Here is a 115,343-nt window from a genome sequence, read left to right as displayed (position 1 = left end):
ACAGCGGATTGAGCAAATAAGATATGACCAGCGAAGCGATCAGCAGCAGCGCGCCGAATCCAATAGCCAGCTTAGGCGGCAATGCACCCGAGGCCATGGGACGGTATTTTTTCACCGGATGGTTGCGATCCGCTTCGCGATCGGCATAATCGTTCACAATGTAGACACAGCCGGACACGAAGGACAACAGAAAAAAACCGATCAGGGTGTCGAATAGCACGCCGGGATTTACCCCTTCAAAGGAGAAGAGGGGAGCTGCAAATATGAGCAAGTTTTTGGTCCATTGCTTAGGCCTCAGCTGCCTGAAGAGCAGCATGGGAAGCTGTTTAAGCGGAGCAGCGACCGATTCGGTATTCGTTGAAGACAATGGTGTTACCTCCTGATACATCATATTTCATAAGGATTTACGAGAAATAGCGCTAAAACACGATAGCTATCATACCATAAAATAGACTATATATGGTAATGATCCGTTGGTTGCGAAGCTTACATATAGAACAAATAAACCTCCCCAAGCGTTCACGAGTTGGCAGGGAGGTTATTGTTCTGCTTATTAATTGTAAAAAGAGAAGGCTGCATTCGGTTCCTCATGATTTGCCGATCAACAGGGACAGCAGACCGGCCGCAATGAGCGGCCCGACGGGTACGCCTCGGAACAGGGCTACCCCAAGCACCGTGCCAACGAGAAGACCCGCAACCACGGTGGGATTGGTACCCATCAGCGTGGCACCCCGGCCGCCCAGGTATGCGACAAGCATGCCGACGGCGATGGCCAATAGCGATTTCCAGTTCAGGAATGATTCGCCGATCGTTTGCAGACTCATCTTTCCGCTGGCCAGCGGTGACATGACACCTATGGTGAGAATGATAATGCCGAGTGTCAGTCCGTATTTCTCCAGCCATGGGAATGCTTGCTGAAAACCGGTTACGCGGATGAGAAGCAATGCCAGCATCGCAATGGTCACGGCAGAATTGCTGCTAATAATACCAAGTCCCGCCATAGCCAGCAGGATGAGTGAAGTTACGTCCATGGGGAATCACTCCTTATGTTTAAGATATCAGAAAGTTAGACTACGAAGCGTATACCTTCCTGATATCGTAAGAAAAACATCATAAAAAACCGGCCTGTCCTCAGGGAATGCACGACGTTTATCGTTTAAGCGTCCGAAGCCAGATGCTCAGCAATCAGGCGACCGTGTAATCTGCCTGTCTCAATGAACACCTCATTGGCGTTGCGGCCGGATGCAATGACGCCTGCGACATAGAGTCCCGGAACGTTGGTCTCCATCGTATCCGGATTATAAAGCGGCTTCTCCATGTCTTCATTCAGTTCAACGCCGGAGGAGGCAAGCAGCTTGCGGTCAGGACGGAATCCGGTCAAGGCCAGTACAAAATCATTCTCAATGATTGTTTCCTGGCCTTGATTCGATAGAACGGTAATGGAAGATTCCGCGATTTGTACGACACGCGAGTTCAGGTGAAGCTGGATATGACCTTTTTGCACCATGCTGTCAAACAGAGGACGTACCCAAGGTTTGATGTTTTGTGAAACTTCCTCACCCCGGTATACCATCGTCACCTCGGCTCCGACACGGATAAGCTCCATGGCAGCATCTACGGCGGAATTACTGCCGCCGATGATCGCGGTTTTCATTCCTGCATATGGATGGGCTTCCCGGAAATAATGGGTTACTTTCTCCAAGTCTTCTCCGGGAATGCCAATATAATTCGGATGATCAAAATAACCCGTAGCAATGACTACGTGTTTAGCTTCTCGTATGGACTCTACACCACCGCGGCGCTGGGTCTTCACCTGGAAGCTCCCGTCGGGCTGCTTGGTTATGGTGAGTGCTTCTTCGTATGGGGAGATTTTTAGATTAAAGTGTCTGGCAACTCTGCGATAATAGGCCAGCGCCTCGTGCCGAAACGGTTTATCATTCGATATGGCGAACGGAACATCTCCGATTTCAAGCATTTCGGCCGTACTGAAAAACTGCATATGTGTTGGATAGAGATAAATGGAATGAACTACATTGTGTTTATCGATGATCTCGCAGCTGAGGCCCTGGTTGCGGCATTCAATGGCAGCTGAGAGACCGCATGGGCCTGCGCCGATAATTAAGACGTCGAGCATGGTGAACCTCCTTATGTATTAGCCTTGCGTTTAGATCAGCATTATAATCCTACAGCAAATAAGAGGATAAATCCAGATTGGGCGGTATGGAGCCTGGCTGAATTGACTTCAAGCATAAAGGATTTGACAAACACCATCAATTTGATTACCATCTAATTAGATTACCATTAAATTAGATGGTTATGAAACTTGTTGTTAGGAGGGAGGAAGAAAAAAGATGGAAACGACTGCTAGCGAAGCCTATAAAACAACCGTTCTCCGGAATTTTATAGCGAAAGACGGAACGCTGCGTTCCATTCCGGCCCAGTACAAGAAGAAACTCGTCATATTGGAATACCTGGTTGAGCAGCTTGAAGCGGGGAAGGAATATCCGGAAAAGGATATCAATGCGTTTATCAAGCGTTATTATGCCGATTATGCGACCATTCGGCGGGAATTTATCATTCATCAATATATGAGCCGAGATCATGAAATCTATATACGTAACCCGCGCGAGTTATGGACCCAATGGGAAAAGGTTTAAATGGGATTATCACAAAAAGCCACCTTTCACTGCCTAAGCAGTTGAAGGTGGCTATTGTATATAACGATCCGTGTCATTATTCCGTATAAGTTCGATTAGAAACCGGCAGCAGCCTTTTTAACGAGCTCAAGACCGTTCTGAACGATCATTTCTGCTTCATTAGGGAATTGGTTGTGGCCTTCGATGATCAGGGTTTCGATATCCTGTACGCCCCATTGACGAAGATTGCCCATTACGAAGTTAACAGCCATCTCAGCCGCAGCCATAGGTCCTTCGGAATAGTTGCCGCCGCGCGCATTCAGGATGACGACTTTTTTGCCAGTCACGAGACCTACAACGCCTTGAGGGGTATATTTGAACGTTTTGCCTGCTTGGTTCAGGTAGTCGATATAGGTATGAAGAACGGCAGGTACGGTCATGTTCCACAATGGGAAAGCAAGCACGATTTTGTCTGCAGCAAGAAACTGGTCTAGATATTTGCTCACATTCGATGCAGCCGCCTGCTCTTCCGGTGTAGCTTCCAATCCTTGGGCAGCTTTAAACATACCGTTGATGGCAGTGCTATCATAATAAGGAAGATTCTCTGCAAAAAGGTCAAGCTCCGTGATGTGGTCTTCCGGATGGCTTGCTTTGAAGGACTCCAAAAACGCATGGTACATTTTTACGCTTACCGATTGTTCGATGGCTCTGTTGTTTGCTTTGATGAATAGTACATTAGACATGTATGAAAACACTCCTTGTTGTTAGGTTTACTTTATAAAGTATAGTATATTTCATTTTTATTGTTTGTCAACAACGTCTCAATGTACGATATCGATATTACCGGAGTACGTTTCCACTTGGATGGTATCGGTTGTTTCTTTCAATGACTCCGGCGCCGAGACGGATCCCGACAGTGTCTTAAGGTCATAGAAACCGCGGAATGACGGGTCAGGCTGTACTTTCACGTTGCCGGATCTGCACAGGATATTAACCGATGAAACGCCAAGCAATCCTGCGTTTACGTTACCGGAAGTGACCTCGATGTCCAAGGGACCTTCCATATTTTTCAGCACGACATTTCCCGAATGATTGACGAGCCGGGTGGATGCCCGAATGTCAGAACCGCGAATGCTTCCCGAAATGTTCTCAACGCTTAACTGCTCGGCTTGTATTCCGCTCAAGTTAATGCTGCCTGACTTCACGGAGATGTCAACCACCTTGGAGGAAGCTCCGCTTACCTGGATATTATCGGAGATGGTCGACAAATCGAGTTCGTCCAGTTGCGTGGTTGATGGAAGCACGATGGTCAGTGTTCCTTTCGGTGAACGAAAGTCCACACTCATCAACTGAAAAGTGGAAGGAGTAGTCAGATCCAATTTCACCTCAGAGCCTGATGGATTAAAGTTTTTAAGAATATCGACATGCTCCGGTTTTAATTTGCCGTCAAACGCGATATATCCGTTCGAATCGCCGCTGTCCTCAAATGCGAAGCTGATATTAATATTGCTGGCAATCGTTAATTTCTTCAAATTTTCGGCATCCTGCAGATCCCATCGATTCTGATAGCTGACAAGATCTTCTCCGAATTTAAACTTGTTCGCAGCCATGCCGACGATTCCTACCAATATAAGTGCGATTGCTAAACTGAACAACCATTTTCTGTTCACTGTGCGTCACGTCCCTTCAATAAACGCGTATTCCATCTGGAGTACCTCAAGGTTAACGATAACAACCCAACCATGGCTGAGCGTGTGGCATATCCGAGGAAGATGCCGATTCCGATCAAAGAGATAGATAAGAATAATTTGGCCGGATAAAACGTTCCGTTTACGATATAGTCAAGCAGAACGAGCACCGGGCTCAGCAAGGTTGCCAGGGCTCCCAGAGCAATAGCGACGCCTCCGGACCATAATGCCGCAAGGAAGGGGACTGCCACCAATGCACAGAAGAACAAACCGACTCCTACTGCATATTTTCCAAAAGAAGACGGTCTTCGGATCGCTGCCGGAGCAGGCATATCCATAACCACATACCGGTCGCCTAACGCTTCCTTAGCCATCTCAAAAGGATCTCCCAGTTCACGGGCGATTTCCTCTTCGGTTCGTCCATTCTGCATGCCAATGACAAAATGGGACGCCACATCATGAATGAATTCCCGCCGTTCGTCGGGAGGAAGCGCGGCAAGACGCGATTCCAAAATTGCAATAAACTGTTTTTTAGTCATACAAATTTCCTTCCTCTATCAGATTGGTCACATTGCCCACAAAAGCTTGCCATTCCTTTACCAAGGCTCTCATATAAATCACTCCGCTGGGCGTCAGCTTATAATATTTACGGGGCGGACCCTCGGTCGATTCCTGGAGGTACGTCGTACAATAGCCTTCATTAACAAGTCGGCGAAGGAGAGGGTACAAGGCCCCTTCGGCTACCTCAATATGCCTCGATACCGCTTGAGCCAACTCGTAGCCATACTGGTCCTTGCGATGGATTAACACAAGCACGCAGAGTTCAAGAACGCCTTTTTTGAATTGAATACTGACATTCATACGGCAAATACCTCCTTTCATAAGTCCATGTTCATGCTGTAAACATGAGGTAGTGATTAATATTCAGTAGTGGTTCTACAATAAGATATCACTAAGTACTGATTAATGCAAGGTACTGATTATAAAATGGGTTATTACCAGAACATCGTCGAATCATAAGAAGCTTTGTTGAACGTAAGAAAGTCTCGTTTAATCTTGAAAAGGCACGGTTAATAGAAGTTATCAGAACATAGGGTCGTTTTTCCAAGATAAGAATGGAGGGATGAACAGTATGTCCATCGATCGGTTTATATTAAAAAAATTGGACAGTTGCCAGGAGATGACAACGCGGAGAAATCTCGTGAAATTGTTTCAAATCCGAATTCAGAGAGCGCAGATAGCCGAGGATCGTCATTACGGGTTATAATGGAGTTAAACAAAAAAAGGGCTATCCCTCTTTTTTAAAAGAGAGATAGCGCAAGAGAGTCGTTTTCGCTTTTGCTGTGAAGAATTGCCTCGGATCCCTCGATTTCAATGCTGATCAGGGAGTTGAGGCATTTTTGCAGCGCCTTTTTGCCGGTTTGAATTTTATGGTCAAGCGCGCTGGTTAGCAGTTTTAATACTTTCTGTACCGGCTGCTTGCTATCCGTTGTAAAGTATACGGGAACCGGCTTATTTTGGAACATGATAAGTGTTTTCATATCAATCACCTCACGAAAGATTTTTCATGATATTTGCATTATAAATTGCCAATCTTAAAATAACCTTAAATTCATAGAATTAATCAGCATCATTTTTCAGAGCGTGACATTTTTGTGAACGACGCTGTTTTACCGACGAAAAACCCGGATTTACCCTATAATCAATATATAAATAGTCCCTCGGGACTAACAAACCCGCACGAAAAATAGGAAATAGGAAATATGACACAAATTGACAGAACCGACCCTGGGATGATATTATTACAATAATGTAACTATTTTTTGTAACTATTGAAATAGGTGATTGGACTTTGCATATGGAATAAACATAAGGATTACCATGTTTGGGAAGGCAGGTTGGCTAGATGATACTCACCGTGATCAGCGGTCGAAATGAAGATGATTGGTTTGATATCGACGTACCCGATGAGTGCTCCATTGAACGGTTGAATGAGCTGCTGGGGCTACGTCTTTTTCGTGAACCCTCGGGTGAAGGGATTCAATATATATTAGAAGCAAAGTTCCCGGAAGGCTTGTGGTTTACGGTAGGCGGCCATTCTAACCTTGTTGAAGCGGGACTTAGGGAAGGCTCTTATATTCGTTTGCAACGGGCATTCTCAACAACCACCGAGGAAGCTCCTGTCTATGGCAGAAGATCGTTGTTTCAAGAAAGCTGAGATTGGGTAAGTAACCCATTGGTTTTGAATGAAACAGCCACATACATAATTGTACATTTCAGATGCTCTGGATTAGGAGGAAGTGACTTATGAACGTGTTGTACCAACGTTCGCCGCGTATTAGACCGGCTTTACCGAATGAAGACATGGAGATTCTGAGACCGCCGTCCGAGCCGAGCAAACCGTCGTTTTCGATGATTGCCATCATTATCCCGATTATTATGACGGCTGCGACGGTCGGTTTCTATGTTTATATGAACGTGAGCGGCAAAATGGGGAATCCCAACTACATGATGTTCCAGATGCTCTCCGTCTTTATGATGCTGACATCCTACACGCTGCCGTTCTTCATGTATTTAAGCAACAAGAAGACCTATCAGAAGAATCTGGCCGAGCGTAATCAGAAGTACCGGGCACAGCTTGATCTGCACCGCGAAGAGCTCAAGGAGCGGCAGGAAGATCAGGTACACATTCTGTTTGAAATCCATGGCGATCCGGACGTGTGTTACAACGTCGTGAAGAACCGGAGCAGCAGCTTATGGGAACGCTCTCCGGAAGATAAGGACTTTCTGGAGATTTGCGTGGGCAAGGGAGAGGTTCCTTTTTACATTAACGTAAAGCCTCCCCGCGCGGATGGATATGACAAGGACCCTTTGATTGAAGCAGCTGAATTGCTGTCTTCCGAATTTCAGTCCGTCGACGATGCATCGATTGCGCTGCCGTTATTCGAATCCAAGGTCATAGGGATCGTAGGCGGAAGAGAGCGCGTATTAAATATGCTGCGCGTGATGATGGCCCAAACGGCTGTGCGGCACTCACCCGATGAAGTGAAGATCGCCGCGTTCTACGAAGAGAAAGAAGCGAGCGAGTGGCAATGGCTGCGCTGGCTCCCACATACGTGGGATGATGATCGATCCAGCCGCTATCTTGCGGATCGACGGAGCAATGCCCATCAGCTTGCGGATGAAATATTTACTCACTTATACCGGCGTAAAAATAATCGTGCCGAGCATGGGAAGAAAACGATTGAGACACCGGCATACGTGGTGATTTTATCCGCTACCCAATTAATCGAGGAAGAACCGCTGCTGCCTCTGTTGATGGAAGATGCCGAAGCGACCGATGCGGTTACCATCATCTTGTCCGACCGCAAGGAAAGCTTGCCGATGCACTGCCAGCTTATTGTAGAGGTTGACCGGGAGCAGGCGGCGTATACGATTAAGAAAGCAGATGGCACGGTCTCCAAGCAAACTTTCCAATCCCATCATATTAGCAGGGAGCAAATCGAAGCCTTGGCCCGATACATGGCGCCGATCCGGCTGAAACGATCCTCTGCGTCGGATATCCCAAGCGTTTTGGCACTCTTCGAGATGATGGATATTCAAAAAATCAACGATTTGGATGTGCACAGACGCTGGCAGCAGAACCGATATCCGGATTCATTACCCGTTCCGATGGGAGTCCGGGCGGGCGGAAAGAAGATTAATTTGAATCTTCATGATAAAATAGAGCGTCAAGGTCATGGACCGCACGGTCTGATTGCGGGAACGACCGGTTCCGGGAAAAGTGAGGTTATTCAATCCATTGTTGCCTCCCTGGCATCCGAATTCCACCCTCATGACCTGGCATTTATGCTTATTGATTACAAGGGCGGCGGCATGTCGAACACGTTTGTTAACTTGCCGCACGTTGTAGGAACCATAACGAATCTGGATAACAATCTAATCGAGCGCGCGAAGGTGTCGCTGAAAGCCGAGCTGGTTCGCCGCCAGAAAATATTGAACGATGCGGGAAATCTGCAGCATATCGACGAGTACTACAAGCTGCTGCGCAATCGGCATGGCGAACCGCTTCCGCATCTCGTTATTATCATTGATGAATTTGCACAGCTGAAGAAAGACCAACCGGAATTCATGGATGAATTGATCAGCATCGCCGCTATTGGACGAACACTCGGAGTCCATCTGATTCTTGCGACTCAGAAGCCGGCGGGCGTCGTGGACGATAAAATTTGGAGTAATTCGCGCTTTCGGATCTGCCTTCGGGTACAAAGCGAGGGCGATAGCCGTGATATGCTGAAGATTCCGAATGCAGCCTGGATTAACAAGCCCGGACGAGGCTATTTTCAGGTGGGCAGCGATGAAGTGTTTGAAGAAATGCAATTTGCCTGGAGCGGTGCTCCTTACATTGAAGAGAAGGATACGCCTGGCGCAGTGGTTATTCGCGAGGTGCGAATCAACGGGAAGAGTGAGCCTCTGCTTGCATCTAATCCTTCCCTGGGAGCGCATCTGGAGGTACCCAAACAGCTCCAGGTGTTTATCGACCATGTAGCGGAAGTTGCCGAAGAGCAAGGAATCGAACGGCTACAGGGGCCTTGGCTTCCACCGCTTCCGGAGAGCTTGGATCTGGAGAGCATTCAGTCCGGGACCGAGCTGCAGAAGCAGGAGCTGTTCGGTGATTCGGCGCTTGTGTCCTACGTCGGGATGGTTGATGATCTGCCAAACCAATGCCAGAAGCCGTTGATGCTCAATCTCGAGCAAGGCCACTGGGCCGTGTACGGCATGCCTGGACTTGGAAAGACCACCTTTATTCAAACGATGCTGATGTCGTTAGCCAGTCGGTACACCCCGGACTTTTGGCATGGGTATATCGTGGATATGGGCCGAATGATGCGGGACTTTACAGGGCTTCCACATATCGGAGGAGTCATGACGGCGGAGGAAGAGGATCGCATCAAGCGCCTGTTCCGTTTTCTGACGAAAACGGCGGCGACTCGCAAGGACATGATTGCCGAAGCGGGTGTGAAGACTGTTGCATCCTATCGCCGGGGCAACACAGGACCCGTTCCGCAGCTGGTCGTGGTTATTGACGGTTATCTGAATTTCCGGAACTCGTATCCGGATGAGAATGATATGCTTGAATACCTGCTGCGAGAAGGCGGCAGTCTGGGAATAACGTTTGTCATTACGGCGAACCGAATTTCGGATATGTTTGAGAAGGTTCGAAGCAACATCTCGCAAGCAGTGTCGTACGAACTGGCCGATCCTGCTGATTACTATTATGCGGTGGGGCGTCCAACAAGAGCCCCCAGCCAGCTTCCACCGGGAAGAGGTCTGGTCAAGGGGCAGGTGCCGCCGCTTGAATTTCAGACGGCCTTGCCGGCTTCAGGCCAGGAAGAGGGGGACCGCTCCGCAGCGCTCCGCGATATGATTCGCACTCACCGGGCAGCGTGGCACGGGGAGGAAGCGCCGCGGATTGAGTCACTGCCGGACAAGATTCCGCTTCATCAACTGCTGAAGGTACAAAAGCCTTACGAAACAGCAGGTATGGCGAAGTACCGGGTTCCTGTCGGAGTGGCTACGGATGATTTGACTCCTTTTGCTATCAATCTGGAGGATGGGCCGCATTTTATTGTGGCGAGTCCGATGGAAGGCGGTAAAACGTCATTCCTTCTTAGCTGGATGTTATCACTTGCATATCATACATCGCCGGATGAGCTGGAAATCTATACGGTAGATACGCGCTATGGTAGCAGCGGTCTGAGTCGGATGAATCATCTTCCGCATGTCCGTGGACATGCGGAGAATGAGGAAGACCTGGCTCCGCTCATTTCAGGTCTTTATGAACGGGTTCAAACCCGGTCGAAAGACAGTGAAGACCCGACGATCCTGCTTATGATTGATGACGCTGACGTGCTCAGCAAGCAGCTTTCCGATTTCACCTTGAAAGACCAGCTGTCAGCCATCGTCAGACAGGGGAGGGACCGCCGGGTACATGTTATCGTTGCCGGTGTGCCGGCCGATTTCCCGACGTATGGCGTCGATTGGTTTACTGATATTAAGGCTGCACAAAACGGATTTTTATTCGGAACATTGGATTCCAACGATTTATCGTTCTTCAGAATTCCTTTTTCCGAATCCGCTAATAGTCCTGGAGGACTAAAAATACTCCCGCCAGGACAGGGGTACTACGTAAAACGCAAATTTTCCAGAATAAAAGGCGCAGTTCCGTTTGATGACGAATGGAACGCCCAAAGATGGGTCACAGAAATTCGCGACCGATGGCATGTTGTAGTTTGAGGGGAGGTGGCTCATAATGTTGACAATTCATGCTTCCAAACAAGAAACGATCACGCTGAATGACAAGGAATTTTTCTTCTTGGCTGGAATTATCGGATCGGACCGATTACTTGGTGTTGAAGATCCATTTGTAGGATACTTAACGGAAGAAATCGCGGTTGAGTGGGAGAAAACCAAACAATCGCTCCTAAGCAAGCAATATTTGATTCAAGAGGAAGGCGGGGAATTGTCGATTCCACCCGAGGTCTTCTCAAGAGTGGCTATTGCCGGACTTGCGGAACGTGCGTGCTGGTTGAAATATGAAAATCAGGATTCGGCGTTTGAAGGATATCTGCATGTTACGGACGAACGGGTAATACAAGTATGCAGAAGCGGCGAAGACAATCGATGTTACCTGCTAAGCGAACTTGGCACGATCGAACAAACCTGCGATCAACTGGTGCAGGATCTGGCCCTAAGCGACCAAAACTGGGGGGATATTCCGGCACTTCTCCTTAGCCGGAAGGAATTCGGAGATATTTACACCTCCGTTTCCGAACAGAACAGCGATGATATCGGCGATCGCTTGGCCAGGTTGACCGATGATGCGGAAGGTTCCATCGCTTTAGCGAAATGTATGAAAAACAAGGTGTCTTCGGGGGAACTCCAGCTGTCGATTTGGAACGGAAACAGCTGGGAAAGTCAAAATGCAGCATTTATAGTGAACGAGTCCATGAATTGGCTGCTGCGTATGAGCCTGGAGGGAGACCAGGACTGGTTAACCGCAGCACCAGCGACCAAAGAGCAGTTTCGTCATATGCTACTCATGTGGCTGAAACAGTAACAGAGCCTGTATGAAAGGTGAGGACCAATGCGTATTTCTGTCGAGCCGGAGTCTCTCCGGACGTTAAGCCGTCAGCTGCAGCATAGTGGCGATGAATATTTAGCGATTACGAGAACGCTCAACCAAGCTATGGAATCACTCGTTTGGGAGACGTCTCTCAAAGCGGCGGTTATTGATGAGTGGCAGTCTGCCCGGAGTCTTGGAGAGCATCTGGGAGCTCTTCTTGCTCAGCTGGGCAAGCATCTTCAAAGCAAAGCCGATCAATTTCAAGAAACGGATCATCAGTACCATACGATTTTGGAGCATGCCATCGTAAGTACAGTATCACCGACGGCTCTGTTTGCCGCTTCCGGCATGGAGGGGCGCTCATCCATATTACCGGAATATGGCAATTCCTCGACGGTTATATCGAACCCGAGTTCGGTAGCAGCTGCCGTGGGCATGACCAGTGGAGACAACGGAGATTCGGCTAAACAAGCCGCGTTAGCCGGGCAAAGCTGGACCTTTACCGATCCGTCTTCGTTTGGCATTGCCAACTAAACTCCTATTCCTTTCGGGAAAATCGGGATGGTAAATGTTTCAAATTGGGACGTATAGGGTAACTGGAAATTAGGTCTGAGGACGCTTTGATAAACTGAGGCTCATGGGCTAAGATGTCAAGTGTCACCAGAAAACGAATTTCTAGGAGGTTACATAAATGGCAGGACGTATTTTAATTACGCCAGAACAAGTTGAACAAGTAGCAAACCAATTTAAACAAAGCGGTGATCAAAGTCAGCAAATCGTTAACAGCCTGACTCAATCGATCAACGGCATGGAAGGTCAATGGGATGGTATGACGAAGCAGCGCTTTTTCCAGGAATTCCAGGAAGCAAGCCGTTTGATGAACTCCTTCGTTCAAACGCTTGACAGCATCAGCAATGAGCTGAAAGCGATCGCTCAGAAATTCCGTATGGCTGACGAATCCCGTTAATATCCATTCGGAGACTTTTGCTTTATAATAGTTTAATAGGCAGAATAAACCGGGTGGTAGACAACCCGGTTTTCTTGCAATTTTGGATGTTTAGAATATAACCATGTGGTTAATAGAGTTATATAGTTAGGTAACGGAGTTAAGAGAGGATGACGTTCATGACATTTCAGCCAAACCCGGGCGATGGGATTGTTGTAAATGGAACGGCTTATACAGTAGGGCAGCATCCCGCAGCGCCAGGCGTAGCCTATGCCCAAGCTGGGCGTCAGGGAATCGTCTACCAGTTGATTCCTGTGGACGGGGAACTGCATGAAGCCAAAGCACTAAAGGTATTTTTTCCTAAGTTCAGAATTCCGGCTATGGTGTATCAATCCGAACATATGGGGAATTATCGCGAGATACCGGGTTTGCAGGTAAGCAGTCGAGAGGTGCTCACTCCCGAAAGAAACGGAGATTTGATAGCGGAATATCCGGATTTGCTCTACGCGGTCATCATGCCATGGATTCATGGATGTACTTGGTTTGACGTTATAAGCGATCAGCGTAATCTGGGACGTTCTGATAGCCTGATGCTTGCCAAGGCATTGGCAGCTATCGGCTCAAGCATGGAGCAGCGCGGTTTAGCCCACTGTGACCTGTCTGCGCCTAATGTCATGCTTCCGTTTTTTTCGGAAGTGAAGCTGCCGGAAGGCGCTGCCGCCGTTGAGCTTGTCGATGTGGAGCAGATGTACAGTCCCAAAATGGATCGACCTGATGTTTTGCTTGCTGGCTCTCCTGGATATGCGGCTCACCGTACGGTGCATAGCGGGTTATGGAGTTCATATGCCGATCGTTTCGCAGGTGCTGTTATCATTGCGGAAATGCTGGGATGGAGCGATCCGGCTATCGTGAATCGGGCATGGGGCGAAAGCTATTTTGATCAGCATGAAATGCAGACCCCGTGCGAGCGTTATTTTTTACTGAAAAAATCGCTGGGTCAGCGTTGGGGTACACGGATTGCGGATCTGTTCGGCAGAACCTGGGACAGTCAGGATTTGAGCAGCTGCCCTACCTTTGGTGAGTGGCTGATTGCTTTATCATCCTTGAGTGAAGAAGAAGTAGTCGAGGAAGCGCAAGCTCCTGTAGCCGCTGCTGCTGCTCATGACGACAAGGCGGATGAAGCCCGATCTGAAACCGTCCAAGAGGTGCCGGCTGAAATTATGGCATCGCTTGGCATAGAGCCAGGCACCCGAGAGGTCAACGACAATGTGGTTGGACGCTTGTTTCATCAAGCCCGTGATCTGGAGGATGCGGGTAATCTTTCCGGCGCGTTGGAAATATTCCGCTCCGCGTATCATTTCGTAAAGAAGGACAGTCCGCTTGAAGTGGAGCTTGCCGCCGCTATACAGGGGCTCGAAGAGCAGCTGCGTCCGGCTGAAGAATCATCGAACAAAGGCATTAAAGCACTGTTGTTATCCCGTAAATTCATGCTCTCAATCGCTGCGGCTATCGTCATATTGGCAGGTTCTGCGATTACGGTGAATCAGATTCTGGCGGAGAAGGCAGAGAGCCGTCAGCTTACTGCTCAGCGATTAGCCGAGCAGCAAGCGCAGGAGAAGGAAGAAGCAGCGCGTAAACAAGAGGAAGAAGCACGGAGGCAGCAGGAAGAGGCTGCCCAGGAAGAGGCTGCCCAGAAAGAGGCAGAGGCTAAGAAAGCGGAAGAGGAGCGCAAAAAGGCTGAGGAGGCCAAGAAGGCTCAAGAAGCTGAGCAGGCACTGAAGGAACAGGAGAAAGCTGAGCTTCAGGCCAAGTATGAGAAGCAGGCGAAGTATGAAGCTTATCTGGCATCACTTGAAGAGAAGAAAAAGAAGCAGGCATTGCAAGAGAAATATGATAATCAGGCCAAGTATGAGGCGTACTTAGCTCAGCTCGAAGAGAAGAAGAAAAGACAGGCACAGGAAGAGGCGGCAGCTAAGGAAGCTGCCAAGGCGGAAGCGGAGCGCCAGGCGCGAGCCAGAGCTGCCGAACAAGCACAAGCCGCAGCACTTCAGAAACAGCGTTCCCAAAACGTTGTAGAACTGGTTGCTTTATATAATAAAGCGTATAATGCGCAGGTGGCCGGGAACAAAGACCGTGCTAAGAATGCCGCACGTGAATTCATACAGTTATATAACAAGGATAAGGCCTATTATAAAACCGTTGGTAAAATGAGCAGCCGCCTTAGCAATCTGCAGAAATTCATAAGTGACGACAGCCACTGGATACCAAAACTGTAAGGAAGTAAACATGACGAAAATGCAGGGGTGAATGTTATTCACGATGAACTATACCATTCAAGCATCACAGCGCACGCCAGCGCTCATTATATATCTGATTGATATCAGCGCGTCCATGAACATGCTGATGGAGGACCGGAGGCGGATCGATGTCGTATACGAGGCCTTGTCCCTAGCCATTCGGCAAATGGTATTTCGGTCCACGAAGGGCAATCGGCTGACGCCTAGATACCGGATTGCCATCCTTGCATACAGCGATGATGTCTATGATTTGTTAAACGGGATTAAGGGCATTGACGAAATTGCGGCGATCGGATCGCTTCCGGATTTAACGCCGAAGCGTTTCTCCGATTCGGCGAAAGCGTTCCTGCAGGCCGAGAAAATCCTGCAGTCGGAGATTCCGAACATGCAGGATTGCCCCGCCCCGCTTGTGTGCCATATGACGGATGGCGTGGCTACGGGAGAGGATCCGGAACCGATTGCCCGCCGCATCATGAACATGAGCGTTCCGGACGGCAACGTGCTTGTGGAGAACATATTCATATCCGATCATCTGATGAACCAGCCGATATCCGAACCGCGCCGCTGGAAAGGGATTTTGGCCGATACTTCGCTTGAGGATGAACACGCGCGCAAACTTAAAATGATGTCTTCCGTTCTTCCCGAAAGTTATCGAGAAATGCTGGTTGAGGCGGATTATCAACTGAGCCCGGGAGCTTTGATGATGCTTCCAGGCACTTGCTCTGAGCTGGTGTCCATCGGGTTTCAGATGTCAGCTGCCACGCCGGTAAGGTAAGAGGGTCACAAAGATGAAGCGATCATACGCAAGAAGCATGGAATCGTTGGGAATTCGTAAACGGAAGGCTCAAGCAGCATCGTTTTATTACGAGAGCAAGCAGACCGTGGAAGAACCGATTACGAAGATTAAAGATTTGTTCACATGTCGTTATGCGTATGGCAGAGCGGCAGAATCTGTCATGCTCTCCGAGATGGGTCAGGATTTCATTGCTTTGCAGATGAAGGAAGATGTGTGCCATTTTGTATTGTGCGATGGTGTCGGATTGAGTTATCGGGGCGATGTGGCCTCGCGTCTGCTAGGCCAAGGGTTAATGAATTGGCTGGAGACGGTTGAGGAACTCACGACCGCATCGCTTGAACGCAGACTGAAGGAGCTTACGCAGGAAGCTGATCGGGAAATGCGGACTCATTCCCTGAGTTCCGAAACGCCCAAGCTGCTTCGCGAAGTACTGGAAGAGAAGCAGCGCAAGGGAAGCGAAGCTATGTATATTTGCGGCCGCATAGAGCTCTCCTCGGGTTTTCGCCGCAAAGGAAGATTGTGGCTCGCCTGGCAGGGTGACTCCAGGGTACGCTTGTGGCGCAAGGAAGACGAGATCACCTCGGTATTCGGAGATCGTTTCCGGACCTCGGAACGATGGTCTTCCCGTAGTGGTCCGATCGGAGGCAGTCCTCACGTGTTTTCGTGCAAATTAGACCCGGAGACCGAATATCGGCTTCAGTTATACAGCGATGGGCTCAACGATCTGGATCCGCTGAAGGAGCCGATTCCTGATGAGCAAGTGCAAGTATTAATGAATGCTCGCCATACAGACGGTCTGGAAGATGACGCTTCGTTTTTGGAGATTGTATGGTAGGTTTCTAAGAATGTTAGATGATGATAAACAATGGTCGGACCCAAGGGTCCGGCTTTTTTGTGCAAAAAATTAGAAATCATGATTATAAAACAACTCCTTTTGGGTAATCTTGTGACAGATGAATGCATAACGGATTACGATAATAAGGAGCGTGTTGAGGATGAATGAAGGACACGGACGTTTTCATGGGAGAACAGCGATCATTACCGGAGCCGGATCAGGCATAGGGAAGGCAGCCGCCATTCAGCTGGCGAAGGAAGGCGCAAATGTTGCTTTATTCGATCTGTTAGATGACCGAACGAATAAAGCGGAATCGGAGATCAACTCTATTCGCGAGGGTTCCGCCAGAGCCTTTGACGTAGATACTACAGATCCTGACCGGGTGGAGAAGGCGGTTCTCGAAACGGTGGAGATTTTTGGCGGTGTTGATATTGTATTCGCGAATGCAGGGATTAACGGCGTGATGACGCCAATTGATGAAATGAAGCTGGAGGAATGGACCAAGACGCTGAACGTAAATTTGAACGGGACGTTTCTGACGGTCAAATATGCGATTCCGCACCTTAAGAAAAGGGGGCAGGGCAGTATAATCATTACCAGCTCCGTCAATGGTACCCGAACCTTCTCCAACTTTGGGATGAGCGCATACAGCACAACCAAAGCGGGACAGGTGGCTTTTGCGAAGATGGCTGCGCTCGAGCTGGCGAAATTCAAGATTAGGGTGAATGTCATCTGCCCCGGCGCGATATCCACGAACATTGACCAAAGCACGAAGAAGCAGGGAGATCTGGAAGAGATCGTGATTCCGGTTGAATATCCGGAAGGGAGCCAGCCGCTGTCTGATGGACCGGGTACGCCTGAAGAGGTCGCGGATTTGGTGGCGTTTCTCGCTTCCGACCAATCAAGACATATTACAGGGGCACAAATCTTCATAGATGGAGCCGAATCCCTGTTGTAAATGAGATAGGAGACATCTCGAGGGTTCCCTGCATTCAGAACTTGGAATATAAACTGCGCTGCTATATGATGAAGAGGACAAAGGAAAAAAGGAGGAGGCTGTGTAATCATGAGCATCTTTTCCAGATTGGCTGAGGAGAAGATCGAAGAAGCGATCCGCAATGGGGAGCTCGATGATTTGCCATTTGCCGGAAAGAAACTTCCGATCGACGATCTTTCGCACATTCCGGAGGATCTGAGAATGTCTTATCGCATCATGAAAAATGCGGGTTATGTCCCTGAAGAGGTTACGCTTCGCAAGGAATGCGTTCAGCTGTATGACTTGCTCGGTGCTGCTTGCAGCGACGGTGAGCAGGAGCAGCTTCAGCGCAAGCTCAATGAAAAGCGTCTAAGACTGCAATTGCTGATGGAACAGCGCGGGCTTAGCGGCAATAGCGCGTTTACGCAGTATGAGTCCAAAGTTAGGGAACGATTAACCCATGAGGAATAATAGAACAGCGCCAGCCTTTCTTCTCTTTGCGAGGATGAACGTGCTGGCGCTGCTTGTTTATCTGGATAAGAAGATGTAGTTTAATAACTCCTGCGAATCCCTTATTTCGATGAGTTGCATCTAGGATTCAAAGAGCTGATTTTTGACATGATCCGTTATTTTGATCGGGGCAGAAGATACTTTCGATAAGTCAAACACAGGAATTAGATCAACAGGTCGAACGGGTTCCGGATAGTCCAGGAGACCGGCGGTCCAAGCCAGCCAGCCGATGATGCGCTCGGGCATGATGCCCTGGCCGCGAAGAAATGAGAGGCTAAGCCCGCGGGTCCTCTTGGCGAGCCTTCTGCCTTCCGCATCGACCATTAGCGGGGTATGTGCAAACTGTGGCGGCTGATAGCCTAACGCATGGTATAAGAGCAGCTGACGTGGCGTGGAGTCCAGTAGGTCGGCTCCTCGGAGTACGTGGGTTATGCCCATTAAAGCATCATCCACAACCACCGCGAGTTGATATGAGATGATATCGTCAGCCCTGCGAACCACAAAGTCTCCTCCGTCAGATAGTCGATGGGACTGCTCCCCGGCGATGCCGTCGACGAAGGAAACGATGTCTTCCGGTACCTTCATCCGCAGCGAAGGCTTCTTATGAAGCACGCGAAGCGCCGCTTCCTCTCGAGTCAAGTCTCTACAAGTTCCCGGATAACGGAGGCCTTCCGATGCAATGCCGTGCGGTGCGCTGGCTGCGGCCGTAATATCGGCCCGACTGCAATAGCAGGGGTACAGGTTATTGGTTTCCTGCAGCTTGGTGATTTCCCGCTCATATAGCGCTTGGCGCGCCGCCTGATGATAGGGTCCGTAGTCTCCGGCAACACCGGGACCTTCATCCCAATCCAAACCGAGCCATTCCAGATCTCTCATCATCTCGACGGCAAGCTCCTGGCGGGAACGCTGGACATCGATATCTTCTATACGGAGTATATATTGTCCGTTCATACTCCTCATTTGCAGCCATCCAAGTAAAGCGGTCAACGCATTGCCGATGTGCATCTTTCCTGATGGCGTAGGGGCAAAGCGGCCGCGAAATGTGGCATGCTGCTCCATACATTTCACCTTCCGACTACATGAATCTTGATGTTGACATGGGAATGATATTCATATTGTATCGCAATTATATCGATACTTTCCAGCCGTGGCGACAAGCAGCTCCCCTTGACGTACATCGGCTGTTTTATATAATTAAGGGATTATATTGATATTTGATAGGATAACGGAGATGTATCCATGACTGAATTACCGATTCACCGAATACTTCCACAATTGAAAATGGCTTTATCTGCTGGAACCCATGCGGTTTTGATCGCTGAACCGGGTGCGGGCAAGACAACCCAGGTGCCCTTGGCATTTCTGAATGAACCGTGGCTGGAAGACAAGCGGATCATCATGCTGGAACCTAGAAGAATTGCAGCTCGCTCGGCTGCGAGTTATATGGCGTCCTCTTTGGGAGAGGCAGTTGGTGAGACGATCGGATATCGCGTCCGAATGGACAGCAAGATCGGTCAGAACACTCGGATCGAAGTTGTGACGGAAGGCATCATGACGCGTATGCTGCAGGATGATCCGGAATTAACCGGCATCGGTATGATTATATTCGACGAATTTCATGAACGAAATTTGCAGGCTGATACCGGCCTGGCTTTTGCGATGGAATCCCAGTCGGTGCTGCGGGAAGATTTAAGGCTGCTCGTCATGTCTGCTACCCTAGAGGCTGAGCCAGTCGCGAAGCTTCTTGGCGACGCACCGGTCATCGTTAGCGAAGGTCGTGCTTTTCCAGTGTCTACTCACTATTTGCGCTCATTCTCTCTCGACGAGTTGCATAAAGGTGCGGCGAATGCCATCATGCGAGCGCTCTCCGAACAGGAAGGCGATATCCTTGTATTCTTGCCGGGTGCCCGCGAAATCAGGAGAACCGCTAATGAATTATTAAGAATAGGTTTAAGCCAAAATGTCGTCATTCGGGAATTGTACAGCGCGCTTCCGGCAGACAAGCAGGACGAAGCGATCATACGCGATTCGAACGGCAGGCGTAAAATTGTACTCTCCACAAGCATTGCCGAGAGCAGTATTACCATTGAGGGGATCAAGACGGTTGTTGACAGCGGTTATATGCGCACGGAGGTGTTCTCGCCCAGAACGGGACTGCCGCAATTGATTACGAGACGGTTATCCAGGGCATCCGCGGATCAGAGAAGGGGAAGGGCTGGGCGCGTATCGGCTGGTGTATGTTATCGCTTATGGAGCGAGGAAGAGCATCGTCATCTGTCGGAAAGCACCATTCCGGCGATCCGTGAATCCGATTTGACGCCGCTGGCCTTGGAATTGGCGGTATGGGGAACGCGTGACCCGGAGGAGCTTGCTTGGCTTGATACGCCGCCCCGACTAGCTCTTGCACAAGGACAAGCGTTATTGAAGCAGCTGTCGGCTCTGGACGATTCAGGCAGTATCACACAGCATGGCCGAGCGATGGCGCTTCTTGGGCTTCATCCGAGGCTCGCTCACATGCTGCTGAAAGCACAAGAAATAGGAGAAACATCGCTGGCTATCCGAATTGCTGTACTGCTTCAAGAGCGTGACATGTTGAGCAGAGGTGAAGCCATCAGGGATCAGGATTTGCGCTCACGTGTGGAGCGGCTTCTCTTGTTTGAACGACAAGGTCAGCGATCGGCTGAACAAGACGTGACTAATGAAGCCGTGCTGCAGCGGATGAAACAAGAGATCAGAAAACTGCATACACAGCTGAATATTGCATATACGACTAGCGGGGACTTGAATTTCTGCGGCCTTTTGCTGTCGTTCGCCTATCCGGATCGGATCGCGAAGAACAGGGGAGGAACCGGTTTTTTGATGCGCAGCGGCAGAGGCGTGAAATTGGTGTCGGTTCAGCCTATGAGCCGCGCACCGTATATTGTGGTCGCTGCCGTTGATGATCAAGGCCCGGACGGGAATATTCAGCTTGCTTCTGAAATAGATGAATTATGGCTCGAAAAGTATTACCATGACGAGATGGAACAGCATAAAGAGGTTGTATGGGATTCAGCTTCCGGCAGCATTAGGGCGAGACAGAAGCTGATGCTTGGAGCCCTCATTATCAAGGAACAAGCCTATTCGAATCCGACAGGAGAGGAAATAGCGGAAGCCATGTTGCAAGGGATCAGGCTGGAGGGTCTTGGATTGTTGCAGTGGAGCAAGGCGGCATTGCAGCTGAGAGAACGGCTGGCCTTCATGTTCCGGCATGATCCCGAGGGGAAATGGCCTGATGTTTCGGACGAAGGCTTGCTGAATCAGGCGGAGGAGTGGCTGCTCCCATATTTGGAAGGGCTGCGGAATCGCAATGATATGAGACGTCTCGCTCCGGGAACGCTCTTGGAGCATATGCTGAGCTGGGAGCAAAAGCAGCAGCTTCAGAAGGAAGCGCCGACTCATATTAGGGTCCCAAGCGGGTCCTTGATCCCAGTTAACTACAATGACCCTGAACAACCGTTCCTGGCCGTTCGACTGCAGGAGATGTTCGGACTTCAGGATACACCGCGAATTGCTGGCGGACGGGTTGCGTTGACCTTGCATTTGCTGTCACCGGCTCAAAGGCCCGTTCAGGTTACCTCGGATCTGTCCAGTTTCTGGCGCAGCGGCTATTACGAGGTGAAAAAAGACTTAAAGGGAAGATATCCTAAACATTATTGGCCTGATGATCCCATGGAGGCGACTGCAACCCATCGGACTCGGCCCAAGGCTTAACACGGCAGCGTCACGTTTAATTTCCCCCTCTGTCGGGTAATGTTATTTATGAACGACCACCGATGAGGAGGGTTTATCATGGAGAAGAAAATTGTTGGAGTATTCCGTTCGGAACAGGAAGCAGCCCAAGCAATCGAGCAGCTTCAGCGGCATGGGATTCCGAACGAGGCCATTTCCATTATAGCGAAGGATCAACGCGAAGCAGACATGATAGCCGAGCAGACGGGGACGATGGCGCCTGAAGGGGTAGCTGCAGGCGCGGCAACAGGCGGCATTCTTGGTGGTACGGCAGGTTTGCTGGCAGGACTCGGGGCTTTGGCTATTCCCGGCATCGGCCCGATACTTGCTGCAGGACCTATAGCGGCGACGCTCGCCGGCGCAGCAGTCGGTGCGGGAGCCGGGGGGCTGGTCGGTGGTTTTATCGGCCTTGGGATCCCGGAAGATGAGGCAAAAGAATACGAATCCTATATAGAGCAAGGACGGATTCTGGTACTGGTGGACGCCGATCAAGAAAATACAGGCATCTACGATATATTCCGCGATTATGATTACAGAAACGAGGGCCGTGCGGGAGCGGTTGATCTGGAACGGGACGACGCGCTTCCGCCGCGTGGCACTACGCTGCTGTAAGGAAAACAAAACCCGGTTCCGATGGGAACCGGGTTTTTGTTATAGAGATCAACCGCATTCTGTCTTCTGTAAAGGTACGATCGATAGAAGTTTTTCTTGATACATAGCCCAATAGAACGTACTTAATAGTGCTGATAACATCAGAATCAGTAAATAATTGGATTACCCGATCAGGGGCAGTGTCCCTTACAATGAGGTGTGCGCACGAAGTCAGACGAAGGGGGGAGCAGTATGCCCAAAGAAAGAATACCGGAAATCGAGCGCTTACGGGGAATTGCTTTTCTAGCCGTGGTCTTACAGCACTCCATCGCACATTATTCGGTCGCGCCGGGAATGACGACAGGTGATGGTTTGATGATGGCAGTTCTTCTGATGGCGACGAAATTTGCTGTACCCGTCTTTATTTTTATTACAGGCATGGTGCTGTTTTATAACGATAAAGGTCAGCTGTTTTACGGAAGGTTCATCAAGAGGCGTTTTGGCGACATCTACGTTCCGTTTGCTGTATGGACCTTGATTACTTTATTAATCAATCATAGGTTTAATCCTGCTGTCATTGAGGATTGGAAATATCTTGGAGAAGTATGGCTAACCGGGAAATCGAGCTCGCATTTTTGGTACATCATTATGCTGTTTCAATTCTATCTGCTGTACCCGCTGTTCCGCTCCGCTATACTAGGAATCAAAGAAAGATGGGGCTGGCAGGCGCAGCTTACGATATTGATTTTATCCGGACTATTGTACGTGGGTTTGACAGGAATGATTAACGATATTGGCCAATGGATGGGGAGCTTGAATATCCCGGTATGGAGTGAGCTGTTCACAACCTACGCAGATCGGAACGCACTTTATTATTTCTTCTATTTTGCGCTGGGGGCGGCAGCCGGTTTATACCATGACTCTTGGAAAAAATGGATTCAAAAGGCACGGCCGGTCATATGGTTGGTCTTCGCTTTTTTGTTCGGATGGATGCTCATGCAAGCCGTCCATGAAATCCGTTCTGCTGCGAATGGGGCGATTACGTTCTATTCCTTGTCGCTGCTCCGCCCGATGATGGCACTTTTCCTGATTAGCTCTATATTGGTCATGTACGATGTGGCCGGCTGGATATGTCGTCATGCCGGAGCGGGTGCGAATGCGCTTTTGTCCTCCATTGGGCTCTATTCGTATGGCGCTTACCTGATGCATCTATTGACACTGCGTATAAGCTATGCAGTCGATGAATCTTTGCTGATCAGCATGCACCCTCTGGTCCGGATTCTCTCATCATGGATTATCAGCGTGGCCGTGGCTTATGGTGCCACTTGCATGCTAGCCAAGCTGCCGTTCGGGAAGTGGCTTGTCGGAATCGCGGGAGCAAGAAAAAGCCGCGGGGTTCGCCCATACGGCAAATCGCGACCAAGCACAGGCACGTCCGCCGGAATGTGAAGAAATTAAACCCACCCTTCAGGGTGGGTTTTTTGTTTGAAACCAATCGAACGAGCCACGCCAACAACCCATAAAACAACAGGTGAAAAATAATACACTATATAATTTCAGTATATGAAAAATTCATAATAGAATAAAAGCTGGTGTTATTGCATCACATTTATTCAACTAACACCCCACCACGTTTCAATCTACACCTTCTTGGTTTAAAAAGAGGGGGATGCTTGCTATTGTGCAAACTGGGAAACTGTGGGTTATAATTAGGTATAATATGGGACAAGTAGCTCGTGAAGGAGGAGGCGTCCAAATGGCATTTATGATCGCCCAGCGTGCTTTTATCAAAGTATATCTCATTACCATGGTGGAGCAGCAGCGAGGATATGGATATCAGATGCTGGAAGAACTACGGCAAGAATTCAAGAGCCATGGGTACTCACCGCCGCAAAGCGAAATTTACCGGGCTCTGCATGAGTTGGTGCAGGAGGGTGTGTTATATCGTACCAAGCAGCTGAAAGGGAATGATCCGCGGGTCGATTTTCAAGAAATCGTTCTTTACCATTTTACCGATGACGGTGCGGAGAAAGCCAAACTCTACAAAAAACAGGTTAAAACAGATTTGGATCGGTGTTTAGGGATCCTTCATAAAGCGGTAAACGATAATTTTTAAAAAAATAATCTGAATGGAATGCAGCCAAAGGAGGAATGACCTCGTGAGCAAGAAACTGCGCTTTGGAATTATGAGTACTGCTCGGATTGCAAGAAATTCAATGATACCAGGCATATTGAAATCGGAACGCTGTGAGGTCGGGGCGGTTGCTAGCCGCAACGCAGAAAAAGCAAGTGAGCTCGCCGAGCGATATCATATCGGGAAATACTATGGTTCTTATGACGAGCTTCTGGAGGATCCCGACATTGATGCGGTATATATTCCTTTGCCGAATCACCTTCATAAACCTTGGACCATCAAAGCCGCACAGGCCGGCAAGCATATCTTATGCGAGAAACCGGCAGCCCTGACCGAAGCGGATGTCCGAGAAATGGCTGAGGCTGCTAAAGCACACAACGTGCTTTTTGCGGAAGCCTTTATGTACCGATATCATCCGAAACACGCGCGTGTACGCGAAATCATCGAAAGCGGCGAAATCGGGCAGCTTCGCGGGATTCACGGATCGTTCACCTTCAACAATGCGGAGGAGAAAAGCAATGTCCGTTACAGCAAGGATATGGGCGGAGGCTCAATCTATGACGTGGGATGCTATCCCATCTCGGCGGCGCGAATGATTTATGGGCAGGAGCCCAAGGCAGTAACGGCCCATGCTTTTTTCTCTGAGGAGCATGACGGCGTGGACATGATGGTCCACGGGATGGTGGAATTTGAAGATGGATTGGGGCTTACGTTTGAGTGCGGGATGTGGACCTATTCCAAATGCTCTTTAGAGATTGCAGGTACCGATGGCAGGATTGAGCTTCCTTCAGCTTTTGGATGGGAGAGGATGGAGGACATGGCCCAGATCTGCGTTCATACGGCCAAGGGCTCCCGCGAGGAGAAGGTAGGGATTTACAACCACTTTGCACTGCAAGCGGATGCTATGGCAGCGGCCGTAATGGACGGCACGCCGCTGCCCTATGGTCCGGAAGATGCCATCAGCAACATCAGGGCCATTGAAGCATGTCTTCAAGCAGCCAGATCCTCATCGCGAGTGATCATTAAATAAAGAAGTAACTCTGTCATCCGTGAGATCGAATAAATCGCCATGTTGGCGATTTTTTTTTTGCCTATTGCATTCCTCTTCGAAATCGTTAAAATAAACTTAACGATAAAATAATTTTAACATAAATATTATTTTAATGCATTGAAAAAGTTTAATGTTGTTATCCATTTAACGAAGAGGAGAAGGAAACCATGCAAAATGCCGCTGTTTTGGAAAAGCAAGGCTTTGGTCAGCTCTTGAAAATCCGCCCCTATCTGATTTATTTATCTGCCCAGGTCATTACCCGATTCGGGGATTCCCTGGACTCCATCGCTTACAGCTGGATGGTCTACATGCTCACAGGTTCTGAACTATTAATGGGTACATTGTTCGCCTTTAACTTTCTGCCTGGATTGCTGTTCAGTTTGTTTACCGGGACCTATGTAGATCGCTGGCCGAAGAAACTGTTGCTTGCCTTAACCTATCTCAGCCGCGGCATTGTGGTTTCGCTAACGGCCTTTCTGTATGCTGTGGGGTCTCTTGAAGTCTGGCATTTGTTCCTGTTCACGTTTCTAAATTCCACCCTGGAATGTTTCTCCAGACCCGCCGAGACTTCCATCGTCCCGCGGTTGCTTCCCAAGGATAAACTGCTCGCAGGCAATTCCTTCTCAACTTCCGTAAGTCGGAGCGCTGAATTAATCGGTTTATCCATCGCTGGTGCCCTCATCGCTTGGGTCGGAATTTCGGGGACGATCCTGATCGATGCCGTAACGTTTCTCATTGCCGCCACCATTATCGCGTTTATGCCGAATCCGGAGGCAGCCGAACAGGCTGAAGCCAAGGAAGCCTCCGCACGGCCTACGACAGAGATGACGAAAACGGTGTTCGGCGATATTAAAGAGGCTCTTCTTTTTGTGAAGCAGCATACGCTGCTCCTCATAACAACGGTGCTCGCCATGATCAATAATTTCTGTTTGGCACCGCTGAATGTACTGCAGCCGGTCTATGTCAAAGAGACCCTGGGTGCCGGAGCCGGAGGTCTGAGCGTACTGGGAACGGCCCTCCTGATCGGCATGATTTGCAGCGGGCTATGGATTGGACGTTACGGGAAGAGCTTCAAAAAGAGCACCTTGATCATGTCAGGATCTATCCTGCTCGGAATCGGTTATTTTGCGTTAGGGATTCCAGGACATCTGCCGGCATGGCGGGTGGAGTCCGCAGCGGTCTGCATGTTCGTTGCCGGTTTTGCCGTCTCGATGTTGAATGCCCCTATTTCCACGTATCTGATGGAAGTAACGCCGAGGCATATGCTCGGCAGAATAGGTGCCCTTATGACGGTAGCGTGCACGGCTGCCATTCCTGTGGGAAGCTTGATTACTGGATTTGTAGCGGAGTATCACTCCCCTCCCATTCTGTATTCGATCATGGGATTCATCATGATGCTGCCCGTGATATTCCTCATTCGGAAGAAGAGTTTCCGTGCCATTTAAATCCTCAGCGTTTTGTAATTTCGACATTCTCGGCCTATAATGAAAAGAAGTGAAAAATAACATGAAGCTGAGGTGTACGGTGTGGAAACGAAGGAACTGACTACACTGGAAGAGATCAAAATATATTCAGATCCATATCGGCTCCAGATATTGAATGTATTGAATAAGATGGACCGTCCGGCAACGGTAAAGGAAGTCGCAGACAAGATCGGGGATGTGCCGGCTAAAGTTCATTATCATATGAAGAAGCTGGAGCGAATCGGACTGGTCAAGATCGTATCCACGAAAGAGATCAACGGTATTATAGCTAAATATTATGAACCTTTTGTCGGTACGGTAAAGATCAAACGAGGGGCAGATTCCGACGAGCCGGTCATCAAGGAATTAATTCGATCCGAAACGAACAAATTATTATCCGAGTTGTTTGATCAGAATAGAGACCGTTTCTTCAAAAACATGAGTCAAGAGGGCGAAACGACCTCCATGTTGACCAATACCACCTTGTATATGAGCGAAGATGAAGCGCGCGAGTTTTTTGTTGAGCTGGATAAAATGCTGACCCCTTATAAAAAGAAACGCGGGGAAGGTTACGACGAATATGAGTTTTTTGCTTCCAATGTTCGGACTCGTAAAGAATCCTGATCACGGAAAACAAGCTGGTACCTAACGTGCAGGTACCAGCTTTCCCTTCTATTTTGCTGTACCGGTTCATACATTCTTCTTATAATCGTCTTGCCCGGGTTTAATGGACATGCCGGGCGACGTCGATGTTCCGTAATCTTCAACGGCATCCCACGCGCCTGCATCATCAAATTTACCGTCGGCCGCTTGGCGGTTGACGCCAGCTCCGGAAGGGGGCGGTGTCATGACATCCTCTTCTACCGGCCGGTTGTCGTTGATATCTCTCCGCGGCGCATGTTCGAGACAATGGGCCGTATAAGGCAAAGCTTCCAGCCGCTCATACGGAATTTCCAGGCCGCACACGGCACAGGTTCCGTATTCGCCCTGGTCCATTCGCTGCAAGGCAGAATGGATCTGCTCCAATTCATGCTCTAGCGTTCCCTGAATGGCCAGATCACGCTCTCGTTCGAATACCTCAGTCCCTACATCTGCAGGATGGTTATCGGCTGCACTCAGCTCACCTGTAGACTCCCGGAGAGAGTAATCCCTGTTGGTTTCATCGCGGGACTCCAATTGCTCTTCCAATCGTTCTTTATCACTGAGCAACCGCTGTTTAAGGTCGTTGTATTGTTGTTTTGTCATCGTTGTCATAGAAAAGTCGCTCCTCTCTGGGTTGAAGTACGTAATATAGCTCCTTATGTACAATCAATACCCGAAATGGATTGGTAACAATCACATGAACCATGGGAACGGCAGCCTCTCGTTTTTGGAACATTCTCCAAAAAAGCCCCGGAGTGTTTTAATCCCAGTGCTTAATATGATATAAACAAAGATAGAGAGAGAAGGTTAAAAAGTAGGGCTGCACCAATATTTGGAGGTAAATCATTATGGATGAACACATGAAACGCCGATTGGATAAACAGAAAAAGCTATTTCGGCAACTAGGCATTCAACTGGACGCTTTGTCTATCCATGAAAAGAATTTTTCGAATAAACTGCGGGGTTATGATCAGGAGGAAGTGGATTCCTTTCTGGACGAAGTGATTCAAGATTATGAGCGGTTTTATGCCACCATCTCCGATCTTATGGATAAATGGCAGGAGCAGCAGATTACCATTCGCGATCTCAGGGCTGGCGTTAAGCCAGAGGCAGAACGTCCGGCGCTGAACCCGGAAGAGATTGAAGAAACGGTGGCGAAACTGGAAGCCGACCTGCGTACCCTAAAGAAGCAGATCCGCCCTGAACAAAGATTTTATATTGATTGATGTTATACGTTGCGATCGAAATCATTACATAAAAAGCATCTCTACAGCAATAACCACACATGGCCGATCACCGGCTGCGTGTGGTTTTGTTGTTTGGACGCCCGTTTATGAGTAAGGGTGGGGCCGGCAGAGGTCGGCTTGAAACGTCGCTCTCCGTCTTTTTATGTATCGGGACAGGTGTTATAAGCGCCTTCGAATGAGGTTTCATGTTCACGCCGTTGCATTGCAGCGCTTCACTTCCCATGAGCGTATTAGCCCAGATTGGCGCAATGTCCATTTGGTGTGGGCACTCGGTGTTATAGATCAACAGCAAGATCGTTCCAGGGGTTAGCGCAGTTACCCAGTGACACCAACCAATGGGGGCGTGAACCACCTGACCGGGTATTACCTGATATACAAGATTCTGATGAGTGTCCGGATCAATTAGGGAATAACTGATTTCTCCGTGAATGACATAACACAATTCGTCCGTGTCCGGGTGGCAATGGGGAGAGAGACCCTTCCCGCGTTCAAGATGGGTTTCTGACATCATCATGCCTTGCAGAAGGGGCAGCTCCAGTGACGACACATTCGCAACTCCAAGGCCGGCTAAACGCTCTGCCTGTTTCCTGGAATGATAAACATGCCTTGTCAATGCAGTATCCCCGCAAGCGCTCTTAAGGTCATCATATGAGGTACTCTCCTTTTTTTAAGAATGAGAACGAAGGATGTTGTACAAGCGTGTTCCTTTATAATATATGCCCAAACGTTTATAAATCTGACTGCCTACGACTAAAGAATCATTGATGGCTTCAAAACTGGTTTTGCTTGTAAACCATTTTCATAACAATTACTATGAGGATAGGAGCAGACTTAGACTGATAGATGACAAGGGAGGTTAGCCATTTGTCTAACAACCTGAAATTCAACATCCGCAGCAAGATCGTAGTCGGATATTTAATGATATTATTATGTCTTGGAGCTTTTCTCTGGATTGTATCAGACCGCATCTCTTCACTGCAGCAAGAGGCGGATTTTATAGAGAAGCATGATATCGAAGTACATAATCTCACGCACGAAATCGAGAAGAATTTACTTGAAATGGAAACCGGTCAGAGGGGGTATGTCATAACAGGGGATGATACCTATCTGGAGCCTTTCAATCAAGCGCTGTCGTCTTGGCAGATTAACTATAACAAGCTGTACAAGCTTGTTAGCGATAATTCGGAGCAAGCCAATCATCTTGAAAATATTAAGGAGAATATCAAGGAGTGGATTATCAACGCCGGTCAGCCTGCTGTCCAATTGAAGCAGCTTGGTCAGGATGAGGAGGCTCTTCATTTCTTTATTAACGATCCCGGTCAGCAAGCCATGAACTCGATTCATGAGCTGTTCCTCTCGTTTCGAAGCAAGGAGAGAGAACTGACAACCAGCAGGATCGAAGAGATGAAGGAGAGCAATACCCATTTATTGTATACGATGTATCTCCTGTGGGCGGGAGCAGCGCTGATTACCATATGTGCAGCTTTGGTGATATCGAAGAGCATCGTAAGGCCGATCACGCAGGTAACTCATATCATCTCCGATATTGTCAAAGGCGGGAACCTCTCCCAGCGGATTCACGTGCGATCCAATGATGAGGTCCGCCAGTTGGCGGACACAACCAATGAACTTCTTGCACAGGTCGGCAGGCAGAACTGGGCCAAGGATCATATTTCGGTTATGTCGACGCTTCTCCAATCATCCGATCGCGTGGAGACGGCCGTACAGTTTTTCATTCATAAGCTGGCTTTGATCATGAAGCTGCCGTACGGTGCCGTTTTTATAAACCGGGGCGGATCGGAACTGGTAAAGGCAGCTGCTTTTGCTGATCCGGACGGTGAGCCTTGGAATAAGGTCAGAGATCGTTTTTTGCCAGGAGAAGGTTTGGTGGGACAATGCATGCTGGAACAGCGCATGATTATTCTGGACGATATACCACCTAACTATGTGCGAATTGAGTCGGGGCTGGGTGATGCTGAGCCTACCACGCTGCTTCTGGCGCCCGTTATGTTTGAAGGACAAGTTCTGGGTGTGATTGAATTGGCCAAGTTCAAACCGTTTGACGAGCTGGAAATTCAGCTGATCGAACAACTGAATTTTCAGCTTGGGGTAACATTGAACTCGATTCAAAGCAAGATGGAAATCCAGCAATTGTACCATGAATCCCAAACGCTGAATGAGGAGCTTCAGAGTCAGACCGAAGAACTGCAGGCGCAGACCGAGGAGCTGCAAACCCATTCTGCGGAAATGTATATGCTGAACGAACGATTAGGAGCCCAGAAGGAAGCCGCATTAATCGCGGCCAGCGAATTGGAAAAATACGCGAAAGAGCTGGAGAAGAGCTCGAAGTACAAGTCTCAATTTCTGGCCAATATGTCCCATGAACTGCGGACACCGCTGAACAGCATGTTAATTCTTTCCCAGATTTTAGCTGAGAACAAGCAAGGGAACCTGACGGAGGAAGAGCAGCATTACGCTTCTGTCATTCATAATTCAGGCAGTGAATTGCTGAATTTAATCAACGATATTCTCGATCTGTCTAAGGTTGAGGCCGGTAAGATGCAGATCGAAATGGACTTGGTTAATTTGACTGAGCTTCCAGAACTGATGGAAGGCTATTTCTCTAAAAGCGCGGAATCCAAAAATCTGGAATTTGAAATTGAGATGGCCGACGACTTGCCTGACATGATATACAGCGATGGAATGCGGCTTCACCAAATTCTGCGTAATCTGCTCTCGAATGCAATTAAGTTTACGGAGAGCGGCAGCGTTAAACTACGGGTGAAAAAGATGAATTCCATTGTAACCTCGGATTTCGCGATCAGTGGAGACGTCATTGCATTTTCCGTTGAGGATACTGGCATCGGGATTGCTGCAGAGCATCTTCAACCGATCTTCGAAGCGTTCCAGCAAGGCGAAGAGACTACAGCCAGAAGATTCGGGGGGACTGGTCTCGGCTTATCCATATCGCTGCATTTGGCGAAGCTGCTTGGCGGGTATATTACCGTGGAGAGCGAGGAAGGAATCGGGAGCACATTTGTTTTATATTTACCGCTGCTAACGGAATATGGCACCAATGAAAGTTTGTTTATGCTGCCTGAAGTGGCTGCCACCTCAAGCAGCGCCGGTTGGAGTGATCTCCCAATGGAGGCATTCGACATGGAAGTAACCAGCCGATTGGAGCACAAAACCGTATTGATCGTGGATGATGATATCCGGAACGTATACGGTTTGACCAACGTGCTGGAGAAACTCCAGATGACCGTGCATACAGCCCAGAACGGGTTCGAATGCTTGGAGCTGTTATACAAGCATCAAAGCATCGATGCGGTGCTGCTGGATATGGTAATGCCGGAAATGGACGGAGTCGAAACGATGAAGCGGATTCGCGAGAACCCGGAATGGGAGGAACTCCCCATCATCGTGATGAGCTCCAACACAATGAGGGATACGGATCAGTTTATAGCAGACGGCGCGAATGGATATCTGCACAAGCCCATTCATATCCAAGAAGTGATCCATGCGTTACAACAATGGATTGGGGCTTGAGGAGATTTTTTTACCCGTTGCGGCAGCTTAGCATATTGTCGTAATGTCGTATGTTGACGAATGCAAGCCAATTGTTTTATGATGGATTCATAGCAGGAACATATGACGGCGTGTTACCTTAACAGGGCATGAGCCAAGAAGAGACAGCTTTCACATGGGGTCTTTTCTTGGCTTTTTTAATGTTTGGGGAAAATCGGTAAGCAGCAATTCTTCGTATATGAATCCTTCGCCGTTTCTCTGATTAAACTTAAAGGAAAGGGGGAAGTTAATGAGCGGGATCGAGTTGTTTACAGTCGTACGTGTTATTGGTAACAATGTCGTGATGGTCACAGGCGGTAAGAAAGAATCGGAATACGTCATCCTGGGCAAAGGGATTGGCTTTGGCGCCAAAGCAGGCGGAACGATCGCTTCGGACGATAAGCGGATTGAGAAGCTCTTCAGGCTTGAGGATCGGGAGCAGTGGAGTCAAGCTCACCATCTGCTGGAAGAATTTGATCCACTGGTGATGGAGATCACGGATCAGATACTCAATCTCATTGGACAAGAATTTCCGGGCACATTAAATGATAAGGTGTATCTGGCGCTTCCAAGCCATATCCAGTTTACGATATACAGAATCCGCAAAGGCATGGATATTATTAATCCTTTCCTTGAAGAGACCCGGATCAGCTTCCCAAAAGAATATGATATCGCAGCCAAAGCAGCGGAATTGATCGGCCAGACCTTCGATATCGAAGTTCCGGAGGATGAGATCGGCTTCTTGACCTATCATGTGTATTCCGCCGTCAGCCATGTGCCCGTAGGCCATCTGGTGAAGGCATCGAATGTGGTGGGAAACCTGGTAAGGTATATTGAGGAGGATCGGCAGGTCGCTTTTGACCGGGGAAGCATGGATTATGTCCGTCTTCTGATGCATTTGAGGTTCTCGGTAGACCGGATGCTGAATCAAGACATCCAAGTGGATAATCCGTTCGCGGACCAGATCCGCTCCAAGTTCACGAATGAATATGGTCTGGCTACACGTCTCGCAGGCATGATGGAGAAAGAACTCGGCAAGAAAGTACCTGAAGCGGAGGTCTGCTTTCTAGCGATGCATCTATATCGGCTCTTCACAGGCCGGCTACAACAAAAGAATCAACCCAGGGAGGAATCTTAACATGTTTGATCGTTGGAAAAAGAAAAAAACTGCTACTGCTATTCAACTCACAGCACCATTGTCGGGTAAAGCCGTGCCTTTATCGCAAGTGCCGGATGAGGCATTTGCTGCTGGTCATATGGGCAAAGGCATAGCCATCGAGCCTTCCGAGGGCAAATTAATTGCGCCTTTTGACGGGACGGTTGCGCATGTCATCAAATCCAAGCACGCCGTGATGCTGGAGGATCCGGCGACCGGTCTGCAGTATTTGTTCCATATCGGGATTAATACAGTCGGTTTGAAAGGCGAAGGTTTCACAAGCCATGTTCAAGCAGGCGATCAGGTGAAGTCGGGTCAGACGCTCATCGAATTCGACATGGCCGCAATCCAAGCCGCAGGGTATCCGACGATTACCCCGATCATCGTGACCAATGCGGATGAGGTGGCTTCCAAGGTTGACGGTCAGACCGGCAGTGTCGTGATCGGCCAGGATCCTGTCATGACCATTGAATTGAAATAATTCAATTCTATAGGCGAATGATTTAAATATTGGTTATTGACAAAACAGGAAGTCGTGAATTAAGATAACAACATCAAATGAATACGTTTTAAGGCGTGTTACCATAAACATGGGCATGAGCCAAGAAGAATCAGACTATAACTTTTATAGTCACCGTTCTTCTTGGCTTTTTTTGTTGGATTGTAATCATGATGGCATCCATGCCGCCTTAAAATGATGAATATATGTACGACCAAGGAGGAGGATTTTCTAAGTCTTTTTGTTCCTTGAATGGAAGGGAATAAATGGTTATTCATTCGACGCATTATGTAAACGGTTTCAGTAAAAAGCTAAATTATTGAAGTTGAAAGGATGATTGACATGCTGGCTAAATTGCAAAAGCTGGGTAAGTCCCTTATGCTGCCGGTGGCCACCTTGCCTGCTGCAGGGATCTTGCAGGGGCTTGGAATGATCGACTATCAAAAAGATATACCTTTGGGTGCCCTAGGCGCTTTTCTAAATCAATATGTAACTCCGTTCATGACCTCTGGTGCCCTTGCGATTCTGGATAATCTGCCGTTTATCTTTGCGATCGGCGTTGCAATCGGGTTCGCCGGAGACGCCGTTGCGGCTCTATCTGCTCTTATTGGGTACATGGTGCTCACAAGAGTGCTGGAACAAGTACCGCTGCAAATGCCGTTTATACCAGATGACGTGAAGCTGAACATGGGCGTTCTTGGCGGTCTCTTTGTCGGTATGTGGTCCGCATACCTGTATAATAAATTCCACAAGATCAAAATGCCGGATTGGCTGGGCTTCTTTGCGGGTAAACGCTTCGTTCCGATTATCACAGCAGCTTCCACCATGGTGCTTGCGGTTCTGATCGGTATGATTTGGAGCCCAATTCAGGATGGTATTTCCGTCTTCGGCAACTGGGTTGTCGGCCTTGGAGGCATTGGATCGTTCATTTTCGGTACGGCCAACCGCTTGCTGATCCCTCTGGGTCTTCACCACGTATTAAACTCCATCGCATGGTTTCAGATCGGCGATTACACGAATGCCGCGGGCGAAGTCGTACACGGTGACCTATGGCGTTTCTTTGCTGGAGACCCGACGGCTGGTATGTTCATGTCCGGTTTCTTCCCGATCATGATGTTTGCGATGCCGGCTGCGGCGCTGGCCTTTATGCATACCGCCAAGCCGTCCAAACGCAAGCTCGTCGGCTCTATCTTTATCGGTTCGGCAGTGGCATCGTTCCTGACGGGAATCACCGAACCGCTTGAATTCGCGTTTATGTTCATTGCACCTGTATTGTATGTGGTGCATGCGATTTTAACAGGGCTTTCCGGATTGATCATGTATGTCCTGGATGTGCATTTGGGCTTCTCGTTCTCGGCGGGCCTGATCGACTACCTGGTGAATCTGAAGCTGTCAACCAATGCTTGGCTGCTTCTCCCGGTTGGTTTGGCTTTCGGTGTCGTTTACTATCTGCTGTTCAGAATCCTCATCGTCAAGCTGAACTTGAAAACGCCAGGACGCGAGGAAGACGACGACGTGGATACGATTTCTGACGATGCTGATACAGATGCCCCGTCCCCATCCGGCGCAGCATCCAATGAGTCCAAGGCGGCCAAGGTTCTGCAAAACATCGGCGGAGAAGATAACATCGTCAGCGTCGATGCTTGTATCACACGCCTTCGTCTGGTTGTTAAGGACGAGAAGGCCGTGAAGGATTCGGAGCTCAAAAAGTTAGGAGCATCCGGTGTCATGCGTCTGGGTCAAGGTGCGGTTCAGATCGTATTCGGACCGCAGGCGGAATCCATTAAGGACGACATCAAGGAAATTATGAAGAAATAAAGAAACAACAAGAAGAAGCAGGCCGATAAAGGTCTGCTTCTTTTTGTTGTTTTCACACTTCAGGTATATGCAGCAGTTCATACACCCGCGTTCATCGGTTCAAGCTTTTGCGCTGTCCCCAATATCGGATATTGACGTCAACTTCAAGCTCAAGAGGCGTTTCATCATTAATTTCCTTTTTCTGATCCACTAGTTTCTTCCAGAGCTTCGGATCCGTTCGGTACAATTGGAGACATAACTCGTACGGATCCGCTTGTATCAATGCTGCTTTATGGAAGGTATTATACATTTCTTTTCGCAGGGTCTCTTCTGTTAAGCGCTTCATTTCATTAATTCCAACCTTCTTGTATATTGTCTGTACCGTCCCGGTTACGTTAAGCTTGATTCGATATGAAGCATTGTTGGGTTTGCGGATAACTTCAATCGAAGAGTGCGGGTTCTCCAGTCTTATACTCCCGATGGCTTCGCCATCCGCCTTAACGATGACGGCAGCGTGAGTATTAGCCGATGCTAACCAGCGGGTCCCCAGCAGATCGGAACGTTTGAGCCAGCCCATCAATTCCTTGTTCTTGATCAGAAATCCGCCGTTGACTTCCAGAATCGGATGCTGCTTCAGATTTTCCGACCAGTTCTGTGTTGAAATATGAAGGGAAGGCAGTATAACGGTGGCGGCTTTTTCCCGGTAGAGACGAATAAAGTTCACGAATTGAATCGGACGAATAAACGAGAATTGGACATAGCTTTCCCTGGGTTCATGAAGGAGCGAATGCAGGGGGGAGAGCTGAAAGAACGGAGACACCGTAAAGAGATCCTCCATTTTATCCTTGGTGCCGTAAAGCCATTTCGTATACCGGATTTCCTGCGAACGGTTGGTCAGGTCGAACACTTGGGACAACTGCTTAGGTTGTAATACGGATTCCGTAAGAACCAAGGCCGTGACATGGCCCCAAGAGACCCGCTGCTGACTCGATGTATACAAATCAATAAGGGCCTCAGTCAATGTAGTGCCGGTTCCTCGGCCGACCCAAATGGGCGCTTTTTCAGTTGGCTTGCTGCTTTCTTGCTTGGCAATCGTGGCAAAGTCGAGCATCTGCACATAGATGATATACTTATTGTCCTTATAATCGATACCCAAAGCGGTGATATAGTTGATATCCTGTACTTCTTTGTTGTCCCAGCAGCCGGAGAGCAGCAAAGACAGCATACTCAGGAGCATCAATACCCGTTTCATAGCGCGCCACCCTTTTTTCGCTTACCCGGAAATCGCATGAGGTTTCCAATGATTTTGGAAATGGAGAACGGGGAGAAGGGGGCAAGGTACGGCTGTCCGAAGGGATTATGGTTGGCTGCATACTGAACGATTAAGAAGAGCGAAATGAAGAAGCCGAATAACCCGAACATCGAGGAAAGGGTTAGGACAAAAAAGCGAAGGATCGTCTGCGTGACAACAAAATCCTGGTTGGAGTGGGTGGAGCCCGCAACGAAGGATAGTGCACCAATCACCGTCATCGTCGGGGAAAAGAAACCGCCCCGAATGGCGGCGTCGCCGATAATGATACCGGATACAACCGTAATGGTTGACGCGATGGGAGACGGCATCTGCATGCCGGCTTCTCGCAGCAGGCTGAGCAGAAACAGGATGATAAGCATCTCAAACCCTGTTGGAATAGGAAGCCCGAGCCTGGTGTTTGCCACGGTTGCCAGCAGCGGAAAGGGGATTTGATCCTGATGAAAGGACAACAGCGTTATATAGAATCCTGGAAGGAAAATGGAGATTATGAATCCAACCATTCTCAGAATTCTCCAGGGCATGACGAAATAAAACGGCATTTGCGGATCCTCTGCAGCAAACAGGAGCTGCATGAAGCTGGCAGGCGTTATCAATAGCACGGGGCTTCCCTGCATAATGATGATTAATCGGCCGCGAGTTAAAGAGTCGTAAGCTAGATCCGTTCTCCCCGTATAATCGAACATCGGGAGCACCGTGAAGCGATATGGCGATAAATGCTCGGCAAGCTCGCCGATGCCCACGGGAGGGTCCCCGGAGAAATCATTGAGTTTATCTACGACTGCCTTGACAGTATCCGGTATCACCTTGTCCTTTAAATACATGATGCCCACAGAGGTTTTACTCTTATCGCCCAGCTTAAAGGAGGAATAGACAAGGCCGGGAGATTTCAGCCGTTTGCGAATAAGCGATACATTGATATCCAGATCCTCGACAAAACCGTCACGAGGTCCTTTGACAGAGGTTTCTGTAGTACTTTCTTCAGGTGCACGTCCAATACTCTTGCTTGCGCTGTAAGAATAGAGCATGTTGTCCTTTGGAAAATACAACGCAACATAACCAGAGTAAACAATGTCATCGACCGACTCCAAGTTGGACTCGTATGTGTCAAGGGTAAGATGATATTCCAGATGTTTTGGATCGAACGGGTGTCTTTGGGAGACCGATATATTCCATTCTTTACTGATAACAGGCAGCAGAATCTTCGTCATTAGTTGTGAATCGCACATTAACGGGCTGTAAACCAGGATCGCCCACGGCAGTGAATCGGCTTCCACACCCGGATAAGACGTAATGTAGACGTCATCGGAATCGGTATAGCGTTCTCGAAGTTGTTGCTCTGTCAAGGTCATGATTGAGGTTCTCCTTTCGCTGTAGTGGATTTCTGATGTTGCTGTTGTTGCTCGGGCTTGCGGATCAGGAAGAACAGCAGCAGGCTTAAGATGGTAATATAGATGGCGGACACGGGCAAAAAATAGTCGGCCATTGCATAATACATTTTGAGATTGCTGATCGGGGAGGCGCACAAAATAATGAGCAGCGTGGAAACGGCTAATATGCCGACACTTTGTTTGGACTTGGGAAGCAGGGTTTCGCAGAGCAAAAAAATCGAAACCGATATCGAAATGTAAGCACCGCTAAGCCACTGAAAAATGGATAAAAAATCGACATGCTCCACGAATTTGCCTAACTTAACGAGACGCCACTGTTCATAGGCAGGATACCGCTGAAGCTTCATTTCTTCCGGTCCAAATTCGGCAAGGCCTCCGACGGTGGGTCCGAACGTCAGGAATATGAGGACGGCATGAATGAGTAGGATCGTAAGAAAACTAGGCTTTTTCTGAAGATGGGGGCGCAAGAATAATATCAATATAAACTGGGATAGCCCTCCGAACATAACGGGGATCCCGCTTATCACCGGCAGGAAGCCGTCCTCCAGCACGGGCAGCAGATAGTTATAGTTTTTTACTTTAACGTTGGATAAGGATACGAAGATCCCCAGCAATACAACAAAAGGAAGCAATATGCCGGCGGATACGCCGATGGTCTTTATGCCGTGATTCATAGTGACAAGACATAACACCATGAGTATCAATGCCGTTGCAATGACGGGAGTTTGGATCATATAGGAGGACTTTGTCCAATCGATAACTTCCTTCAAGGTATAGAAGGCAAAGGCGAAAAAATACAAACCTGACATACTCATCACCAGCAAGCGGAACCCTCTGCCGCTGCTTTCGTCTAACGCCTGCATAATGGAACGATTGCCGATCTTATTGATGATCCCATAAATAAGCAGAACCCAGGGCAAGAATAATACGGCGGACACCATAATGGTGATCCAGGCATCCCGTCCGGATTTCTCCAGAAGCACAGGTATGATCATGACATGATTGGTCAAGCCGGCTGTAAGCATCATAATCATAAACGCCTGATTCGTTGGAATACCGCGAGCTCCTGACATGTGTGATCCCCCAATTCAGCTTTCTTCCCGTTTATGGTTCACGGAGAACAACCAAAATATGCGAGAGAACCCAGCAAGAGGTTAGGACATAGCCTTCTGTTTTTCCAAAAAGGTATTTTTAGGTCAGCCGCCCTTTACATAAAGCACGGACGTTCCCTTCATAATAAGGAAAGTTTTGAACGAACCCATAACAATATTCTGGAGGATTGAACCGTGAACAAAGGGGCGAAGACGGAGGCAGGGAACTTGAAATGGTGGCAGCTATCGCTGCTCGGGGTTGCATCAACAATCGGCACAGGGTATTTTCTCGGATCTGCATTAGGTATCCGGCTGGGAGGACCGGCTTTTCTTCTATCGATAATACTGGCGGCGACAGCCACCTTCTTCGTATTCGATGTGCTGTCGCGGATGACGGCCGAGGACCCGCAGAAAGGCTCGTTCCGAACCTATGCCAAAAAAGCCTACGGCCGATGGGCAGGCTTCTCAACAGGGTGGATGTACTGGTGCTCCGAAGTGTTGATCATGGGGAGCCAGATGACGGCCCTTGCGATTTTCTCGCGTTTTTGGTTTCCTGGCGTTCCGATGTGGATATTTGCGTCAGGTTATGCCGTATTGGGATTGTTTGTCATATGGATCGGGAACAAAGGCTTCGACCGGCTGGAGAATGTATTGGCTGTGATTAAGGTCGCCGCGATAGTCATGTTTCTCGTCATTGCAGCCGCCGCATTGATGGGGTGGTTAAAAGGAGGATCGAAGCTGCACGTTCCTGGCAGCATGAACGCAGTTTTTCCAGCAGGCGGCATGGGCATGTGGTCGTCCTTGATTTTTGCGTTTTATGCCTTTGGCGGAATTGAAGTCATGGGGGTCATGGCGATTCGCTTGAAGAATCCGAAGGAAGCACCCAAAGCGGGTAGAGTGATGATACTGCTGCTATCCATCGTATACGTTCTTTCTATCGGCATGGCGGTGGTCATGGTAGCCTGGAATCAATTCTCCACGACGAAAAGTCCCTTTGTTGTCGCGCTAAGCTCTTACCAGCTTCCTTTTATTCCGCATATCTTTAATGCTGTATTGATTATAGCCGGTTTCTCGACCATGGTTGCCTCGCTGTATGCAGTGACCACGATGCTCGTTACGTTATCCGAAGATAAGGACGCTCCCAAGCTTTTTTCCAGGAAAAAGTTTAAGCGGGATACGCCCATATATGCACTTTCCCTTACAGCTATCGGATTGATTGTATCCATTGTGTTGTCTTTGCTCATGCCAGGCAAGATTTATGAATATTTAACGACCGGTGCAGGACTTATGCTGCTGTATAATTGGTTCTTCATCCTCATATCCGCGGGCCGGCTCATAGAGCTTACGGTTTGGGGCAAAATCAAAAGGTATATCGGGATGCTTTTGATTGCGGCTGCCGTCAGTGGAACCGCACTGCATCCCACGAGCCGCCCGGGGCTCTGGATCAGTCTCGGATTTATCCTGGTAATCGGCCTGGTCGTGCTATTCATGCGCTCCGTGTGGAAGAAATCCGGGCAAGGCCGCGCGAGAGAGGCGGACAAGCCCAAGTTCCGTCCTAAGCCGGCCCGTTAGAATATGAGCGGATATAGCAGGGCAAGAGCCCGAATTCCAAAATAAACGCCGAAGATAATCAACGAGAATCCGGAAAGAATGGAGACCAGGGAGAGGGCTCTATTGCTCAGATATCGGCGGAATACACTGCCGAGGGCAGCCATAAACAAGTCCCATATCACGACTCCTGCGATCACGGCCACGCTGTAAAGAAACAGATTTCCGGATCCCTCGTCCGCCGCAGTTTTGACGAGAATGGAGCCGTAGATACCGAGCCAGAATAGGATTGTCATCGGATTGGATACGGACATGAGAAACCCGGAGAGCATACTTCTCCATAATGAATCCTCATTACTTTCTTGGCTGATCGTCACTTTATTGGCATTTAGGATGCTTTCCAGCCCGGAATAGATAAGTACAAAGGCACCGAACAGCCACAGGAAGGTCTGCATGAAAGGCGTATTCAGAAAGTGAACAACGCCCAGGTACACAAGGATCATATAAAGGATGTCCGCCAGGACCGCACCGATGCCGAATAACCATGCATGCCAAAAACCTTTCTTGATCCCTTTGTCGAGCTGCGCTGCATTGACCGGGCCTACGGGGGCTGATAGAGAAAGTCCCAGAATCATGTAGCTAATAAAAATACTCATTGACTTCCACCTCTCGTCATGAACATGGATAAGTAAGAAAGCTTGTACTCTCATGCTCATACATTGTATTCAGCACGTGGACAAACTAAAACTTAGAATTGGAATTTTTTTCTGTCAGGTAACCGACTAACCAACCGCGCAGCTCACTCTGCGCGGTTTTGTTTGGATTCGATTATTTGGTAGGATATAGATTGGTATTAGAAAGCAGATTTCTCAGCATTTCATATCATGAAGAAGGGGGCCATCAAGATGAGTCATCCATTTCGGATTACGGTATTGTCAGACACCCATATGCCAAGAAAAGCGAAAGAGCTCCCAGCCTCGCTGCTTGAAGATATAAGGCATTCGGATCTTATCCTTCATGCCGGTGACTGGTCCAATTGGGAGCTCTATGAACAGCTTAGTCAATATGCCACGGTGGAAGGCGTAGCCGGAAATGTGGACGATGAGCGGATCATCGAACGTTTAGGTTACAAGAAGCTGGTCGAAATCGAAGGGAAACGCATCGGTATGGTGCATGGGCACGGACAAGGAGGAACAACGCCCTCCCGCGCAAGGAGGGCTTTTGCGGACACGGAGGTGGATTGTATCTTGTTCGGTCACTCCCATATCCCGTTTAAAGAACATGTGCAAGGGGTGCTGCTCTTCAATCCCGGTTCCGCCACGGATAAAAGGCGGCAGCCCCGGTACTCCTATGGAAGGATGCTCATCGAGAACGGAATACTGGAGGCGCATCATGTTTTTTACGATCAGAAGTAAGCGTATATGAAGGCATTGGCAAAATCAGTAAGGGGTTGCCTGCTTTTGAAATATCCCGCTTGAGGTTAATTAATAGAAGTCCCCGATATGGTAAATCATGTGGATGAGAGGATTGTTATGTTAAAGGAAGAAAAGCATGAGCGTGTAATTCAGGTGGGCCTGTCCGGATGGGGAGATCATGACAAGCTGTATGATGAAGGGGCGAGGCCTTCGGACAGGCTGGAAATGTACAGCCGGCATTTTCCCCTCGTGGAGATGGACAATTCGTTCTATGCCATACCGTCACCGGAACAAATGAATAAGTGGGCAGCTGCCGTACCAGACCACTTTGGTTTTATTGTAAAAGCCTATCAAGGCATGACAGGTCATGCACGCGGCCAGGGCAAGGACAGATATCCTAGCGTCAAATCGATGTTTGATCATTTGCTCACGTCAGTTGAGGAATTGCGGGCTGCGGACAAATTAAGGACCGTTCTGTTTCAATACCCGCCCTGGTTCGGGTGCGAACGCAAACACGTGGACATTCTGAAGCGTACGCGGGAGTGGATGAAGGATGTACCCGTAGCCCTGGAATTTCGGCATCAGAGCTGGTATGCGCCGGAGTTTCGGGAGAAGACGCTTGAGTTTATGCGAAGCGAGGGCTGGATTCACAGCATAGCCGACGAGCCGCAAGCAGGCATAGGATCCGTACCGGTCGTGCTTGAGACAACCAGTACGGAGGCTGTGATGGTCCGGATGCATGGACGTAACGCCGAAGGGTGGCACTCCAGCGGTCAGCCCAATTGGCGCGAGGTGCGATATTTATACCGTTACAGCTTAGAGGAATTGGAGCAGTGGAAGGTATGGATCGAGCAATTGCTTGAGAAGTCGAAGCAGTGCTGGATTATATTCAATAACAATTCGGGAGGCGATGCTTCCGATAACGCCAAACAGCTTCTCCAGCTGATGGGGATGGATACCGGTCCTGAACCTCTGCGGCAGATGGACTGGCTGGAAGTGGATATTTTTTCAGATTAATGACTTTAATTCGAACCCTATACAGAGAATTGGGTGGTTCGTGGACAAATCGTCAATAAATTGACGCAAATTCATCTGTTTCTGAGATCATTATTATATATAAAGGGTATTTTCGGTATTGAGGCCAAGTGTATTATAATGTAATCGTAAGAAAACGTTTATTTAATGTAAAATGCAGTACGTAAAATGTAAAATTAGAAATTCCGTCCTTGAGCAATCAAAATAATCTGACGGAGGGAGTCAGCGATGAAGACCCTTGACAGAATGACAGATGGACCTTGGCAGAAATATCACGGTCCGAACTTGGGGTACATTCAAGATCAGTATGAGAAGTTTTTGCAAGACCCGCAATCTGTGGAGCCAGGATACCGTGAGCTGTTCGCCAGCTGGGGACCGCCTCCATCTTTGGAAAACAATGAAAAGAAAGCGGATTCGCAGGGACAAGGTGTTAGCTACGACCCGCAATTACTGAAAAAAGGGGTAGCTGCCGGCAAACTGGTATGGAACATTAGAACCTACGGTCATCTGGCCGCCGACATTGATCCGATTGGAATTGGAAACGAAGCTGACACGCGTCTGCTTCAACCAGAAAGCTACCAACTCAGCCAAGCGGATTTGGCAGCCCTGCCTGCAGAGATCGTCTGGGAGGAGGCTCCTAGCGATGTCAAGAATGGCTTAGAGGCAATCCAGCGGCTGTTACAACTATATACAGGCTCCATTGCCTATGAATTTAGCCATGTTCACGATGAAGAAGAACGCAAATGGCTCAACCAGCAGGCCGAATCGGGACGTTATTTGTCCGCCATGAGCGTAGAAGAGCGCAAGGGGCTTTTGAAAAAGCTGCTTGAGGCCGAGCAATTCGAGGAATTCCTGCACCGCACGTTCGTAGGTGCGAAACGTTTCTCGGTTGAGGGCAACGAAGCACTCGTACCGCTGCTTGACGAGATCGTTCGCCAAATGGCCGAAGTGGATGTCAATTCCATCCTCGTGGGGATGGCACACCGCGGTCGCTTGAACGTCCTGGCTCATGTACTGGGCAAGGATTACAGCAAGATTTTCTCGGAGTTCATGCACTCTCCGAATAAACATCTCGTTCCATCCGAAGGCTCCATGGGCATTAACTATGGCTGGACAGGTGACGTGAAATATCATTTGGGCGCGGACCGTTATCTGAAGAAGGATGAAGCACGGCAGGTTCGGATTACCCTTGCAAACAACCCGAGTCACCTGGAATACGTCAATCCGGTAGTAGAGGGCTTTGCTCGTGCTGCTCAGGAGGATCGCAGTGAAGCGGGTTATCCGAAGCAGGATGTAAACAAAGCGCTGAGCATTCAAATTCATGGTGATTCCGCGTTCCCTGGCGAAGGGATCGTGCCGGAAACCTTGAACTTTAATAAACTGCCGGCATTCCGTACGGGCGGATCGATTCACATTATCGTGAATAACCGTATCGGATTTACGACAGAAGGCAAGGATTCCAGATCCACTCATTATGCGAGTGATTTGGCGAAAGGATATGAGATTCCGATTATCCACGTGAACGCGGATGATCCGGAAGCATGTATCGCGGTTGCTCGTCTAGCCAGTGATTATCGCAACAAGTTCAAGAAGAGCATTCTGATTGATCTTGTCGGTTACCGGAAATATGGCCATAACGAAACCGATGATCCGGAAACAACCCAGCCGCTGATCTACCAGAAGGTGAAGAACCATCCAACCGTCAGCGCGATTTATATGAAGAAACTGGTGGATGGAAACATTCTGACCCAAGAACAAGTGGACGGTCTGAAGAATAGCGTTCTGGAGGTCCTGAAGAATTCTTACGAGAGCGTGAAGTCGAAGGATCCTGTTGATCAGATCCTGCTGGGGCTGAACGCTACTGACGGTAAATCCAAGACGGAAGTAGCTACGAATGTGTCTGCAGAAGTGCTGCGCGGGATTAATCGCGAGCTTCTGCAGTGGCCGGAAGGCTTTACGGTATATCCGAAGCTTCAACGTATTCTCGAGCGCCGCAGCAATTCGCTCGACGAGGGCGAGAAGGTGGACTGGGGCCATGCCGAAACGCTGGCTTTCGCTACGATTCTTGCCGACGGCAAGCCGATCCGGATTACGGGACAGGATGCAGAACGTGCAACGTTTGCCCATCGTAACCTCGTGCTTCACGATGCGGTTAATGGGGAGACCTTCTGCCCGCTGCACCGGTTGCCACAAGCTAAAGCATCGTTTGCGATCCACAACAGCCCGTTGACCGAAGCAGCCGTCGTTGGATTTGAATATGGCTACAATGTGTACTCTCCTGAGACTTTGGTGATCTGGGAAGCGCAGTATGGTGATTTCGTTAACTGTGCCCAGGTTATCATTGACCAGTTCATCACAGCCGGCCGCTCGAAGTGGAGACAGAAGTCCAGCTTGGTTATGCTGCTTCCTCACGGGTATGAAGGAAATGGTCCTGAGCACTCCAGTGCAAGATTGGAACGCTTCCTCCAACTGAGTGGAGAAGACAACTGGACGGTTGCAAATCTGACTTCCGCTGCTCAGTATTTCCATCTGCTGCGCAAACAGGCTTCCTTGACCGAAACGGAAGATGCCAGACCGCTGGTGATTATGGCTCCGAAGAGCTTGATTCGTAATCCGCGCGTGGCATCGCCTGTGAACGCGTTTAGTGAGGGCGGTTTCCAGAAAGTGATGGAGCAGCCGGGTCTTGGCCAATCACCGAAGAAGGTGGAGCGCCTTGTTCTGTGCTCGGGGAAAGTTGCCATCGATTTGGAGGATGCGCTGGATAAGCAGAAGGATCAGGATCAGTCCTGGATTCATATTCTTCGTGTGGAACAGCTGTATCCGTTCCCTAAAGAAGAAATTTCCCGTGTGCTGCAGAAGTATCCGAACCTGAAAGAGATTCTGTGGGTTCAGGAAGAACCTCAGAACATGGGCAGCTGGAGCTTCATGGAACCAAGAATTCGTGAAATTGCACCTAAAGGCACAGAGGTCCGTTACAGCGGACGTCCTGAGCGTTCGAGCCCTGCTAGCGGCTATCAGGATGTTCATGCTTATGAGCAACAGACCATCATTTCTTTTGCCCTTAATCGTAAAACTATAAATCAAGAGATCTCATTGGGGAGGTAGCGGCTGTGAGCGAAATTACTGTACCAGCTATGGGCGAATCCATCACCGAAGGAACGATATTCAAATGGCACGTTAAAGAAGGGGATAGCGTTAACATCGGTGATGTGCTGCTCGAGTTAGAAACGGATAAGGTTAATCTTGAAATTAGCGCAGAGTCAGAAGGCGTTGTGGAAAAAATCCTTCGTCAAGAAGGGGAGAATGTAACGATCGGTGAAGTTATCGGTCAAATTTCTCCGCAGGAAGGCGTTGCAAGCGCTCCGGCAGCGAAGGCGGCTGAAGCACCAGCATCCGCACAAACGGAGGCTGCTCCGGCACCCGCAGCAGAAGCACCGAAGCCGCAAGCTCCGGTACCGGCTCAGAACGAGGAAGGAGCGGGTCTGACTGCATCGCCATCCGCACGCAAACTGGCTCGTGAACGCGGGATTGATCTGGACCAGGTACAGGGCCGCGACCCAATCGGTCGGATTTACCATGATGATGTGAAGAATCATAATGAAGCCAAGCAGCCTGCTGCACCGAGCAAGCCTGCAGCTTCCACTGCTGCACCGGCAGCACAAGCGCCGGCCGCTGAGTATGGCAAGCCGGTAGAACGCACTCGCATGTCCCGTCGTCGTCAAACGATTGCGAATCGTTTGGTCGAAGCGCAGCATACGGCTGCCATGCTGACTACCTTCAACGAAGTGGATATGACAGCGATCCTGGATGTGCGCAAGCGCCGTAAGCAAGCTTTTCAAGAGAAGCATGACGTAGGCCTAGGTTTCATGTCCTTCTTCACCAAGGCGGTTGTAGGTGCGTTGAAGAGATTCCCGCATCTGAATGCCGAGATCGATGGCGATGATATTGTTGTGAAGAAATTCTATGATATCGGTATAGCGGTGTCCGCGAAAGAAGGACTTGTTGTTCCGGTCGTGCGCGATGCAGATCGTCTTGGCTTTGCCGAGATTGAGAAGGAAATCGGCAATCTGGCTGCGAAGGCTCGTAATAATGCGCTGTCCTTGTCTGAACTGCAAGGCGGTACATTTACGATTACGAATGGCGGCGTCTTCGGCTCGCTGTTGTCTACGCCGATCCTGAATACGCCGCAGGTGGGTATCCTCGGCATGCACAAAATCCAGCTTCGCCCGGTAGCGATTGATGCTGAGCGTATGGAGAATCGTCCTATGATGTACATCGCATTGTCTTATGATCATCGGATCGTTGATGGTTCCGAAGCGGTTCGCTTCCTGGTAACGGTTAAAGAGCTCCTTGAAGATCCAGAGTCGCTGCTTCTGGAAGGCTAACTCTCCAAGCTTTGCGACACAATCATAATAAGAAGGCCGCATGGACATTGCCATGCGGCCTTCTTACATTAGCGATTATGATTTTGATTTATCGTTATCGTTCGGATCGGGGAGATCCCGAGGGTTCCAATTTTCAGCCTGAGGCTCCACATCCTGATGTTTCTTTACCTTGTCTCTTTGTTCCTGAGAGTCATTCTCCGCATTCTGCTGATTGCGTACTTCCTCGCTGTTGGGTTGTTTCATGGGAATACCTCCTTCAGTCGATATAATACATACATACCCGGTATGGCAAAAGACAAACAGGCCTCGGACATCAAGTCATTTGATTTTCATTGGGGTTGAAGTTAACATGGTAACTGATAGTCCATTACATAAATCATGATCATTATAGATAAACGAGAGGAGAGATAGGCATTATGGCGAATCCATCCCAGCGTACGCTGCTGTTTACAGGTGCGTATGCGGAAGACAACCAAAGCGGAGTATGCGTATATGAATTTAATGAGGATAGCGGCGAATTGAAGCTGCTTGATGAGGTGTCCGGCATTAAGAATCCGACCTTCCTGAACGTGGACCCGGAAGCCAGACGTTTATATGCCATTGGCGAAATTTCAGAGGATGGCGGTAAGGCTGGCGAGATCATCAGCTTTGAGATTGACCCTGTTGCCGGCAAGCTGACCGAACGGAGCCGTGTTCGCAGTGTGAGCAGCTCTACTTGCCATATCCAGCGTGATGAAGCGAGTAAGTATCTGATTGTTTCGAGTTATCATGGAGGCTTGGTAGGTCTTCATCCGATCGGGAAGGATGGACAAGTCGGTGATCTGCTGGATGAGAAGAGACATGCCGATCTCGTGACTGTGCGGGAAGATCAGCAATCCAGAGCACATTCGGCGTTTTATAGTCCGGATGGTCAATACGTGTTCGTACAGGATTTGGGACTGGACAAAATTCTCGCTTACACGGTAAATGAGAATGCCCAAGAATTGAGCTTTCATGGCGAAACCCAGCTGGAAGCGGGCGTAGGCCCTCGTCATCTGGCGTTCCACCCAAGCGGTGTTTACGCATATGTCATCAACGAGCTGAATTCCAGTGTCACGGTGCTTCGCTATATCCAAGACGAAGGTCGTTTTGAGGTCCTGGAGACGATATCGACACTGCCTGCGGATTTTGACGGAGAGAGTTACTGCGCCGAAATCGCCGTGTCTGCGGATGGCAAAACGGTATATGGATCTAACCGCGGACATGACAGCCTTGTTGTATTCAACGTGCATGAAGATACCGGTCGCTTAAGCCCGGTCCAGTATATTTCGACAGAAGGCGGGCACCCGCGTCATTTTACACTCATGCCTGGGGGCAAGTTCTTGGTTGTTGCCAATAGAGACGGGAATAATCTTGTATTATTTAAGGTGAATCCGGAGGATGGCAAGCTTGCCTTTACAGGATATACGGTCTCGCAATCCAAGCCGGTATGCGTAAAACCAGCGGTATTCCAGCTTTAGGTTCGAAAGAACAAGTAATCGCATAGCGAATGAACTTAGAGATCGTTCTTACGGCTCGAATGGTAAGCTGTTTACCATGATGAGTCGGGGAGCGATTTCTTTTTTACTGACTGGAGTTTTTGGGCAGAGAGGAGATTGATTACGTACACGGATCATAACAGCTCGAGGCACCAAGATTCAGACACGGACTCGTTGGGTTATCTATAATCAGGAAACTTAAACGAGGAGGTTGTGGCAATGTCAACTAATCAACGTTTGGATGGTAAAGTAGCCATCGTTACCGGTGCTGGTTCCGGAATCGGCCAGGCCGCAGCCCTTCTTTTGGCGGAGCAAGGAGCTAAACTGCTGTTGATCGATATTGATCGTGAACGCGTGGAGAAGGTTAAACAAACGATTGAACAAGGCGGGGGCGAAGCGCTAACCGGCAACTGCGACATTTCCAAAGCGGAATCGCTGAAAGATTGCTTTAGCCAGGCTGCCGAGAAGTGGGGAAAGATTGATATCGTGTTTGCCAACGCCGGGATCAACGGGACCAAGGCCCCGATCGAGATCATGGAGCTGGATGAATGGGATGCTACGATCAACACTAATCTAAGAGGAACGTTTGCCACGGTTAAATACGCGATTCCCTATTTGAAGGAGCACGGAGGAAGTATCATCATTACGAGCTCCATTAACGGTAACCGGGTATTTACCGGCTTTGGTTTCTCAGCCTACAGCACCACGAAGGCCGGGCAGGTGGCTTTCATGAAGATGGCGGCTCTGGAGCTTGCACGTTATAAAATCCGGGTGAATGCCATTTGCCCCGGCGCGATTGCCACCAACATTGATGAGAGCACCATCGCGAAGCCAGAGCTGGACGAGGTGACGATCCCGATTGAATATCCGGAAGGAGACCAGCCCTTGGCGGATGGACCGGGACAGCCTTCACAGGTTGCCCAGCTCGTAGCATTTCTTGCATCCGATGATGCTTCCCATATTACCGGCACTGAAATCTACATTGATGGGGCGGAATCCCTCATTCATTGATCATCTACAAAGACCGATTTGACAAAACCGGACGTTTTCCTCATAATGAATGAACGTATTGTCAAATTGAATAGTGGTGATGAAGATGGGGATGGGGATTGTTGTTGTGGAAATATGCGACAGCAACTTGATGAGTGCTTTGGAACTTGAGCATCTTGAGGAATTGTATCCCGAAATCGCTGTCCTGCGGGCTGATTGCATGAATCTTTGCGGTCTATGCAAGCTGCGGCCATATGCACTGGTGAATGGTAAACGTGTATTCGCGGCAACGACGGAAGAATGCGTCGAGAAGATCAAAGCAGCTATCGAAGCTGAACTGGCTGTTTTCCATGATATTTAATACGTCTGAATGTAGACGAGATCGTATAGTAAAAGGGCAAGGTGCGAGTGATTCGCACCTTGCCCTTTCGTTTGGTTATAGCATTTATGGCTGGCTTGGCTCAGGAAGCATTGTGGCTTGCAGCCACAATTTCTTCACACTCCGCAGAGCAGCAGCTATGATGAAGCTCCTCACACTCTTCGCAGCATACATGCTGCAGGTGACAAGCGTCGTTATCGCAATTGATATACCGATCTTCAGGCTTTCCGCAATGGTGGCATTTACCAACGATGACATCCTCGTCCGTTTGATTGATCGGCACGGCAATACGCTCATCAAATACATAACATTTCCCGTCGAACAGACGGCCTTGGACTTCAGGGTCTTTTCCGTAGGTGACAATGCCGCCCTCAAGCTGGGCAACGTCTTTGAAGCCTTCCTTAAGCATGAAGCCGGTCAGCTTCTCACAGCGAATGCCCCCTGTGCAGTAAGTCAGGATGGTTTTATCCTTGTGCTCGCTCAGGTTCTCGCGAATCCACTCCGGAAACTCACGGAACGATTGCACCTCTGGTCGTATCGCATTGCGGAAGTGGCCGATATCGTATTCGTAGTCATTCCGCCCGTCGATGACGATGACATCATCACGCTGCAAATGTTCAAAGAATTCCTGAGGCGACAAGCGTTTTCCGCTAATCTCGTTAGGGTCGAGCTCATCTTCCACCCGGAAGGTAACGAGTTCTTCGCGGTGACGGACAAACATCTTTTTGAATGCGTGCCCTTCGGAAGGGTCAATCTTAAATACCATGTCCGCAAATAGCGGATTAGCGTGCATATCCTGCATATATTGTTCAGTTTGTTCAATCGTGCCGGATACCGTGCCATTGATGCCTTCGGAGGCAATCAGAATCCGTCCTTTGAGTCCGAGATCTTTGCAGTATTGCAGATGCTCGTCTTTGAACGCTTCAGGGTCCGGGATTTGAACAAATTTATAATAGAGAAGGATCTGATAGTTTTGTTGCTCTGACATGATTTAATCACCTGTTCTTTTTATATATTCAGCCATACGTGTACCTATAGAATTGTAGTGAATTCACTCCACATAGTCAACTTAAATGTATAGAAAGTTTGGCATGATATGTGAAATTAAAGGGTTTCATGAACGCCTGAAAGCGGTTATGATGAAGGGGTGAGCAGGAGAACACTTTCATTATTGGAGGCGTTGAACAGCATGGTACATATCGAACAGAATGCACTCGTATTGTTTCAGGGCGACAGTATTACCGATTGCGGTCGAAATTACGAGGAGTCGGACAGTTTGGGGAACGGATATGCGCTGATGGCTGCTGCCCGGCTAAGCATGGAGCTGCCTTTGAAAAGGCTGCGTTTTGTAAACCGCGGAATCAGCGGTAACCGGGTCGTCGATTTGCGGGGGCGTTGGGAGGAAGACTGTATTGATCTGGATCCGACATGGGTATCAATCCTGGTCGGTATTAATGAGACCGGCAGGAAGTATAACCGGGGTGAAGCAACATCGGTGGAAGCCTACTATGAAGGGTATCGTGAGCTTCTTATCCAAACCCGCGAGTTAACCGGTGCAAACTTTATTCTCATGGAGCCGTTCTTGCTGCCTGTTACGGAAGCGAAGAAGGAGTGGCGGGAGGATCTGGATCCCAAGATTCAGGCCGTTCGGGAATTGTCGCGAGAATTTGAGACGTTGTACGTTCCGCTCGACGGCATTTTTGCTGCAGCCAGCTCCAAGATAGAGATGAGTTATTGGGCAGCTGACGGTGTTCATCCTTCACCGGCAGGTCATGCGCTCATGGCCGAAGCGTGGTTAGCAACGATGCATGGCCGATCGATTTTGTAGACATTGATTTTTTTTCTACTATTTAAATAATACTTCATTTGGCTGACATCCCCGGAAGCATGTGACATCCGGGGATGTTCTTTATGTAAACCATCATGCGCTTTATAAAATCTTGATTGACGAAAACAATTGGGTACATATAAAATGTTCATAATAGACCGTTGTTCAATTGGAACGACCTATTTTTTGACTTTAATGCTTTCGTCGATGAAAGCGGGGAAGCGTTGTCGCTTTATGTAGAAAATTATGGTTTAAGAACGAAGCGGTTAACCAATGAGAGGGGAATCATGATGAAGAGAAAAATGTGGATATCACTAACACTCTCCGCACTGCTGGTTACGGCGGTAGGATGCGGGGACAAGCCGGAAGGCGGCGGTACGACTCAAACGGGAAGCGGCGGAGAAGCGGAGAAGAAATCCTATAGCATCGCTATTTCGCAGATCGTAGAACATCCATCTTTGGATGCAACGCGTGAAGGCATTCTGGCAGCATTAAAGGATGCCGGAATTTCCGAGGATGACAATACGCTGAAAATCGATTACAACAATGCGCAAGGCGATCAAGCGAACAACCTGTCGATCGGTCAGAAGCTGAAGGATACGAAGTCGGATCTGGTGGTCGCTATCGCAACCCCGTCCGCACAGGCCGTGGCTGAGAACGTAAAGGAGAAGCCGGTGCTGTTTGCAGCGGTGACGGATCCGGTTGACGCGAAGCTGGTGAGCGACCTGCAGAAGCCGGGTGGCAACGTCACCGGGGCATCGGATACGAATCCGGAGGCAGCTAAACAGCTGATGGATTTCATCAGCACTAACTTCCCGGACGTGAAGAAAATCGGCCTTGTCATTAACGAAGGGGAAGCCAATGCAGTGGTGATGGCAAAGACGGCTGAAGAGGCGCTTGCCGAGCACGGCATCGAGCTGGTTAAGGCAGCTGTCACAAACACTTCGGAAGTGAAGCAGGCCGCGGAGTCGTTAGTCGGCAAGGTAGATGCTTACTATATCACGTTGGATAATGTCGTGGTCAGCGGCGTTGACGCGATTATCCAAACGGCACAAAAGAATAAAATTCCGTTCTTCTCGAGTGACCGCGATACGGTGGAGAAGGGGGCTTTTGCAACCGTCGGATTTAAGTATTACGACCACGGCTATCAAGTTGGACAAATGGCTGTAGAGATCCTGAAAAACGGCAAAAATCCGGCGGACATGGAAGTGACGAAGCCGGATAAGCTGGATCTGATTCTGAACACGAAGGTTGCGGCTGACTATGGTATTGAAGTGACCGACGCCATGAAACAGGAAGTCAAGGACCCGGACAACAACATCATCGAGTAACTGTAAGGCGCGGAGATAACAGCCCGCGCCTTACTTCTGAATCCTTAAGGAGGTCAATGACATGCTGGATTTCGTGATGAGGCTGGATGGTCCGATTGAATTGGGGCTGTTGTATGCGCTGATGGCACTTGGCGTATATATTACGTTCCGGATTCTGGATTTTCCGGATCTGACGGTAGATGGAAGTTTTACAACAGGTGCAGCGATTGCGGCGATTCTGATTACCAACGGTGTGAATCCATGGCTTGCGACGCTGGCTGCATTTGCCGGAGGCATGTTAGCCGGTATCTGTACAGGCCTGCTGCATACCAAGGGCAAGATCAACGGTTTGCTCTCCGGCATTATTATGATGATTGCCTTGTATTCGATCAATATGAGGATTATGGGTAAGCCTAATATTTCGTTAAGCCAGGAAGCGAATATCTTCGGATCGATCGATCCGATCTATATAATGTTGGTGATCGTAATTATCGGAAAACTGCTGCTGGATGCATTCTTCCGCACGGATCTTGGTCTTGCGCTGCGCGCGACAGGAGATAACAAGCGAATGATCCGCAGCTTTGGAGCGAACACGGACACAACAACCATTTTGGGGCTTAGCATTTCAAACGGTCTGGTGGCCTTATCCGGGGCCGTAGTTGCTCAGCAGTCCAGTTTTGCCGACATCAGTTCCGGTATCGGAATGATTGTGATCGGTCTGGCATCCGTCATTATTGGCGAAGCCGTGCTGGGGACCGGTTCGGTATTCCGGACGACGCTGGCTGTAGTCTGCGGTTCGATTATTTATCGGATTGTTGTTGCCGCTGCTTATGAGATTCCATGGCTGGAAGCGTCGGACTTGAAATTGATCACCGCGATCATTGTCATTATTGCTCTCGTGGTTCCGACCATCAATCGGGCGATGAAACAGCGTTCACAGGCACGGAGGCGCTCAACCGAACTGTTAGCTGCGCAAGGGAAGACCAAAGGAGGTGCGCTCTGATGCTGGAAATGAACCGTGTGTCCAAGCTGTTCAATCCGGGAACCGTGGACGAGAAGATTGCCTTGATGGATGTCAATCTTCACTTGAAGCCGGGGGATTTCGTAACGGTTATCGGAAGTAATGGTGCAGGTAAATCCACGCTGATGAATATTATTTCCGGGGTAATGAAGCCGGATGCAGGCGAAGTGCGCATTGACGGCACTTCGATCGGCCATCTGCCGGAATTTCGTCGCAGCCGCTGGATCGGCCGGGTATTTCAGGATCCGATGGCGGGCACTGCGCCGCATATGACCATTGAAGAGAATCTCGCGATGGCTCATCGCCGCGGCCGGTCCCGCGGGCTAAGCATTGGCGTTACAGCTTCCAAGCGCGCGGGCTTCCGCAAGCATTTAGAGCGGCTCGGCATTGGTCTCGAGGATCGGCTCCGAGCCAAAGTAGGGATGCTTTCCGGAGGGGAACGTCAAGCGCTAAGCTTGCTGATGGCGACCTTCACTCAGCCGCAAATCCTGCTGCTGGATGAACATACGGCAGCGCTTGATCCGGCACGTGCGGAGCTGATCACCCGAATAACCGATGACATCGTACGCGACATGAAGCTGACCACGCTCATGGTCACACATAACATGGAGCAAGCCATCCGTCTAGGCAATCGCCTCATTATGATGGACAAAGGACGTATCATTCTGGATGTGAACGAAGAGCGCAAGAAATCTCTGACGGTGGAGCAGCTGCTCGGGGAATTTGAGCAGATTAGCGGTCATAAGCTGTCGGATGATCGTTTGGTTCTTGGGTAAGCATCTTGCGTTGAGACGGGAATCATTCTATGAATAAAACGCTAAGCCTTCAATCTTGACAGGCTTAGCGTTTTTTTATACGCTAATTTTTTCCTGGCCAGTTATCTATCAAGGCCGGTTAATAATATGACTGGTTTCAGTTCCATCGCTTTTTGCAAGGATTCCTTATAACGTGTTAATGTTGGGTGAGCCACATCTTTAATCGGGAATAACATCAAGAGTGTGCTTTGAAAATGCCTGACGACCGCTAAACTTGAACTAGCGGACATTTGAATATAGGAGGCTTATTCCTTCATGGTCGTTCGTAAAGATGATCTACAGATGAAAATATTGCTAGTGGAAGATGATAAAACAATTGCGTCCGGGCTGGAATATTCGCTGCAGCAAGATCGCTTTTCTACCGTTCTTTGCTATGATGTTGAATCTGCAAAAAAAGTGCTCACTGAAGATATAGATCAATTCGCTCTATGTTTATTTGATTTATCGCTTCCGGATGGAAGCGGTTATGAATTGTGCAGAATGGTGAAAGACCAACGAGATATTCCGGTCATCTTTTTAACGGCGATCGACGATGAGGTCAATGTCGTGATGGGGCTTGATATGGGAGCCGATGATTATATTACAAAGCCTTTTCGTATTCGCGAGCTTCTCTCGCGGATCAAGTCCGTCCTGCGGAGATACCATAAGTCGCCTCAGACCCAAGGGATCATTAACCTGAACCAGGTTCGCATGAATACGCTGGAAGGAAAAGTGTATAAAAACGGCGCCGAAATTTCATTGACCGCTTTGGAGTATCGCTTATTGTTGATTTTTGGTAACCATATTGGGCAAGTTCTATCAAGAAATCAGCTTTTGGAGCAGATTTGGGACGTGGCAGGCGACTTCGTGAACGACAATACGCTAACGGTATATATCAAAAGGCTGCGGGAAAAGCTGGAGGATGATCCGCAGCATCCCACGATGATCAAAACGGTACGCGGTTTAGGATATAAGGTTGGTGATTAGATGCTGCGTAATCGAGAGGTTCAGATTTTGTTGTTGATTATGGGTTCCATCAGTTTAGCGGGGGGCGTTGCAGCTGCTTTTATTTCGTCTGTAGCTGCGGCGCTCGTTTTCATCATGTCTATTTTACTTATGGGAAGCAGTCTGTTATTCACGAGATGGAGATACCGCGAACTTGAAAAGCTGTCCGTCTATTTGCGTGAAATTAGCAGCGGTAATTATTCACTTGACGCTCGCGATAATCAAGAAGGCGAGCTTAGCATTTTAAAGAATGATATTTATAAAGTGACGCTTATGCTATCAGAGCAGCGGTCGCTTCTGCAGCGAGACAAAACGGGGCTAACGGATGCCATTTCCGATATATCGCATCAGCTTAAAACGCCGCTTACCTCCATGACGGTGATGGCGGATTTATTAAGCAAACCCCACCTGCCTCCAGCGAAAAGAACAGAGTTCACTCGCAATATCCGTATTCAGCTTGAACGAATCGATTGGCTTGTTTCTTCCTTGTTAAAGCTATCGAAAATCGAGGAAAAGACAATCCAGTTCAAAGAAGACCAGGTATTCGTAAATAAGCTTATACAAAAGGCATTAGAACCGGTGTTGATTCCGTTGGAAATCAAGGACCAAACGGTAACCATCAAGGGTGATGACAACGTCTCATTTGTCGGTGATTTCAAATGGACGGCCGAAGCGCTCATTAATATATTGAAAAATGGCGTCGAGCACACGCATGAAGGCGGAAGCATAGCCATTTCTTTTTCCGAAAATGCGCTATTTACGGAAATTATCATTGCCGATAACGGTAAAGGAATTCCAAAAGAAGATTTACCTTATATATTTAAGCGTTTTTATAAAGGGAAAAATGCGAGCGAGGGGAGCATCGGCATTGGTCTTGCGATGGCTTACAGCATTATTGCAAGCCAGAACGGAGTGATCGATGTGACAAGCAGCAGCGACAAGGGTACGCAATTTCGAATTAAGTTCTATAAACAAGTGATTTAATCGTAAGTGACTGAATTGTCACCTTCATCGTCACTGAAAAGTCATTTTAGACAGATAAAATGATATTCAACAGATGAACGATGGAGGTACGACCATGCATTTGAAGCAACAACGCCAGATTATTTTTGCTATCACGATTTTCTACACCCTGTTTATTCTTTATTTTTTGTTTTTCGCTTTCGGCAGAGTAGGTAAGGTAGATCAAATCTCCGAGTACACCTTTATATTTTTGCCTGACAGTTTTTTCAGGTTGCCAAGATTAGATCCTCTACATCCTACGCTGATGGATCTTGTGGGTTTCGGGAACATCGCCGCGTTCATTCCTTTTGGCATATTGATTCCGTTGTTATATCGGACTAGCTTTGTTCGCTTTATGACCTTGTTCATCCTATCCATTCTCGTGCTGGAGACGATTCAGGCGCTAACATTCCTCGGCAGCTTCGACATGAACGATGTCATACAGAACTCATTTGGGGCAGCCATAGGCTTCGGGGCGTACAAACTTGGCTTTCGCACGAACAGTAACTGGAAAAATATTGTTTATGCCGGTTTTTCTGGTTTAATCCTTATGCTCGGGGTGTGGGGTGTCTTTGGGATCGTTGACCAAGTGTTGACCAAAGAGATGAGCCCCTTTGTAGCGATAAACGATTTAAGGGATAGTACGGGGAATCTTTCAACGGGAACCAAACTGAACACTCTTAAGATAAGCGGTCAAGACGTGGAACCCCAATATAATGTGTACAGCATCGAAGGCAAAAGCAAGGAAACGTACACGTATACGTTTGGCAATAAGAAGGAGGTGTACCTCTTTTTGAATTATGGGATTCCCGATCAGGAGGATTCCCGAGGCAGCATTAGGGTTACCGCCGATGGACATGAGTTCCTGACTGTATCTGTAGAAGCCGGACGCCATGAGCCGGATATGAGCTCCATTTATCTCCCTCAGGCCAATGAGCTTACGATAACCATTGAGGGAAATGTAACCCTGTGGGATGTTGGATATAAAGAGATGGTTTATAGCTGGAATTGAGCATGAAGGGGCGCCCATGCTTCCGAAGTGAGTTTTGTACGAAGTCGATTCAAGAAGTAACGCCCACAAAACTTTTAGGAGATATGGCAATGGAAATTTTAAAAATCGAGCATTTGTCTAAAATATACGGCACAGGCGAATCGGCGGTAAAGGCGCTTGACGATATTTCATTTTCGGTTCAAAAAGGCGAATTCGTCGCGATTATCGGCCCGTCCGGATCGGGGAAATCCACGCTGCTGCATATGCTGGGCGGTGTGGATCGGCCGACTAGCGGCAAAGTCCTCGTAGAGGGTACGGACATGTATAACTTGGACGAAACGCAGCTGGCCATCTTCAGGCGGAGACAAATCGGACTGATCTACCAGTTTTTTAATCTGATTCCCGTCCTGACGGTGGAAGAGAATATTACGCTCCCGCTCTTGCTTGATAACCAAAAGGTAGATCAGAAGCAGTTGGATGGTCTGGTGAAGACTCTGAATCTGCAACATCGTTTAAACCATCTGCCCAATCAATTATCAGGCGGACAACAGCAAAGGGTGTCGATCGGAAGAGCGGTCATTAGTAATCCTGCCATTATGCTGGCGGACGAACCCACCGGGAATTTGGACAGCAAGAATAGCAGCGAGATCATCGACTTATTACAAATGTTGAATAAAACCTATCGCCAGACATTGATCGTGATCACGCATGACGAACGAATCGCTTTGCAAGCGGACAGGGTCATTTCGATTGAGGACGGAAGAATGGCCAAAGACGAGGTGATTCGCCCTTGAATATTGTCAATAAACTCACCGTCAGACATTTGAGGCAAAACAAGAGACGAACGCTTGTAACCATTCTGGGTGTCATGTTGTCAGTTGCCATGGTGACGGCTGTTGCAACGCTTGGTTTTTCTTACTTGGATTTAATGAAAAGGCAAACCATCGCGGATGAAGGGGAATGGCATGTCCTATACCAAGATGTCAACAAGGAACAGCTTGCAGCGATAAAAAACGATGATGCAACCAAGACCCTTGCAATCACCAAGGATATTGGCTATGCCCCATTAGAAGGGGGACAAAATACAAATAAGCCGTATTTGTTCATCAAGGCGTACGATGCACAGGGTTTAGCGCAATTTCCAATTGAATTGAGCAAGGGGCGTCTGCCGCAAACGGACAAGGAAGTTGTGATTTCTGAAGCCGTTGCGACAAACGCCAAGGTGAAATATGAAATTGGGGATCGTCTTACCCTTCGCATCGGCAAACGATTCGAAGTAGGGAACGATCAACCGCTGGATCAAACCGAATCGCTGCGTTTCGTAGATAACGAAAAGAACGAAACGCTGCAAAATATAACGACAAGGGATTACACGGTGGTAGGCTTCATCAAGCATCCCGTATGGGAACCGGCGTGGGCCCCGGGGTATACGACCATTAGCTATGTCGATGAAAACCTCATGGGGGCAAACGATCGAGTCCATGCGGCGGTGGTCTTGAAAAAAGTCAATCAGTCCTTATTCGCTCATGCGGCAAATTTGGCAAAGGACAACCATATCGAAACGGTCCAATATCATCACGATTTGCTTCATTATTATGGCGTCTCCAAAAGCGAAGCTTCGTACAGCACGATGTTCTCATTATCGGTGATCCTGATCGCGGTTATTATGATCGGCTCGGTTTCGCTCATTTATAATGCTTTTGCGATTTCCGTCTCGGAACGTTCCCGCCATTTAGGGATGCTGGCAAGCGTGGGGGCTACAAAAAGGCAGAAGAGAAATTCGGTGTTTTTTGAAGGTGTCATTATTGGCTTGATCAGCATTCCTGTTGGAATCCTATGCGGTCTTGCCGGGATCGGCATTACTTTTCAGTTTATTAACGCTACAATACAAGGAGCTTTAGGAATTACTGAAAAGCTAACGGTAATCGTCACGCCGTTATCGCTTTTGATTACCTTCGCTGTTTCGATGTTGACGATTTTCATTTCGACGTATTACCCGGCCGTCAAAGCATCCCGGATTTCCGCCATGGATGCGATACGCCAAACAACCGATGTGAAGCTTACGGGCAAAACCGTGAAAACATCGAAATGGATTCGAAAGCTCTTCGGAATCGAAGCGGAGATCGGATTGAAAAACTTAAAAAGGAACAAGCGGAGGTACCATGCCACCGTATTCTCGCTCGTGATCAGCATCGTTCTGTTTTTAACGGTATCATTTTTTACCAGCAATCTGAAACAATCCTTGGCCATGTCGCAGGAAGGCGTCAATTATGATATTGAGCTATCCTACGGCAATGAAAAAAGAATAGACGATCGGTTGGTTCAATCCATTGCATCCCTTTCGGATGTGTCGGAATACAGCGTGATTCATGAGTTGTACAGGAACGCTTGGATCGAAGAAGCGTCCATCGCCGATGAATTGCAGGAGGCGGTCAAGAAGGATAAGAGCATGCTGAAGGACGGAAAATATCCTTATGATATTAAAATCGCTGCACTAAATGATTCGAACCTGCGGGCTTATGCCAAAGCAGTCGGCGCAGATTACGAGTCACTGACGGATCCGGATCATCCCGCCGCCATCGTGATCGATACGATCGATAATAAAGATATGGATACGGGAAAATATGTCCGAAAGAAGGCTATTCATGCAAATGTTGGACAAAGTCTCGATTTGACAACGATCTATGAGGAAACGGAGCAAGAGACGGATGTAAGTAAAGTGTACATTGCGGCGTTGACGGATCGATCTCCGATGGGGATGAGCTTAGTCGGAACAGGCGGGCTAAATATAGTCGTTTCGGAACAGGTCCTGAATCAACTGGCAGACGATAAGAGCGGGGAGTTCGTTCAAACCTTTCTCTATCTGAAAAGTGCGGACCCGCTGAAAACGCAGCAGGAGATCGAAGATATGAAAGAGCCTAATCTGTATGCGTACAATTTGTACCAATCCAGAAAACAGGAAGAACAGATGATACTATTGATGTCCGTCTTTTCTTATGGCTTTATCGTATTAATTTCCGTGATTTCGATTGCGAATATTTTTAATACGATCTCAACGAGCATCTCCCTTCGAAAGCGGGAATTTGCGATGCTGAAATCCGTTGGAATGACGCCAAAAGGCTTTGCGAAAATGATGAACTACGAAAGTGTTGTTTATGGGGCCAAATCACTGCTGTTCGGGCTTCCTATCAGCTTCATCGTGATGTATGTGATCTATAAGGCATTTGTGAACAAATTTAGCTACGGATTCGTCCTTCCCTGGATGAGTATTCTGTCTGTCATTGCCGCTGTATTTGTCATTGTCGGTTCTGCCATGCTATATTCCAGCGCGAAAGTAAAAAAGGAAAACATTATCGACGCGTTAAAGCAGGAGAGTATATAAAAATGACCGGCTCTGACTTGAAACTGCAAGGAAAGACAGTGTCAACCATCATTAGAATAAAGTCATAAGGGGGACCTCGTCTTGGGGATCGATGCAATCTATACGAATCTACGTATTTTAATGCTGCCGGTCATATTAATTATCGGGATCGAATTCGTTCTAATCGGGTTATATTTATAGAAAACAAAAATCAGAGGGAAAGCCACGGATTCAAATGAAAAAGCTTTTTCTTGGCGCACTGTTTATCGGATATGTTGTATTTGTACTCGAGCTAACTATGTTGGGCCGCGGCAATTCTCATTTCTTGCAGATGAATCTCCATCCATTCAGCGATTATGTTGAAGCATGGAACAAGTATTCCTTACGTGATCTTCAGAACGGTATATTTAATATCATCATGTTTATCCCGATGGGAATATTGCTGCCTTTTATCAGTCGAAAATGTAAAGCATTTAAGTGGCTGCTTCTAGTCGTTGTAGGTTCTACGCTCTTTATTGAAACTTACCAGACGCTGTCAGGGGCAGGGCTGTTTGAGCTTGCTGATATCATGAACAACACGCTTGGTGGTATTTTTGGATATCAGTTATACAGACTTGCTGCTTCCATTTTTCATAACAAAAAAGTCAGAATGAAAAGTCTGCTGGGAAACCTGGCGATACCTCTGATCATGGGTTTGTTTTTTGTCGGTATGCATATTGTGTATTCCCAACAGGAGTTCGGCAATCTGGCCATAAACACATATACCCAATGGAATATGACAGATGTTGAAGTGACAACATCCCTTCAGCTAAGCTCGGTACCTGCGGTCGCCCCCGTATACAAGAAAATCACTCAGCGGGATAGTGTAGAAGCCCTGCTGCAGCAAAAGTTAGGATTATCTGTGTTGAAGGTTAAGGAGCGAGGCGGCGATCGTGAGGTTCTAATGGAAGACAAATCAGGAACATCATATACATTCTATCAATCCCAAGAGGGGAACTGGTCGTTAACCGAGAACAATTATGTACCAGATCGGGCTTCATTCGCTGACCAAGAACCGCTGCTCTCAAAAGCCAAAATCATGATGGCCGATCTTGGCATACTCCCCCAAGAGGCTGATGTTACAGCGTTGGAGGACGGAGAATTTCAATGGACCCTCCCGGATAAAGCGGGGTTAACCGAAAGTTACTGGACTGGCGAATTGTTACTCGGTCTTAAACAAGATGGCAGTATCTACTCGATAAATAACGGGATCCAAGAGAATCAATTCATTAAGGAAGTAGATATCCTGTCTCCTGCAGAGGTATATGAGCGTATCAAGGATGGAGAATTTCCTCAAATCAAAAGAAATGCAATATTAAAGCCTGATCAACTCGTCATTAAAAAAGGTGACCAACTAGATATAACAGGAATTGAGCTTACGTTTATATATGACACGAAGGGCTTCTATCAGCCTGTATACAGAGTACACGGTGTATTTAATGGGGATTCGGATTGGTTCACCTTAATTCAGGCAAGAAGGAGCTAGGAGAGTATATAGTAAGTAACGGCACTTGATTGAAGTCAGGGTCGTTAAGGTGTAATCCAACTTTCAAAGCGCTTCCGAAAATTTCGGAGCGCTTTTTCTCATCGTAGTGATCCATATGACGATATATAAATAGTAAAGAAAAGTGCTGATTTTGGCATTTTTAAATTGTATTGGTTATTTTTTGTAAAAAAATGACGTAAATAAGTATTGACCGCTGGAATATTAATCAATATGATTACTGTATAGAGAAATATACTAATATTTGGGTTCGATCCTAGAGGGTGGTGTTAGCTTGGAAAGGACAGCCACGATTCGCGAACAAATGGAAGAGTTTCTACATAAGCACGAAATGACGATTAATCGATTTGCTGAGATATCGGGGGTCAATAGCGGCACACTCAGCAACATTCTGAATGGGAACCGTCCGATTTCCATGCAGCAGTTGGACCGGATTACGTTAGGTATGGGTCTGGAAGAGGGGTATTTTTACGAGTTGTATATAGATGAATGCATCTTTCATGCTACGCCGGATTGGCGTCGGCTGGGTCCGTTTCTTCACCGATGCGCGGAGCTGGGGAAGCTGAATTGTTTGGACAAGGCTGTCCGGATGACGATGGATAATATCTCTTATTCCCCCTTACTCTTTGAAACGGCAGAGCTTTTTTTCAAAGAGGGAAAACATGAGGCGGCTGTACTGCTGTATAAAAGTGTGGCGGAGAGTGAACGATTTCAGCATTCGGAGCGGTTGGCCCTTTGTCAGTATCGGTTGTTTGTATTAGAACTCACAGATGATCAGGATGCAAACTTGCAGGCTGCCGTTTATTTTGAGCCGTTTGTGGATCGTTTAGATGAAATGTATCAGTTGGATGCATTAAGACAATTGATCAATATAAATGTATCGCTAAATCGATGGGATAAAGTTGAAGAATTAGCTAAAAAAATGGGTAGTAAAGCAAAGATTCAGTATCAGAATGATGTGAAAATGTATGATCTAGAGGCAGGAGAGGTGAAACCTTTAATATTCTATATTTTGTACGCTCAATTAATTCAAGCAAATGTTTGTCGAGAAAGAGGAAATTATGAGCAAGGATTATACTATGTATCATTATATATGAATCCTGACTGGGTTACTGAGCCTTCTATAGATGAACTTCGGGTTATCAATCAGTTTAAGGACTGGGGAGAGGCTAATAAATATCTCTACCAGCTTATGGTTGGACAAGTTGAGGTTTTAACTGATTACGTAGAATACATTTCGACCAGAGAGAATGAAATTTTCACTGCACTGTGTAATATTATGATCGCTGCCAATCGTTTTGACTTGAACGTAGAACAAATATTGGAACGTTTTGAGGTGTATTTAATACTTAAAGATCAATCAAGTAATATAGGCACCATTAATCGACAAGTTAATACTGAAAGATATACCCGACTTTTGTCTGAATTAGGAATATATTATTTGAATTCAAAAAATTACGACAAAGGTTTACAATTTATATTGGAAAGTTTAGACAGATCTATTACAATAAATAGTAACAGGGGTATGCTAAGATGTATGGGATTATTTGAACAGTTTCGCGATTTTTCTTCGTATGAATGTCAGAAACGCTATAAAACTTTAGTAAGTGAGGTGCAGGATTTAAATGAAAAGAAAATTGGCTTGTCTACTAGCTACATTTAGTATTGTAATGCTAATAACATTACCCGTTATTTCAAACAATGCGGATCTGTTAGATCCGACACATCGGGCAACATTATCACATGATCATGGTGTCGGAAGCTAATAAGTTAGGATACAGTGATAATACTGGTACTAAAGATATCTTAAAGAAGATAGTTCCTGAAAAACGAGGGACTATCTTCTTTTTATTAATGTATTTTTCGAATTATAAAAAAAGAGCAATTCATTATCACTATTGACCAAACGAATGTAAAATAATAGCATGTAATTATTTACTATACTAATACTTGGTTTTCCATCTGGGGGTGTTGTTACTTGGAGACGACAGCCACGATTCGCGGAGAAATAGTTAGATATTTGCAGAATCATCATATGACAATCAACCAATTTGCCAGGATATCAGGTATTAACAGCGGGACACTTAGTAATATCCTGAATGGGAATCGTCCCATGTCCATGCACCAGTTAGACCGGATAACCGAAGGGATGGGTCTGGAAGAGGGGCATTTCTACGAACTTTACATAACGGAAAGCATTTTTCATACGACTCCGGATTGGCGAAGGCTTGGACCTTTTCTTGAGCGATGTGCAGAACTGGATAAATTGGATTGTTTGCATAGAGCTGCACGAATGACGATGGAAAACATTAACTACGCACCGATGCTTTTTGATATGGCGGAGACCTTATTCAACGAGGAGAAGCGTGAAGCCGCAGCTTTGTTATACGAGTGCGTTGCCGAGTGTGAAAAATTTCAGTATTCCGAACGGTTAGCTCTTTGCCAGTATCGACTATTCTTAATCAGGTTAGGTGAGAACCAAGAGGAAAATTTACAAGCAGCTGTATACTTTGAGCCTTATATTGATAGGTTAGATGAAATCTATCAATTGGATGCGTTAGTTAAGCTTATTAATTTAAATATATCTTTGCAGCGAATGGGTAAAATCGAAGCTCTAGCCAAAAGAATGGAACATCAAGCCAGAATTCATTATCAGCAAAATAGAGATACGTTTGAATCGCTTGAATTTCCAAAGAGACCTCTTCTTTTTTATTTACTATATTCGTACCTAATTCAGGCATTTGTGTATCAAGAACGAGGTGATTACGATCATGCTCTCCACTATGTATCATTGTATGATAAACCAGATTGGGTAATAAATCCGAGCCAAGAGGAATCTCTGATTTTGGAGCAGTTCAGCGAATGGGCTGAGGCTAATCGATATATGTATGGTTTAATGAGTGGGCAGCCAGGTTCTCTGAATCAGTATGTAGATTATGTTGAATCAAGAAATGATGAGATTTTTCTAGCTCTATGCAATATCATGGTCGCAGCTAATCGTTATCAACTTCAGGTTGATCCAATTTTGGAACGCTTTAAAGAGCATCTGCATTATAGATCGCAGCAAAATCAACTTGGAAAGGTTAGCGATCAGGTCACATTAAACCGGTACACCCGCCTCCTCGCCGAGTTAGGGATATACTATTTAAATGCTAAACAGTATGATCGGGGGTTATCCTATATCCTGGACAGCCTCGAGTATTCGATAAGAACCAAAAGTGATAACGGGATGCTGCGGTGCATGGGGATCTTCGAGCAGTTCCGTCAGTACGCATCCGAGGAAATACAGAAACGGTATAATGAATTCATTCGTGATGTCCAAAAGTTATCCGTGTATGCTTGGAGCCCACTTGTGTAGGGCTCTATACGTGCGTCTACAGGTTAATGTACAACGCTGAATAGGCGACAGACTGGCCCTATAAGCTGCCATGAAGCTTCCCGAGGCTATAGCCTAATATCCGGGTTTGTGATAAACTCGGATAAGTTTATTTTTACATATCGCTTGAAAGTAAGGAGTTCATGTCATGACATCAAGAACATCAATAGATCAAAACACAACTTCCGCCGGGCGCACATGGATGATGTTTGCAGGTATTATCCTGATTGCCATTAACCTGAGAGCGGCGATTACATCGGTTGGCCCGCTGATCGGGATCATCCGCGACGATACGGGAATCTCGAACACGTTGGCGGGTATGCTCACTACACTGCCGCTATTAGCCTTTGCTTTATTGTCGCCAATGGCACCGGCCATGGCTAAAAAATGGGGGCTGGAGACTACTCTTTTACTAAGTATGGTGGTGCTGACATTTGGCATCGGCATCCGCTCGATATCATCCCCTTATACGCTGTTAATCGGTACCGCATTTCTCGGAATGGCTATAGCCGTTGGGAACGTGCTGCTTCCAAGTCTGGTCAAGCGGGATTTCCCGCGGCATATCGGATTGATGACGGGGACGTACTCTGCTTCGATGAACCTGCTCGCCGCGATCGCATCCGGGATCAGCGTGCCGCTGGCTACCCAAGCAGGTCTTGGTTGGCAAGGGTCCCTATTAATTTGGGGTTCGTTATCCGTCTTGGCTCTCATCGTATGGATCATCCAGCGCCGGAGCTCCGGAAGAACCGCTGAGGTCAGTTCGGCTGCTACCAAACATCAGAGTGTGCTGAGGTCACCGCTTGCTTGGTACATTACTTTATTCATGGGTCTTCAATCGTTTACGTTCTACGTGAACATCTCATGGCTGCCCGAGATTCTAAGAAGCCAAGGCATGGATTATAGTGCCGCGGGCTGGATGCTCTCGATTCTCCAATTTGTCAGCCTGCCATTCTCCTTTATTATTCCTGTTCTGGCTGGGAGGAATCCCAATCAGCGCATGCTGGTGACGATCTCTGCCTTGTCTATGCTGACCGGATATGCAGGCTTGTTTTCTGGCCTGACTTCATTAAATCTGCTATGGGTGATGCTGGTAGGTATTTCAGGCGGGGCCAATTTCAGTTTATCCCTGATGTTCTTTACCCTTCGTACGAAATCGGCTCAAGAAGCTGCCGCTTTATCCGGTATGGCCCAGTCGCTGGGTTATTTATTGGCTGCTGTAGGTCCGCTGCTCATCGGTTTCCTGCATGATGCGACAGGCGGATGGAAGGTGCCTCTGGCGGTATTATCCGCCATTGTCGTTGTATTGTTCATTTTTGGTTTTGGCGCTGCGAAACCAGGGTATCTGTCCGTGCCGAACGAAACGAAGCCGGAGGCTTAACGTTATACAAGTCACATAAAAGTGGCGCATACATTGAATAGGAACAGAAGAGCGATCCATGGACATAAGTTCAGCTGGGTCGTTCTTTTTTTAGTACATATAGCGGAATTTCACACGATATCACTCAAAATTCTTTAGATTTTACATAGCGTTTACATAAATGGGTAGATTGATCATGAGAGTTTGGTATACTCTGAAATTTGATAAAGATGACCTGTATACTTAACGGTTAACGGGTTTACGATTTCTATTACAAGACACCAAGCATATGGGGAGCGATGAATATTGAATCCGGAGACAGACAAAGAACAAGTTCAAGCTCAAGTTGGCAATAGGCAGCCCTCTGGCAGGTGGCGTGCCCTCGGCGAAACCTGGTGGACCGCTCTGCAGCTGGGGCTCACATCGTTTGGCGGACCGATCGCACATCTTGGATACTTCCACCAGACTTATGTGCGCCGCAAGCAATGGTTGGACGAAAAAAGCTATGCGGATCTGGTGGCCCTGGCCCAATTTCTTCCCGGACCCGCCAGCAGCCAGGTGGGTATTGGAGTTGGGATGATGCGAGCGGGCATCTGGGGCGGCATCGTCGCCTGGCTTGGCTTCACATTACCGTCCGTACTCATGCTTATGATCTTCGCCTATTTGATGCAAACCTTCGATCCCGGCTCGGCAGGCTGGATTCAAGGGCTGAAAATTGTCGCAGTGGCCATCGTGGCGCAGGCGGTTCTGGGTATGGCAGGAAAGCTGGCCTCAGGCCCTGTAAGGGCGGCTATAGCGTTAATAGCCATGGCAGTCGTTCTGCTGTGGCAGAGTCCCATTTCTCAAGTGACGGTCATCGCTCTTGCCGGCTTATCGGGACTGTGGTTGTTCAAGCGTCAAGCGAACGAAGAAGCAGCACCCGAGATAAAGATGCCGATCGGACGGAGAGCCGGACTCTTTTGCTTGGGCCTGTTTGTTGTGTTATTAGTGGGTCTGCCGCTCCTTAAAGGGTTGACCGATAACGGTTGGGTAGCCATGGTGGACAGCTTCTACCGAGCCGGATCGCTAGTATTCGGCGGAGGGCACGTCGTTCTCCCGCTGCTGGAGAATGAGACGGTGCTGAACGGCTGGATGTCTAAAGAGGATTTCCTGACGGGTTACGGAGCAACACAGGCAGTACCCGGTCCGTTATTTACTTTTGCCGCTTACCTCGGGGTCTTGATTCAGGGGATTCCTGGAGGTATCATGGCTACACTGGCTATCTTTTTGCCTGGATTTCTGCTTATCGTAGGGGCCATGCCTTTCTGGAACAGCATCCGCAGAAACCCTAAGCTGCAAGGCTTGCTGACGGGCATGAATGCGGCAGTGGTCGGGATTCTGCTGGCTGCTCTATACCATCCCATATGGACATCCTCCATCCACAGTCCGCTTGAATTTGTGATCGGCGCGGGGCTGTTCGGGATGCTGATGTTCTGGAAGAGCCCTCCGTGGCTTGTTGTGATTGCCGGTGCATTAGCCGGACAGCTTCTCCTGTAATTCATTGGTTTGGACCTCGGCGCTGTGTGCCGGGGTCTATTTGATTTTTCAGGAGTAAATCACGGCAGATTGGTTAAATATTTAGGGTGTACCTCTCTTCTTGAAGTATATCTTGAAGCAAAGAGTTCTTGCGCTTAATTCGATATAGAAATGAGTGGATAAACCTACATGTTGGATACCGAAGTGAAGGATTGCATTATCATTGGCGGCGGAATTGCAGGTCTGCAGGCGGCTATACAGCTGGGGCGGTATTCTGCCTATGATGTCCTGGTGATCGACCGGGGAACGGGGCGGTCCACCATCTGCAAGAGTTACCGCAATATCCTTGGATGGCCAGATGGGGTCTCTGGTGAAGAGCTCAGGGGGCGGGGGCGCCTGCAGGCGGAATCTGTCGGCGTTACGTTTGCAGCCGATGATATCCGGAAGGCGGAACGGGATGAATCGGAGTATTTTGTGTTAACTGGTAAAGATGGAGTTCATTACAGGGCCAAAACCTTGCTGCTCGCAACAGGCGTGATGGACCGTTTTCCCCAGCTGCCAGGCCTGATGCCCACGCTGGGCACATCCGTCTTTGTATGTCCTGATTGCGATGGTTATGAAATTCAGGATCGCAAGACCGTCGTAATGGGATCAGGTGATCCCGGTGCCAGTATGGCTGTGCTGCTATCGGAGCGAACCCAGGATATCATCTACATCAATCATGAGGGGGAGCCGGCTTCTTCCGAGCATATGTCCCAATTGGCGGAGCTCGGGATTCCGTATATAGAGAAAAAGGTGTCGGAAATTCGTGAGGAAGGCGGCATCCTATCGGCCGTTGTGTTGGAGGATGGGAGCATCGTGCCTGCGGAGCGGGGGTTCCTATCTTTTGGCGGGAATATGATCCATTCCGAATTGGCCGAGCAGTTGGGGGCAGAGCTGGAGCACAACCGTCATGTCAAGACCGATCCAAGGTCCAAAATGACGAGTGTCGAGTCACTTTGGGCCGCGGGTGACCTGGGCGTCCATTCCGAATTAACCACCGTGGCGATGGGGGAAGGCGCAATGGCTGCGATCTGGATTAACAAGACTCTGAAGAAGATGACTAGCGGAGCCGTTACATGAGGATGTTATAGAAATAGATCAGAACAATCCGAAAATCTCGGTACGAACCAGTCGATGCAGTAATATTTAAAAAACCCGCCTGTTCAATTACGGCAAGTAGTGAGAATGGCCGTGGATCAAGGCGGGTTTTGTTGTCTTCTGAGAAAATAAACCGATCCGCGTTTACAGACCGAAGCGGGTGATATGATCTTCGAGGTTATACTTTTGCAGTAATTCGGTTTGCTTGGGACCGATCAGATCAAAATGCGGGTAAGGCAGACGGTAATGGATATATTCCGGATTAAGTCCGTTGGATACACACCAGTCTTCCAGGCGCTGGATGTTCGAGCATCCTACTTTGGTTACGGTATTAAACTCCGGAAACCGTTTGTCGAACCAATAATGGGTCAAAAAAGCGATGTCTCCTTGTGCAACCTTCTGCTTCCATTGCTGCAATTCCTGTCTCGAGATGCCGAATGCCATGTTTGTCTCATCCTTATAAGTGTATTCATGCTTCTCATTATATCAGCATATACTTGACTGCACCTACTTGTTTGTTTTCCTAGGATGACGCTGCTATATACAAGCGTTACATTTTACCGTTGATCGGATGGATATCGAAGAGGGGGATACGATATGATACTGGAATCAGCGATACTTTATATCAAACCGGGGTTGGCAAGCGAGTTTGAAAGTGCCTTTCGGGAAGCTTCCGCCGTTCTGTTAACGAAAAAGGGATATGTAAGCCATGAGCTTAACAAGTGCGTGGAGAACCGGGATGAATATATATTCCTTGTCCGCTGGAGCGGCATTAAGGATCACCTGATCGGCTTCCGCGGGCATCCGGACTATAAGCTGTGGAATGCGTCCCTGGAGCCGTTTTATGCCCGGCCGCCTGAGGTTAAGCATTATATCGATATCCGGATCGATCGTCGCGAGCAGGCTGAAGCGGAGCTGACCAAACTATTGATTCCAGAAAGCAGGACGGATTCGACTTCTTCACAGGAAGAAAGGACGGCAGAATAATCAGATTTTTAAATATCGGATGATCCGTCCATAGGGTGCACTTTCGGAAGCTGTCCTTGGACAGCTTCTTGCCGCATTTGAAAGGACGTGGGAGCCGAATATCCGGCAATCGCTCTTATTTTGCCCCGAGTAACAGGAATTATGGGTTGTGATGACGAACTTTGTTGTAAAGTTAAACTACATAAGGAGTGGTTACAATTACTATAGATTATCATGGCGTTCGCCGTCTTGCCGACGACATTCGAGCAAACGTTTCCAAAGTTATGGTAGGTAAAGAGCAGCTGATTGACAGACTATTTATTGCTATGGTCACTTCTGGTCATGTTCTGTTGGAGGATGTGCCGGGTACAGGCAAGACATTGCTGGCCAAATCCATCTCGAAGTCGATTGATTGCACGTTTAAGAGAGTACAGTTCACGCCGGATTTGCTGCCGTCGGATCTGAGCGGCATCTACTTCTATAATCAACAATCCGCGACGTTTGAATTCCGTCCGGGTCCTCTGTTCACGAATATCCTTCTAGCCGATGAAATCAACCGGGCGACACCTCGTACGCAGTCCAGTTTATTGGAGTGCATGGAGGAACGCCAGATCAGCATTGACGGTGTAACCCATCAGCTGAAAGAGCCGTTTTTGGTGATCGCGACGCAAAATCCGCTGGAACAGCAAGGAACGTTTCCGCTGCCGGAGGCACAGCTGGACCGCTTTCTGTTTAAACTGAATATGGGATACCCTACCTCAGAGGAAAGCGTGAATATTCTGAAGCGATTTAAAGATGATCAACCCTTGGAGTCTCTAATGGCGATTGCAACGTCTGAGCGGATCGTACAAGCCAGACATATCGTCAGCAAAGTACATGTCAGTGATGTGATGTTATCCTATATCGTTGCGCTTTCCGAGCATTCAAGACGGGATGAGGCGGTTGCCTCGGGCGTAAGCCCAAGGGGCTGCCAAGCCTTATTGAAGGCGGTGCAAGTACAAGCCGTCCTGAAGGGCAGGGAGTTTGTTACCCCTGATGATGTGAAGGAATTGGCTGTGCCGACATGGGCGCATCGGCTGAAGCTTCGAGGGACGCTTCACAGCCGCGGCGGTGCGGCCGCGGCGGAAGAAGTGATCGAACGGCTGCTGCAGCAGGTTCCCGTACCGACAGAAGAAGGCATTTCGTCGTAGGGGGCGGATGGCGATGGGAGCCTATTGGATATTGTTAATCGCCGCTGTGGTCATCGTTGTGCAGGGCAAGATTTTCAAACGGACGGCACTCAAAAAGCTGAACTACAGCCGTTCCTTCAAGGTGTCGACCTGCTATGAGGGAGATTCCGTGGAATTGATCGAAATCATTGAGAACCGCAAAGCGCTGCCTGTGCCCTGGTTAAGAGTAGAATCCCAATTCCGCTCGGGGCTGGCATTTGATAATCAATTGAACCTGGATATCAGTGAGGGGCAATTCAATCAGAACCACAAGAGCTTCTTCAGTCTTCTGCCATGGACCAAGATCCTTCGCAGACATCGGATTACCGCTAAGCGCAGAGGTCTGTACAAGCTGGGTACGGTATCGATGACGACGGGGGATCTGGTCGGAATGGAGTCGATTGTCCAGAGCAAGACGTTATCCGGTGGCATTATCGTGTACCCGATGCCGATGGATGTGTCGGACATGGCCCTCCCGGTCCAGACCTGGATGGGCGAAATGCTGGTGCGAAGATGGATCTTGGAGGATCCTTTCCTGATATCAGGCGTACGCGAATATCGGGACGGCGATCCGCTGAAGGATATTCAATGGAAAGCGACCGCACGGACGGGCATCTTGCAGGTCCACAGGCGGGATACCACAGCGGACAGCCGACTCTTGATCTATCTGAATATAGAGGATCATGAGCAGATGTGGAGCAAAGCGACGCGGCCCGAGCCGATCGAGTATGGCATCCGACTGGCAGCGGGCATTACAGCTCATTTATTATCGCAGGGCATGGAGATCGGAATGGGAACAAACGGAACGCTTGGCGAGGATTCAACCGATGAAGCATTCGTCCCGGTTGCAGGCGGCATGACACAGCAGCATCTGATATTTGAAATGCTGGCGAGACTGGAGCTGACCCGAAAGGCTTCTTTTCATGATTATCTGGCCTCTGAACTGTCCCGGCATGAAGAGGCTAGAGATATCCTCATTCTAAGCACTTACGTCAGTCCCAGGCTGGAAGAGATGTTTCAGCGTTTTCGGGACCATGGGCACACGATTCAGGTATTTCCTCTCGGTGAAGCGCCGTCTCCTGCGAAGGAGGTGTCTGCATGACCTCTCGAGACACTGGATTTATAAAAACGTTCTTGCAGGGATTCGTGGAATGCGTGCTCTATTTTCCGGTACTCTTTATTCCGGCGTTCTATCTGCTGCCTGAATCGCACCGATGGGTATGGCCTGCCCTAGTATTAGGCGGGTACTTACTTGGCTACACAGGTGCGCGATGGTTCAAGCTGGATCGACAGTTTAAGGCAACCTTATGGGCGTGCCTGGTTTCCATTACGGCAGCCATCGCCTTTGTAGGCGTAGATATCACCCTTGCTTATTTCATCCCCCTTATATTTATTGCCAGTTATCGCGGCAGCCGAATGGAGCAGGCAAGCTGGAATCTGATGTTTCCGGGGACGTATTTCTTAATAGGATTGATTTTGTTCGGGGTCAGCAGTTTTATATTAAGTTTTATGGATTCATTCCAGGGTGGTATATCCTCTCTGACCTGGATGGGGGCAGCGGCGTTAGGATTAACCCTGTTGCTTGTCAATCGGCAGTTGGTGTTGGATGAAACACTGCCAGGCAATGATCAGCCCGTGTTGGAACGTCGGGTTCTGCGTTACAATCGCTGGTTTATCCTCGTATTGCTGCTTCTGGTTGCGGTGGTCGCCTTCTTGCCGCAGCTGCAGCAATGGGTCTCTGATATGGCGAGAGGGATCGCTGCATGGATCTCCGGATGGTTCAGCTCCGGTGCGGAGCAGACTCCGGAACCGCCTTCGTCGTCGGAGCCTCCTCCCGAAATGTCGTTTCTTGATGAAGAAACCAAGCCGCCGAGCCCATGGATGAAAGTATTGGAGCAAGTGCTGATCTATGGCGTGTTCACCGTTATAGGGATCGGGATGATGTATGTTCTGTTCAGGTTTGGCAAAGTCCTGCCTAAACTATATAGAAGATTCTCTGCATGGATGAACAGGATGATGAACAGACAGAACGTTCAGCCCTCGTTAGGTTATGAGGATGAAGTGGAGAATATTGAACATGACCCCGCATCCAAACGACTAAAACGGATGTTGTCCGGTATTCGTATCGGCGGAAAGTTTCGGGCGGGAGAAGGATCGGAGCATTTGAACGAGAAAATTCGCCGAATGTATCGGATGATACTTTCCCGAAGTATCAGGGAAGGCTATAATTGGAAAGCATCGCTAACGCCGCGGGAAACCGAAAGCGATCTTAAGGAATGGAATGGAAGGAAGGATCGTATTCCACAATCCTTGATTGAGCTTTACGAGGAAGCCCGATATGGTACCCGTACCATTACGGAGGAAGAAGTTGAACGGATACAATTGGATAGGAAGCATACATGAGGAGTGAACATCTTGTCGGTACAAAAAGAAAGCAACGCTGTTATTCACTACGGAGATCCCGCGGTCACCGGGGGAGTCTCCGTCTTTGATAAGGAATTTGACAAGCTATTTTATTATGATGGAACGGATCTGGGTTTAACCTACCAACCTGAAGAGTCCACGTTTCGACTGTGGGCACCGACGGCTAGCGAGGCATACGTCCTGCTGTATCCGGATTGGCAGGCAGCAGAAGCCCGGCGTTTCGCGATGACGCGTGATGTGAAGGGAACTTGGCTGCTGAAAGTAGGAGAGAATCTTCAAGGCATGTTCTACACCTACCAGGTCCTTATCGGGGATCAATGGAACGAAGCTGTCGACCCTTATGCTGGCGCCGTAGGCGTCAACGGGGATCGTGCTTACATCTTGGACATGGCCTCGACCGATCCTAAGCACTGGACAGAAGACAAACCGCCGCTTCATAGTCCTCTAGATGCCGTGATCTATGAGCTGCATGTTCGTGATTACACCATTCATCAAGGCAGCGGAGTGAAACATAAAGGCAAGTTTAAAGGTCTGGCGGAGACAGGTACCCGAGGTCCCGGAGGGATTCGTACAGGGCTTGATCATATTGTTGAGCTTGGGGCTACGCATGTAGAGCTGCTCCCGATCTACGATTTTGCGACGGAAAGCGTAGATGAAACCAGGCTTCATGAGCCGCAGTACAATTGGGGATACGACCCGAAGAACTACAATGCTCCCGAGGGCTCGTATTCTACGGATCCGTATGTGCCGGAGGTTCGGATTCGTGAATTGAAGGAGTTGATTCAGACATTCCACGATCAAGGGCTACGGGTCATCATGGATGTGGTGTATAACCATGTATATGACGGGTATCTGATCAATTTCACGAAGCTGGTACCCGGTTATTACCTGCGTTATACGAAGGACGGCAAATTTTCCAACGGATCCGGGTGCGGTAACGATACGGCATCCGAGCGTCCGATGATGCGGAAATTCATTGTGGAATCCGTTCTGCATTGGGTGAAGGAGTACCGGGTTGACGGTTTCCGATTTGACCTGATGGGATTGCTGGATGTGGAGACGATGAATGAAATCCGGACGCGCCTGGACGAGATTGATCCGTCGATCATCACGATCGGCGAAGGCTGGGTCATGAATACCGAGCTGGAAGAGAAGAAGCGAGCGAATCAGCAGCAAGCAGCCGTGATGCCGCGTATCGCTCACTTTAACGACGGATTCCGCGATGCCGTTAAAGGAGATATTTTTCATTTTGAATATAAGGGCTTTGTGAGCGGCGGCAGTGGAATACTTCATAAAGTGAAGCAAGGCATCGTGGGCGGCATTCCGTATTCCAAAGATATTAAGGCGTTTGCTACTGAACCGGATCAGTGCGTAAATTACGTGGAATGTCATGATAACCATACCCTATGGGACAAAATTATGCTGTCGACCAAAGGGGAAAATGATGCGACACGTCGCGATATGCACCGGCTGTCATCGGCCATGATCCTAACCAGTCAAGGAATCCCTTTCCTGCACGCCGGCCAAGAGTATTACCGCTCCAAGAACGGAGTGGAGAACAGTTATAACGCTAGTGATGAAGTGAATCGGCTGGACTGGGGTATGGCATCGGAGCACCAGGATGGAGTGAAATACATTCAACGGCTCGTTCAGCTCCGGAAGAATCATCCGGCATTCAGATTGAGGGATGCCGCGTCGATTCGTAAGCATCTTCGGTTTGAACCATGTCCTGAGCATGCTGTCGCTTTCACGCTTCGTGATCATGCGGGCGGCGATCCAGAGAAACATATCTATGTGCTCTATTATGCCGGACGGAAAGAGTCCTCCCTTGCTTTGCCTGAGCTGGGCGAATGGAAGATTCTGCTTGGCGAAGAGCATATTACGCGTTTAACCCGGGATTCCCTTGTTGTAGAAGGGATCGGTGCGGTTATCTTATCCTGTTAAATCTATACCGGCAGCGAATATTACCAAGAAATGAATAATGCCTGATTCTATGATCATCTGATATGCTGATGGTATCAGATGATAGAATAGAATCGAGGCGTCCCTTTGAAAAAATATTTCCTGTCACTTTGTTTGCTGCTGTCATTTTCATCGCTTTTTGGCCATCTACAGGCATCCGCGGCTCAAGCTCCTAGTCCGACCGGTTTTCACGATATCTCGGCAAGCTTTGCCAAAGACGCGATCCAGCGTCTGGCCAAGAGAGGTATCGTAAGCGGGGATGGCACAGGAGCTTTTTTGCCGCGAAATCCGGTTACCCGGGCTGAATTCATTGCCATGATTGCCAGAATGCTCAAGCTGGATCCTGTTCCAAACGATTTGTCCGCGTTTCGGGATGTTTCCAAATCCGCATGGTATTATGGCTGGGTTCACGCGGGACTTAATTTATCCATTGTTGAGGGGAATGGTTACCGGTTCTACCCGAATGCTTCCATAACAAGGCAAGAGGCTGCCGTGATGGTGATTCGTGCTATGAAAGAAAATGGATACTATAACGGAAATACGACCAACTACTATACGGATTCTGCTTCCATCGCGGAATGGGCTTGGAATGCGGTGGGTAAAGCGACGGATACAGGCTGGCTGCAGGGAAGCAAGGGACAGTTCAGACCCCAGGACGCAATCACCCGGGAAGAGACGGCAATGCTGCTGGACCGGGTCTTGCAGTCAGGAAATGTGCTGACCCAGATTAACCTTCAAACTCCTGCAAATGTTCATATGGGCTGGTTGTATAATGGTACGACCCAGCAATACATCACCTATGCCAAACGGGCCGGCTTGAATGTTCTGGTACCGCGCTGGTACTACATGGAGGCAAACGGCAAGGTGACGGACCATACCGACAAGGAGCTGTTGAATTGGGCTCACAACAACAGTCGGCAGGTGTGGGCTATGGTGGGAAACCGCGGGAATGCGGAAGGAACTCACCAAGTACTGAGCAGCGCTCAGTCCCGGAAGTCTGTCGTTGACCGTATTGCAGCGAATGTATCCCGGTATCGATTGGACGGGATCAATATTGATTTTGAGAACGTCATGCCGCAGGATCGCCAGAATCTGACGGCCTTTATCACGCAATTATCCATAGAGATGAGGCGGCTCGGAGCCAAGCTATCCATCGATGTTTCACCTGATCTGAATACGGATTGGACGGCTGCATTCGATTACGCAGCTCTTGGCACACAAGTGGACTATATGGTACTCATGAGTTATGACCAGCACTGGGGCGGTTCACCCAAAGCGGGCTCCGTTTCCTCGCTCCCTTGGAGCGAATCTGGACTGAGCAAGCTGCTGACCCAAGTTCCGGCGAAGAAGAGCATCATCGCGTATCCGCTGTACACGAGGGATTGGAAGATCGCTTCCTCGGTGTCCTCGCAAGACATTACATTGGCTGAGCAGGGACATCGCATACGCCTGAACAAAGCTTCATTCACATGGAATAAGAGCGTGGCGCAGTATGAAGCAGCTTATAACAGCGGCGGCATTCCGCATCGCATATGGACCGAGGAATCCCGTTCTTTATCGATGAAACATCTCATGGCCGCCAAATATCAGATTGCCGGTTATGCCTACTGGTATCCGGGCGCCGAGACGACGGACGTATGGCAGGCCATTCATAACGCGGAGCGTTATGCATCTTATTCGTTCCGGATCTAAACTTCAGACATGTTGTTGAATTCAAGACCAGCTTCGATGCGTGTGGTTGGTCTTTTTTTACTTGTAAAAGGGCCATTCCGTGATACAATAGTTGAAATTTAGATAGAATATTTTTCCTTTAGGAGTGATCACATGACCGTTCATGCCGAGGAACGTCTGGAGCAGCTGGGTATCAGCCTGCCTAAAGCAGGCTCGCCAGCAGCCAAGTATGCCAACTATGTCATCGTTAACGGGTTAATGTATGTTTCAGGCAAGGGTCCCTCAGGACAGCCGAGAGGGAAGCTCGGAGAGCATTACACAACAGAGCAGGGGTATGAATATGCCCGTCTGACCGGGATTGAAGTTCTGGCCGTATTAAGGGAAGGGCTGGGATCACTTGATAAAGTGAAGCGCGTGGTCAAGGTGCAAGGCTTCGTTAACGCAACAACCGACTATGAGGAGCATCATAAGGTGTTGAATGGATTCTCGGACTTGATGCTTGAGGTGTTCGGGGATCAAGGAATTCACGCCAGATCCGTATTCGGAGCCGTATCCTTACGGGATCAGCTGCCCGTCATTGTAGATTCGATCTTTCAAGTGGAGGAATAGGCATGGGACTCGTATTAAGGGAGCTGCAGGTGCTGGAGGATGAAAGTCTGCTGTTCATGGTCCAGGAAATCGGCCAGGGCGGGAACGGATTCGTTAATGGCTTAAATAGCGGGAGCATGGAAGAGTTCGCTTCCAAGGTGCTGCGCAATTACGAAATGGCGAGAGGCATCGATCTGCCGGAGCAGTATGTTCCCCAGACGATATATTGGTTATACGATAACGACAAGCCCATAGGATATGGTAAGCTGAGACATCGCTTGAATGACAATCTGCAAGAGCTAGGGGGACATATCGGGTATGTCATCCGGCCGTCGGAGCGTAGGAAAGGATATGGCAAGCGGCTGTTGGCGGAATTGGTCAAGAAGGCCAATGAGAAGAACATAAGCCGGGTCCTTCTGACCTGCGATGAATCCAATCTGGCTTCCCGCTGCATCATTGAATCGAATCACGGTGAGTTAAGTTCCATTACGAACGGGACGTGTAAATACTGGATTGAGACGGCTGCTGGGCACAACTAGGCGGAAGAAATGCCAAACAAATCATGTGCTTGGAGAGAGACAAGAAGAAGTTGAGGAGCGCTCCTCAACTTCTTCTTATTTCTTCAACCAGTCGAACATTCGGTTGATCGACGCTGCATGCTGCGGTGGCGGGAAATGATGTCCAAGCCCTTCGTACAGATGCGCTTCCGGCTGGTGCCCCTGTTCTTGAAGCTTGTCCAGCATCCGGTAACTATGCTCCACCAGGACTTGCTCGTCCCGCGTCCCATGGACAAGCAGGACGGGACATCGGATACGGTCTGCATAATGGATCGGCGATCGAAGAAGATACTGCTCAGGTACTTTGGCAGGCGTTCCGCCAATGACGCGTTTCATCATTCTGCGCAGATCTATCCGTTCTTCGTAGGTTTGTGCCAGATCGGAGACGCCGCTCCAGAGAATCATTTTGGATACATGTGGTGACAGAGCGGCTGCCACGGCAGCATTGATCGCACCGCGGGAAAAGCCCAACAGATGAATACGACGGTTATCTATCCAGGAAATGCTCGATAGCCATTCAATTGCGGAGATCACATCCATCGTATCGGCACCGCCGAATTCATCCCTGCCCTCGCTGCCTTCATTTCCGCGATAGGCCGGAGCAAACACGGCATATCCTTGCGCAGCGAATTCTTCAACCCACTTCAACCTTACAGCGCCAACCCGTCCAATGCCGCCGCGGCAATACAGGACCAAAGGAAGCTTAGGCTCAGTCACTGGCTTAGGTGGTTCGTGTGAAACAGGATCCAAGTTTAAGGAGCATGCCAGCGTGCCGGTTATTGTAACGCCGTGAATTGCGTTGAACGCTTTGGACATCTCATGGGCGACCGAACGGGGCAGTTGCGGCGGCAGACCAAGATACCCCTTGATATGCAATCCCTCCGAGACATAGTCAATATGATAGATCATCGCTGTGCTTCCTCCCGTGCCTTATATCATCATGTTGTATCGAATAAGGGCGCTATTATCTGATAGTTGGAATCAAGTAAGTATAGTATGTTCTTTCCGTTGAAATCAAGAATGGGATGTAAGAAATTACAATTTGCCAAATAGCTAAATATCTGATAAATTATTATCTTGGGCATATGAAATGCTCAATATCATGGCGGTCGTGGCGAAGGGGTTAACGCACCGGATTGTGGCTCCGGCATTCGTGGGTTCAAGTCCCATCGATCGCCCTCAAAGTAAGTATACATAAGGAGAAGGAGAGCCGAGAGGCTCTCTTTTTTCGTGGTTATCACCATGCAGATATAGATGTCAGGTCCTTCATAAGATGATATAATAATGTGGAAATCGAGGTGAATGAACATGGCAAAAAAGAAACAAAAGTCCCCCTTGCCGCGAACCGAGGCTGCCGATAAACCCGCAACGTTAAAGGATATGCTGGACCCTCAAGTTCTGGCGAAGTTGAAGGCAACAACCGAATCCTTGAAAGCCAATGAAGCCGAGCGGCTTGAGAAGGAAAGGCAGGAACGGGAAGCTGTTCGCAAGGCAGAACAGAAGCGGCGCGACAATGATTTTGAATATTTACTGGAACATAGCGAAATGGATTGGAAAAAATATAAGTGACAGGCAGCGTTATGCTGTCTGTTTTTTATTTTTGATATCAGACAGTAAACGTCGAAGCGTGAGCCTTCCTGATATCGGAAGATAAACTTCCTTTAAAAACGGTCTGTCTTCTGTGATCGTACACCGGGACCGGGAGATGTTTTCTTGTAACGAGGATCTTTCAACTTACTTGGATCGGTTGTATAATAATGGAACCTGTACCTTGGACATACATATGGAGGAAGATGAAAGGATATGGAGCATAGGCAGACTTTAATGATCGGGATTGGCGGAGGTTCGGGGAGCGGCAAGACAACGCTAAGTCTTAAGCTCAAGGAGAGGTTAAGCGAGTACCGGGTGGCGATCTTCCATATGGATAAATATTATAAGTCCATTAGACCCTTGGCCAAAGCGCCCTTCACCAATCAAATGTTTGAGGATTTTAACCATCCGGATGCCGTCGATATCGAGCGTCTGACCGCGGATTATGATCACGCCGTCCATAATGGCAAATACGACATAATTGTCATTGAAGGATTTCTATTGTATCAATTCGAATCCCTTCGGAACTCGCTTCATTTGAAGCTGTTCGTAGATTGCCCCGCGGATGAAAGAATGCTTCGCAGAAACCGGTGGTTTATAGAAAAGGGGCATAGCGAGGAAAGTGTGCTTCAGGAATATTTGCAGCTTGTAAGATACAGGCACGATGAATATGTTGAGCCTACCCGCTGGCATGCGGATCTGGTGATCAATAGTTCCCTGAAGGGAAATCAAGGCTTCAAGGTTGTGACGGATTGGGTTCTTGCCAGATTAGAGGAGAACAACCCCGCTTAGATAACCGGCGTATTTGTACTCGGTATCCTGAGCATTCTTGCAAGACCTTTCCATATTCATGTGAGGTGTTGATGTCATGCTGAAAGCGGGTTACAATAAGTAAGTTAGCATTAATGCTCGCTAGGAGGCGAAAAGAATGAAAGTGGAAATATGGTCGGATTTTATGTGTCCGTTCTGTTATATTGGTAAACGCCGTTTCGAATCGGCTTTGGAGCAATTCCCTAATAAAGATCAAGTTGAAGTGATTTACCGCAGCTTTGAGCTTGATCCCGGTGCATCGTATCAAGCCGGGGTTTCCATGGACGAGATATTGGCATCCAAATACGGCATGAGTATCGAACAGGCCAAGGCTGCGAACGCCAACGTGACCCAGCAAGCGGCAAGCGTCGGGCTTACGTATCAAATGGATCGCGTCATCCCGGCCAATTCATTTGATGCTCACCGCCTGGTTCATTTTGCATCCGGGCATGGTAAAATGAAAGAAATGACGGAGCGGTTGTTCCGTGCACACTTTACAGACGGCGAGAATCTTGGCGATAAGAATCGATTGGCCGATCTGGCGGCTCAAGTCGGCCTGGACCGCGATTTGGCTGCGGCCGCGCTCGAGAGTGACGATTTCCAGTCCGAAGTAAGGGCAGACGAAGCAGCTGCAGCAAATTTGGGAATTCGGGGAGTGCCGTTCTTCGTGCTGGGAGGCAAATACGCCGTGTCCGGTGCGCAGCCACTGGAAGTGTTCACGGACGCTTTGGATAAGGCTTATCGTGAAGCGAATCCGCTAGTGATGGTGAATGATTCCGACAGCAGCGACGGCATGTGCGCCGACGGATCTTGCGATCTGCCGGGCAGCGCGAAATAAAACATACACAGCAAGTAAGAGCCCGAAGCATCAGTAAGCGATCTTCGGGCTCTATTTATCCAGTTAAGAATGCACTAGTTATAATACATAGGAGGCAATATGCGGCATCTTCCATCTGAGGAACTTATCCAACGAATTCAAGATTCAGAAAACGATTATATGTTGGATCGAATGAAAGCAATCGAAGGTCGGACCGGAAATCCCGAAGGGGTCGAAATGAAACGCTTCGGCCATGCGCTGTGCTTGTACAGCAAGACGATGCCTTGGCTTTCTTTTAACACGGTGAAAGGACTGCGTTCAGAGGATCTGAATAACGTGGACGAAATCATCGACTTTTATCAATCGAGGGAGCGCAAATTCCAGTTCGAAATCGTGCCCGGCTTGGTAAATCAGGAATTCCTGGCTGCGCTTGCCGAACGCGGATTCTATCAATCTGCTTTTCATAATTCCATGTATATGAACCCGCAGGAGCTGAAGGAGGTGCCGGATACCGGAAATGTGATCAGAACAATAGACAAAGATGAATTTGAGGATTATGCTAAAGTTCATTGCCGTGGAACAGGATTGCCTGATCAAGGAATTCCATCTGTAGCCTCGAATAACAGTGTATTGTATTCACGACCGGGATGGAGCTTCTATATGGCTTATATCGAAGATGAGCCGGCCGCTGCTGGCGTCATGTATGTAGATCAAGCGACAGCGTCACTAACATTTGCGGCGACACTCCCGGAGTACCGCAGACAAGGATTGCAGCTGGAGCTGCTTCGCAGAAGAATACAGGAGGCGAAGCTTGCAGGGTGCGATCTTGTTGTCTCGCAATGCGCTTTCTTATCACAGAGCCATCGCAACATGGAATCGGTTGGCATGAAGCTGGGCTATGTTCGGACGACGTGGACCGAACGCTGATCTGAAAGTTAAGAGGAGTAAGGCAGGTGGAGCAGCCATGCAAGAAAACATGGATTTTCTTAACTTGGAATACTTACGTCTGGGCTCCGATAAACAGAAGCAAGCAGCCATGGTTATAGACGAGCTTAGACTATGGGATCATCTGAAACCCTATAACCCGATATTGGTGGGCACGATTCCTATCGGGATTGACATCGAATCAAGCGATCTCGATATCATATGCCATGTGACGGATTTTGCCTGCTTTGAACGAGAGCTCAAGACGCGTTATAGCGAAGATGTTGCGAATTTCACGTGCTCATCCCGTACCGTCAACAACGTGGATCGATCGGTAGCGCGATTTCGGTACAAAGGATGGGAATTCGAGGTTTTTGCACAGCCATTACCTTCAACGAGTCAGAATGGTTACCGTCATATGATTGTCGAATACAAGCTTTTGAAGCGGCTCGGTGAAACTGCAAGACAAGGGATTATCGAGCTGAAGAGGTCGGGTTATAAGACGGAGCCTGCCTTTGCGAAGCTGTTGCGTATCACGGGCGATCCTTATGAGGAGCTGCTCCAGATATATCATTGGCCGGAGGATCGACTTGACGCCTATATTAAATCTTATATGGACAAGGAGAATGGATATGAGTGACAAACAGCAGCTGCTGAATGAGTATTCCGCGTGGATCGGCAAAGTGAGAGGGTTCGCGGTACAGGAAGAGGGATTCTGGAACACCCCGATGGCAGAGGGGAAATGGACCGTACGTGATGTGGTGTGCCATATCATGCGGTGGGATGAGTATTTTTACAATGAAGCCATTTCCAAAATTTCCACAGGGGATGTTTTGACTGTCCGTCATATAGATTATGACACTTTCAATGAAGAGTCGAGGCAATATGCCACGACGTTATCAACGGAAACGCTGGTGGATCAGACGATAAGCGCTAGGGAGAAACTGATCCGGGCGATCGAAGCCTTGCCTGAAACGGCATATGAGTTGCGGTACACGGACGCGGACGGGCACCCTTTTGAGGTGGCGCAATTTATGCGGGATTTCATCTGGCACGACAACCACCATCTGGCTCAGCTGAATCAGGTGCTTCAAGTCGGCTAGTCGGCAATACTTAGCAGAAATGGGTGAAGTCATTGATTGGCTACTTGGACATCATGTCTTACTTTACAGAGAGCAACCTGGAGTGGTTATTGGACCAATTTAGAGCATTAGGCCCGCTGCCGGGCATCCTTCTGACGTTCCTAAAGTCCTTCATTCCACCGATGCCCACGATCGTGATCGTGGGTGTGAATGCGGCGGTGTATGGGCTTTGGGCAGGGTTTCTTTACTCCTGGATCGGTATGGTGGCAGGATGTTTAACGACCTTTCTCATCGTGCGCAAAATATCCGGTACGCCCCTGATCGAACGCTGGGCAAAAAAGCCTAAAGTTCAGCGTGGTATGCGCTGGATTCAGCGCAACGGTTTCAGTTACGTTTTCCTGCTTGGCATACTTCCCGTTGGGCCGTTTGTCGCGGTCAATGTGGCCGCCGGGCTGGCCAGAATGAACCTGATGTCCTATCTGATGGCTGTCACCTTGGGCAAGGGCATTATGGTGTTCTGTGTCTCTTACATCGGTGCCAACCTGTCCGATTTTATTGCGGAACCTTTTAAATTGTTCGGAGTCCTTGCCTTTATCGTACTGTCCTTATGGGTCAGCCGGAAGCTGGATTCATACTTTATAAGAAAACAATCGGTACACGATCAACAAGCAGAGCTTGAGTCCAGTTGAATAGCATGATTGAAAAGGAGCAAGCGTTATGACCAAATTGGCCTCATCCATTCTGGAAATGATTCGAATGATGATCATTATGATGATCTTTGTCATGGTTCTGGGCAACATAGAACATCAAATACTGAAGAGCTGGATACCCTGGAATGGACTATATTGGCTGTTCCTGTTCGCGGGGAATGTATTGTGGTTTCTTGTACTTTACCGGAATCGCCTGCAGTTCAGCGGCTGGTATCGTTCAGCCGCGACCCAGCACAAGCTGTCTAGAAATACGACGAGGATTGTCATGGCGATGGGCATGGTCCTTATCGGTGCGCCCATAATGATCACGTGGTTCATTGAAATAGGTTAATCCATTGGTCATAGGTTAAAACGTTCGGATATAAAGGGGCAGTTTCAAAGGTGTATCGACCTTTGGAACTGCCCTTGTTTGATAATTACAGTCTTTTTCGTTTATACAACGTTACGAGGAGACATGAGAGAAGCAGGAGGACGATTGATACGCCGGCGTACAAGGCTTCCTTGGCACTTCCTTGTTCCTCGGCAGCCCCGTTTGACCCATCGCCCGGCCGGCCCATTCCCCGGCCTCCCTGCATTTGACCGCCAAACTCGCCGCCAAATCCGTTCCCCATCTGCCCCTGAGGGAAATCCTGCATCTGGCTTTGCCCACTCTGGCCGGGAGTCTGAGGCATGGTTGGTTGATTGTCATCGGAAGGGGGCTGCTCCGACGATTGGGTTTGATCTTCAGGGAGCTCCGCTGCATTTGGTGATGGTTCCGTAGTTACGGCTGGAGCAGCATCAACCGTTGTTTTTTCGTTGGAACTGCTTGTGCTCGATCCGACAGACGATACGACGGACAAGGAAGGTTCGTCCCCTTCAAGCGCGGTGTCACGATCTCCCTCAGCTTTGCCGGAGTTAACGTCGGTGCTGCTTCCCGAAGCATCGTCAGAAGAATCAGGAGCAGCACTGTCGTTGTTGGCAGGCCTGTTCCCGCCAGAGATGCCTCCGGCAGGGGCATCGTTAGGGGGAAACGATCCGGCTCCATTCGTCTCGCCGCCAGGTCGCATGCCACGACCACCGCCGGGACCCATACCGCCTCCGCTGCCGCTTCCATCGCCAGCGGAGGGGAGCGTTCCATCCAGCTGTTGCTGGATGGAATCCATTGATTCTTGAACGTATGAGGTGAGCGTCGGGATGGATTGCTCGTACACCTCATAGGAATAGAAAGGTCTTGGGTCTTGCTTTACGTGCTCGGAAATTAAGTCTTGCAATTGCGCAACTCGCTCATTGAATGTTTCCTGCTGCATGTAGCCCTCCAGCATCTCCGAGAGGATGGCGTGATAGCGTTCCTTATATTCGTCAATCGCGAGCAGCTTGGCAATCAGGGGCCTTTCCGCCAAAGCTCCCTGGGTTGGCTCGTCAATGAGGATGCTGGAGCCCCCAAGTCCCCGAATGCCATATTATAATCCCAAGGCAGGACGGAGAAAATGCCGTTGTTCTCATATAAATAATAGTTCTGTTTGTTCGATCCCAGATAACTGTCCATATTGGAGGCAACTACGTTCAAGGCAACGTACTTGAGTACATTATCGACATCCAGCACCTTCTCATAATCGGTGCCGTTATTAAGCTCATCCAGCATGTCGATCAATATATCGTCATTGGATGATTTGGATTTCATGACAAGCCCGGTGTAGGAATCGGGATCATTGCCAAGCCACGTCAGATCGCTGCCTGCCCCGGTCATCTCTGCCTTGTACAACGCGCCGTAGGAATGATCGAAATGACGCTGCAGATAGGAGTCGCCAATCTGTTCAATCGCGAGGTAGAACCCCCATAATTCATCGTTTACGTATACATTGACGTAGGAAAAGCCGGGCGTCGGCAGTCCGACGGAATCCGCCAGCTCGTAGGTCAGAAATTCCCGCATATACGATGCGTCGCTGTAGTTGTTGTTCAGATTGATTTTGCTGATTCCATTCAAGGTCTGATTAAGGTATTCGTCAAAGGATATTTTAAAGCTGTAGCGGTCGGAGTCCGAATTCACCACGCTGCGCAGGCTTAAGTTGCCTTTGGTTCGAATGCCGACATGATCAAATTGCATGCCGTTGTAATTGACGGATGCTTCTTTATATTCTTCAGCGCTGGCGTTGTCCAGCATATCCTGAAAATCAGCTTCGTCAATCGTGATTTTTACATCAACAACCTTATCTTTCGGAAAAACCGTCGAATCCATTTGCTTCTGCTGAGCATCGCTCTCGGTGCTGCTTACCGTCCCGGCAGCCGTGGGTGTCCATTGGCAGCCTGAGATTAGTAGGATTATGGCCATCACGAGGAACAGTTGGACCGTCATTCTTTTTTTATCATCTCTGACCACCGCCTGACTTAGGATACATAGTCGCCACTGTAACTGATCAGAACCGCGTTATGAACACCTGGCAGCTGGGACAGCTTGTTCACGAACTGGCCTTCGGCGTCGCGCAGCCTTACTTCCAGTGTCAGCTCAATGCTGCCTGGGGTCACGGTTTTTTGCTTCAGATTATAACGCTTCACGGCTTGACCCATTTGTTCTTTTATGGCTTGCTCGCTCTGTTCATTCTCGCAATGAATCACGAGCAGATAAGGCGTATCCACCGTTGCTTTTTTAATGAAGAAGAACAGGATCAGACCGACTACGATGGAGCCGATGGCAGCCAGCGTGTAGAACCCGGCCCCGGTTACGATCCCGGCAACCGCGGCCCAGAACAGGAAAATCAGATCGGTTGGGTCCTTGATGGGCGTACGGAAACGGACGATGGAGAGTGCGCCGACCATACCGAGCGAGAGCACGAGATTGGAGTTAATGGCTATGATGACAACGGCCGTGATCATGGTCATCCCGATCAGAGACACGTTAAAGCTTTTGGAATACAGCACGCCGCTGAAGACTCTTTTATAGAGCAGATAAATGAATAACCCGATCACAAAGGCAACGGCCAGCGTAATCAGAATTTTGGCGAAACTGATATCGGATACGAAGTTTTCCATGACGGATTTTTTGACGATATCCGAAAAATTGGTGGTGTTCGTGTTGCTTGAAGTCGATGTGGTGTTCATGAATTATTGATCCTCCCATGTGTTATATTTCAGAAATTTACGGCACATCACGTATTTGGAGGCCGATTGACGGCCAAGTCCTTCCAGCTGCAGTGCAATTTTGATGTAATCCGGGATGTATTCGTCATATTTGACCTCGAGTATAATCAGATTCTCATCGATTGCCCGGATGGGCAGCAGATTCCGATTGAACAGATCCGTGGAGTGCAGGCCGGTTCGAAGCTCCTTGTCAAACGTAATTCGGACATTTCCGTTGGCGCACACATACGGCTCGCGGACATAATCGACAATGACCTTGGGGCGCAGAAGCTTATGCTTCATCTCGTGATACAGCTCCATCATCAATGGCTTGTCCGGCTGATAGAGGCATTCGTATTGACCGGCCATGATCTGATCGGCCATCGCCCTTGTGAGCGGCTCCTTCAGCTTGGCAATGTAATCCCGGAATTTGATTTTTTTCTCAAAATGAATGGTGTTGTCGGTTACGTTGTAGATACGGATGCGGTATTTCACCCGGTCCCGAACCCCAGCCAGCTTCTCGTATAAGGCTTTGTTGTTGATATCGTCAAAGTACAAGCTTCGAATGTGATATTCCCCGCCGGGGCCTGCATGCTGATCGTAGGTCACCAGATTTTTTAATCGTTGACGGATGATTCGGTACTGGTGAACATTCACAAAAAATTTAAGCTCGTTCCGGTATTTCAATTGGGTTGTCATGATTCCACCTCGTTTCTCTCTATCATTCGTGTGCTTGATTGCTTACGAAATTTATCCTATCAATCGTTCCTGATATCTTTCTTAATTGCGGCTGAATGTAAACTGAATGTTTTCGCTATGTAAAAATCGAAGGATCGAAGCAGGACAAAATTCATGATTCAATGGATCCGAATTGTTCGTGGAGGCTAGCTAAGAGGTCCCGCTGCTGTAACAATTGTGGTAGGATGATACTATATTCGCGAAGAGAATGGACGATGCGTCATGATCTATTATGTGGTAGCGCTTTGGAGCGCGGCGGCTGTGCTGCTGTTCAATCAGCCTCGGAGCGAGGTGAACCGCTGGGCGGCTTTTTTTCTGTGGAGCGCAGGAATCGGCGGCTTGACAGATTTGCTTGTGCCTGCGGGTTTTATCGCGGCACGGTACGAGCCGTGGATTCAATATCTCAACCATACGTTGACACCGTACGGCGTGTTAATATTTTGCATGGTGTATACCCGCAGGCCCGAGAATCATAAGAGAATGCGCGATTTCAAAATAGGCTTGTTTCTGCCGGTGCTCGCGATGCTGGCCCAGGTGCTTTTGACGGAAGCTTACCGAATTCATTATGGCTGGTTATTCGTGTGGACGGTTCCGTATTATGTGGCCGCATGCGCCTTGCTTATTCGCGCGTTGTCGCATGAGATGAATCCGCAAAAACGCAAAGGCATGTGGATCACCACCTGGATTATGGTGCCTACCTTGCTCGGCGTGATGCTGCTGATTAATGTGGGAAATCTGATCTCGCCCGGTTATGATTCATTCCGGTACGTGTCCCTGTTCATTCTGTATTCGCTGGGCGTTGCCGTCATCTGTACCTTTGTGTACGGCGTCCTGGGTGTACGCCTGAAGTTTGAGCGCGATCCGCTGGATCGCACGATGCAGGCGGTCAGCTCGGGGACATCGATGCTGAATCATAGCATTAAGAACGAGATCGGGAAGATTGCGATGAGCGCGGAAAACGTAAAGCGGCTGCTGCCACAAGACAACGGCGTTGCCATCGAACAGCTTGAGGTCATAGCGAATTCATCGGAGCATCTGCTTGCCATGGCGGGACGCATGCAGCAGCAGATGAAGGCGTTTAAGCTGGTGGAACAGCCAGTCCGCATGGATCAGCTGCTTGCTGAACTGCAGCTCCGCGAACAGGATCTGCTGCGCAGGCATGAGGTCGAAATGAACGTAATCTGCAGGCAGCGACCGTGGCTGCTCGCGGATGCCGTCCATTTGAAGGAAACGATCAGCAATCTCATTCGCAACAGCGTGGAGGCGATGCCTGAGGGAGGGCTGATTACGATAACGGTAACGGCTGGCCGCAAAGGGGCGGCGATTACCGTTAAAGATAACGGGACCGGCATTCCAAGCGCGCAGCAGGAGCTCGTGTTTGAACCTTTTTACAGTACCAAGGGCCACAAGAAAGATAACTTCGGGCTTGGTTTGTCGTATGTTTATAACGTGATGAAGAAAAGCGGTGGTTCCGTTAGTCTGGAGAGCCGCGAATCGGTTGGTACGGAGATTTCGTTATATTTTCCGCGCAGTAAAATCATTCGTTTATCCGGGAGGGAAGAAGCTTGAACCGCATACAAATCTTCTTGGTAGAGGATGATCCGGATTGGGTTAAATCGATGACCGTTTTTCTGAATGCGCAGGAAGACATGATCGTTGTCGGCACGGCCGAGTCGCCCGAACAAGCGATGGCGATGGCGCATATCCTCTCCTTTGACATCGTGCTTATGGATATTCAGCTGACTGCAGGTCGACTTGACGGGATATACACGGCCGCCGAAATTCTTGAGCGTAAACCGCAGGCCAAGGTCATCATGCTGACCTCGCTGGGTGACGAGCTGGTGATCATGCAATCCTTTACGGCTGGAGCCGTCAATTATATTGAGAAGCCGAGGTTTAAGGAGCTTCCGGCAGCGATCCGAAGCGCCGTGCTTCATTCGGGATCGATGGAGGTGCTGCTCAAGGAATTTGCCCGCCTCAAGCGCGAAGAGCAGCTTCGCGGCTTAACACCTGCGGAGCGTGAGGTTTTTGATCTGTTGGATGAAGGGTACACCCATTCCCAGATGGAGCAGAAACTGTTCAAAACCGAGAGCACGCTCAAGAACCAGATCAATAAAATATTAAAAAAGCTCGGGGTAAGAAGCAGCAAGGAAGCCGTGGAGAAGGTCCGCCGGAAAGGGATTGTAAAAGAGAACGACAACTAGCACCGGTGCGGATTAAGACTGGATCATATCGAAGGATCGGAAGAGGTACTACGAAACGTAGTACCTCTTCTTGGTATGTTCTACAAAAGTGAGGTCTAACGGCGAGTCCCCGGCGGCTGTAAAATGACTTGTAGATAGAGAGGTGTCCGGCTTAAGAAACTAGAGGACATCCCGAGGGGAGCTAAAGCGCATGAAGAGAAATCCGATCTATGTTGAACTCGATATCCAGTCGGATATGGATAAGCTGTGGACGTTGACGCAAAAGCCTGAGCTGCATCAACAGTGGGATCTGCGATTTTCCGAGATTCATTATGTACCGGAGGCTGATTCGGATATCCAGCGGTTTTTATATAAAACCCGCATTGGGTTTGGACTGGAAGTGACAGGGTCGGGAGCCACGAAAACGGCTGTTCACCCGAAGACGGGGAAACGAATCTCGGTGCTGCGATTCGGCTCGGATCAGCGCAGCTCCCTCATTCGGGAGGGAAGCGGCTATTGGAAGTATCAGGACAAGGGGAGCGGGGGCATACGTTTCTCTACCCAATACGATTACAAAACGCGGTTCGGCCTGGCGGGCGCCTGGTTTGACCGTTTGTTGTTCCGGCCTTTATTCGGCCTGGCGACGGCTTGGAGCTTTGATGTGCTGCGATTGTGGGCAGAGAAGGATATTCCGCCCTTGGCAACGATCCGGAAGGCATTCATCCATGCCTTGAGCGTGATGATGCTGGTCGTTCTATGGTGTTATGAGGGGCTGGTACCGAAGCTGTTGTTCCCGGAAGCCGGGGAGCTTGATCTGTTGAGGCAGTCGGGCTTGGCTGGAGAGCAGGAGGGGTTGGTGTTAACCTTACTCGGCATTGCCGAGATCGGCGTCGGCTTATTGACGCTGCTCTTTCACAAGAGTCGGTTGTGGTACAGGCTGCTGATGAGCTTGCTTGCGATCTTGATGCTTGGAGCATGGATAACAGACCCTCAGTTAATGAAGGCCCCGTTCAATCCGTTAACGCTTAGTGGATCCATGATGGGGTTTTGCTTGATGGCTTCACTGTCCGCTGTAGATTTACCAAGCGCCTACCGCCCGGCACGAAAACCCGTCCCCGGGGATAAATCCCGCAAAGGAGGGGTGAGTCGTGACCTCGATCTATGAACAAGCGCTAGGCTCGCAATTTCAAATGCTCCATCCCAAAATTCGGGAGCGCTTCGGGTTTGACAGCAAGGATCACATCGCTTCGATTGGCGAAGGCGTCATGGAAGAGATCTGGTACGCGCCTTGGGCTGCACTGCCTCTCTATATAGGCACGATGCGGCATATTATGTTTCCGAATCGAGGGAAAGGGATCCCGTTTCGGATTGAGAATTATGCTTATCGTGACGAATGGGGAAGAGAAACGGTGACGTGGTGTCGCAGCTTTGATTTTCCGGGTGTCCAAAGGCGGTTTGATGCCACAATGATCTATAGCGCACAGCGCCGCCGTATCGTGGATTATTTAGGGAATAAACAGCACTTGGCGGTCGATCTCCGGATAGCCGCGGGGGAGAGCGGCGGCATTTGCATTCAATCGGGGGAGCAGAGATTTTATGAGGGGCTTTTGCAGTTTCGATTTCCCCGGTGGTTCACCGGAACAGCCGATGTAAACGAATGGTATGATGACGGGAATCAACGATACCGGATATCCGTTGAGGTGCGCAATCCGATACTGGGGCCTGTCTTCCGGTACAAGGGAAGCTTCCAGGCCCGGACCATTGATGTGGCCGATGGAGCCGTTCCGAAACATGTAAAACCTCTGCGAGTTGAGGCTAGAGAGTAGCGGCGGTATCGGAGGAGGAGAGGCTGCTGCTCTTGCGCTCACGGAACATTCGGTAGTATAGAAACGAAGATACGACATATAGCGTTCCGGTAATGCAAAATGTGATCGCATATCCCCAATAGCTGCCGTAAGTGGTGACGAGCTTGGATTGTACGGGTCCCATGGTGGCCCAGCCCAGCATGAAGGCCGTTTGCGTAACCGAATTGGCGATTCCTCTTCGGTGATCCGGTACACGGTCGATTAGAATCGAGGATTGTATCGGATTGGCGGCATTCATCAGGGCTTGGCGGAACAGGAAGCCGACCGATGCAATGAGAAGTACGTTCGTGAATCCGGTTAACAGCAGGAAGGGCAAGGATAGAACTTGAAAGAGCACCACGGCCTTAACGGCTCCCACCCGATTCACCAGCGTAGGTCCGATCAGCATCGATACAATGGTCATGACTTGTCCAAGTGATATCAGAATGCCGACGGCCGATAAAGATACCGAGAAGCGGTTGGTAAAGTACAAATTCAAATAAGGCACGACAAGTCCCGAGCCCAGGCCGATTAACAATTGGGCAAGCGCGAACTGCCCGATGACTTTGTAATCCCCCAGACCGGAGGCGTTTACTGCTTTTCCTGCCTGAGCCGGTGGATGATCAGGAAGCGGTGCATCCAATGCCTGTATGTCTTCGGCCTTCTGATCGGCTGTGAACAAGAGCGGGATGAATGCCGCCAAGGTAGCCAGTCCGCCTATGAATAGCGCGGTTTTCAAGCTGCCGACCTTGTTCATACCAACGGCCTGCAGGGCATCCGCCAAGAATCCGCCTCCCATGCTGCCGAGCACTTGAGAAGCAAGGACAAGCGAGGCGTGAATGCTAAAGATCCGCATGCGAGCCGATTTCGCCGTGTTTTCCGCTAGAAAGGGGATAGCCAGCACCTGAAAAAAGGATGCGAACAGACCGGTATATACCGCAAGACCAAGCAAGCTGAACTCGCTCTCCAGAAAAGAGCGCGCGATCAGACCCGCACCGCTTAACAATGCCCCCAGGACGAGGATTCGCTTACGGCTGCCGCGGTCTCCGATCAGGCCAATCGGAATGAACATCAATGCCGTTGCCAGGGATTGAATACTGACCACTGTTCCATTCATGGAGTCATTATACCCAAGACCTTGTATGTACAAATTGTAGAGCACGCTAAACATGCCTGTACCGATCTGATACAGCACGTTGGCTAGAAAAAACAGCTTGATGTTGCGCGGCCAAGAACGCATTTCTTTTGCCGACTGTTGGATGAAACTCATGATGATACCCCCTAAATTTTACAGCAGCAACCTCTATTCTAGCAGGTTCCACAGAAGGGAGGAAGAAATATTATATCGAAATGAAGTGTGATTGACATGTTATAGACAAAAATATAAAATGTCTATATAAATTACTAATTGAAAAGTGGTGTTTGCATTGGATCCGAACGAGCGTTTCTGGAATGCTTCTATAGATGAACTTAAGCAAGGCTATATCGACGAAGGTCCCGTATGGGTATGTCTCTTGTGCGGCAAGACGATCGAGAAAGGGATCATCTATCCGGACCAGGATGTGTTATATGAGTCAGAACGATACATGACCATTCATATCCGCCGGGAGCATGGCTCCGTATTTCAGTATTTGTCAGGGCTCGATAAGAAGCTGACTGGATTAACCGAGCATCAGAATCGATTGCTGCAGCTCTTCTATCAAGGCATGAACGATAAAGAGGTGCAACAGGAGCTCGGCATAGGCAGTGCTTCGACGATTCGCAATCACCGGTTTGCCTTGAAGGAGAAGGAAAGACAGTCCAAGGTACTGCTGACTTTAATGGAGCTGCTGAAGGAAAAGGATGACCATGCACCGGCATTCGTGGAGATTCCCAAGCGCGCCAAGATGGTGGATGAGCGCTACAATGTCACCGAAGAAGAGCGGCAAGCGATCCTGGCCAAGGTGTTTCCTGAAGGGACCGATGGTCCGCTGAAGACATTTAAGCTCAAAGAGAAGCAGAAGTACGTCGTGTTGCGAGAAATCGCAGCTCGTTTTCAACCGGACGTCAAATATACGGAGCAAGAAATCAACGATACGATCGGGAGGGACCATCCCGATTATGTGACGATTCGCCGGTATTTGATTGAATATGGTTTTTTGGATCGCAAGGATGATGGAAGCGAGTACTGGTTAACAACGTAAACGCTAAGATTAGGAGGGTTTAACGCGATGAATCGTAGACAGGAACTAAATCAAATGTATAAGGAAATCAAGATCGAAGCAGGCGTGTATCAAATTCGAAACACAAAGAACGGCAAAGTGTTTGTGGCCGGAACGAATAACTTGAAGACCATGAACGGCAAACGATTCGAGCTGCAGATGGGAACGAGCTACAATAAGACGCTTCAGTGGGAATGGAATGAGTATGGCGAGGATGCTTTTGTCTTCGAGATTCTGGAAACCATCGAACCGAAAGAGGATCCGTTCTATGATCTGAAGGGCGCGGTCAGCAAACGGGAGGCATATTGGATTGAACAGCTGGAACCTTTTGGAGAAAAGGGGTATAACGCAGAGCGAAAATAAGGCTTTTCTGTGGCGAACCGATGTGCGGCCATGAAATCACATTCCTTTCGTTTGCAATACGCTGTAAGGGTAAGATATGATGAATTTAGCGGCTTTAATCGCTTCCTTTCCTACTTCTTACTACACGAAAGCGAGACGTGAACACGATAATGAGATCCATAGCATGGGTAACCGACAGCACGAGTACGATCGATCCTGACTTCGCCAAGGAAAATCATATTTATATTGTACCTTTGAGGTTGATACTTGGACAGGAGGAGTACAGGGAAGGAATTGATATTTCGGCTGAGGCCTTTTATGAAAGAATGAAAGATGAACCGAAAGTAAGCAGTTCACAGCCTCCAATCGGTGAATTCATCGAATTATATGAATCCTTGAAAGAGAAGTATGATGATATCATCGCCATTCACTGTTCATCCGAGCTTAGCGGAACCTTGAATTCATCTATGCAGGCGGCAGAGATTGCCGAGGTACCCGTGGTTGGCATCGATTCCCAAGCGGGAGCGTTCCCGGTACGCGAAATGATCATGTCCGGGATTCACTGGCATAGCCAGGGGGATACCGTGCAGGTGATTAAAGAGAAAATTCAGTCCATGGTGCAAAACATGTCATTCTACCTTATTCCGGCAAGCCTGCACCGGCTTCATAGCAGCGGCCGGGTATCCGGCACCCAGCTTCTTCTCAGCAACCTGCTCCGCATTCATCTGCTGCTCCGTTTTGATGAAGGCAAGGTCATTGTGGAAGAGAAGATCCGGACGTTCAAGAAGGCCAAGTCACGAATGCTGGAGCTTATGAAAATGGATTTGCAGAAAATTAAAAAGGTCTGCATCATGCACGCGAACAACGTAGAAGAGGCCGAGGAGATCCAGAAGGAAATCAGCGGAGCCCATCCGGCGTTGAAAACCGAAATTATGACCTTTATTCCCGTTGCGGGCATCCATGCCGGCGAAGGCACCATTGCCATGTCGTGGATTAAATATCATCCTGCATATTCCTAGTTATAGTACAGATCCTGCCTGCAGATACTATCTGCAGGCTTTTGCTTGTGATTCGATTCGATATGACCTTTGATGGTTGTATATGTAGTAGGAGATGATTCCAAGGAAAGGAATGATGTTAATATGAAGGTGATTATCACGCAAGCTGAAGCGATGCAAAAGAATATATGGGATGATATTATGCTGATGTTCGGAAGAACGGATGAGGATGAAGTGTGGGACACAGAGCAGTTTATATTAACAGAGGAGCAGGCCCGTAAGCTCGGCCTGCTTAAATAGGCGAAGAAGGGTCGCTGTTGACGCGGCTCTTTTCTACTTCTAGCGGGCAGCTTCAACTGGTTTGGACTGTATGGAAATCATGTTATGATGGAAGGACTCTGTGGAACAGAGGACGAATATAGTAGTGTGAATTTGAAGGAAGGTGACAATGTTGAGGCGTAAGACAAAATGGATGTGCTTAACGATGCTGGTTGTCATCTTGCTATTGGCTGCGGCAGGTTGTCGGGGCGGAGCCGAACCGGGCAACCCCGGGAACAACGGACAAGGAGCTTCGCCGTCGGAGGAAATACAGGAGCCGCAGACCCCGTCTCAAGCTGATGAAGACGGGACTCCGGGTCCATCTGGCAGCTCGGACAACAATGGCGAGGAAGGGAATCTGCCCGAGAACGGGACTGAGGATGCGGTAACGGAGCTTCTGAATAGCATGACCGTCAAGGAGAAGATCGGTCAGCTGGTGCTGGTTGGAATCGAAGGGACTACGATGGATGATACCACGCGCAGATTGCTGGAGGATTACCATGTAGGCGGTATTATCCTTTTTAAGGATAATATCGAGAACGCCCGGCAGTCGGCAGACCTGCTGAATGAGCTGAAAAAAGCAAATGCTGCGAATCCGGTACCGCTCTGGCTGAGCATTGATGAGGAGGGCGGACGGGTTACCCGTTTTCCTGATGAATACGTGAAGCTGCCGTCAAGCGGTAAAATTGGGAGGAGCGATGATCTTACGCTGACCAAGCAAGTTGGTGGACTTATCGCGCAGAAGGTGTCGGGAGTCGGAATCAATATGGTTTTTGCCCCGGTGCTGGACATTGATAGCAACCCGAACAATCCGGTCATCGGCGATCGATCCTTTGGCACAACGGCAGAAACCGTAAGCACGCAGGGAATCGCCTCGATGAAGGGGATACAGGAGAATGGTGTCGTACCTGTAGTGAAGCATTTCCCTGGGCATGGCGATACTTCGGTCGATTCCCATCTCGGGCTGCCGGTTGTTGACCATGATCTGAAGCGTCTGCATGAATTGGAGCTGGTACCGTTTCAACAAGCGATTGATGAAGGAGCCGATGTGGTTATGGTTGCCCATCTGCTGATGAAGAGCATCGATCCGGATACGCCATCCTCCTATTCGAAACCCGTTATCAACGATTTGTTAAGGGAAGAAATGGGGTTTAAGGGTGTCGTTATAACGGATGATATGACCATGGGGGCGATTTCCGGCAGCACAGACTTAGGAGAGGCTTCCGTGAAGTCCGTCGTCGCAGGGAGCAACATGATTCTGATCGGACATGAATATGCATTGGAAGAAGCCGTCATTCAGGCATTAACCGAGGCTGCCCATAGCGGCGTGATCCCGGAGGAGATGCTGAACGACCGGGTGAGGGCAACGCTTGAAATAAAGCACAAATATCAGCTGAGCGATGAGCCCGTGAAGGCTCCCGATGTGAAATCGTTGAATCAAGAAACGAAAGCGGTACTAGATCAGCTTAAGTAAACGTAGCATATGTAGTGTAAGAAGATGAAGCATATAAAAACCCGATCTCAGCCTGAGATCGGGTGAACAGAACTAGAATATATTAGAAGTTGATATAGTGTGAAAAATATGCTAGAATGAAGGATAAATAACTATTGGCTTAATGTCATAATAACCTAATGCTAGATTAGCATGAAAATATGGGATTGTCAACAGGGGGGCATAGAATGGAGAACCGTCAAAGTGCGGATTTTGCATTGGAACGAGAGGTTACGGAAACAGAGAAAGCGGCTAATTCTCCGACAGAGGATTTTTCGGTTCATGACGATCTCTCACTTCCACCAGGCATCAAGATTAGCGATCCGGTTCGCATGTACCTGAAAGAAATCGGTCGTGTTCCCCTCCTTACAGCCGATGAAGAAGTGGAACTGTCCAAACGAATAGAGGAGGGAGATGAAGAAGCGAAACGCCGTTTGGCTGAAGCGAATCTTCGTCTCGTTGTAAGTATAGCAAGACGCTATGCTGGCCGGGGAATGCAGTTCCTGGATCTGATACAGGAAGGCAACATGGGCCTGATCAAAGCGGTGGAGAAGTTCGACTACTCCAAGGGCTTTAAGTTTAGTACGTATGCCACTTGGTGGATTCGCCAAGCGATTACCCGCTCGATTGCTGACCAAGCAAGAACTATCCGGATTCCGGTGCATATGGTAGAGACGATTAATAAGCTCGTACGTGTCTCCAGGCAGCTCCTTCAGGAGCTGGGACGCGAACCGACACCGGAAGAAATCGGTAAGGAGATGGATATCTCGCCGGAAAAAGTACGTGAGATCCAGAAGGTATCCCAAGAACCTGTGTCTCTGGAAACACCGGTCGGGGAGGAAAGCGACTCCAACCTGGGCGATTTCATTGAGGATCAGGACGCATTGGCGCCGGCAGATGCCGCAGCGTTTGAGCTGCTGAAGGAACAGCTGGAGGAAGTGCTGGATACGCTCACCGAGCGTGAAGAGAATGTGCTCCGACTGCGCTTTGGACTTGAGGATGGACGGACCCGCACCCTGGAGGAAGTAGGCCAGGTATTCGGCGTTACGCGTGAACGCATTCGGCAGATCGAGGCGAAGGCGCTTCGTAAATTGCGTCATCCGAGCCGCAGCAAACGACTCAAGGATTTCCTTGAATAAATTCTGGGGGACAAATAAAGAGATGATGAATGAATCCTTGGTTACGGTCTACGGGCTGTAATCCAGGGATTTTTTGCTATTTCGCCAGGATTCCACTCCAGATTGACACCACCTAAGCAGTTGGATCATAATGATGTAACATCCCCACATTTAGTAAGGAATGTGCCTAATGTGAAGAATAGGGAGTGACATGTCTACGATGACTTTACATACATCTGCTATCGACCGATTGTGCAAGCGCAATGTGGAGCTGTCTGCTTTTTCGACGTATGGGATCGGCGGTTCAGCCAATTATCTGGCCATGCCTGAAACGGCAAATGACCTGGCGGATCTCCTGCAGGACTGCAGGAAACGCGGGATACCATGGTACATCTTTGGAATGGGCTCCAACATTCTGTTTCCGGATGAACCGAAACATGACCTGGTGTTTATATCGCTCAAAAACCTGGTGGAGCTGCGGGTGTCGGCTGATAAATGGTACGTTTCATCCGGCGCGCCGATGTCGTTATTGTCCTTGATGGGGTTAATGGGTGGAACGGATTTGCTTGATTTTACTTTTTTGCTGCCTGGCTGCGTAGGGGCCGGCATCTATATGAACGCTAAATATAATGCTCGTCAAATCTGCGATATTCTGGACACGGTCTATTATATCGATACGACGGATCCGAGCTTAAAGGTACGGTCCATTCCCGTAGCGGACTGTTTATTTGCATACAAGCAATCCATCTTCCAGCAGCATCCGTGGATCATAGTAGGGGCCGATCTTAATATTCCGGTCAGCTCGAAGGAACAGATCAGCATGACATCTGAAGTTCTCACAGAGTGGAAGACTCGCGGCAGCCATCCATCCTCATTGCCATCGTTTTTCTCATTCTTTCTGGGTGAAGTGCACGCGCTGGCAGGAAAGGGAATAGAGACGCCTCAGTCGATGCTTGATATCATCAAGTACCGGACGAGTAAACGCCATTTCGACTACCCGTCCTGCGGTTCCGTATTCAAAAATAATTATGATTATGGAGTAGCCGTCGGCTCGCTCGTGGATCAGCTGAATATGAAGGGAACCGAATATGGCGGCGCGATCATCTCTCCGCATCACGGCAACATGATTCTGAACCAGAAGCATGCGAAGGCAACCGATATCCTCTACTTGATGAATCTGATCTCGGAATCGATTAACAACCATTTTGGATTCGTTCCGGAGCCGGAAATTGTATTGGTATAAACACGGTCTAAAAATAATCTCTGTAAAGGAATTGGAATAAGTAGAATTTAACGATATAATCAGATAGGTGATCATCTGTTTATTGATATAAACGATGAAATTTATGTTGCGAGAGGGGCATTATATATGGCAAAAACATTAATTTTTGGACACAAAAATCCGGATACGGACACAATCTGCTCTGCTATTGCTTATGCTGATTTGAAGAACCAGCTCGGCCTTTCTGCCGAGCCCGTGCGTCTTGGAGACGTTAACGGTGAAACGCAATATGCGCTCGATTACTTTAAGGTCGAAGCTCCTCGTTTCGTTGAGACGGTTGCAAACGAAGCCCAAGACGTTATCCTCGTGGACCATAACGAGCGTCAGCAAAGCGCAAGCGACATTGATCAGGTTCGCGTGATTGAGGTTATCGATCATCACCGCATCGCGAATTTTGAGACAAGCCACCCATTATACTACCGTGCGGAGCCTGTCGGCTGCACAGCTACCATTCTGAACAAGATCTACAAGGAAAAAGGTATCACCGTTCGCAAAGAAATTGCTGGCCTGATGCTGTCCGCCATCATCTCGGACTCCCTGTTGTTCAAATCCCCAACCTGCACAGACGAAGATATCGCAGCAGCTCGCGAGCTGGCTGAGATCGCTGGCGTGGATGCAGACAGCTATGGGCTCAATATGCTCAAGGCAGGCGCCGATCTGAGCGACAAAACCATCGCGCAATTGATCTCCCTGGACGCCAAGGAATTCCAAATGGGCGGAGCCAAAGTGGAAATCGCACAGGTTAACGCGGTGGATACCAATGATGTATTGTCCCGTCAAGCCGAACTCGAAGATGCGATTCAAGCGATTATTGCCGACAAAAACCTGGACCTGTTCGTCTTCGTAGTGACAGATATTCTGAACAACGATTCGATCGCTCTTGCACTCGGTAAAGAGTCCAAGGCCGTTGAGAAAGCCTACAATGTGTCCCTGTCGGAGAACAAGGCTCTTCTTAAAGGCGTGGTTTCCCGCAAATCGCAGATTGTTCCTGTCCTGACCGAAGCATTCAATCAATAATATTTGTGTGAACCTAAACAAGCCTGACCATCGACTGAGGAATCAGCGGGGAAGGCTTGTTTTTTTATTTGGGATGTTTCCCGGTTCGACATAGCGTACGATCCTTCATCGCCCCGTATTTAAGCGCTTCCGAAGATTGAAATATTGTAATGAATTTACATCAAATTGACATCCATTTTACCAAGTGGGTCCTTATAATAAAGTTATGAATGATAAAATACATATACGTTTCAAATATCCAGGAATTGGGTTACTAATATTTAATGCGTGATAAGTCGGGTAGGGTTCACGAGCTGAATCCATTTAATAGAAGATGAAGAGGGAGCGATGAGAAGATGAAGAAGTCGGCTTGGAAATTGGGAGCAATGATGCTGCTGGTACTGATCATGATGACAACCGTTGGCGTAGCCTCAGGCAACAATTATGAGCCGGTTCCGAAAGCTTCGAATCAGGAAGCTGTCTATATTAACGGGCTTGAGATTAGAGACGGCAAGGTCTATCTGCAAGTAGATCCAATTAAATGGTACGAGGGCGAGGAAGCGAATCAGGTATTCCGCGAACGGGAGCAGGACCCTGAGATGACGGAAGCACCGGATGGTTATTATATCGTAAATGATACGGAAGAACAGATTGAACTTCCTGTGGCTGATGATGCCGAAGTGCTGCTTCAGTTGTACGATCATACCGGACGGTATGAGGATGCTCAGATTTCCTGGAACCAGATGGTGAGCCTGGACAAATTCACGAATATCTACGAAAAGGATGATATCGTAGACATGAAATGGTTTCCATTTCATATCACCGTCGAAGATGGCGTCGTAGTGAAGATGATCCAGCAATACGTGCCTTAAATGGATGTTAAATAGAATAAACGGACGATAAAGAGCCGCTTCATGGGTTATTCCTAACCGATGGAGCGGCTCTTGTGTTAAGAGATAAGAAAGTATAAACATCCGAGGCTTAGCATCCTTATCTCGCAAGATAAACTTCCGCTAAATGCGGTCTGTCTGCTGGGAAAGTACGTCGATAGACGTTTTTCTTATTCAATGACTAAAGGTTATGCGTTAAGCGGGTACATTACCGGCTATGTTTCATCGGTTTGAGTTTACCATTCACCACATCGCTCACGAACGGAGCAATTCTGGATTTGCGCTCCTCGTATTCTTCCTTCGTCAGTTTGCCTTCGGTCAACTTCTGATCCAGGCGCTTCGTGAGTGCCTGGACTTGTTGATCAATGACGGACTGGACGGGCACGTCTTGCTCCTTCGCGATCTGTGCCAGCGATTTTCCAGATTGGAGCGACTGCTTGAGTGCTTCCGGCGTCGTCTTCAGAAGTTTGGCCAGCTCGTCGCTATCCGAGATCAACCGGCCATGGCGCTGATGCATCCGCTGCTTCTGCCACCCGCCTTTGGCGTCAAGCAGCTTGTCCGCGGCAGCGGAGTAATCGATGGATTTGCCCAGCTGCTTCGGATGCGAGGAGATTTTATCCTTCAACAGCTCAACGATCTTGGCTTTTACGGCCTCTCTGGATACACCTTGTTCCTTGGCTATTTCCGCGAGTGTCGAGGTTTTGAGTTTATCTCGAAGAACTTGCGGTTCCAGCTTCAGAAATTCGGAGATGGCCTTGAACATATGACCGGGTTTATGTTGCCCGCGTTCGTCTTGGGAAGAAGGAACAGCCGGTGATTCTGTTTGCTGTCCGACCGGTTCCGCCGAGACCGAGACGGGAAGATAAGCGAGGCCCATGACTACAGCGATGGCGACAAGCACCAGCCGCTTCATTGACTTCAAGTGTGTTGTCATTGTTGTTTACCGCCTTTCTTGATGTTGGTCTTACAGTCCATCATTCTTTCCCGCTAAACTGAATTCATCCTTAAAATAACCTTAAAATAGGATGAAAATACATAAATTTCATATCAGACGGTGAAAATTGACCATTCTATGAAACTATCGACTCTTCTCTGCTAATATGGTATCATGGAGTCTTGATAACGTACTAAAGCGAAAAAGCAGTCTTTGCATCTGATGCGAATTCCTTTGCATCCAGAATATAGCTGCGTTTAATGTCTACGAGGGGGATTTTTTGGTGAAAAAGATAGCATCAGTATTAGCAGGCTTCATGCTGTTATTAACCGTAGTCGGCTGTTCAAGCTCCGCAAGCGGCGGCAATGAGCTGGTTGTCGGGATCGACGACAAGTTTGCGCCCATGGGCTTTCGCGACGAGAGCAATGAAATTGTCGGCTTTGATATCGATTATGCCCGTGCAGCCGCTGAGAAGATGGGCAAGGAAGTCAAGTTCCAGCCGATTGACTGGAAATCGAAGGAGTCCGAACTTAGCAGCGGCCGCATTGACTTGATATGGAACGGCTATACCATCACCGATGAGCGCAAGGAGAAAGTGTTGTTCACCAAGCCTTATCTGGAGAACAGTCAGGTCGTCGCCGTGCTGGCTGATTCGGATATAACTTCGATCAGCGATTTGGCAGGCAAAGAGATCGGTTTGCAGTCGCTGTCCTCGGCAGCTGACGCGTTAAGCGCCAACGAGATTCACACGCAAGTGAAGAAGATCAACGAATTCCCTGACAATATGCTGGCTCTGAGCGATTTGAAGAATGGACGCGTAGAGGCTGTGGTCATAGACGAAGTGGTGATGAAATACTTCATGTCCAAGGAAGAGGGAATATACAAGATTCTCGAGGAATCTCTGGCACCGGAGCAGTACGGGATCGGGGTTAAAAAAGGCAACGAGGAGCTGCTTCAAAGCCTGCAAAAAGCACTGGACGAAATGAATGCCGATGGTACGGCAGCCAAGATTTCCGAGAAATGGTTTGGCGAAAACAAAGTGTTGAAGTAAGACGTTCCACAAGGATGGTTATTCATCCTTCCATAGGTATTCCAAAAAACCGGACTTTGACCAAAGGCTCCGGTTTTGTGTTCCTTCCATGGGTCTACGATATTTTTGAAGAACTTCAAGCATCTCAAGAAGTTTTTCCATTAGGAGTTAAGCGTATATGAGTATGGATTACATTGTTCAAATCGGCAAACCGATGCTGGAGGGCGCACAGACAACGATACTGTTGTTTTTAATTGCTATCCTGGTTTCCATCCCGCTCGGGTTTGTGTTCACGTTAATGGTTCGAAGCGCAATCAAGCCGCTGGCTTGGTTGGCCAATGCCTATATTTATGTGTTTCGTGGTACCCCGCTGCTGCTGCAGCTGTTGTTCTTTTGTTTTGGGCTGCCAGTGCTGCCCGTGATCGGAGAGTATCTCGTTCTGGACCGTTTTGTAGCCGCATGTTTGGCATTTGTGCTAAACTATGCTGCTTATTTTGCGGAGATCTTTCGGGGAGGCCTCTTGGCGATTGACAAGGGTCAATATGAAGCGTCCAAGGTGCTGGGCCTGAACCGCTGGCAAACGACCACGAAAGTGATTCTGCCCCAAATGTTTCGCGTAGCCCTGCCGGCGGTATCCAATGAATCCATTACACTGGTAAAAGATACGGCGCTGCTGTATGCCGTAGCGGTTCCGGAGTTACTGCACTTCGCCTATACGGCGGTCAATCGCGATGTTACGATTATGCCGTTTTTCATTGCAGGCGTCATATACCTGCTAATGACGCTCGTGTTAACCATGTTGTTTAAGTTTCTGGAACGCCGATTTAAATATGAATAGAAGGACTGTCGTGTAATGGCAATTATCGAAGTAACCCATGTGAAAAAATCCTTCGGCCAGCTGGACGTGCTGAAGGACGTCAGCTTTGAGATTCAGAAGAATGAAGTGATTGCCGTCATCGGACCTTCCGGATCGGGGAAGAGCACCATGCTCCGGAGCCTGGTGCATCTGGAGGAGATTAATGGCGGATCGATCAAGCTGCAGGATCAATATCTCGTGAAGGATGGCGTATATGCCAGCCCGCCGGGGATCAAAGCGATCACATCCCGGATGGGCATGGTATTCCAGCATTTTAACCTGTTTCCTCATCTCACGGTACAGGAGAATCTGGGACTGGCACCTAAACATGTGAAGAAACAATCAAAGGAAGAGGTTAGGGTAAACAGCGCCGCTCTGCTGAAGAAGGTCGGTTTATCTGATAAAGCAGACGTATACCCCGGGAATCTGTCGGGCGGACAGAAACAGCGTGTGGCCATTGCGAGAGCACTGATGATGAATCCGGACATCATGCTGTTTGACGAACCGACATCGGCGCTGGACCCCGAGCTGACCGGCGAGGTGCTGGCGGTTATCAAGCAGCTGGCCGAGGAGCATATGACGATGGTGATCGTCACGCATGAGATGAGTTTTGCCAAAGAAGTGGCGGACCGAATGATCTTCATGGATAACGGACAGGTCGTCGAATCCGGCACGCCGGATCAAATATTTAACCAACCGAAGGCAGAGCGCACCCGGGAATTTTTAATCCGGGCGACGCGTTGAAGAGAGACTGGCCCAGAGCCCGATCGGAAGATCGGTTTGGGCCGGTCTTTTTTTGGTGAAAAATAAGGCTATTTCGTGAAAGCGTTTAAATTACGGGTTGACGGAATCCGGTTTGGTCGATATCATTGTTTTAAAGAATGTTAAACTGTTTCATATAAACATCTATAAAACAACGGTGAGGAGCGGAATAAGTCATGAGTCATGTTATTACCATTCATTCGGATTTATCCAAAGGCAAGATCAACCGCAATATTTATGGTCATTTTTCCGAACATCTGGGTCGCTGCATTTATGAGGGCATATGGGTGGGTGAGGATTCACCGATTCCGAATACGGAGGGGATCCGCAATGATGTACTGGAGGCGCTGAAACAGCTTAACATACCGGTGCTGCGCTGGCCAGGCGGTTGTTTTGCCGACGAGTACCACTGGAAGGACGGCGTCGGTCCACGAGAGAATCGGAAGCAAATGGTCAATACGCACTGGGGCGGCGTTGTGGAGAACAACCATTTTGGCACCCACGAATTCCTCCGTCTTTGCGAGCTTCTGGGTTGTGAACCATACATATCGGGCAATGTCGGCAGCGGCACCGTGCAGGAAATGTCGGAATGGGTTGAATACATGACCTTTGATGGCGTGTCGCCGATGGCCGCATGGCGCCAGGAGAATGGCCGCGAGAAGCCATGGAATGTTAAATATTTTGGCGTCGGGAACGAGAACTGGGGCTGCGGCGGCAATATGCGGCCGGAGTATTATGCGGATCTGTACAGACGCTATCAGACTTATGTTCGCAACTATGGCGATAACAAGATCTACAAGATTGCCTGCGGCCCGAACGTGGATGATTACCGCTGGATGGAAACCGTGATGAGAGAAGCGCATCCGTTCATGGATGCCATCAGTCTTCACTATTACACGATTCCTGGCGAATTCTGGACAGGCAAAGGCGCTGCTACCGGATTCAGCGAACAGGAATGGTTCACCACGATGAAGAAGGCGCTTCATATGGATGAATTGATTACGAGACATTCGGCAATCATGGACCAGTATGATCCTAACAAGCGGATCGGCCTCATTGTAGACGAGTGGGGAACCTGGTTTGACGTAGAGCCTGGCACCAATCCGGGCTTCCTGTATCAGCAGAATACGATCCGTGATGCTCTGGTGGCGGGTTTAACGCTGAATATCTTCCACGAGCATAATGATCGGGTGGTCATGGCGAACATTGCGCAGATTGTCAATGTGCTGCAGTCCGTCATTTTAACCGAAGGCGAGAAGATGATTCTTACTCCGACTTATCATGTGTTTGATATGTATAAAGTGCATCAGGATGCAGAGCGTTTGGCTACCAACTACAGCGGCGCTGATTATGAGATGGACGGCGAGAAGATTCCGCAAGTATCCGTAACGGCCTCGAAGGATCAAGCCGGCAAAATCCATGTGAGTCTGTGTAATGTGAGTCATGCGGAGCAAAGTGACGTGACGATTCAGCTTCGGGGATTAAGCGGAGCGGTGTCCAAGATCGTAGGCCGGCAGCTAGCCTCCGATTCGCTGGACGCTCACAACACCTTTGAATCGCCGGAGACTCTGAAGCCGGCTGCATTCCATGCTTTTGAACAGGAAGGCGACGTTCTGCGTGCCAAGCTGGCACCGATGTCCGTTACCGTTCTCGAGATCACGGCAGGATAAACGAAGAGGATGGCGGATAATCGGTGTAAAGGTTGTCATGACGATTACCGGGTTAACGAGGAACAAATTACGCGCGTCCTATCATCTCCAATGTTTACGTCTGACCGTTGCGTGCCGGATGGTGAGTATGATGCCCGTCTGCGTGCGTGCTTCTCTTGTCCAAAGCTGCAAGGGAACACGACATGCACGCTGTGCGGCTGCATCGTACAGATCACCGCGAAGCTTAAAGACAAGCGATGTCCTTATCCGGGGCAGGACCGTTGGTCGGTTGCCCATAGCGCTTCATAGCCGAGTTATAGTAAGTCTGCTCTCATGGATGGATCATGGGAGCAGGCTTTTTTTAGTATGGGGGAACTTCCGTTATCTTTACAGAAACTTTCAACCTATGTTATGACTATTAGAAAAAAGATCAGCAGAACAGGGTGTGGACATGAAACGAGGAGGCTTTCTATACTACTGGACCGCGCATTCAAGCATTTCGCTTGCAGGCGTTGTCTACATCATGGTATTGACTACCTTTATGTATCAAGAATCCGGATCGGCCTTTATTGCCGCGTTATTCCCGCTGTTTAACGCAGTCGCACGGTTAGTCGCCGGCCTTACGGCTCCGCTTGTGATGGAGAAATTCGGCTTCTCCAAGCTTCTGGTGAGGCTTCAAGTCATGAAAGCCCTGTTGTTAACCGCATTGGTTATCGCATTTCCCTACATATCAACTCAGGTTTCCGTGCTGTGTATGTTTATCTTGTTCATTGCTTTTACCGAAGGATGGGGAAACCCGCTCATTCAGTCCATGGTTCCGAGAGTAGTTGCACCTGACCGGCTGGTTAAGGCTAACAGCTCTCTGTCCGTGACTAGTCAATCCTTGCAGATTGCAGGATATACCTTCACGGGCTTTCTCGTTGTACGGTTTGGACATATGCCGACGTTAATCATGAGCTGCGTACTCATCTGGGTATCCGTGTTGTGCCTTTGGATCGCAGCACGCTCTATGAAGGAGAAGGAACCGGCTGCGGCGGGAGGAGCGAAAACAGGCTGGGAAGTGATTCGTGAAGGCTGGTTCTACCTGTGGAGAAATCCGACATTAAGAATCGTGACGATGATGGATATGATTGAAGGGATCGCGGGAACCATCTGGGTGGGAGCGATCACGCTGGTGTATGTCAAGGAAGTGCTGCATCAAGGCGAAGCTTGGTGGGGATTCATTAATGCAAGTTATTATATAGGCGCCATTGCGGGTGGGCTGCTGATGCTGCTCCTGTCTTCCTTTATCCAGAAAAATCTGATTCCATGCATGGCCGTAGGATCAGCGGTGTTCAGTTTGCTTACCCTGTGGTATGGCCTAAACAGTATCCCGATCATGGCATTAATCCTATGTATTGCAATGGGACCGGCCTATCAGCTGCGGGATGTGGCGCAGCAAACCGCGCTCCAATCCAGCGTGGATCAAGAGCTGCTGCCGAAAATCTACGCTTCGCGTGATATCTTGCTGTCCACGGTAACGAGTTTATCGATTGCGGTCATGGGTCTGATTGCGGATACACTCGGCATTCGCATGGTGTACATTGCAGGCTCCATCTGTATTGCGATATCCGCAGGGTTATCGTTCGCGCTTCTGAGACTGCAGAGGAAATCGGCTATAGCGGCCGAAAAGGGCGGTAGCAGCTTTTCATAACATGTAAAAAAAGAGCCGTACCACTGGATCAGGATCTTGGGAGACTGATCGTCAGGTGCGGCTCTCTTTCTATGTTCTAAGATATCAGAAAGTATAAACTTCGGAGGATGTGCTGCCTGATATCGCAAGAAAAACTACCGTTAAACGCGGTCTGTCTTCTTCGAGAGTACGTCGATGGACGTTTTTCTTACATAAGGTCGTCGCTTAGGCTTTGTTTTTCTTGCCAAACAACGAATCGACCGAGAGCAGGCTGCTGCCGCTAAGGGCAAGATGAACGGCCATGGCCAGCAAGGCAATATCCAATTCATAGCCACCCAGGAAGCCCATGCCGAGCTTGGCCTGAAAAATAGCTACGACAAGCACAACGCCAAGAACAAGGGAGGCAATTCTCGTTCCCAAACCGATAATCAATGCAATACCACCCACAATTTCGATAATGGCCACAACGGTCGCCATGAATGCGGGGATTCCCAAACTGGCGAAAAAGCCCTCGATGTTGCCGATGCCGCTCTGGAATTTATCCAAACCGTGAGCCAAAAAGATAACGCCCAGAATAACCCGAATAATGAAAGTACCCATAGAAGAATAGCTACGCATGAATGGTAACAGCTCCTTATTTTTAAGTGGTTATCAACTAACTTTTGTATAGCTGAAACTATAGATTGTATCATACTCAATTATGCTATTGATTGTCAAGTAACTTACTAAAAATAATCAAGTTTCACGACTTAGTGTCTGGGACGGTATTCTGTCGGCGACTGCCCGGTCCAGCGGCGGAATTGCCTTGAAAAATGGCTGGCTGAGCGAAAGCCGAGTTTGTCGGCAATCGCCGTCATTGGCAGATGGGTCGTGACCAGCAGCTCTTTGGCCAGGGTGAGCTTTTGTCGGCTGATATATTGTCTTGGCGATATTCCGTAAACTTGGCGAAACAACTTGCTGCATTGGCTGCGGCTTAAATTCAGCTCTTTGGATACGGCTGTGACAGAGATCTCTTCTGTAAGCCCTGATGACAGCTTCTCTTCAATGGCATGCGCCGCATCGGCTGCAAGCAAGGAAGACGGCTTGTGGGAGCCTGATACTGCCTGTGTCGACGAAGACAGCTTGACTTCATCCTGCACCTTCAGGAGGGAGAGCACATCGTGGATGATGAGTAATGTATAGGATTGGAGCAGAAGTCTGTCTTCAAAAGTGAGATTGTATTCAGCCCTCGGGTTCTCCGGTTGAAGCGAATGGGCTGCCGGCTGACTGCGTCGAACGATTCCCTCCAGCTCTTGAACGTATGCCTTCAGATTGCTGTGCTCGCTTTCCTGTTGGCGAATGTGACGGTAAGGGGCAGCGGATAATGAGCTTCGAATTTCCTGATCATCGAGATCAAAATGAACATTAAAGTATCCATATGGCCCGTTGGCCAGATTCGTGGTTTGATGGGGGACTCCGGATTTGATCAGAAGCCATTCTCCTTGCCGCAGCGTAAAAGACTCCCGATGAATTTCCTGGAGAACCTCGCCTTCCAGACAGTACAGCAGCTCAAACAGGTGATGATGATGCCTCGGATAACTCCAGCCGGGCGGCTGGGAATCGAAATGGCATCCCGTTACTTGAAGCGTGTGAATCATATTGGGAAAGCGAAAAGCGATATCCATAATGGCCATGCTCCTTTAGCTTCGAAAATTCCAGTGATTATGCCATATATTGTATCATAATAGGTTCTTCTCGATTCTGAATATTCGGCACAAAAGGTATAAAGAATGCTCCATTTGGAGATTGAGCAGCACGAGCTTTTGATAGATGATGACAATAGCAAGCAAAATGATACGAGCAGGGAGGAAACAGAAAATGAAAGCTCAATTGAAAGCGGTTAATCAACAGTTCGTGCTCGGCGATGAGCCGATCCAGATTTTGTCGGGTGCCGTACATTATTTTCGGATCGTGCCGGAGTATTGGGAAGACAGACTAATGAAGCTGCAAAGCTGTGGATTAAACACCGTGGAAACCTATATTCCCTGGAATTTGCATGAACCCATGGAAGGACAATTTACTTTTGAAGGCATCACCGACTTGGTGAGATTCGTCCAAATCGCCGGTGATCTCGGGCTGCATGTGATCCTTCGGCCAAGCCCTTACATATGCGCAGAATGGGAATTTGGCGGGCTGCCGTCCTGGCTGCTGAAGTATCCTGATATCCATCTGCGATGCATGGATCCGTTGTATCTGGAGAAGGTTGACCATTATTATGATGAACTGATTCCGCGGCTGGTTCCGTTATTAACCTCCAATGGAGGCCCGGTGATTGCAATGCAAATCGAGAACGAGTACGGGAGCTACGGAAATGATACGGCATATCTGGAGTATTTGAAGGATGGCTTGATCAAGCGGGGCGTAGATGTATTGCTGTTCACTTCGGATGGTCCCACCGACGGAATGCTGCAAGGGGGAACCGTTCCAGGCGTGCTTGCCACCGTCAACTTTGGTTCGAGAACGGAAGAGGCTTTTGCCAAACTGCGGGAATATCGGGCGGAAGACCCTCTCATGTGCATGGAATACTGGAACGGATGGTTTGATCATTGGCTGAAACCGCATCATACCCGGGACGCGGAAGATGCCGCTGCGGTGTTCAAAGAGATGCTGGACTTGCATGCATCCGTGAATTTCTACATGTTTCATGGGGGAACCAATTTCGGATTTTATAACGGGGCGAATTTTCACGAGAAGTATGAGCCGACGATCACCAGCTATGATTATGATGCCCCACTCTCGGAGTGCGGGGATGTAACAGCCAAGTACGAGGTTATTCGCAGCATGATTGCGAAGCATCAGGGAAAAGAGCTCTCTGATTTTCCAAGTTTGCCTCAGCCCGTCAAGAAAAAAAGCTATGGCTCGGTTCGCATGACGCATTATGCCGACTTGCTGGAGCATCTGCCGACGCTATCCGAGGCGGTGAAACGCACAACACCTGTACCGATGGAACTGCTGGGTCAAAGCTATGGCTTCATCGTTTATGCAACGGATATTACCGGACCTCGCCAGGGAGAATCGTTGCATCTGCAAGAGGTGCATGACCGGGCACAGGTATTCCTGGACGGTAAGTATCAGGGGACGGTTGAACGCTGGAATCCCCAAGCCCTCCAGTTCGATGTTCCGGCAGCCGGCGCCAAGCTGGAGATCGTTGTCGAGAATATGGGGCGTATCAATTACGGCCCGAAGCTGAAGGACTATAAAGGAATTACTGAGGGAGTCCGGATGAACAACCAGTTCCTGTATGACTGGAGCATCTATCCTGTGCCGCTTGAGAATCCGAATGCGGCGCCGTTTCAACCGCTTACGGGTCCGTTTGAACAGCAGGACCGCCCTACCTTTTATCGAGGTGAATTCTCGGTGGATGACATTGGAGATACGTTTATCCGCTTGGACGGATGGGGAAAAGGGGTTGTATGGGTCAATGGCTTCAACCTGGGGCGTTACTGGGAACAAGGACCGCAAGCAGCGCTTTACCTGCCTGGACCCCTGCTGAAGCAGGGCCGCAATGAAATTTTGGTGTTTGAGCTGCACCATACCGAAACAGCAAGCATCGAACTTGTTGATCAACCCGACTTGGGTTAATTAGGGTGTGGTTAGGCAAACGATCATCATCAATAAAAGGGAGCCCTCTTGTACTTATAAGAGGGCTCCCTTAGTGTTCAAGGAATCATAGAATTAGACCAATTGCTTCCGGACTTTTAAATAACGGTACAGAAGGATGCCAAAAAGCGAGCATAGGATGGCACACAATCCGATGAAGCCATAGCCCGCCTGAAGCCCGCGCAGCAGCCCGAGCTCTGTTCCGCTGCCGTACATTTGCTTGAAGCCGTTTGTGATCGCCCCGATCGCGTAATTGCCGATAACGCTGCCGATTCCCATCATGGTGACGATGAACGTAATCGCGGTGTCGCTCTCTTTCGGATATCTTTTGGCAATGAGCGCCATGACCGTCGGATAAATCGGAGCAATTCCAATGCCTGCTGCCGCGAACAGGAACGCATAGGATTCTCCGCCAAAGATTGCAATAAACGTGCATACTCCGGTCAACGCGGACAGGATGATGATGGACAGCGTGAAGCCGATCCGGTCCGTTATCGGGCCGAGCAGCAGGCGTGCTGCCGAGAAGCAGAGGAAGAAGGCGGACAGCATCCCGGCAGCAGCCGTAGGTTCCCATTTGTACGATTTTTCAAGAAAGTTTACGAGCCAACCGCCAACTGCCATCTCCGATACGACACCGAAGGATAGAATCATGACGACCAGCCACAGTGCAGGATCTTTAACTAACAACTTAAGCGGGGTTCGTTCCGTTTCGGATAGATCGTCCCCGGGAAACTTGCTCATGAGTGCCGGGATCATTGGCAGCACGGATAACATCAGCATGGCCAGATACATGCCCCGCCAGTCCAGCGTGTAGTTAAACACGGTTACGGTCATAAGTCCGGATGCAATCATCGGTGCCACGGTTGAGCTGATTCCGTAGAAGAAATGGGACAGGTTCATCATCGTGCCTGTGTTTCGCACAAAGATCCGGGCAGCTAATATGGCAAGACCGATCTCCAGCATACCGTT

110 protein-coding genes and 1 tRNA gene (2 of these 111 cut by a window edge) are annotated in these 115,343 nt (G+C 48.8%); 83 read left to right on the top strand and 28 right to left on the bottom strand.

Going from position 1 to position 115,343, the window contains the following annotated elements; translation table 11 throughout:
- From BJP58_RS07940 to BJP58_RS07930, 3 genes are all read right to left on the bottom strand, one after another.
- Positions 1-388, bottom strand: the 5' end (the start) of a protein-coding gene (locus BJP58_RS07940) for a decaprenyl-phosphate phosphoribosyltransferase (RefSeq protein WP_194544867.1). 539 nt of this gene lie to the left of the window's left edge; only the first 388 of its 927 coding nucleotides appear in the window; it begins with the start codon at positions 386-388; its stop codon lies off the left edge, out of view.
- A gap of 199 nt (positions 389-587) precedes the next feature.
- On the bottom strand, positions 588-1,031 hold the full coding sequence (locus BJP58_RS07935; RefSeq protein ID WP_071220196.1) for a DUF441 domain-containing protein: 444 nt from the start codon (positions 1,029-1,031) through the stop codon (positions 588-590).
- Positions 1,032-1,156: 125 nt separating this feature from the next.
- The gene (locus BJP58_RS07930) at positions 1,157-2,134 is read right to left on the bottom strand and encodes a YpdA family putative bacillithiol disulfide reductase (protein ID WP_194543502.1); all 978 of its coding nucleotides are present in this window, start codon (positions 2,132-2,134) and stop codon (positions 1,157-1,159) included.
- A 217-nt stretch (positions 2,135-2,351) separates the two neighbouring features.
- Here BJP58_RS07930 and BJP58_RS07925 point away from each other — a divergent pair, with 217 nt between their 5' ends.
- Positions 2,352-2,657, top strand: a complete 306-nt coding sequence (locus tag BJP58_RS07925) for a DUF2087 domain-containing protein (protein ID WP_071220198.1) — start codon at positions 2,352-2,354, stop codon at positions 2,655-2,657.
- A gap of 95 nt (positions 2,658-2,752) precedes the next feature.
- Here BJP58_RS07925 and BJP58_RS07920 read toward each other — a convergent pair whose 3' ends face one another.
- The 5 genes from BJP58_RS07920 to BJP58_RS07900 form a co-directional block, all read right to left on the bottom strand.
- On the bottom strand, positions 2,753-3,379 hold the full coding sequence (locus tag BJP58_RS07920) for an FMN-dependent NADH-azoreductase (protein ID WP_194543501.1): 627 nt from the start codon (positions 3,377-3,379) through the stop codon (positions 2,753-2,755).
- Positions 3,380-3,457: 78 nt separating this feature from the next.
- Positions 3,458-4,306: a DUF4097 family beta strand repeat-containing protein gene (locus BJP58_RS07915; protein ID WP_194543500.1), complete on the bottom strand. Its 849-nt coding sequence runs from the start codon at positions 4,304-4,306 to the stop codon at positions 3,458-3,460.
- Positions 4,303-4,863, bottom strand: a complete 561-nt coding sequence (locus tag BJP58_RS07910; protein ID WP_194543499.1) for a DUF1700 domain-containing protein — start codon at positions 4,861-4,863, stop codon at positions 4,303-4,305. Before BJP58_RS07910 ends, BJP58_RS07915 begins: the two co-directional genes overlap by 4 nt.
- Positions 4,856-5,185, bottom strand: coding sequence for a PadR family transcriptional regulator (locus tag BJP58_RS07905; RefSeq protein ID WP_071220202.1), 330 nt, complete (start codon positions 5,183-5,185; stop codon positions 4,856-4,858). The genes BJP58_RS07910 and BJP58_RS07905 overlap by 8 nt, the downstream gene beginning before the upstream one ends.
- 440 nt (positions 5,186-5,625) lie before the next feature.
- Positions 5,626-5,865, bottom strand: a complete 240-nt coding sequence (locus tag BJP58_RS07900; protein WP_006211206.1) for a hypothetical protein — start codon at positions 5,863-5,865, stop codon at positions 5,626-5,628.
- A 365-nt stretch (positions 5,866-6,230) separates the two neighbouring features.
- Between BJP58_RS07900 and BJP58_RS07895 the strand changes: the two genes are divergently transcribed.
- The 10 genes from BJP58_RS07895 (at position 6,231) to BJP58_RS07850 (ending at position 17,771) form a co-directional block, all read left to right on the top strand.
- On the top strand, positions 6,231-6,542 hold the full coding sequence (locus tag BJP58_RS07895; RefSeq protein ID WP_071220203.1) for a hypothetical protein: 312 nt from the start codon (positions 6,231-6,233) through the stop codon (positions 6,540-6,542).
- Positions 6,543-6,631: 89 nt separating this feature from the next.
- Positions 6,632-10,621, top strand: coding sequence for a type VII secretion protein EssC (essC, locus tag BJP58_RS07890; RefSeq protein ID WP_194543498.1), 3,990 nt, complete (start codon positions 6,632-6,634; stop codon positions 10,619-10,621).
- A 16-nt stretch (positions 10,622-10,637) separates the two neighbouring features.
- Positions 10,638-11,444 carry a hypothetical protein gene (locus BJP58_RS07885; protein WP_071220205.1) on the top strand — a complete coding sequence of 269 codons (807 nt, stop codon included), beginning with the start codon at positions 10,638-10,640 and terminating at the stop codon, positions 11,442-11,444.
- Positions 11,445-11,471: 27 nt separating this feature from the next.
- Complete coding sequence (locus BJP58_RS07880) at positions 11,472-11,984, top strand: WXG100 family type VII secretion target (protein ID WP_071220206.1); 513 nt, start codon at positions 11,472-11,474, stop codon at positions 11,982-11,984.
- A 157-nt stretch (positions 11,985-12,141) separates the two neighbouring features.
- On the top strand, positions 12,142-12,417 hold the full coding sequence (locus tag BJP58_RS07875; RefSeq protein ID WP_006211202.1) for a WXG100 family type VII secretion target: 276 nt from the start codon (positions 12,142-12,144) through the stop codon (positions 12,415-12,417).
- Positions 12,418-12,575: 158 nt separating this feature from the next.
- Complete coding sequence (locus BJP58_RS07870) at positions 12,576-14,672, top strand: protein kinase family protein (RefSeq protein ID WP_194543497.1); 2,097 nt, start codon at positions 12,576-12,578, stop codon at positions 14,670-14,672.
- Positions 14,673-14,715: 43 nt separating this feature from the next.
- The gene (locus tag BJP58_RS07865; RefSeq protein ID WP_071220489.1) at positions 14,716-15,468 is read left to right on the top strand and encodes a vWA domain-containing protein; all 753 of its coding nucleotides are present in this window, start codon (positions 14,716-14,718) and stop codon (positions 15,466-15,468) included.
- 13 nt (positions 15,469-15,481) lie between these two features.
- Positions 15,482-16,324: a hypothetical protein gene (locus BJP58_RS07860; protein ID WP_194543496.1), complete on the top strand. Its 843-nt coding sequence runs from the start codon at positions 15,482-15,484 to the stop codon at positions 16,322-16,324.
- 160 nt (positions 16,325-16,484) lie between these two features.
- On the top strand, positions 16,485-17,282 hold the full coding sequence (locus BJP58_RS07855) for an SDR family oxidoreductase (protein WP_113058720.1): 798 nt from the start codon (positions 16,485-16,487) through the stop codon (positions 17,280-17,282).
- A gap of 108 nt (positions 17,283-17,390) precedes the next feature.
- Complete coding sequence (locus BJP58_RS07850; protein ID WP_194543495.1) at positions 17,391-17,771, top strand: DnaJ family domain-containing protein; 381 nt, start codon at positions 17,391-17,393, stop codon at positions 17,769-17,771.
- Between the two features lie 120 nt (positions 17,772-17,891).
- On the opposite strand, the gene gluQRS is transcribed toward BJP58_RS07850, so the two are convergent.
- A complete protein-coding gene (gene gluQRS / locus BJP58_RS07845; RefSeq protein ID WP_194543494.1) occupies positions 17,892-18,869 on the bottom strand; it encodes a tRNA glutamyl-Q(34) synthetase GluQRS in 978 nt (325 codons plus the stop codon).
- Between the two features lie 180 nt (positions 18,870-19,049).
- Here gluQRS and hrpB point away from each other — a divergent pair, with 180 nt between their 5' ends.
- The 7 genes from hrpB to BJP58_RS07810 all read left to right on the top strand — a co-directional run bounded on the left by hrpB (position 19,050) and on the right by BJP58_RS07810 (position 27,441).
- Entirely contained in the window at positions 19,050-21,560 is a 2,511-nt protein-coding gene (hrpB, locus tag BJP58_RS07840; protein ID WP_194543493.1) for an ATP-dependent helicase HrpB, read from the top strand.
- A 78-nt stretch (positions 21,561-21,638) separates the two neighbouring features.
- The gene (locus BJP58_RS07835; protein ID WP_194543492.1) at positions 21,639-22,190 is read left to right on the top strand and encodes a general stress protein; all 552 of its coding nucleotides are present in this window, start codon (positions 21,639-21,641) and stop codon (positions 22,188-22,190) included.
- Between the two features lie 231 nt (positions 22,191-22,421).
- Positions 22,422-23,618, top strand: a complete 1,197-nt coding sequence (locus BJP58_RS07830; protein ID WP_194543491.1) for an acyltransferase — start codon at positions 22,422-22,424, stop codon at positions 23,616-23,618.
- Positions 23,619-23,925: 307 nt separating this feature from the next.
- Positions 23,926-24,285, top strand: a complete 360-nt coding sequence (locus tag BJP58_RS07825; RefSeq protein ID WP_071220214.1) for a replication termination protein — start codon at positions 23,926-23,928, stop codon at positions 24,283-24,285.
- 43 nt (positions 24,286-24,328) lie between these two features.
- A complete protein-coding gene (locus tag BJP58_RS07820; RefSeq protein ID WP_194543490.1) occupies positions 24,329-25,333 on the top strand; it encodes a Gfo/Idh/MocA family protein in 1,005 nt (334 codons plus the stop codon).
- A gap of 188 nt (positions 25,334-25,521) precedes the next feature.
- On the top strand, positions 25,522-26,799 hold the full coding sequence (locus BJP58_RS07815) for an MFS transporter (protein ID WP_194543489.1): 1,278 nt from the start codon (positions 25,522-25,524) through the stop codon (positions 26,797-26,799).
- A gap of 81 nt (positions 26,800-26,880) precedes the next feature.
- Complete coding sequence (locus BJP58_RS07810; protein ID WP_071220217.1) at positions 26,881-27,441, top strand: winged helix-turn-helix domain-containing protein; 561 nt, start codon at positions 26,881-26,883, stop codon at positions 27,439-27,441.
- Between the two features lie 66 nt (positions 27,442-27,507).
- Here the strand turns inward: BJP58_RS07810 and BJP58_RS07805 are convergent, their stop codons facing one another.
- The gene (locus BJP58_RS07805) at positions 27,508-28,071 is read right to left on the bottom strand and encodes a TraR/DksA C4-type zinc finger protein (protein ID WP_194543488.1); all 564 of its coding nucleotides are present in this window, start codon (positions 28,069-28,071) and stop codon (positions 27,508-27,510) included.
- A 236-nt stretch (positions 28,072-28,307) separates the two neighbouring features.
- Here BJP58_RS07805 and BJP58_RS07800 point away from each other — a divergent pair, with 236 nt between their 5' ends.
- On the top strand, positions 28,308-28,685 hold the full coding sequence (locus tag BJP58_RS07800; RefSeq protein ID WP_071220219.1) for a DivIVA domain-containing protein: 378 nt from the start codon (positions 28,308-28,310) through the stop codon (positions 28,683-28,685).
- Between the two features lie 67 nt (positions 28,686-28,752).
- On the opposite strand, the gene BJP58_RS07795 is transcribed toward BJP58_RS07800, so the two are convergent.
- On the bottom strand, positions 28,753-29,319 hold the full coding sequence (locus BJP58_RS07795) for a cupin domain-containing protein (protein WP_233355002.1): 567 nt from the start codon (positions 29,317-29,319) through the stop codon (positions 28,753-28,755).
- Positions 29,320-29,570: 251 nt separating this feature from the next.
- Here BJP58_RS07795 and BJP58_RS07790 point away from each other — a divergent pair, with 251 nt between their 5' ends.
- The 4 genes from BJP58_RS07790 to nagE all read left to right on the top strand — a co-directional run bounded on the left by BJP58_RS07790 (position 29,571) and on the right by nagE (position 35,746).
- Positions 29,571-32,255, top strand: coding sequence for a CHASE3 domain-containing protein (locus BJP58_RS07790; RefSeq protein WP_194543487.1), 2,685 nt, complete (start codon positions 29,571-29,573; stop codon positions 32,253-32,255).
- A 268-nt stretch (positions 32,256-32,523) separates the two neighbouring features.
- Positions 32,524-33,411, top strand: coding sequence for a BglG family transcription antiterminator (locus tag BJP58_RS07785; protein ID WP_194543486.1), 888 nt, complete (start codon positions 32,524-32,526; stop codon positions 33,409-33,411).
- 1 nt (position 33,412) lies between these two features.
- On the top strand, positions 33,413-33,910 hold the full coding sequence (locus BJP58_RS07780; RefSeq protein WP_071220222.1) for a PTS sugar transporter subunit IIA: 498 nt from the start codon (positions 33,413-33,415) through the stop codon (positions 33,908-33,910).
- 360 nt (positions 33,911-34,270) lie between these two features.
- The gene (gene nagE, locus BJP58_RS07775; RefSeq protein WP_194543485.1) at positions 34,271-35,746 is read left to right on the top strand and encodes an N-acetylglucosamine-specific PTS transporter subunit IIBC; all 1,476 of its coding nucleotides are present in this window, start codon (positions 34,271-34,273) and stop codon (positions 35,744-35,746) included.
- Between the two features lie 91 nt (positions 35,747-35,837).
- On the opposite strand, the gene BJP58_RS07770 is transcribed toward nagE, so the two are convergent.
- From BJP58_RS07770 to BJP58_RS07760, 3 genes are read right to left on the bottom strand one after another with little or no spacing between them, the layout of a single operon-like run.
- Positions 35,838-36,977 carry a Ger(x)C family spore germination protein gene (locus tag BJP58_RS07770; RefSeq protein WP_194543484.1) on the bottom strand — a complete coding sequence of 380 codons (1,140 nt, stop codon included), beginning with the start codon at positions 36,975-36,977 and terminating at the stop codon, positions 35,838-35,840.
- On the bottom strand, positions 36,974-38,386 hold the full coding sequence (locus tag BJP58_RS07765) for a spore germination protein (RefSeq protein WP_194543483.1): 1,413 nt from the start codon (positions 38,384-38,386) through the stop codon (positions 36,974-36,976). The genes BJP58_RS07770 and BJP58_RS07765 overlap by 4 nt, the downstream gene beginning before the upstream one ends.
- Positions 38,383-39,498 carry a GerAB/ArcD/ProY family transporter gene (locus tag BJP58_RS07760; RefSeq protein WP_194543482.1) on the bottom strand — a complete coding sequence of 372 codons (1,116 nt, stop codon included), beginning with the start codon at positions 39,496-39,498 and terminating at the stop codon, positions 38,383-38,385. Before BJP58_RS07760 ends, BJP58_RS07765 begins: the two co-directional genes overlap by 4 nt.
- 213 nt (positions 39,499-39,711) lie before the next feature.
- On the opposite strand from BJP58_RS07760, the gene BJP58_RS07755 reads away from it, so the two are divergent.
- Entirely contained in the window at positions 39,712-41,088 is a 1,377-nt protein-coding gene (locus BJP58_RS07755) for an amino acid permease (protein ID WP_194543481.1), read from the top strand.
- Here the strand turns inward: BJP58_RS07755 and BJP58_RS07750 are convergent.
- Positions 41,085-41,720: a LysE family transporter gene (locus BJP58_RS07750; protein ID WP_194543480.1), complete on the bottom strand. Its 636-nt coding sequence runs from the start codon at positions 41,718-41,720 to the stop codon at positions 41,085-41,087. The genes BJP58_RS07755 and BJP58_RS07750 overlap by 4 nt on opposite strands.
- 249 nt (positions 41,721-41,969) lie before the next feature.
- Here BJP58_RS07750 and BJP58_RS07745 point away from each other — a divergent pair, with 249 nt between their 5' ends.
- The 4 genes from BJP58_RS07745 to odhB all read left to right on the top strand — a co-directional run bounded on the left by BJP58_RS07745 (position 41,970) and on the right by odhB (position 47,899).
- Positions 41,970-42,479, top strand: a complete 510-nt coding sequence (locus BJP58_RS07745; RefSeq protein WP_194543479.1) for a metallophosphoesterase family protein — start codon at positions 41,970-41,972, stop codon at positions 42,477-42,479.
- 117 nt (positions 42,480-42,596) lie between these two features.
- Positions 42,597-43,496, top strand: coding sequence for a DUF72 domain-containing protein (locus BJP58_RS07740; RefSeq protein ID WP_233355001.1), 900 nt, complete (start codon positions 42,597-42,599; stop codon positions 43,494-43,496).
- Positions 43,497-43,742: 246 nt separating this feature from the next.
- On the top strand, positions 43,743-46,619 hold the full coding sequence (locus tag BJP58_RS07735; RefSeq protein WP_194543477.1) for a 2-oxoglutarate dehydrogenase E1 component: 2,877 nt from the start codon (positions 43,743-43,745) through the stop codon (positions 46,617-46,619).
- Between the two features lie 5 nt (positions 46,620-46,624).
- Positions 46,625-47,899, top strand: coding sequence for a 2-oxoglutarate dehydrogenase complex dihydrolipoyllysine-residue succinyltransferase (gene odhB / locus BJP58_RS07730; RefSeq protein ID WP_194543476.1), 1,275 nt, complete (start codon positions 46,625-46,627; stop codon positions 47,897-47,899).
- A gap of 75 nt (positions 47,900-47,974) precedes the next feature.
- Here the strand turns inward: odhB and BJP58_RS07725 are convergent, their stop codons facing one another.
- Positions 47,975-48,142 (bottom strand): hypothetical protein, encoded by a 168-nt coding sequence (locus tag BJP58_RS07725; RefSeq protein ID WP_181469796.1) that lies wholly within the window; start codon positions 48,140-48,142, stop codon positions 47,975-47,977.
- A gap of 173 nt (positions 48,143-48,315) precedes the next feature.
- On the opposite strand from BJP58_RS07725, the gene BJP58_RS07720 reads away from it, so the two are divergent.
- The 3 genes from BJP58_RS07720 to BJP58_RS07710 all read left to right on the top strand — a co-directional run bounded on the left by BJP58_RS07720 (position 48,316) and on the right by BJP58_RS07710 (position 50,767).
- Positions 48,316-49,398: a lactonase family protein gene (locus BJP58_RS07720; RefSeq protein WP_194543475.1), complete on the top strand. Its 1,083-nt coding sequence runs from the start codon at positions 48,316-48,318 to the stop codon at positions 49,396-49,398.
- A 237-nt stretch (positions 49,399-49,635) separates the two neighbouring features.
- Positions 49,636-50,427, top strand: a complete 792-nt coding sequence (locus tag BJP58_RS07715) for an SDR family oxidoreductase (RefSeq protein ID WP_194543474.1) — start codon at positions 49,636-49,638, stop codon at positions 50,425-50,427.
- An 85-nt stretch (positions 50,428-50,512) separates the two neighbouring features.
- Positions 50,513-50,767: a YuzB family protein gene (locus BJP58_RS07710; RefSeq protein WP_009590675.1), complete on the top strand. Its 255-nt coding sequence runs from the start codon at positions 50,513-50,515 to the stop codon at positions 50,765-50,767.
- A gap of 100 nt (positions 50,768-50,867) precedes the next feature.
- On the opposite strand, the gene trhO is transcribed toward BJP58_RS07710, so the two are convergent.
- Positions 50,868-51,773, bottom strand: coding sequence for an oxygen-dependent tRNA uridine(34) hydroxylase TrhO (trhO, locus tag BJP58_RS07705; protein ID WP_194543473.1), 906 nt, complete (start codon positions 51,771-51,773; stop codon positions 50,868-50,870).
- A gap of 201 nt (positions 51,774-51,974) precedes the next feature.
- On the opposite strand from trhO, the gene BJP58_RS07700 reads away from it, so the two are divergent.
- The 15 genes from BJP58_RS07700 (at position 51,975) to BJP58_RS07630 (ending at position 71,010) form a co-directional block, all read left to right on the top strand.
- The gene (locus BJP58_RS07700; RefSeq protein WP_113058746.1) at positions 51,975-52,613 is read left to right on the top strand and encodes an SGNH/GDSL hydrolase family protein; all 639 of its coding nucleotides are present in this window, start codon (positions 51,975-51,977) and stop codon (positions 52,611-52,613) included.
- Positions 52,614-52,903: 290 nt separating this feature from the next.
- On the top strand, positions 52,904-53,944 hold the full coding sequence (locus tag BJP58_RS07695; protein WP_194544865.1) for an ABC transporter substrate-binding protein: 1,041 nt from the start codon (positions 52,904-52,906) through the stop codon (positions 53,942-53,944).
- A 61-nt stretch (positions 53,945-54,005) separates the two neighbouring features.
- Complete coding sequence (locus BJP58_RS07690; RefSeq protein ID WP_194543472.1) at positions 54,006-54,926, top strand: ABC transporter permease; 921 nt, start codon at positions 54,006-54,008, stop codon at positions 54,924-54,926.
- Entirely contained in the window at positions 54,926-55,720 is a 795-nt protein-coding gene (locus BJP58_RS07685; RefSeq protein ID WP_194543471.1) for an ABC transporter ATP-binding protein, read from the top strand. Before BJP58_RS07690 ends, BJP58_RS07685 begins: the two co-directional genes overlap by 1 nt.
- A gap of 321 nt (positions 55,721-56,041) precedes the next feature.
- The gene (locus BJP58_RS07680) at positions 56,042-56,725 is read left to right on the top strand and encodes a response regulator transcription factor (RefSeq protein WP_194544864.1); all 684 of its coding nucleotides are present in this window, start codon (positions 56,042-56,044) and stop codon (positions 56,723-56,725) included.
- Complete coding sequence (locus BJP58_RS07675; protein ID WP_194543470.1) at positions 56,726-57,727, top strand: sensor histidine kinase; 1,002 nt, start codon at positions 56,726-56,728, stop codon at positions 57,725-57,727.
- Positions 57,728-57,821: 94 nt separating this feature from the next.
- Positions 57,822-58,757, top strand: a complete 936-nt coding sequence (locus tag BJP58_RS07670; protein WP_194543469.1) for a VanZ family protein — start codon at positions 57,822-57,824, stop codon at positions 58,755-58,757.
- An 89-nt stretch (positions 58,758-58,846) separates the two neighbouring features.
- The gene (locus tag BJP58_RS07665; protein WP_194543468.1) at positions 58,847-59,530 is read left to right on the top strand and encodes an ABC transporter ATP-binding protein; all 684 of its coding nucleotides are present in this window, start codon (positions 58,847-58,849) and stop codon (positions 59,528-59,530) included.
- Positions 59,527-62,118: an ABC transporter permease gene (locus BJP58_RS07660; protein WP_194543467.1), complete on the top strand. Its 2,592-nt coding sequence runs from the start codon at positions 59,527-59,529 to the stop codon at positions 62,116-62,118. Before BJP58_RS07665 ends, BJP58_RS07660 begins: the two co-directional genes overlap by 4 nt.
- Positions 62,119-62,332: 214 nt before the next feature.
- The gene (locus BJP58_RS07655; protein WP_233355000.1) at positions 62,333-63,622 is read left to right on the top strand and encodes a VanZ family protein; all 1,290 of its coding nucleotides are present in this window, start codon (positions 62,333-62,335) and stop codon (positions 63,620-63,622) included.
- 292 nt (positions 63,623-63,914) lie between these two features.
- Complete coding sequence (locus BJP58_RS07650) at positions 63,915-65,303, top strand: helix-turn-helix domain-containing protein (protein ID WP_194543466.1); 1,389 nt, start codon at positions 63,915-63,917, stop codon at positions 65,301-65,303.
- Between the two features lie 315 nt (positions 65,304-65,618).
- Positions 65,619-66,998 (top strand): helix-turn-helix domain-containing protein, encoded by a 1,380-nt coding sequence (locus BJP58_RS07645; protein ID WP_194543465.1) that lies wholly within the window; start codon positions 65,619-65,621, stop codon positions 66,996-66,998.
- A gap of 166 nt (positions 66,999-67,164) precedes the next feature.
- A complete protein-coding gene (locus tag BJP58_RS07640) occupies positions 67,165-68,394 on the top strand; it encodes a CynX/NimT family MFS transporter (protein ID WP_194543464.1) in 1,230 nt (409 codons plus the stop codon).
- 285 nt (positions 68,395-68,679) lie between these two features.
- Positions 68,680-69,909: a chromate transporter gene (locus BJP58_RS07635; RefSeq protein WP_194543463.1), complete on the top strand. Its 1,230-nt coding sequence runs from the start codon at positions 68,680-68,682 to the stop codon at positions 69,907-69,909.
- Between the two features lie 168 nt (positions 69,910-70,077).
- A complete protein-coding gene (locus tag BJP58_RS07630) occupies positions 70,078-71,010 on the top strand; it encodes an NAD(P)/FAD-dependent oxidoreductase (protein WP_194543462.1) in 933 nt (310 codons plus the stop codon).
- 162 nt (positions 71,011-71,172) lie between these two features.
- Here BJP58_RS07630 and BJP58_RS07625 read toward each other — a convergent pair whose 3' ends face one another.
- Positions 71,173-71,472, bottom strand: coding sequence for a hypothetical protein (locus BJP58_RS07625; RefSeq protein WP_194543461.1), 300 nt, complete (start codon positions 71,470-71,472; stop codon positions 71,173-71,175).
- Between the two features lie 153 nt (positions 71,473-71,625).
- On the opposite strand from BJP58_RS07625, the gene BJP58_RS07620 reads away from it, so the two are divergent.
- The 8 genes from BJP58_RS07620 (at position 71,626) to BJP58_RS07585 (ending at position 80,386) form a co-directional block, all read left to right on the top strand.
- On the top strand, positions 71,626-72,015 hold the full coding sequence (locus BJP58_RS07620) for an antibiotic biosynthesis monooxygenase family protein (RefSeq protein ID WP_194543460.1): 390 nt from the start codon (positions 71,626-71,628) through the stop codon (positions 72,013-72,015).
- 188 nt (positions 72,016-72,203) lie between these two features.
- Positions 72,204-73,184: an AAA family ATPase gene (locus BJP58_RS07615; RefSeq protein ID WP_194543459.1), complete on the top strand. Its 981-nt coding sequence runs from the start codon at positions 72,204-72,206 to the stop codon at positions 73,182-73,184.
- A 13-nt stretch (positions 73,185-73,197) separates the two neighbouring features.
- Entirely contained in the window at positions 73,198-74,304 is a 1,107-nt protein-coding gene (locus BJP58_RS07610) for a DUF58 domain-containing protein (RefSeq protein ID WP_194543458.1), read from the top strand.
- Positions 74,301-75,605 carry a DUF4129 domain-containing protein gene (locus BJP58_RS07605; protein ID WP_194543457.1) on the top strand — a complete coding sequence of 435 codons (1,305 nt, stop codon included), beginning with the start codon at positions 74,301-74,303 and terminating at the stop codon, positions 75,603-75,605. The genes BJP58_RS07610 and BJP58_RS07605 overlap by 4 nt, the downstream gene beginning before the upstream one ends.
- 12 nt (positions 75,606-75,617) lie before the next feature.
- Positions 75,618-77,570: a type I pullulanase gene (pulA, locus tag BJP58_RS07600; protein WP_194543456.1), complete on the top strand. Its 1,953-nt coding sequence runs from the start codon at positions 75,618-75,620 to the stop codon at positions 77,568-77,570.
- 105 nt (positions 77,571-77,675) lie between these two features.
- Positions 77,676-79,280: an S-layer homology domain-containing protein gene (locus BJP58_RS07595; RefSeq protein ID WP_194543455.1), complete on the top strand. Its 1,605-nt coding sequence runs from the start codon at positions 77,676-77,678 to the stop codon at positions 79,278-79,280.
- Positions 79,281-79,412: 132 nt separating this feature from the next.
- Complete coding sequence (locus BJP58_RS07590; protein WP_127592381.1) at positions 79,413-79,868, top strand: RidA family protein; 456 nt, start codon at positions 79,413-79,415, stop codon at positions 79,866-79,868.
- 2 nt (positions 79,869-79,870) lie between these two features.
- Positions 79,871-80,386 carry a GNAT family N-acetyltransferase gene (locus BJP58_RS07585; protein WP_194543454.1) on the top strand — a complete coding sequence of 172 codons (516 nt, stop codon included), beginning with the start codon at positions 79,871-79,873 and terminating at the stop codon, positions 80,384-80,386.
- Between the two features lie 75 nt (positions 80,387-80,461).
- Here the strand turns inward: BJP58_RS07585 and BJP58_RS07580 are convergent, their stop codons facing one another.
- On the bottom strand, positions 80,462-81,313 hold the full coding sequence (locus BJP58_RS07580; RefSeq protein WP_194543453.1) for an alpha/beta hydrolase family protein: 852 nt from the start codon (positions 81,311-81,313) through the stop codon (positions 80,462-80,464).
- 196 nt (positions 81,314-81,509) lie between these two features.
- Here BJP58_RS07580 and BJP58_RS07575 point away from each other — a divergent pair.
- The 9 genes from BJP58_RS07575 to BJP58_RS07535 all read left to right on the top strand — a co-directional run bounded on the left by BJP58_RS07575 (position 81,510) and on the right by BJP58_RS07535 (position 86,668).
- Positions 81,510-81,582: transfer RNA gene (locus BJP58_RS07575), tRNA-His, on the top strand.
- Between the two features lie 130 nt (positions 81,583-81,712).
- Positions 81,713-81,973 carry a YqkE family protein gene (locus BJP58_RS07570; protein ID WP_071220257.1) on the top strand — a complete coding sequence of 87 codons (261 nt, stop codon included), beginning with the start codon at positions 81,713-81,715 and terminating at the stop codon, positions 81,971-81,973.
- 234 nt (positions 81,974-82,207) lie between these two features.
- The gene (locus BJP58_RS07565; RefSeq protein WP_194543452.1) at positions 82,208-82,786 is read left to right on the top strand and encodes a uridine kinase family protein; all 579 of its coding nucleotides are present in this window, start codon (positions 82,208-82,210) and stop codon (positions 82,784-82,786) included.
- A gap of 136 nt (positions 82,787-82,922) precedes the next feature.
- Positions 82,923-83,642 (top strand): DsbA family oxidoreductase, encoded by a 720-nt coding sequence (locus BJP58_RS07560; protein ID WP_194543451.1) that lies wholly within the window; start codon positions 82,923-82,925, stop codon positions 83,640-83,642.
- Between the two features lie 99 nt (positions 83,643-83,741).
- On the top strand, positions 83,742-84,548 hold the full coding sequence (locus BJP58_RS07555; RefSeq protein WP_194543450.1) for a GNAT family N-acetyltransferase: 807 nt from the start codon (positions 83,742-83,744) through the stop codon (positions 84,546-84,548).
- 37 nt (positions 84,549-84,585) lie between these two features.
- The gene (locus BJP58_RS07550) at positions 84,586-85,185 is read left to right on the top strand and encodes a DUF4269 domain-containing protein (protein WP_194543449.1); all 600 of its coding nucleotides are present in this window, start codon (positions 84,586-84,588) and stop codon (positions 85,183-85,185) included.
- Entirely contained in the window at positions 85,178-85,648 is a 471-nt protein-coding gene (locus BJP58_RS07545; protein WP_194543448.1) for a DinB family protein, read from the top strand. Before BJP58_RS07550 ends, BJP58_RS07545 begins: the two co-directional genes overlap by 8 nt.
- Positions 85,649-85,701: 53 nt before the next feature.
- Positions 85,702-86,316 (top strand): TVP38/TMEM64 family protein, encoded by a 615-nt coding sequence (locus BJP58_RS07540; protein WP_194543447.1) that lies wholly within the window; start codon positions 85,702-85,704, stop codon positions 86,314-86,316.
- 28 nt (positions 86,317-86,344) lie between these two features.
- On the top strand, positions 86,345-86,668 hold the full coding sequence (locus BJP58_RS07535) for a hypothetical protein (protein WP_194543446.1): 324 nt from the start codon (positions 86,345-86,347) through the stop codon (positions 86,666-86,668).
- Between the two features lie 85 nt (positions 86,669-86,753).
- Here the strand turns inward: BJP58_RS07535 and BJP58_RS33895 are convergent, their stop codons facing one another.
- The 4 genes from BJP58_RS33895 to BJP58_RS07520 are packed head-to-tail and all read right to left on the bottom strand — an operon-like array spanning position 86,754 to position 90,129.
- On the bottom strand, positions 86,754-87,716 hold the full coding sequence (locus tag BJP58_RS33895; RefSeq protein ID WP_267907879.1) for a CotH kinase family protein: 963 nt from the start codon (positions 87,714-87,716) through the stop codon (positions 86,754-86,756).
- On the bottom strand, positions 87,698-88,669 hold the full coding sequence (locus BJP58_RS33890) for a CotH kinase family protein (protein WP_267907878.1): 972 nt from the start codon (positions 88,667-88,669) through the stop codon (positions 87,698-87,700). Before BJP58_RS33890 ends, BJP58_RS33895 begins: the two co-directional genes overlap by 19 nt.
- A gap of 32 nt (positions 88,670-88,701) precedes the next feature.
- Complete coding sequence (locus BJP58_RS07525) at positions 88,702-89,412, bottom strand: DUF4956 domain-containing protein (protein WP_194543445.1); 711 nt, start codon at positions 89,410-89,412, stop codon at positions 88,702-88,704.
- 3 nt (positions 89,413-89,415) lie between these two features.
- The gene (locus tag BJP58_RS07520; protein ID WP_194543444.1) at positions 89,416-90,129 is read right to left on the bottom strand and encodes a polyphosphate polymerase domain-containing protein; all 714 of its coding nucleotides are present in this window, start codon (positions 90,127-90,129) and stop codon (positions 89,416-89,418) included.
- A 261-nt stretch (positions 90,130-90,390) separates the two neighbouring features.
- On the opposite strand from BJP58_RS07520, the gene BJP58_RS07515 reads away from it, so the two are divergent.
- The 4 genes from BJP58_RS07515 (at position 90,391) to BJP58_RS07500 (ending at position 94,177) form a co-directional block, all read left to right on the top strand.
- The gene (locus tag BJP58_RS07515; protein WP_194543443.1) at positions 90,391-91,737 is read left to right on the top strand and encodes a sensor histidine kinase; all 1,347 of its coding nucleotides are present in this window, start codon (positions 90,391-90,393) and stop codon (positions 91,735-91,737) included.
- Positions 91,734-92,372, top strand: a complete 639-nt coding sequence (locus tag BJP58_RS07510; protein WP_194543442.1) for a response regulator transcription factor — start codon at positions 91,734-91,736, stop codon at positions 92,370-92,372. Before BJP58_RS07515 ends, BJP58_RS07510 begins: the two co-directional genes overlap by 4 nt.
- 190 nt (positions 92,373-92,562) lie before the next feature.
- Positions 92,563-93,516 carry a DoxX-like family protein gene (locus BJP58_RS07505; protein ID WP_194543441.1) on the top strand — a complete coding sequence of 318 codons (954 nt, stop codon included), beginning with the start codon at positions 92,563-92,565 and terminating at the stop codon, positions 93,514-93,516.
- Positions 93,500-94,177, top strand: a complete 678-nt coding sequence (locus BJP58_RS07500) for a DUF4166 domain-containing protein (RefSeq protein ID WP_194543440.1) — start codon at positions 93,500-93,502, stop codon at positions 94,175-94,177. The genes BJP58_RS07505 and BJP58_RS07500 overlap by 17 nt, the downstream gene beginning before the upstream one ends.
- On the opposite strand, the gene BJP58_RS07495 is transcribed toward BJP58_RS07500, so the two are convergent.
- Complete coding sequence (locus BJP58_RS07495) at positions 94,167-95,465, bottom strand: MFS transporter (RefSeq protein WP_194543439.1); 1,299 nt, start codon at positions 95,463-95,465, stop codon at positions 94,167-94,169. The two genes, BJP58_RS07500 and BJP58_RS07495, sit on opposite strands and share 11 nt — an antisense overlap.
- Positions 95,466-95,622: 157 nt before the next feature.
- Between BJP58_RS07495 and BJP58_RS07490 the strand changes: the two genes are divergently transcribed.
- From BJP58_RS07490 to BJP58_RS07450, 9 genes are all read left to right on the top strand, one after another.
- Positions 95,623-96,378, top strand: a complete 756-nt coding sequence (locus tag BJP58_RS07490; RefSeq protein WP_071220271.1) for a DUF2087 domain-containing protein — start codon at positions 95,623-95,625, stop codon at positions 96,376-96,378.
- Positions 96,379-96,405: 27 nt separating this feature from the next.
- Positions 96,406-96,759: a GIY-YIG nuclease family protein gene (locus tag BJP58_RS07485; RefSeq protein ID WP_194543438.1), complete on the top strand. Its 354-nt coding sequence runs from the start codon at positions 96,406-96,408 to the stop codon at positions 96,757-96,759.
- A gap of 149 nt (positions 96,760-96,908) precedes the next feature.
- Positions 96,909-97,757, top strand: a complete 849-nt coding sequence (locus tag BJP58_RS07480; RefSeq protein WP_194543437.1) for a DegV family protein — start codon at positions 96,909-96,911, stop codon at positions 97,755-97,757.
- A gap of 123 nt (positions 97,758-97,880) precedes the next feature.
- Positions 97,881-98,036: a hypothetical protein gene (locus BJP58_RS07475; protein WP_165593394.1), complete on the top strand. Its 156-nt coding sequence runs from the start codon at positions 97,881-97,883 to the stop codon at positions 98,034-98,036.
- 148 nt (positions 98,037-98,184) lie between these two features.
- Complete coding sequence (gene nagZ / locus BJP58_RS07470; RefSeq protein WP_194543436.1) at positions 98,185-99,528, top strand: beta-N-acetylhexosaminidase; 1,344 nt, start codon at positions 98,185-98,187, stop codon at positions 99,526-99,528.
- Between the two features lie 179 nt (positions 99,529-99,707).
- The gene (gene rpoD, locus BJP58_RS07465) at positions 99,708-100,685 is read left to right on the top strand and encodes an RNA polymerase sigma factor RpoD (RefSeq protein ID WP_336245447.1); all 978 of its coding nucleotides are present in this window, start codon (positions 99,708-99,710) and stop codon (positions 100,683-100,685) included.
- 199 nt (positions 100,686-100,884) lie between these two features.
- Positions 100,885-101,907, top strand: coding sequence for a UDP-N-acetylmuramate dehydrogenase (locus BJP58_RS07460; protein WP_194543435.1), 1,023 nt, complete (start codon positions 100,885-100,887; stop codon positions 101,905-101,907).
- Positions 101,908-102,033: 126 nt separating this feature from the next.
- Complete coding sequence (locus tag BJP58_RS07455) at positions 102,034-102,963, top strand: manganese-dependent inorganic pyrophosphatase (protein ID WP_194543434.1); 930 nt, start codon at positions 102,034-102,036, stop codon at positions 102,961-102,963.
- A 335-nt stretch (positions 102,964-103,298) separates the two neighbouring features.
- On the top strand, positions 103,299-103,814 hold the full coding sequence (locus tag BJP58_RS07450) for a hypothetical protein (RefSeq protein ID WP_194543433.1): 516 nt from the start codon (positions 103,299-103,301) through the stop codon (positions 103,812-103,814).
- Positions 103,815-104,040: 226 nt separating this feature from the next.
- Here BJP58_RS07450 and BJP58_RS07445 read toward each other — a convergent pair whose 3' ends face one another.
- On the bottom strand, positions 104,041-104,766 hold the full coding sequence (locus BJP58_RS07445; protein WP_194543432.1) for a hypothetical protein: 726 nt from the start codon (positions 104,764-104,766) through the stop codon (positions 104,041-104,043).
- A gap of 283 nt (positions 104,767-105,049) precedes the next feature.
- Between BJP58_RS07445 and BJP58_RS07440 the strand changes: the two genes are divergently transcribed.
- The 6 genes from BJP58_RS07440 (at position 105,050) to BJP58_RS07415 (ending at position 110,756) form a co-directional block, all read left to right on the top strand.
- Positions 105,050-105,817: an amino acid ABC transporter substrate-binding protein gene (locus BJP58_RS07440; protein WP_127592358.1), complete on the top strand. Its 768-nt coding sequence runs from the start codon at positions 105,050-105,052 to the stop codon at positions 105,815-105,817.
- Positions 105,818-105,974: 157 nt separating this feature from the next.
- Positions 105,975-106,634, top strand: a complete 660-nt coding sequence (locus BJP58_RS07435; protein ID WP_113058793.1) for an amino acid ABC transporter permease — start codon at positions 105,975-105,977, stop codon at positions 106,632-106,634.
- Between the two features lie 15 nt (positions 106,635-106,649).
- Positions 106,650-107,396, top strand: a complete 747-nt coding sequence (locus BJP58_RS07430) for an amino acid ABC transporter ATP-binding protein (protein ID WP_194543431.1) — start codon at positions 106,650-106,652, stop codon at positions 107,394-107,396.
- A 194-nt stretch (positions 107,397-107,590) separates the two neighbouring features.
- A complete protein-coding gene (locus BJP58_RS07425) occupies positions 107,591-109,084 on the top strand; it encodes an alpha-N-arabinofuranosidase (RefSeq protein WP_194543430.1) in 1,494 nt (497 codons plus the stop codon).
- Positions 109,085-109,093: 9 nt separating this feature from the next.
- On the top strand, positions 109,094-109,372 hold the full coding sequence (locus BJP58_RS07420; RefSeq protein ID WP_194543429.1) for a hypothetical protein: 279 nt from the start codon (positions 109,094-109,096) through the stop codon (positions 109,370-109,372).
- Positions 109,373-109,514: 142 nt separating this feature from the next.
- Positions 109,515-110,756, top strand: a complete 1,242-nt coding sequence (locus BJP58_RS07415; RefSeq protein WP_194544863.1) for an MFS transporter — start codon at positions 109,515-109,517, stop codon at positions 110,754-110,756.
- A 204-nt stretch (positions 110,757-110,960) separates the two neighbouring features.
- Here the strand turns inward: BJP58_RS07415 and BJP58_RS07410 are convergent, their stop codons facing one another.
- Both BJP58_RS07410 and BJP58_RS07405 read right to left on the bottom strand, forming a co-directional pair.
- Positions 110,961-111,353 carry a DoxX family protein gene (locus BJP58_RS07410; protein ID WP_194543428.1) on the bottom strand — a complete coding sequence of 131 codons (393 nt, stop codon included), beginning with the start codon at positions 111,351-111,353 and terminating at the stop codon, positions 110,961-110,963.
- A 131-nt stretch (positions 111,354-111,484) separates the two neighbouring features.
- Entirely contained in the window at positions 111,485-112,399 is a 915-nt protein-coding gene (locus tag BJP58_RS07405) for an AraC family transcriptional regulator (RefSeq protein ID WP_194543427.1), read from the bottom strand.
- Between the two features lie 193 nt (positions 112,400-112,592).
- Here BJP58_RS07405 and BJP58_RS07400 point away from each other — a divergent pair, with 193 nt between their 5' ends.
- Entirely contained in the window at positions 112,593-114,356 is a 1,764-nt protein-coding gene (locus BJP58_RS07400) for a glycoside hydrolase family 35 protein (RefSeq protein ID WP_194543426.1), read from the top strand.
- 93 nt (positions 114,357-114,449) lie between these two features.
- Here the strand turns inward: BJP58_RS07400 and BJP58_RS07395 are convergent, their stop codons facing one another.
- Positions 114,450-115,343, bottom strand: partial view of an MFS transporter gene (locus tag BJP58_RS07395; protein ID WP_194543425.1) — the 3' portion only. The gene runs 360 nt beyond the window's last position; 894 of the gene's 1,254 nt are visible here — the last part of the coding sequence; the start codon falls outside the window, past its right edge — the gene reads right to left on this strand; the stop codon is at positions 114,450-114,452.

The sequence above is a fragment of the Paenibacillus sp. JZ16 genome (assembly GCF_015326965.1).
In the GTDB taxonomy this organism is placed as follows: Bacteria; Bacillota; Bacilli; order Paenibacillales; family Paenibacillaceae; genus Paenibacillus_AQ.
The sequence above is the reverse complement of the archived record's forward strand: the minus strand, read 5'-3'. Positions and strand labels throughout refer to the sequence as shown.

Excerpts from the sequence above, each read along its gene's own strand:
- BJP58_RS07935 (WP_071220196.1), bottom strand. The coding sequence starts at position 1,031 with ATGGACGTAACTTCACTCATCCTGCTGGCTATGGCGGGACTTGGTATT.
- BJP58_RS07930 (WP_194543502.1), bottom strand. The coding sequence starts at position 2,134 with ATGCTCGACGTCTTAATTATCGGCGCAGGCCCATGCGGTCTCTCAGCT.
- BJP58_RS07925 (WP_071220198.1), top strand. The coding sequence starts at position 2,352 with ATGGAAACGACTGCTAGCGAAGCCTATAAAACAACCGTTCTCCGGAAT.
- BJP58_RS07920 (WP_194543501.1), bottom strand. The coding sequence starts at position 3,379 with ATGTCTAATGTACTATTCATCAAAGCAAACAACAGAGCCATCGAACAA.
- BJP58_RS07910 (WP_194543499.1), bottom strand. The coding sequence starts at position 4,863 with ATGACTAAAAAACAGTTTATTGCAATTTTGGAATCGCGTCTTGCCGCG.
- BJP58_RS07905 (WP_071220202.1), bottom strand. The coding sequence starts at position 5,185 with ATGAATGTCAGTATTCAATTCAAAAAAGGCGTTCTTGAACTCTGCGTG.
- BJP58_RS07900 (WP_006211206.1), bottom strand. The coding sequence starts at position 5,865 with ATGAAAACACTTATCATGTTCCAAAATAAGCCGGTTCCCGTATACTTT.
- BJP58_RS07895 (WP_071220203.1), top strand. The coding sequence starts at position 6,231 with ATGATACTCACCGTGATCAGCGGTCGAAATGAAGATGATTGGTTTGAT.
- essC (WP_194543498.1), top strand. The coding sequence starts at position 6,632 with ATGAACGTGTTGTACCAACGTTCGCCGCGTATTAGACCGGCTTTACCG.
- BJP58_RS07885 (WP_071220205.1), top strand. The coding sequence starts at position 10,638 with ATGTTGACAATTCATGCTTCCAAACAAGAAACGATCACGCTGAATGAC.
- BJP58_RS07880 (WP_071220206.1), top strand. The coding sequence starts at position 11,472 with ATGCGTATTTCTGTCGAGCCGGAGTCTCTCCGGACGTTAAGCCGTCAG.
- BJP58_RS07875 (WP_006211202.1), top strand. The coding sequence starts at position 12,142 with ATGGCAGGACGTATTTTAATTACGCCAGAACAAGTTGAACAAGTAGCA.
- BJP58_RS07870 (WP_194543497.1), top strand. The coding sequence starts at position 12,576 with ATGACATTTCAGCCAAACCCGGGCGATGGGATTGTTGTAAATGGAACG.
- BJP58_RS07865 (WP_071220489.1), top strand. The coding sequence starts at position 14,716 with ATGAACTATACCATTCAAGCATCACAGCGCACGCCAGCGCTCATTATA.
- BJP58_RS07860 (WP_194543496.1), top strand. The coding sequence starts at position 15,482 with ATGAAGCGATCATACGCAAGAAGCATGGAATCGTTGGGAATTCGTAAA.
- BJP58_RS07855 (WP_113058720.1), top strand. The coding sequence starts at position 16,485 with ATGAATGAAGGACACGGACGTTTTCATGGGAGAACAGCGATCATTACC.
- BJP58_RS07850 (WP_194543495.1), top strand. The coding sequence starts at position 17,391 with ATGAGCATCTTTTCCAGATTGGCTGAGGAGAAGATCGAAGAAGCGATC.
- gluQRS (WP_194543494.1), bottom strand. The coding sequence starts at position 18,869 with ATGGAGCAGCATGCCACATTTCGCGGCCGCTTTGCCCCTACGCCATCA.
- hrpB (WP_194543493.1), top strand. The coding sequence starts at position 19,050 with ATGACTGAATTACCGATTCACCGAATACTTCCACAATTGAAAATGGCT.
- BJP58_RS07835 (WP_194543492.1), top strand. The coding sequence starts at position 21,639 with ATGGAGAAGAAAATTGTTGGAGTATTCCGTTCGGAACAGGAAGCAGCC.
- BJP58_RS07830 (WP_194543491.1), top strand. The coding sequence starts at position 22,422 with ATGCCCAAAGAAAGAATACCGGAAATCGAGCGCTTACGGGGAATTGCT.
- BJP58_RS07825 (WP_071220214.1), top strand. The coding sequence starts at position 23,926 with ATGGCATTTATGATCGCCCAGCGTGCTTTTATCAAAGTATATCTCATT.
- BJP58_RS07815 (WP_194543489.1), top strand. The coding sequence starts at position 25,522 with ATGCAAAATGCCGCTGTTTTGGAAAAGCAAGGCTTTGGTCAGCTCTTG.
- BJP58_RS07805 (WP_194543488.1), bottom strand. The coding sequence starts at position 28,071 with ATGACAACGATGACAAAACAACAATACAACGACCTTAAACAGCGGTTG.
- BJP58_RS07800 (WP_071220219.1), top strand. The coding sequence starts at position 28,308 with ATGGATGAACACATGAAACGCCGATTGGATAAACAGAAAAAGCTATTT.
- BJP58_RS07785 (WP_194543486.1), top strand. The coding sequence starts at position 32,524 with ATGAGCGGGATCGAGTTGTTTACAGTCGTACGTGTTATTGGTAACAAT.
- BJP58_RS07780 (WP_071220222.1), top strand. The coding sequence starts at position 33,413 with ATGTTTGATCGTTGGAAAAAGAAAAAAACTGCTACTGCTATTCAACTC.
- nagE (WP_194543485.1), top strand. The coding sequence starts at position 34,271 with ATGCTGGCTAAATTGCAAAAGCTGGGTAAGTCCCTTATGCTGCCGGTG.
- BJP58_RS07770 (WP_194543484.1), bottom strand. The coding sequence starts at position 36,977 with ATGAAACGGGTATTGATGCTCCTGAGTATGCTGTCTTTGCTGCTCTCC.
- BJP58_RS07765 (WP_194543483.1), bottom strand. The coding sequence starts at position 38,386 with ATGACCTTGACAGAGCAACAACTTCGAGAACGCTATACCGATTCCGAT.
- BJP58_RS07760 (WP_194543482.1), bottom strand. The coding sequence starts at position 39,498 with ATGTCAGGAGCTCGCGGTATTCCAACGAATCAGGCGTTTATGATTATG.
- BJP58_RS07750 (WP_194543480.1), bottom strand. The coding sequence starts at position 41,720 with ATGAGTATTTTTATTAGCTACATGATTCTGGGACTTTCTCTATCAGCC.
- BJP58_RS07745 (WP_194543479.1), top strand. The coding sequence starts at position 41,970 with ATGAGTCATCCATTTCGGATTACGGTATTGTCAGACACCCATATGCCA.
- BJP58_RS07740 (WP_233355001.1), top strand. The coding sequence starts at position 42,597 with ATGTTAAAGGAAGAAAAGCATGAGCGTGTAATTCAGGTGGGCCTGTCC.
- BJP58_RS07735 (WP_194543477.1), top strand. The coding sequence starts at position 43,743 with ATGAAGACCCTTGACAGAATGACAGATGGACCTTGGCAGAAATATCAC.
- BJP58_RS07725 (WP_181469796.1), bottom strand. The coding sequence starts at position 48,142 with ATGAAACAACCCAACAGCGAGGAAGTACGCAATCAGCAGAATGCGGAG.
- BJP58_RS07720 (WP_194543475.1), top strand. The coding sequence starts at position 48,316 with ATGGCGAATCCATCCCAGCGTACGCTGCTGTTTACAGGTGCGTATGCG.
- BJP58_RS07715 (WP_194543474.1), top strand. The coding sequence starts at position 49,636 with ATGTCAACTAATCAACGTTTGGATGGTAAAGTAGCCATCGTTACCGGT.
- BJP58_RS07710 (WP_009590675.1), top strand. The coding sequence starts at position 50,513 with ATGGGGATGGGGATTGTTGTTGTGGAAATATGCGACAGCAACTTGATG.
- trhO (WP_194543473.1), bottom strand. The coding sequence starts at position 51,773 with ATGTCAGAGCAACAAAACTATCAGATCCTTCTCTATTATAAATTTGTT.
- BJP58_RS07700 (WP_113058746.1), top strand. The coding sequence starts at position 51,975 with ATGGTACATATCGAACAGAATGCACTCGTATTGTTTCAGGGCGACAGT.
- BJP58_RS07695 (WP_194544865.1), top strand. The coding sequence starts at position 52,904 with ATGAAGAGAAAAATGTGGATATCACTAACACTCTCCGCACTGCTGGTT.
- BJP58_RS07690 (WP_194543472.1), top strand. The coding sequence starts at position 54,006 with ATGCTGGATTTCGTGATGAGGCTGGATGGTCCGATTGAATTGGGGCTG.
- BJP58_RS07685 (WP_194543471.1), top strand. The coding sequence starts at position 54,926 with ATGCTGGAAATGAACCGTGTGTCCAAGCTGTTCAATCCGGGAACCGTG.
- BJP58_RS07680 (WP_194544864.1), top strand. The coding sequence starts at position 56,042 with ATGAAAATATTGCTAGTGGAAGATGATAAAACAATTGCGTCCGGGCTG.
- BJP58_RS07675 (WP_194543470.1), top strand. The coding sequence starts at position 56,726 with ATGCTGCGTAATCGAGAGGTTCAGATTTTGTTGTTGATTATGGGTTCC.
- BJP58_RS07670 (WP_194543469.1), top strand. The coding sequence starts at position 57,822 with ATGCATTTGAAGCAACAACGCCAGATTATTTTTGCTATCACGATTTTC.
- BJP58_RS07665 (WP_194543468.1), top strand. The coding sequence starts at position 58,847 with ATGGAAATTTTAAAAATCGAGCATTTGTCTAAAATATACGGCACAGGC.
- BJP58_RS07655 (WP_233355000.1), top strand. The coding sequence starts at position 62,333 with ATGAAAAAGCTTTTTCTTGGCGCACTGTTTATCGGATATGTTGTATTT.
- BJP58_RS07640 (WP_194543464.1), top strand. The coding sequence starts at position 67,165 with ATGACATCAAGAACATCAATAGATCAAAACACAACTTCCGCCGGGCGC.
- BJP58_RS07630 (WP_194543462.1), top strand. The coding sequence starts at position 70,078 with ATGTTGGATACCGAAGTGAAGGATTGCATTATCATTGGCGGCGGAATT.
- BJP58_RS07625 (WP_194543461.1), bottom strand. The coding sequence starts at position 71,472 with ATGGCATTCGGCATCTCGAGACAGGAATTGCAGCAATGGAAGCAGAAG.
- BJP58_RS07620 (WP_194543460.1), top strand. The coding sequence starts at position 71,626 with ATGATACTGGAATCAGCGATACTTTATATCAAACCGGGGTTGGCAAGC.
- BJP58_RS07610 (WP_194543458.1), top strand. The coding sequence starts at position 73,198 with ATGGGAGCCTATTGGATATTGTTAATCGCCGCTGTGGTCATCGTTGTG.
- BJP58_RS07605 (WP_194543457.1), top strand. The coding sequence starts at position 74,301 with ATGACCTCTCGAGACACTGGATTTATAAAAACGTTCTTGCAGGGATTC.
- BJP58_RS07590 (WP_127592381.1), top strand. The coding sequence starts at position 79,413 with ATGACCGTTCATGCCGAGGAACGTCTGGAGCAGCTGGGTATCAGCCTG.
- BJP58_RS07585 (WP_194543454.1), top strand. The coding sequence starts at position 79,871 with ATGGGACTCGTATTAAGGGAGCTGCAGGTGCTGGAGGATGAAAGTCTG.
- BJP58_RS07580 (WP_194543453.1), bottom strand. The coding sequence starts at position 81,313 with ATGATCTATCATATTGACTATGTCTCGGAGGGATTGCATATCAAGGGG.
- BJP58_RS07570 (WP_071220257.1), top strand. The coding sequence starts at position 81,713 with ATGGCAAAAAAGAAACAAAAGTCCCCCTTGCCGCGAACCGAGGCTGCC.
- BJP58_RS07565 (WP_194543452.1), top strand. The coding sequence starts at position 82,208 with ATGGAGCATAGGCAGACTTTAATGATCGGGATTGGCGGAGGTTCGGGG.
- BJP58_RS07560 (WP_194543451.1), top strand. The coding sequence starts at position 82,923 with ATGAAAGTGGAAATATGGTCGGATTTTATGTGTCCGTTCTGTTATATT.
- BJP58_RS07555 (WP_194543450.1), top strand. The coding sequence starts at position 83,742 with ATGCGGCATCTTCCATCTGAGGAACTTATCCAACGAATTCAAGATTCA.
- BJP58_RS07550 (WP_194543449.1), top strand. The coding sequence starts at position 84,586 with ATGCAAGAAAACATGGATTTTCTTAACTTGGAATACTTACGTCTGGGC.
- BJP58_RS07545 (WP_194543448.1), top strand. The coding sequence starts at position 85,178 with ATGAGTGACAAACAGCAGCTGCTGAATGAGTATTCCGCGTGGATCGGC.
- BJP58_RS07540 (WP_194543447.1), top strand. The coding sequence starts at position 85,702 with ATGTCTTACTTTACAGAGAGCAACCTGGAGTGGTTATTGGACCAATTT.
- BJP58_RS07535 (WP_194543446.1), top strand. The coding sequence starts at position 86,345 with ATGACCAAATTGGCCTCATCCATTCTGGAAATGATTCGAATGATGATC.
- BJP58_RS33890 (WP_267907878.1), bottom strand. The coding sequence starts at position 88,669 with ATGACGGTCCAACTGTTCCTCGTGATGGCCATAATCCTACTAATCTCA.
- BJP58_RS07525 (WP_194543445.1), bottom strand. The coding sequence starts at position 89,412 with ATGAACACCACATCGACTTCAAGCAACACGAACACCACCAATTTTTCG.
- BJP58_RS07520 (WP_194543444.1), bottom strand. The coding sequence starts at position 90,129 with ATGACAACCCAATTGAAATACCGGAACGAGCTTAAATTTTTTGTGAAT.
- BJP58_RS07515 (WP_194543443.1), top strand. The coding sequence starts at position 90,391 with ATGATCTATTATGTGGTAGCGCTTTGGAGCGCGGCGGCTGTGCTGCTG.
- BJP58_RS07505 (WP_194543441.1), top strand. The coding sequence starts at position 92,563 with ATGAAGAGAAATCCGATCTATGTTGAACTCGATATCCAGTCGGATATG.
- BJP58_RS07495 (WP_194543439.1), bottom strand. The coding sequence starts at position 95,465 with ATGAGTTTCATCCAACAGTCGGCAAAAGAAATGCGTTCTTGGCCGCGC.
- BJP58_RS07485 (WP_194543438.1), top strand. The coding sequence starts at position 96,406 with ATGAATCGTAGACAGGAACTAAATCAAATGTATAAGGAAATCAAGATC.
- BJP58_RS07480 (WP_194543437.1), top strand. The coding sequence starts at position 96,909 with ATGAGATCCATAGCATGGGTAACCGACAGCACGAGTACGATCGATCCT.
- BJP58_RS07475 (WP_165593394.1), top strand. The coding sequence starts at position 97,881 with ATGAAGGTGATTATCACGCAAGCTGAAGCGATGCAAAAGAATATATGG.
- nagZ (WP_194543436.1), top strand. The coding sequence starts at position 98,185 with ATGTTGAGGCGTAAGACAAAATGGATGTGCTTAACGATGCTGGTTGTC.
- rpoD (WP_336245447.1), top strand. The coding sequence starts at position 99,708 with ATGGGATTGTCAACAGGGGGGCATAGAATGGAGAACCGTCAAAGTGCG.
- BJP58_RS07460 (WP_194543435.1), top strand. The coding sequence starts at position 100,885 with ATGACTTTACATACATCTGCTATCGACCGATTGTGCAAGCGCAATGTG.
- BJP58_RS07455 (WP_194543434.1), top strand. The coding sequence starts at position 102,034 with ATGGCAAAAACATTAATTTTTGGACACAAAAATCCGGATACGGACACA.
- BJP58_RS07450 (WP_194543433.1), top strand. The coding sequence starts at position 103,299 with ATGAAGAAGTCGGCTTGGAAATTGGGAGCAATGATGCTGCTGGTACTG.
- BJP58_RS07445 (WP_194543432.1), bottom strand. The coding sequence starts at position 104,766 with ATGACAACACACTTGAAGTCAATGAAGCGGCTGGTGCTTGTCGCCATC.
- BJP58_RS07435 (WP_113058793.1), top strand. The coding sequence starts at position 105,975 with ATGAGTATGGATTACATTGTTCAAATCGGCAAACCGATGCTGGAGGGC.
- BJP58_RS07430 (WP_194543431.1), top strand. The coding sequence starts at position 106,650 with ATGGCAATTATCGAAGTAACCCATGTGAAAAAATCCTTCGGCCAGCTG.
- BJP58_RS07425 (WP_194543430.1), top strand. The coding sequence starts at position 107,591 with ATGAGTCATGTTATTACCATTCATTCGGATTTATCCAAAGGCAAGATC.
- BJP58_RS07420 (WP_194543429.1), top strand. The coding sequence starts at position 109,094 with ATGGCGGATAATCGGTGTAAAGGTTGTCATGACGATTACCGGGTTAAC.
- BJP58_RS07415 (WP_194544863.1), top strand. The coding sequence starts at position 109,515 with ATGAAACGAGGAGGCTTTCTATACTACTGGACCGCGCATTCAAGCATT.
- BJP58_RS07410 (WP_194543428.1), bottom strand. The coding sequence starts at position 111,353 with ATGCGTAGCTATTCTTCTATGGGTACTTTCATTATTCGGGTTATTCTG.
- BJP58_RS07405 (WP_194543427.1), bottom strand. The coding sequence starts at position 112,399 with ATGGATATCGCTTTTCGCTTTCCCAATATGATTCACACGCTTCAAGTA.
- BJP58_RS07400 (WP_194543426.1), top strand. The coding sequence starts at position 112,593 with ATGAAAGCTCAATTGAAAGCGGTTAATCAACAGTTCGTGCTCGGCGAT.